Raw genomic sequence first — 115343 nt, forward strand, 5'->3', positions numbered from 1 at the left:
TGTAAACCAACCCCATGAGCTTGTAATTTTCCTTCCAAAAATTGATTGTAAAAGTCCAAAATTACACTTTTTAATTTCTCTTTTTCAGAATAATCAAAAAATACTCCTGTATTTGTTTCTTTTATAATATCAGCAAAATCAGAGCCTTGGGGACCAATCGCAATTATTGGACGATTAGAGACCATATATTCAAACAATTTACCCGGAATAATGCTTTTGGTGTCTTCAGAATTTATTTCGATTAAAAGCAAAACCTGTGATTTTTTTTGATGCGCTATTGCCTCATGATGCGAAACATATCCCAGAAGATTTAAATAATTATTTAGCTTAAATTCTGAAATAGAGTCAAGTACTTCCTGACTTACTGCACCAATTAATTTAATTTCTAAATGCGATTTAAAATCAGGAATTTCGTTCAGTAATTCAACCAGGCATTCCCATAAAAACTTCGGATTTCGATCTGATAAAAAAGAACCGATATGAGCAAGAGTAAATTTAGCATCTAAAACCTGTTTTTCGACATTTTCAATATCATAACCATTTGTAATAACCGAAATGGGCCTATCAGTTATCGTCTGAAATTCTGTTTTAGTTGTTTTACTGGTTACAATGATTTCGTCTGCTGAATTAAGTACTTTATGTTCTAATTGTTTATGCTTGTTAGCAGCATAATTTGATAAACGCAGTGCTTTATGATAACCAATCGTTGTCCATGGATCACGAAAATCTGCAAACCATTTTACGTTGAGTTTCTGCTTTAATTCTAAACCAATTAAATGCAGACTGTGTGGAGGTCCCGAAGTAACGATTGTATCAATATTGTTTTCTTTAATATACTTCTCAAGATAAGCTACAGAAGGCTTCACCCAAAAAACACGGGCATCAGGAATAAAAAGGTTACCGCGTACCCATAAAAAAGTCTTATCTAAAAAAGTCTGTTTCTTCTTTTGCGGAAAAATACCTGAACTGATTTTTTTAGTTTTATTTTTTGAAAAAACCGATGCCAACTGATAAGGTTCCCAAATTTTATTTTTAAGAATAATTACTTTATCAGATATTTCACTTACCAAACCTTCATCAACAATTGGATACGTTGGATTTTCAGGTACATAAACTATTGGCTGTACATCGAATTCCGGCAGGTATTTTACAAATTTTAACCAACGCTGTACTCCAGGGCCTCCTGCAGGTGGGAAGTAATAGGTTATTATTAAAAGTTTCTTTTGCTCCAATTTTTATTCAGTCTTTAAAACAGCTTAATTTTAAAATTAAACATTCTCGTTATTCACTTTCGCCAATTCTTCAATATCCAGAATATCTTTCGGTCGATTAGAAGCTTTTTTAGCAATAATTAAATTTTCATAATCAATAAAATAAACAGGAGTTTCATCAATCATTACAATTGTTGCATCTTCTAATAAAGAAGAAAAAGGTTTATCTTCTAAACCTTTTACAACAGTCATAATATCCAGTCTTAGACCATAATTTAATGTAAAATCTGTCCAACTCGGAATAAATTGCATAGTTTCAATTGATTCAAAGTCTCCTAAATTAATTGCTTTTAATGCCTTTCGTAAATTAATCCTGTTTTCAATAGTGTCTTCTAAATAGATATCAATATCACCTGTATTTCTATTATATCCATATATGTTTACGGCAAACCCTCCAATAGTTATATACTTAACCTTGTTTCGAAAAAAACTATTCCAAATGGCAATAATTTGCTCATTCATCGTTTCTTAGATTGAATTATTTTACCTGTCTTTAATCTATAGGAAATTTCAATAATAGCCATCAATCGTTCTAGCCTCTCAACATAAGAAAGCGATTTTATTTCTAAAATTCTTTTAGCTTCCAATTCTTTTGGAGTACCAAATTTTAATACAATATCTTTCATCACTTAACTTTTGTAAGATTCTAAAACAAAGATACAAAACGATATAGTACTCAACAGACTAAGAAATTTAATTCTGGCCTTGATTTTTGGATTTTCTGTTTTGAAAATAAATTCCTCCAATCAAAAGCAATAACATTCCAATTGAGCTTACCAAAGTAATCATTCCACCAGTTTTTATAACCTGAGGTTCAAATTTAAATTCGACTGTATGTTTACCACCCGGAATTTCCATTGCTCTCAAAACATAATCAACCGGGAAATGATCAGTCAATTTACCATCAACATAGGCATTCCACCCATTTTTATAATACATTTCAGAGAAAACAGCCAACCCGTCTTTTGTGTTATCCGATTGGTATTTAATATAATTCGGTTTATATTCTACAACTTTAATTGTTCCTGTTGTATCCCATTGTTTTTTTAATCGGGCACTTCTAAATTTAGCTTCATGCTCACGAACATTAAAAACAGCAACTCTCTTGGTGTCAATGTCATCCAGAGATTTCATCACATCATCAGGTTTATTTACGAGTTTTACTGTACTCACAAACCAGGCGTTACCATTAGTATTTGGATTTATTGTTGGAAATTCTTTCCCTTCTTTATCCGTTTGGATGATGTATTTTACATTTAACATATCCAAAACTTCCGTATTGTTTTTTGCGATCTGATAATCGAATAACTGTTGAATTCTTCTAGGTTTTGCAGCATGATAACCTCCCAATGAATTATGAAAATAAGATGCCCGCGCACTTGACATATTTCCGTTTACCTCAAAAACCCTGTAATGAGTAGTATCTTTTAAAATTTGAGCATCAGACGGAGTTTCCTGAAATGGAGCAGCAATTTCTACCGGACTTACAAAATCTTTTGCAGAAACGTATTTTTTATCCACAAAAAACAAATCAAAAACCATTAAAAGTCCAACAATAATTAAAGTGGTATTCTGGGCTAATTTATTTTTAATAAACAACCATAAAGTTCCAAAAGTAATGACAATAAAAAACCCAGAACGCAATAAATCAGCAGAATATAAAGTCATTCGGTCTTCTTTTAAAGCATCAACAAAACCTGGACCGTAACTTTCTAAATAATAATTATCATTACTTCCTGTGAAGTGAAAAAATCCTTTGGCAATTACCAAAATTAAAATTATTCCGAGACCAAAAACACCTGTTTGTACGAGTACCTTTTGCTGTAATTTTGGTTCCTCTTTTGCTTTAAAAAATGATTGAATTCCCATAACTGCTAACACCGGAAAGCATAATTCAAGAATAACCTGAATTGAAGAAACCGCTCTAAACTTATCATACATCGGAATGTAATCAATAAAAAAGTCAGTCAGTAATGAGAAGTTTTTACCCCAGGAAAGTATTAACGAAAACAATGCTCCTCCCAAGAATACATATTTAATTTTTCTGTCATCAATAAACAATGCCAAAACAGCCAAAAAGAAAACCACAACACCTATGTAAGCCGGAGCTGCAACAATAGGCTGGTCTCCCCAATAAGTAGGCATTCCTGATACAAAATCCTCTGCCTGAGCTGAAGGAACTCCCTGTTCAATCATAAAAGAATACATACTACTGTGAGTACCAACATTTTCATGATTTGAACCACCAAATATTCTAGGCGCAATCAGGTTAAAACTTTCAGCAATTCCGTAGCTGTATTCGGTAATATATTCTCTACTTAAAGCATTTTCATCAGTCTTTTTAGATCCATCCGGATTAAAAGTCAATTCGCTGTTACTTCGTGTACTGAATTTAGCATATTCGCTGGTTGCCATTAAATTGGTAGCATTTGCTCCTATGGCAAAAATTCCCGCAACTGCCAAAACTCCAACTGCGATTCCCAGTTCTTTAAATTGTTTTTCTTTAATGAAATTAAAAACAAAATATCCCGAAAGAATCAACAAGAAAATCAGCAGGTAATACGTCATTTGAAAGTGGTTCGCATTCACTTCTAAAGCAACTGCAAACATGGTAAGCAGACCTCCCCAAATATATTTTTTCTGAAAAACCAATATAATACCGGCAATAACCAGCGGCATATACGCAATGGCATGTGCCTTTGCATTATGCCCAACTCCCAAAATTATAATTAAATAGGTTGAAAAACCAAAAGCTATAGCACCAATAAATGCCTTTAAAGGGTCTGTTTTTAAAACCAAAAGCAAACCGTAAAAACCTAAGAAGTATAAAAATAAATAATCGGCAGGACGTGGTAAAAAACGTAAAACATCATCTAATTTACCCACAAAATCATTCGGATAATTTGCTCCCAGCTGATACGTTGGCATTCCTCCAAAAGCAGAATTAGTCCAATACGGTTCAGAGTTTTCGGCAGCTCTAAAGTCATTTTGCTCTTTTGCCATTCCGGTGTATTGAGCAATATCAGATTGAAAAATTTGTTTTCCCTGCAGAACAGGGTAAAAATAAATTAATGAAACGAGAATAAAGCCCAGAATTACAAGGGCGTGCGGATAGAACTTATTTACTATTTTCAATTTTGGGTGGTTTGGTTAAATGATGAATCCTGATTGCTTCAGGGTACAAACTTAATCTATTTCTTCGTAATCAACATAATCGCCTACTTTTTTGGTCTCTCGAGGCTTTTTTGCATTAGCAGTATCGATGATTATCTCATCGTTATTATTGTTTTGGGTTCTTTGCCATGAATTGCCCTGATTATATTGCTGTTGTCTCTGAAAATTTTCACCTGCTTTTTCTACAGCCTTTTTTACCAATACCGGCAAAAAGATTCTGGCCAAAAATTTAAAAATATAATAAAACGCAATAATCCACATTATCGTTTTAAACAAATTTGTAAAAGATGCTTCTTGCATGATCATATAATTTTTTTTTCAAAATTAGTAAATCCGCTGTTTAAAATTAAAATATCAATCTTAAATAAATAATAAAATATAGTACATTTGAAAACGTTATTACTTTTTTAATTAAAAAACACATAATATGTTAAAAATTAAAAACTTTTTGATTGCTAGCCTATTTATATTTCCTCAATACTTTTTTGCTCAATATACAGATGTAATAAACTCTAATCGTCCAGGTGAAACTATGTCGGCTTATTCTGTTGGAAAGTCGGTAATCCAGACCGAAGCCGGTTTTTACGGTATAAATGAAAAACATGATACTCAAAATTATGAAGCCTCAGGTTTTGGTACTGATTTTACACTACGCTGGGGGCTTTTTCTCGAACAGCTGGAATTTATAGCCGATATTCAGTATCAAAATGAAAAGTTTACAACTCCCGCAGCCAGTTTTAAAAAAAGCAATTTTAAACAGACTAATTTAGGAGCTAAATATTTAATTTATGACCCGTTTAAAAACTATAAAGAAGACGTTAATATTTACAGCTATAATGCCAATAAAAAATTTAGATGGCGTCAATTAATTCCGGCAGTTTCAATCTTTGCAGGTGCTAATTTTGTTTTTAAAGACAATCCATTTGCTTACAATTCAAACACCCTGAATTATTATTCGACCGAATCAGGCGTTTCTCCAAAATTAATGCTGATTACTCAAAACCATTTTGGTGCCAAATGGGTATTGGTATCAAACCTTATCGCAGATTATATAGGCACGGATAATTCCGGATATGGATATATCATAACCTTAACAAGAGGTTTCAACAGCAAATGGTCCGGTTTTATTGAAAATCAAGGTTATAAAAGCGATTTATACAGTGATGCAATTTTTAGGGGTGGCGCTGCGTACTTATTATCAAGAAACGTTCAAATTGATGCTTCTATAAGTAAAAATATAAAAAATACGCCTTCAATTCTTTATGGCGGAATTGGTTTTTCTATACGTTATGATGATAAACATAAAGAAAAACTAACAAGAGTTGGCAAAGTAAAAAAACCTAAAAATAAAAAAGACAAAATCACAAAAGAAGAACAAGAAGCACAAGAAAAAGAAAATAAAAAAGAAGACTATCAGGAAAAAGAGCGTAAAAGAAAAGCCAAATATGAGAAGAAAAAAACTTAGCATTTTTACAAATCCTTTTAATTTCTGAAAATAATAAAAAACAAGTTTAATGATTACAATTAAAGAAGCCAAAACAAAAAAGGAATTAACAGAATATATTAAATTCCCTTTTTCCTTATACAAAGACAACCCGTATTGGGTTCCGCCAATTATTGCAGATGAATTAGAATCATTTGACAAAACAAAAAATCCGGCTTTTGAGAATGCTGAGGCTTATTTTTATATCGCTTACAAAAACAATGAAATTGTTGGGCGAATTACCGCTATCATTAACTGGGCCGAAGTAAACAACCAACACAAAAGAAAAGTACGTTTTGGATGGTTTGACGTTATTGATGATATCGAAGTCACCAAAGCTTTACTTGAAAAAGTCTATGAATTAGGAAAACAAAACAATCTCGAACACATTGAAGGTCCGATGGGATTTTCAAATCTGGATAAAGTTGGTGTTTTATCAGAAGGTTTTGACCAAAAAGGGACGATGATTACCTGGTACAACAATCCTTATTATGTTACTCATTTTGAACAATTAGGCTTTCAGGTAGAAAAACAATATATCGAAAGTATTTTTCCATTTTCAAATGTAAAACCAGAGTTCTTCACAAAAGCTCAGGAACTTATCAAAAAAAGATATGGTTTAAGATCTTTAACTTTTACCAAAACAAAAGACATTATGCCCCATGTAGACAAAATGTTTGATTTGTTTAATGAATCCTACGAAAAGTTAGCTTCATTTGTAGCTATTTCTGATGTTCAGAAAGAATATTTTAAAAAGAAATACATTAGCTTTATCAATCCGGAATACATCAAATTTGTGGTTGACAAAGATGATAATTTAATTGCTTTTAGTATCGTAATGCCAAGTTTTACTGAAGCGTTACAAAAGGCAAAAGGAAAGCTTTTTCCCTTTGGATTCCTTCATCTTTTAAAAGCACGTAAACACAGTAAAGATGTGGTATTCTATCTTATCGGAGTTCATCCTGATTATCAAAACAAAGGAGTTACTGCAATAATTTTTGATGAATATTACAAAACTTTTTCTGAAAAGGGAATTCAAAATTGCATCAGAACTCCTGAACTATTAGAAAACAATGCTATTCATTTGTTATGGAAAAATTTTGATCCAAAAATTCATTGCCAAAGAAAAACATATCGAAAAGATTTATCACAATGGACTTAAAAGTCTTAAAGTTGTAAGTCGAAAGTTGTAAAGTAAACGGTAGAAATACCACAACAGGTATTTCAAAAACAACATCTAGGTATTTTTTTTTAAAACAATTATACTTAAAATCCAACAATAAAAAAAGGTCGAAATAAAATTCGACCTTTTTTATATCTTAAGAAATAATTATTTCTTTTTATTTTGAGCTTTTTTAGCCTCTTCCTGCTGCTCCATCACTTCCTGAAGACGCTGTTGAAACTTACCCGGTTTTTTAGGCTCTTTTTGCTTGTTTTCCTGAATCTGAGCATGAATTTTATCCGTATCAACAATATAGTTTTTAATTACAAACATAATTCCGATTGTAATTAAGTTCGAAATAAAGTTATACAAACTCAAACCTGCACCATAACTATTGAAGAAAATCAACATCATTAATGGCGAAACATAAATCATGATTTTCATCATTTTTGCCATATCCGGCATACCTTCCTGCTGAGGAGCTGCCATTTGCTGATCTCCTGAAGTCATTTTCATATAGAAGAAAATCGCAATTGCTGCCAAAATTGGGAACAAACTAATATGATCTCCGTATAAAGGAATATTGAATGGTAATTTGGCTACAGAGTCAAAAGAAGATAAATCGTCTGCCCAAAGAAAACCTTTCTGTCTTAATTCAAACGCTGAAGGAAAAAACTGGAACGATGCATACATAAACGGAAGCTGAATCAACGCCGGAATACATCCCGCCATTGGGTTTACCCCTGCTTTATTGTACAACTTCATTGTTTCCTGCTGTTTCTTCATTGGGTCTTTTTTAAATTTTTCTCCCAACTCAGTAATTTCAGGACGCAAAACCTTCATTTTTGCCTGTGATAAAAACGACTTATAAGTGATTGGCGACATGGCCAATTTAATAATAATCGTAAAAATAATAATGGCAATCCCTAATGACAAACCGATTGTTGAACTTAAGAATCCAAACAACGGAATAAAAATCAATCTGTTAATCCAGCCAAAAATTCCCCATCCTAACGGAATAATTTTTTGAAAATTTTTATCATACGATTTTAAAACTTTATAATCTGCTGGTCCAAAATACCATTGCATTTTATAATCAATTTCTCCGTTTGAGAACGCCAAAGGAACATTCGCTTTAAACTGTTTAGTAAAAACAGTATCTATTTTTTCATCTTTAACTAAATTAGTCGATTCTAATTTTGATGTTGCAAATGCTTTATCTGTTACTAAAATAGAAGTAAAGAAATGTTGCTTATAAGCAATAAAACTTACTTGTTCAACTGTCTCTTCTTCATGACTTCCTAAACCTGCGTAATTTATTTTTCCTTCTTCATGCTCGTAATAAATTTCGGCATAACGGTTTTCATAAGAAATACTTTTTTCGTTTCTATATGTCTTTAAATCCCACTGTAAATCTAATGGTTTTGAAGAATTTAAAACTTTATTCAATCCCTGAGAACGAACATCAAAACCAACTAAATAATCATTTGGTTTTAAGACATACTTGTATTCTAAAAACTCATTAGCTCCAGCTTTTAAACGCATTGATAAAACCTGATCCGCTCCCACTTTTTCTAATGTAGGTTCAAAAAACAAATCTTTAGAATTTAAAGTTCTGTTATCAGTTGTTTGCAACTGAATGTTTAAGTTCGAATTATTGTCTTTGATCAATTCAACTAATTGTTTTGAACCTTTTTCAAATCTTTCAAATTCTTTTAGGGTTGCCTCAACAATATATCCGCCTTTGTTAGCAATTTTAAGTTTTATCTTTTCGTTTTCAATCGTAGTAAAAGATTCTTTTGCAGAAGGAAGTGTCGCAGAATAAGCAAAACCACCTAATGTTTTTTGTAATTGTGCTAATTGAACAGTATCTCCCGGAGTTGCAGCAACAACTGGTAAAACAGCTGTTTTTGTTTTATCCGATTTTGCCTGAGCTTCTTGTTTAGCTACCAATTCTTTCTTGGCTTTTTCAGCAGCAATTTCTTTTTCAGAAGGCTGATTTTGGTACATAATCCAAATCAAAATTCCGAATATCAATACAAAACCAATGATTGAATTAAGGTCTAATTTTTTTTCTTCCATATATTATTTAAAAAAGTAATTCATTGAAGGATATTAGTTGTGAGTTTGACTCAAAAGTTACATCCTCTTAGAATATTAATATTATTTTTTATGAAAATTTACAGCAGCAGCCACAAAGTTTACGAAAATTGGGTGTGGATTCGCAACCGTACTTTTGTATTCAGGATGGTATTGCACCCCAATAAAAAATGGATGATTCTCTAATTCCACAATTTCTACCAATCCAGTATCAGGATTAACTCCTGATGCAATTAAGCCTGCTTTTACTAATTCATCTTTATAGGTATTATTGAACTCATAACGGTGACGGTGACGCTCAGAAATTGTTTTTTCGCCATAAATTCTATGTGCCAGCGTATTTGGTGTAATATCACATTTCCAGGCTCCAAGTCGCATTGTTCCTCCTTTATCTGTAACTGTTTTTTGATCTTCCATCAAATTTACCACCGGATGTTTTGTTTTATCGTTCATCTCAGTAGAATTCGCTTCAGCATAACCTAAAACATTTCTGGAATATTCGATAACAGACATTTGCATTCCTAAACAAATTCCAAAAAACGGAATATTATTTTCACGTGCATAACGAACAGCTTCGATTTTTCCTTCAATACCTCTTTCACCAAAACCGGGAGCAACTAAAACCCCATCAAGAACTCCTAATTTCTCAGCCACATTATCAATATTGATGTGTTCTGAGTGAATCGAAATTACATTTACTTTAGTTTCATTTGCAGCACCTGCATGAATAAACGCCTCTAAAATAGATTTGTAACAATCCTGCATTTCTACATATTTCCCAATCAGACCAATGTTTACGGTTTGTTTTGGATTTTTTAATCGACGTAAAAAAGTATTCCATGTTTTTAAATCCGGAGCCGCTTTTTTAGGTAAATCTAATTTCTTTAAAGCCACAACATCTAACCCTTCTTCAAGCATTAAATTTGGAACTTCATATATTGTCGAAGCATCAATTGACTGAATAACCGCTTCTTTTTTTACATTGCAAAACAAAGCCAGTTTATTTCGCAATTCCTGAGATAATTCATGCTCAGTTCTGCAAACCAAAATATCGGCTTTGATACCGCTTTCCATCAACGTTTTTACTGAGTGCTGTGTTGGTTTTGTTTTCAATTCTCCTGCAGCAGCCAAAAATGGAACTAAAGTCAAATGAATCACAATTCCGTTGTTTTCACCCAATTCCCAAACCAATTGACGAACAGACTCAATATATGGTAAAGACTCAATATCACCAACAGTACCACCAATTTCAGTAATCACAATATCATAATCACCGGATTTACCCAGCAATTGCATTCTGTCTTTAATTTCGTTTGTGATATGCGGAACAACCTGAACTGTTTTTCCTAAAAACTCTCCTCTTCTTTCTTTTTCAATAACCGAAAGATAGACTCTTCCTGTAGTTACGTTATTTGCCTGAGAAGTAGGAACATTTAAAAAACGCTCATAGTGACCTAAATCCAAGTCCGTTTCTGCCCCATCATCCGTTACATAACATTCTCCGTGTTCGTAAGGGTTTAATGTCCCCGGATCTACGTTAATGTATGGATCGAATTTCTGAATAGTAGTACGATATCCTCTTCCTTGCAGCAATTTAGCCAAAGATGCAGCAATAATTCCTTTTCCTAATGAAGAGGTCACACCTCCTGTAACAAAAATATATTTTGTTTGATTCATTCTGTTGTAGTTTGTATTGTAGTTGTGTAAAAAACTTGGCAAAAGTACAAATTTAATTAGACAATTTGCTAATTAGAAAATTAGAAAATGTGTCAATTGAAAAAATTAAGAAATAGACAAGTGATAATTAGAAATAATAAATTATATTCATTTTAAACCAAATATTTAAATTCATCTCTCTAAACATTATCTAATTTTCTAATTTTTCCCATTATCTGATTCTTTTAAGGTTTCGGATACTGCTTTTTAATATTCCGTATCAAATCTTCCAGTCCATTCAGTTTTAATTCATAGATAAGCTGTAATTGTTGTCCCAATTCTCCTTTAGGCAAACCTTTGTTATGATACCAAACCACATAATATTCGGGTAAATCAATTAAAAAACGTCCTTCGTATTTTCCGAAAGGCATTTTGGTATGAGCTAATTTTATAAGAAGTTTTTTGTCTTGTTCCATTTTTTAAAAGAAAAAAGAAGCAAGAAAAAGAATATTGATAACATCTTTTTCTTACTTCTTTAAATTCTATAATTGTGTTTTTATTTCCAGTTGAAAGTAATTCGTTTTTCAATATCTGAGTTCAGACTCAAAAATACCGGACATGTCATGGCAGCACGTTCTAAAATTATTTTGTTTTTTTCATCAGCATTACTTATCAGTTCAAAAACAATTTCGATAGCACCAATTCTTCGTGGCTCAGCGTTCATAACTTTAGTTACTTCAGCTGTCGAATCTACTAAATCTACATTTAAATCACGGGCTTTAATTCCCATAATGGTAAACATACAGCTTGCTAAAGCATTTGCTACTGTGTCTGTTGGAGAAAATGCTTCTCCTTTTCCGTTATTGTCTAATGGTGCATCCGAAATGATTTCACTTCCTGACTGCACATGTATTGATTTTGTTCTTAAATCGCCTAAATAGGTTACTTTGGATGTCATTAATTTGCTACTTTTAAAGTTAAGTCTGAATCGTAATATAAGATGTAAACACCTTTGTTAGCGTGCCCTCCATCTTCTTTTTTATAATATTGAAATTTATTATCCACTTGTTCGGTTGTCATTAAATCTGCTGTTTCCTGATAGGTTTTTCCCTGAACCAAACGCATCATCGTATCAAAAGTTACATCAAAACCACGAGTTGCATACGTATTTGGATTCACTTTGTTTTTCAGTTTGTATTCTTTTTCAAAAATTAACACTCCAGACTGATCGCTTTCACGTGAAACTGACGGATACATCAATTTTAATTTTACCAGATTTTCAAAATAAATTTCATCAGTATCCAAAGTACTGTTTGGTTCTAAAATCACCAATTGAATCTGACATGTTTTTTGCGCATCAATCAAAGCTTTAATCGTATATTTTACCATTGCAGTATTAGCGGTTTCCATTACCACGTAATTCATTCTGTTTGGCAGCAATAAACTTTTCAGACTGGCAACATCCAAACCTCCCGTTTCAGTTAAGGAAGCAAAAGCAACACCTTTTTGGTTTTGTTTGATATAATTGATAACGGATTCTTTTTTCTTATCAACCACTGCCACTATATTACCGTTTTTAGAACGCATATAATCAAAAATCGTATTTCTGACTACATCATTTGTTGGTATGGACTGATATAAATTATCAATTGGGTTAGCTGAATCTTTAGACAATGGCGAAATTACCGGTACATTATGCAAACGCAGTGTATTAGCCGTTGTTTCGGCATTAGTCTGATAAAACGGACCAATAATTGCATTAGCATCCTGCAATTTATTTTGTGTAATCAGACTCGGAATATTTGAAGTACTTTTTGTCTCCTGTGAATCATAAATCGAAACATCGATTGGCAGTTTTAAAGTCTTTGCCGAATCAATTGCCATCATTGCTCCCGAATAAAAATCAAGGGTCATATTTAAAAACTTATCTGTTTTTATACGATTAGCAAAACCTACTGTATCATTCTGCATTTTAGCGATATTAAAAGGCAATAACAAAACCAGCTTTTTACGTTCGTTCTGTCCTCGTTTTTTACTTAATTCAACCACTTCCGGATCAGCAGAAACAGTTTCTGATTTTACTTTTTCAAGAATTTGAATTCCTCCTTTATTTTCTGCCGGTTTTTCAGTTTGTTTTTCAGTTTGTTTTTGCTCTTCTTTTACAATGATTGGCACCGAAGCAACATATCCCGATGGAACTTTTAAAACCATTCCTTCTTTTACCCCTTCAGAAAGTGACGGATTTAATTCTGTTAATTCTTCCTGAGTAAGATGAAATATTCTTCCTAAACTGTAAAAAGTTTCTTTAGGCTTCACCTGATACTCCATATAAGTTGTCACTTTCTTTGAAGTATCTGTTTTTTTAGTCTCAGCTGGCTTTACAACATTTGGAACAGCTGCTATAACTTCTTCCTTTGGAGCAATTCCTGAAATGATCAGCCTGTAACCAATTGGCAAATTTTCGACTATACCAGGATTACGTCTTTCTAAATCTTCAATGGTAGTATTGTATTTTTTAGCTATTGAAAATTTAGTTTCTTTTGCTGCAACATCATGATATACATATTTTTCTTTTGCTCTTTCCTTAATAGTTTTATTAACCAAAGACGATTTTGATGCTACCCCCTTAGCAGGAATAACCAACTTTTGTCCAATCTGAACACCATCTTTTTCTAAAAAAGGATTTGCTGCTTTTAGAGCTTCATCCGAAATTCCATATTTTTTTTCGATACTGTAAAAGGTTTCTTTTGGTTGTACTTCATGGATAATTTCTTTAGTATTTCCATTTTTTTTAGCTAAAGTTTCATCTTTTTTAGCAGTTGTCTTTCCACTGTTATTAGGAATTAACAAAACTGTATTCGGTTTCAAAGAAGTTCTTGCATCCGGATTCAACTGGTAAATATCATAAGGTGTAACCTTAAATTTTTGAGCAATCTGATTAATCGTTTCACCGTTTGAAACAGTGTATTTAACCACTTTTTCCTGAGAGAAAGCAGCACATGTAATAAAAAAAGCAATAGAAAACAGGGTGAAAAAATATTTCATAATAGATATTAAAAACAATTATTCTTTTAATGCGAACAAGATACTAATTTATGTTCAAAACAAAAATCAGTCCGAAAGTTAATTCTTTACTAATTATTACCTGAGATCAATTTCTGCCTTAGCAATAATGATGTTTTTATATAACTCATCTTCTTCCTTTTTCTTGCATTGATACAAAACTTCTTCCATATTATTGTACTTATCTGAATAAACATAATAAGACAAACTGTTGATATTAAAAAAGAAACTGGCATTAAAATCGCCTGAATCAATGAGTTTCATAATCAATTGGTCTCTTGGAGCAGCATCTGTAAATGTACCTAAAACCAAATAATATCCGTTTGAAACTTCTTTAAGATTGTCAAAAACTTCGATTTTTATATTTTTTTCGTTTTTAAAAGGATTCTCCTTAAGTTCCTGTTTCATTTCTTCTAACGAAACTGTTTTTAAATTTTCTGCAGAAACTGATTTTTTGACAGCCTCGTCCTGATATTTTTTCAACTTTATCAAAGCCAGTTTGTCATCAAATTTTCTGGCTTCCATGCTATAATAAGAAGCTTTACTGATATGACGTTTTACTTCAATTTTTTTCTGAACATCCAGCGAGTCAATTTTCGCAATTAAAAGCTGATTTTGCGCATCGCTCTGCTCCTGATTAATTTTGTAACGCTTGATTTCTTCTAAAGAAAGTCTTTGCTGTATTGATGTTGCAGTATTCGCTTTTTCACTTTCGCGGATTTTTTTCTTATACTCCTGATTTTCCTCAACAGCAATCTTTTCAACTTTATTCATTAAACCAGCGTATGCTTTACGGTTTTCAGCCAGTTCTTTTTTTAACTGAAATGATAATTCATTTGTTTTTCCGATGCTTTCATAAGATTGTTTTTCTAATCGTCTTGATTCGTCAACATTCAAGACATCCATTCTTTTTAATTCGACCAAATCATTATTCATCGTATTGACCAATGAATCTAATTTTGCCATTAAAATATCCTGCACATTTTTATTGGCTTCTAAAACCAGTCGCAGTTTTTCAACCGAATTTTCTTTAGAACCGTTCAAATCATTCAGGTTCATTTTTAAATCATTTATTTTTATGATTTTCTGATTCATTTCTTTCTGAACAACCAATCTGTCTTTTAAATCATCAATTTCAACAGTCTTGGCTTTTCCTTTTTCAACCACAACTTGCTTTTCTGCCAAAGCCAGCATCAATTCTTCGCTTTCGTTAGCCGGTTTAATTTCAGTTGTATTGATGGCTAATTTGTTCCCAACAACTAATCCGTTTATGATTTCAGGGTTTTGAGATTCCAACTGATCGATTGAAATACCGTATTTTTTGGCAATCGCAAATTTAGTTTCTTTGGCTTCAACCACATGAAAAATTGTTTCCTGATTAATTACACGAACTCTTCCATCCAACGTTTTTCTTTTGTTTGGAATTGTGATTGTCTGACCAATCTGCAATCCGTTTTGAAGTAAATCTTTATTCAGATTTTCCAAATCCTGAACCGAAACATTATATTGTCTGGCAATACTAAACAACGATTCTTTAGCTACAACCTGATGCGCAACTTTAGAAGAAGTATTAATTTCAGTTTTTGAAAAATTTGAAATATTTTTCGGAATTACTATTTCCTGACCAATCTGAAGTCCGTTAACAAGAATTGGATTTGCATTTTGAAGTACTTCAACAGAAACACCATATTGTTTTGACAAGCCAAAAAGGGTTTCTTTTGCACCAACAACGTGAGTAGTTTGCTGGTTTGAATTTTGTTTTTCTGTGGAATGAACCGGAATCTTAATGATTTGATTGTCTTTGATTCCAATTTGAGACTCGGGGTTGAGTTTGTAAATTTCGTCAACAGAAACCTTATACTTTTGGGCAATGAAATAAGCGGTTTCTCCTTTTTGAATTTTGTGTTCAATAATTGAATCTTGCGCTGTTATTTTGTTAAAAGACAAAACAAACACAAGAGAAATCGTTAAAAGTTCTCTCATAAATAGTAGGTTTAAAAAATTAAGGCGTTACAAATGTAACGCCTTAATTTGAAATATATTACTATTCCCACTCAATTGTTGCAGGTGGTTTTGAACTAATATCATAAACTACACGATTCACACCTTTTACCTTATTAATGATATCATTTGAAACTTTCATCAAGAATTCATAAGGCAAATGAACCCAGTCAGCAGTCATACCATCTGTTGATTCTACCGCTCTAAGCGCCACTACTTTTTCGTAAGTACGCTCATCACCCATAACCCCAACAGAATTTACAGGAAGTAAAATTGCTCCTGCCTGCCAAACTTTATCATATAATCCCCAGGATTTTAATCCGTCAATAAAAACAGCATCTACATCTTGTAAAATCTGAACTTTCTCCGGAGTAATATCTCCTAAAATTCTGATTGACAATCCAGGCCCCGGAAAAGGATGTCTTCCTAATAATTCAGGATCAATTCCTAAAGTAGCACCTACTCTGCGAACTTCGTCTTTAAACAACATTCGAAGTGGTTCTACAATTTTTAATTTCATATAATCCGGTAATCCGCCAACGTTGTGGTGTGATTTAATCGTAGCCGATGGTCCTTTTACAGAAACCGACTCGATTACGTCTGGGTAAATTGTTCCCTGAGCCAGCCATTTTACATCTTCTAATAAGTGTGATTCATCATCAAAAACTTCGATAAATACACGTCCAATTGTTTTACGTTTGGTCTCAGGATCACTGATTCCGGCTAATTCTCCAAGAAAACGGTCTCCGGCATCAACACCTTTTACGTTTAATCCCATACCTTTGTATTGATCTAATACGCTCTGAAATTCGTTTTTACGAAGTAAACCGTTGTTTACAAAAATACAGTATAAGTTTTTCCCGATTGCTTTGTTTAATAAAACGGCTGCTACCGTAGAATCAACTCCTCCGGAAAGTCCTAAAACAACTTTATCGTTTCCTAATTTTTCTTTTAACTCTGCCACCATTTCTTCTACAAAAGCATTTGGTGTAAAGTTTTGAGGAACTTCGGCAATTTTTACCAAAAAGTTTTCCAGCATTTTTGATCCGTCTGTAGAATGAAAAACTTCAGGGTGATACTGAATAGCATAAGTAGTTTCGCCTTCAATTTTATAAGCTGCAAATTCTACATCGTGTGTACTTGCTAATTTTAAAGCATTTGTTGGAAGCGCTTTGATACTATCGCTATGACTCATCCAAACCTGGCTGTTTTCTGAAACTCCATCAAAGAAAACTTCGTTCTCCTTAATATAGGATAAATTTGCTCTACCGTATTCTCTGGTGTTTGAAGCTGCTACTTCGCCACCGCTAAAGTGAGCTAAGTATTGTGCTCCGTAACAAACTGCCAGCATGGGAAGTTTGCCTCTAATTTGAGATAAATCAGGATGTGGAGCATCTTCTGCACGAACAGAAAAAGGGCTTCCTCCTAAAATTACGGCTTTATACGATGATAAATCACTAGGAAAGTGATTGTAAGGAAAAATTTCGCAGAATATATTTAATTCGCGAACTCTACGCGCAATAAGCTGAGTATATTGCGATCCGAAATCTAAAATAAGTACGTTGTGTTGCATGCGCAAAAATACTTTTTATATTCGAAAATGAAAAATGGAATTTTGATTTTTTTTGCAATGTATATTTCTTAACTTTTAAGACACTACTATTTAAACATAAGCATAACTGAATAGCTTAATTTTGTATTTATTTAAACTTGTTTATATACTAAAATTATAAAAAAGCAAAAACAAGCTTATTTGGAAGCTTTTTTAGGAGCTTTTTTAAGAAGTTTACTATCTTTTACAATGATAAATTTTGCTTTAAACCCTGTATCTAAATTATCCCAAGTATCAGATAAAATATGATTACCCTCAGCATCAAAAATTTCAAACCCTCCTGTATTCCCTCCTAAGGAACCAATATTAAGTGCTTCAATTGCTAAAGTATTAAATCCTTCATTAAATATTATTTTAAATTTTTGATATCCGGAATCCAATAACATCCTTTCTACAAGAACATCATCATTAAAAATTGCTTTTATTAAATCACCATCAATTGCTCCAGCATCTCGACATTTTATAATAAAATAAGCTGAACTTGTATAAATATTACCAAATTCAAGGTTTTTTCTAACTAACTGTCCTCTACCCTCTTTTAACCCTGCATCTTTTACAGCTTTATCCAAATCTTTCTCCATTTTACCAACGTAGCGATCCCCCGGATTAGCAAAATCGTTCTCAGTAGACATCGAAAACTTACTTTTTTCCTCGCCAATCTGAAACTTAGATTTTGGAGCTATCATAGGATTATCGAAAACGTTAGGTGTTTTAATACTGGGAATATCTGTATTTTCTGTCTGCGGATTTTTAATTTCAGGAGCCGGTATTTTTTTAGTTTTAGCATCGAGCTTTGGAGCTGGGATAGGTTTAAAACCCGAGTTGAATTCTACCTGCGCAGATGCAGTCAGAACAATAAAAAACAATATGAAAAATAAAATATGCTTCATTGAAAAAGTATTATCGAATCGGCTTTTAAAATTTTATAAAATCAAACAATATAGCTTCGCAAAAATAGCATAATTTAATTAGTAGCTGCGACTTTATGAGTTTTATAACAATATATTAGGCTAATTTTTAGAATCAAAAAACCTGCCAAAAAAGTTTTTCATCACACACAACTGCTTATTATGAAGCGCATGAGGGATTGAAGCGGTATCCTTTTATGAAGTGAAACGGAATAAAAGATTTAGCGAAAAGCCCGACCCGCTTTTTCTGCGGGACATGCCCAAATCATTCAAAATTATAACAAAAAGAAGTTATTTCTTGATAAAGGATTGGTGTTGAATTAATGCTATTGTAATTCTATTTTTTTAAATTGCAAGCCATTAATCTAACTGCAAAATGCTTTTGAATTAATTTAAAGTATTTTGAAAAATTATAAAAAAATGAAAAGAGAAAACATCTTAACAGGATCACCGTGGGAAGACAAAATGGGATATTGTCGTGCCGTAAGAATTGGCAATATTATTGAAGTTTCGGGCACTGTAGCTATTGTTGACGGCGAAAAAGTGAAAGCTGACGATGCTTACGCACAAACTTATAATATTCTGGAACGCATTGAAAAAGTATTAGAAGATTTGAATGTTGGAATGAAAGATGTGATCAGAACCCGAATTTTTACTACCAATATTGCTACGTTTGAAGAAGTTGCAAGAGCACACGCCGCTTTTTTTAAAGATGTAAAGCCTACAACCGGTTTTTATGAAATCAGCAAACTGGTTGCACCTGAGTATCTGGTTGAAATTGAATTTACAGCTGTGGTACAGGAATAATTTTTTTGCCACGAATTTTACTGAAATTATCCGAATCGAAAATTTCACAATCAGGAATTTTTAAAATTGGTTTTAATTCGTGAAATTCGTGGCAAACTTCTTTAAATGAACTTTCAAAAACTAAAAGAACTATTTCTGACATCTTTCAAATGGATTTTCATTTGTACTTTAATTGGTGTTTTTTCAGGATCTGCATCTGCTTTCTTTTTAGTTTCACTTGAGTTTGTAACACAAATTAGAATTCAACACGACTGGATTATCTGGTTTTTGCCTGTTGGCGGACTCTTGGTTGGATTGAGTTATTATTATTGGGGTGAATCTGTTGTAAAAGGCAACAACTTATTATTGGAGGAGTATGAAAATCCTCAAAAAGTAATCCCGCTTAAAATGGCTCCTTTAGTTCTTTTAGGAACCTTACTTACACATTTATTTGGAGGATCTGCCGGACGAGAAGGAACTGCTGTACAAATGGGCGGCGCGATCGCAGATCAGTTTACAAAAATTTTCAAATTAGATAATTCCGAAAGAAGAATCCTGATTATTCTGGGTATCAGTGCAGGATTTGCTTCTGTTTTTGGAACACCTTTGGCAGGCGCTGTTTTTGCTTTGGAAGTTTTATATTTCAGTAAAATCAATTTTAAAAGCGGTCTTTTATCTTTTCTGGTAGCGTTTGCTGCTTATTTTACCGTTGAACTTTGGCAGGTAAAACATACTCCTTATAACATTCCGCTTGTTCCTGAATTTAATTTTACCTCTTTATTTTATACCATTATTATTGGAGTTTTATCAGGTTTTGCCGCTTTGCTTTTTTCCAGAAGCACTCATTTTTGGGGTTCTTTTTTCTCAAAAAACATTAAATATCCACCATTAAGGCCTTTTATTGGCGGAATTATTTTAGCCATTGCTATTGCGGGTTTTGGTTTTACAAAATTCTCCGGATTAGGCGTTCCTGTAATTGTAGATTCATTTTCTACTCCAAATGAATGGTATGATTTTTTACTTAAAATATTGTTTACCGGATTTACTTTAGGAGCTGGCTTTAAAGGCGGAGAAGTAACTCCCTTATTTTTTGTTGGAGCAACATTAGGAAGCGCATTGTCTCTTATTATTCCAATGCCGATTGCACTTTTAGCCGGCCTTGGATTTGTAGCTGTATTTTCGGGAGCGACCCACACTCCTATCACCTGTACCATTATGGGAATGGAACTATTTGGAATCCAGCCAGGGATTTTTATTGCTATTGCCTCTACAATTGCTTATTTTTCTTCGGGTTCTGTTGGTATTTATAAATCTCAAATTGTGAAAGGAGCCAAATATAAGTTGTATCAAAAATTACAAAGAAAAGAGTTAGAGAATTTGTAATAAAAATTATTCTTTTCTAAATAATTAAGATGTTTTTTTTGTAGTATTGTTTTTCCTAAATCAAATCTTACTTTACAATGTCATTTGGATTTCCTGCAAGTTTTTCAGAATTAATTCCTTTAAACAATTTGTCCCAATCAGCTTTTATTCTGAGCACGATTACTGTCTGCAAAAAATTAAACTGGATTTTAATTACAGTTGATGAAGATAAAATAATTGCTGTTTCAAAAAACAAAAAGAATACCTGGAACGAAACAATTTCAATTGCATTTGAAGAAGAAGGTACTGCAATTATAACAAGTTCGTCAAACGGCAACCAATTTTATGATCACGGTAGAAATAAAAAAAACACGGATGCTTTTTTAGAACATTATTTTGAAAACTTAGAAAGCATTACATCTCTAAATTCACATCAAAATACTTTTCATGAACAACTAAAAATAGAACAGAATAACACTTCAGAAGATAAAGAACTGCTTATTAATTCTTTCTATTCTTTTTTTTCAATATTTATTCCGACTAAAGGTTATTTTATCACTCCAATTTTAATCTATTTAAATATTTTTTATTTTTTCATTATGGCGTTTTCCAGAGTTCGCTTTTTTTCTCCGGAAATTCAGGAAATAATTGACTGGGGAGGAAATTATGGCCCAATAACCTCTGAAGATGAATGGTGGAGATTAATTTCAAGCTGCTTTGTTCATATTGGATTACTCCATTTAATAACTAATTGTGTTGCTTTAGCTTATGTAGGATTACTTTTAGAAAGATATTTAAAAAAATGGGGCTTTTTAATTACATATGTTCTTTGTGGCATAGCTGCAAGTTTGTTTAGTTTATATTGGGACAAAGATAACATAAGCTTAGGGGCATCAGGGGCTGTTTTTGGTATGTATGGAATCTTGTTAACAGCTATTATCTTTAATCTTTTAGAGAAGAAAATAAATCCCAAATTAATAATCATTTTAATTTTTTTAACTGCTCTGAATCTTTATTATAGTTTTACAGATAATATTAATCTATTTACACATATTTGCGGATTTGTTACAGGTTTAATATTTGGCTTAATACTTTATATTTTTAATAAGAAAAAGAAAATGGGGCTTCTTTTTGTGTCTTCTTCTGCAACAATCTTCATTATCTTTTTTTATATCCAATTTAAAGCTTCTCAAGTTTACATATACCAAATAATCGAATATGAAACTAGAATGCAAGAATTTGCGGATATGGAAAAATTAGCTTTAGAAGCGTATAATTTTGAATATGGACATAGTATTTGGGCAACTAAAGAAGATGCACTCTATATGATAAAAGACCGGGGTATATATTATTGGAATGAAAACATTTCATTACTTACCGAACTTGACAAATTATATCTGCCAAAAAAAATACATAACAGAAATGAAGATTTAATTAAATATTGCAATTTGAATATCAACTTATATGAACTTTTTTACAAAAGAGTTGATGAAAACAGTAATGATTACGACGAGAAAATCAAACAAATTAACGCTGAAATTCTTGATATTATTAAAAAAATTGAAAATGAAAACAAGAAGAGCTAAAATCAAATTTCAATGAATACACCAGTTTCATCAACGTTTTTTTTATGATTAATTGAACTTGATATCTCACAACCCCTAAAAGTGTGTTAATCTCTAAAATGATTTCAGCATTACACTAAAAAAATGTAAATTCGCACACTATGAAAATACAAGATATTCAGGCAATACAGTTGTTGCTTGCTGCCCCAAAGAAAATTGCAATAATTCCGCACAGAGGCCCAGATGGTGATGCTATGGGGTCTACATTGGCTCTATACCATTTTTTATTAAAAAACAATCATCAGCCAACCGTGGTTGCTCCAAATGATTTCCCCGACTTTTTAGCCTGGCTTCCTGGTTCTGAAACCGTAAAAATATTTGAAAAAGATACTGAAAACTGCACCAAAATATTAGAAGAGGCAGAACTGATTTTTACACTTGACTTTAATGCTTTGCATCGCACCGGTGAAATGGAACATACTTTAGCCAGGATGAAAGCTCCGTTTATCATGATCGATCATCATGAAAAACCGCATGATTATGCAGCTTATACTTATTCTGACACTTCTTTTGGTTCTACTTGTGAAATGATTTATAATTTCATTCTTTTTTTAGATAAAAAAGAAGATCTGGACAAAACCATTGCCACTTGTATTTACACCGGAATATTAACCGATTCAGGTTCTTTTCGTTTTCCTAAAACTACAGGAAACACCCATCGTATAGTGGCTGAATTAATTGATTTAGGTGTAGAAAATACTGAAATACCGGTTTTATTGTTTGATAACAGTTCGTACAGCCGTTTACAATTATTAGGATGCGCTTTGCAGAATATGAAAATTTTATCAGCGCATAAAACATCTTACACATCACTAACACAGGAAGAACTCGATTCATTTAATTATGTAAAAGGCGATACTGAAGGAATCGTTAATTACGGATTGAGCATAAAAGATATTATTTTTACTGCGATTTTTATAGAAAATAAAGAAGAGAATATTATTAAAATATCTTTTCGTTCTCAGGGCGGATTTGATGTAAATCAATTTGCCAGAGATCATTTTAATGGTGGCGGTCATATTAACGCTGCAGGAGGACGATCAGAAGTTTCAATGGAAGAGACTTTGAAAAAATTTGAAGATTTAGTAACCAAACTAAAAATATAACCCAATATGAACTACTTAAAACTAAGCATTTACACGTTGCTTTTTACTGTTTTATTTGTTAGTTGTAAACATCATGAGGAGGCCAGAAGACCTGTTTCACAAGCTTCGGGAACGTTTATGAAAAAATCTGTTGACAGAAACAAAAAACTGGTTGCCAACGAAGAAGATGTTATAAAAAGAATCATCAAAAACAATCCGAAAGTAAAATATTATGCCACCAGAAAAGGATATTGGCTTTCTTATGATGAACGTAATCTAACGGATACCAAAACTCCCCGAAAAGGAGATATTGCGTATTTTAATTTAGAGATAAAAGACATAGAAGGCAAAATCATCTATTCTGAAGCTGAACTTGGACCACAAACGTATTATGTTGACAAACAAGACATCATGATGGGATTAAGAGACGGAATCAAATTAATGCATAAAAATGAAACCGTAACTTTCCTGTTCCCATCTCATATTGCTTATGGATATCATGGAGACAACAAAAAAATCGGTACCAATCAATCGCTGATGTGCACCGTTACCCTACGTAATTTTGTTCCTGATCCGAATGCTGCAGAAACTGCAGCTTCAACAACACAAGCTGCAGCCGGTCAAACTCCAAAAACTGCTGCGGCAAAAACAACAGCTGAAACGAAAAAAGATACAATAAACCCATAAAAACAACATTAATGAAAAAGAGTATTTTACTATTACTATTAGCCGTTTCCTCATTTTATTCCTGTAAAAACGAGCATAGCAATTTACCGGATGGTTTGTATGCCGATATTGAAACTAACAAAGGACATATTGTAGTTGCGCTAGACTACAAAAAAGCACCTGTAACCGTTGCTAATTTTGTAACCTTAGCCGAAGGTAAAAATGAATTTGTAACCAAAGATTATTTAAAAAAGAAACCTTTTTTTGACGGATTAAAATTTCACAGGGTTATTGAAAATTTCATGATTCAGACCGGAGATCCTGAAGGAACAGGTTCCGGAGATACCGGATATAAATTTAAAGATGAATTTTCAGATTTAAAATTTGACAAACCAGGTGTTTTGGCAATGGCCAATAATGGCCCTGGAACAAACAGCAGCCAATTCTTTATTACCCATGTAGAAACTCCATGGTTAGATAACAAACATACTGTTTTTGGGCATGTTGTAGAGGCAAAAGATCAGGAAGTAGTCAATAAGGTAGTTCAGGGTGATACAATTGTTTCTGTAACTATTATCAGAAATGGTGAAGAGGCTAAAAAGTTCGATGCTGTAAAAATTTTTACGGATCATTTTGCCGGAATAGCTAAAGAGAAAAGCAAATATGCAGGAGTACAAAAAGAAAAAGCAGCTTCCTTAACCGCATTAAAAGCAAAAGCAACAAAAACTGCAAGCGGTTTAGAATATGTAATCACTGAGAAAGGAACAGGTAAAAAGCCCGCAACAGGCAAACAAGTATACATTAGCTACTCAGGCTTCTTAGAAGACGGAACTTTATTCGACTCAAGCTCAGCAGAAATCTCAAAAACATTTGGAAATTTTATTCAGGAAAAAGCTGATGCAAATCAATATCAGGCAATCCCTTTTACAGCCGGAAGTAAACAAGGTTTGATTCCCGGATTTATTGAAGGTATTGAGCAGCTTTCATTTGGAGATAAGGCTACTCTTTTTATTCCGTCTCATTTAGCATATGGAGCTACAGGAGCTGGAGGAGTAATTCCGCCAAATGCTGACATTATTTTCGAAATTCAATTATTAGAAAAGCCATAAAAATACCTTTTAAAAGTACATATAGACTAAAATTAAAATACAATGAAATTTAAATTTCTATTTTTATTTTGCCTGGCAATACTTAATCTGCAAGCGCAAACTACCAAAAAACCAGTTGCAAAACCAAAATCGAAAACTGCAACAACAAAACCAGCATCAAAAACAACTCCAAAGGCAAATCCTGCTGAAGGTATTTTTGCGACAATTTCAACAACAAAAGGTAACATTGTTTTGACTTTAGAATATGTAAAAGCCCCGGTAACGGTTGCAAATTTTATTTCTTTGGCAGAAGGTAAAAACCCGAATGTTAAAGTGGAAAAACTTAAAGGAAAACCATTTTATGACGGATTAAAATTTCACAGAGTCATCAATGACTTTATGATTCAGGGGGGTGATCCTGACGGAAACGGATCAGGAGGTCCGGGATATTCTTTTAAAGATGAATTCGTAAAAGAATTAATATTTGATAAAGGCGGTATTTTGGCAATGGCCAATTCAGGTCCTGCTACTAACGGAAGTCAATTTTTTATCACACATAAAGAAACTTCGTGGTTAAACGGAAAACATACTATTTTTGGTCATGTGGTTTCAGGAATGGACAATGTAAATAAAATTGTTCAGGATGATATCATGACAAAAATTACCATTACCCGTAAAGGTGCTGCTGCCAAAAAATTTGATGCCCTAAAAGTTATAGCTGATGATGCTAAAAAAGAGGAAGCCAAAAAAGAAGAAGCTAAAAAAGTAGTAAAAGACAAAACGGCTTATTTTACAGCTACCAAAGCAAAAGCTACAACAACAGCCTCTGGTTTAAAATATGTGATCACACAAAAAGGAACTGGTGTAAAAGGTGCCGAAGGATCTACAATTTATTTTCACTATGCAGGATATTTTGAAGATGGGAATCTTTTTGACAGCAGCATGCCAAATGTAGAAAAAGCATACGGAAAATATAATGCCAACAGAGATGCTCAGGGAGGTTATAAAGCTTTTCCTTTTACTGTAGGAAAAAAAGACGGCATGATCCCCGGATTTATTGAAGCGCTGGATATAATGACAGCCGGAGATAAAGCAATCTTTTTTCTTCCTTCCAATTTAGCTTATGGTGAAGCAGGTGCCGGAGGAGTGATTCCGCCAAATGCAACCTTGATTTTTGAAATTGAAACATACAGCAAACAGCCTTAGTTTTTCAGAAAACATTATACACAAAACTCCATTAGAAATAATGGAGTTTTGCTTTATATTATGATAAGATCTTAAAAATCTAAGGTTTATTTTTTGACCTTATCCCCTTTTATAAATTTACCTTCCTTGGTAAATTCAAGATCAATTTTGTTTGTTAAATCTACATCAAGATCTTTATGACCATAATCGATGTGGGTAATCTTCTCATTCGGATAATGTTTTGCCACATACTCTTTTATGTTTTTAGGGATAAATTCGGTCGGAATTGGTTTTTCGTCACCATCCACCTCACGATAGGAACCGTCTTTCCAAAATTCTACTTCGGTACCATCTTTCAATTTTACTTCGAATCCTTTTTCACCATGTTCAGCATCTTTTTTAGCTTTTTCTACTGATGTATGACTGAAATGTTTTTTTAGAAATTCCTGTGCCGGTTTTGGCAGTTCAGTAACTTCAATTTTCTTTTGCGCATTCGTCGATATTACAAAACCAAGTAATAATGCTACTGTAAATATTTTCGTTTTCATAATCAACACATTAAAATATTTATATTCAACAATTTACAACAATAAAAAACACATTCAAACTAATTTAAGAATCCTTTAGTTTTTATAACCTGATTTATTCAAAAACAGATCCTTAATCCTTTGAATATTATATAGTTTAATTAATTTCTTAAAATAAAACAGGAATATTATATTTACATACTAAATCTATAGGATAAATAAACATGATACAAAAAAGAGCCATTAAAATATTCTTTGTATTATTCATTTTTGGATTATTTAGTGGTCAGGCACAAGAAAGAGACAGTTTATCCCAACAGTTTTTAATGAATGCCGAAATAAGACCAAGAGCTGAATATACTTCAAACTACACCCTTCCTCCCAATACCTCAGCCGATCCTTATTTTTACATTACACAGCGAAACAGAATTTCGATGCAGTATGAAAGGGCGAAATGGCTCATTAAATCAGATGTTCAGGAAATTCATCTTTGGGATAAAGAAAACAGCAGATCCAAAATTGGAAGTCTCAATTTTTACCAATTATTTTTAGAAACAAAATTTAAATCTGTAAATATCCGTTTAGGAAGACAAAGTATTTTATTAGACAATGGACGATTGTTCTCTGATGCGCCCTGGGCACAGCAAGGAAGAGCGCATGAAGGCATTAGACTAATGAAACAATCAGAGCGATTCTCTAATGATTTTTTCTTTTTATTTACCCGAAACTACAACACTGAGTTTGAACCGGCTTATTCTCCGGTTGCTGCAAACCGATACAAATACATGCTGGTAAATAGTTTTAGTTATAATTCTAAAAAAGCATTTTCTTTTAATTCCATAAGTGCTGTGGATTTTTTAGAAAGTACAGACTCAGAACAGCTGTACACCCGTGCTACGACAGGCGGAAGAGTTGATTTTAAAACCAAAAACTGGAATTATACACTGAATAGTTATCTGCAATTCGGACACAATCAGAAAGGACAGAAATTATTTGCTTATTATTTTCAGCCGGAAATTAAATTGTCCCTGGAAAAATCAAACTGGCGTCTGGGTGCCGAAATCATTAGCGGTAGCAGTGCTCAATTATCGGCTGACCATTCCGGAGATTTTGATGTTCTATACGGCGTAACCTGGAAATTTAATGGAAATATGAATGTTTTTACCCGTTTTCCAACAGATGTTGGCAGTAAAGGTCTGATAAATCCTTATCTGTTTACCACTATTCCTTTACATCCAAAATTATCCATCCGTACAGATTTTCATCTTTTTTATACGCAATACCATCTAAAAAATGAGCTGAATCAGAATGTGAAAAAATTCCTTGGATTCGAGAACGACATTTCATTAAAATATAATCCTATTAAAGCGCTGGAAGTCAATTGTGCGTTTTCTTTTTATCAGTCAGTAGATTCCATGAAATACCTTCCAAAAATACAAGATGAAAATAAGACGGCTTTTTGGAGCTATTTAATGGTTTCTTATTCCTTTAATGCTTTGAATATAAAGCGTTACAAAAACCAGTCTAATTAAATTAAGCTCTTAATTGACGTGAAAATTCTCAAAAAATAAGCTGCCCAAAAGACAGCTTATTTATTTATCGAATTAATTTCACAAATGCACTATAAGCATCGTCTTTAATAGAGGTACGCAAGTACATTTCGTTTTCGTCTTTTGTTTTAAACTCAAATTGAATTAAAGCAGCATCCGAAAAATAAAATAAAGATTCATCATCAGTCGCAAATTCAAGATTTGAAATAGGTCTGGTTGTTAGTTTAACTTCGAATGCTATTTCACCATTCGTTAAGTCTATCTGAAAAAGTTTTCCTTTACGGGTATAGCCCCAAACATTATCACTTTCCTCAATGATGTAAGCGATATTGTCTTCTTTAAAATCCGTTTTCCATAACTGAGTTCCTGCTTTTGAATCTACAGCGTATATAGAAGAAACTTCCGGACCTTGTGCCGCAAAATATACTTTTTTGTCTTTAGCAAATATATGTTCCCTTACATTATTTTGATTTTCATCAAATTTAAATTCCCACAAAACATCTAATTTATCCGGACTTAAGGCATAAACTACATTTTTTTCATTGGCAATAAATATAGTTTCTCCATCGGTTACAGGTTTTCCCGAAATGACTCCTTCAAAGCTTTTTTGATTAAGAAGTTTCCCTGTATTTGCGTCAAAACTATAAACATTAGATGCGCTTTGGGTAAAAACTTTGTTATCAAAAAAGAGAACCGGCATATCGTTATTTGTAGCATCTAATTTGTTGCTCCATGCTAAACTGCCATCTTTTACATTCAGGGCATAAATATTATTATTAGGACTTTGAGTCGTTATAAACAGTTTGCCATTATTTATGACCGGAGTTTGATTTTTTAGTATAATTTGGTCTTTACTATCACCTAATCTTGATTTCCAAAAAATTTCACCGGTTTGATTATCAATCGCAAAAATTTCACCATTGATAAACGGAACATAGAGAACTCCATCAAGAAGTGTTACTCCATTTGCGCACATTTCCGTAAAGGAATCAGTTGCTTTTACAGTCCAGGCGATTGTTTCAGATTCTAAATCGAATGTAAAAAGGGTCCCGTCGTAATCATAAATAAGAATTAAAGCTTCATCTAATGGGACTTTTGTAACTGGCTTACTGACTTTGTTAGTAAAGATATCAGCAGAAGCCGAAACTTTATTATTCGTTTCTTCGGGATTTGATACGGTTGTTATTTGTCCAAACACGTTTACAACAGTAAATACAAATAAAAGAGTTATGAGTTTCTTTTTCATTTTAAATTTGGGTTTTATAATTTGATTTGGGCAATCATTTGAAGCAAAAAAAATTTGATTCCCGAAACAACAATCTTTATGCCAAATATAGTAAAAATTTATTCGGGTGTTTTTAAGCAACAAGTCTTTAGGTTCTAAACTGTTTTTTAAAAGAAAATAAGTTTCCGAAATTGTTTTAATACCATTCAAAAAAATAAATAATTGTAGTAAAAATATTCTTTATATTCGCTCAACGCGCTAGATATAATTGCTCTAATTTGGAACTAAAAATCTAGAATATCATTATAGTAACCAACTATTAATTCAATAAATGAGAAAAAAATATATTGTATTTTTATTACTTGCCCTTTCTAAATTAAACGCACAAGTCAAAATAGTTTGTGATGACGTTAAATTAGCCCGTAAGCCGTTACCCGAAGTCTCTTATGTAAAAGCAATTGAAACCAGAATAGGAGGGAAATTTGAAGCTTGTGAATTTAAACTCAGAAATGATTTATTTGTCGAGACCAAAATACATCCATTTGTTGAGTCTCTATATATTGCTTACGCAGATCACCGACGAATAAGTATAAGCCCGGATATGATTTGGTTACTCATATGTCAGGGGTTTTCTACGCATGTCAACATCAATTCCGAAAAATTAAGGGCAAAATTTGTCGCATTCGACGATAAAAAAAAATTAACAGTTGATACTCAGCCCATCAGTACAGAGTTAAAAAAAGGAAGTATCAATTCGCCGTGGCCATTAGCTTTCCCCGTTATGGCAGATTCAATTTCTAAATATATCAAATCTGATATACATAATCTATATGTACAATCATTTAGCACTACTACAGCTGTGGAGAAAGCTGCTTACGAAGTAGCCTTATTAAATGTAATGAGTGGTTATTTCGAATACGAATACGCTTCAGCATGCGGTATCCCGGAAATAAACATTGAAGGAACAAAAGAAGATTGGTTAAAAATTAAAAAAAACATAAAAAAATTTAAAGGATATGAGATCGATAATTGGATAAACTCAATTGAACCCATTATTCAGCAATTTATCGATGCAAGTGATAACAAAATAGATCACAAATTTTGGTCAAACATATTTAAAAGAAAAGATGAAAGCGGTGGCCCATATATAACAGGCTGGATTATTAAGTTTTTTCCTTATGTCAGTGATGAAAATCAAAAAATAATTAAAAATCCTTTCATAGAAAGAGAGCCGGAAAAATTTATGGAAGGACTGACAACTAATCAATTTAACAACGGGCTTTCTAAAGCTGATTTTATTTGGAATTATTTTGGAAAGAAATACGAGATGGAATTTTTAGCCGGGTTTATCGGAATAAAACAAGATAAAAAATCAGTAACTCTAAGGCCTGAAATTGGCTGGTTAGTTAAAGATAAAAAGCAGCTCATTGAAACAAAGAAACCCGGCGAAATAAAAGAAAAAAGCCGTGAATCAAATAAAAATTATCCAACCAATTGGAAAATATATTTATTAGTCCTAACTGGCATATTATCGTTGGGGCTTATACTATTTTATAAATTCGGAAAAAAATAAACAATCTGTTTTAACACCTATCGCTAAATATCAAAAAGGCTTTAAGTCTAGTGAAACTTAAAGCCTTTTTAAAATCCATATTAGAGAAGATTTAATTTTTTATAAACTTTCCAGACTTATTATCCAGTTTGTAAATGTAGACACCATTTTGAAAGGCACTAACATCTACTTTAATTTCTTCTTCTGTATGATTTTCTTCTAATATTTTTTTACCATTTGCAGAAAATATTTGTAAAACTGAAGCTTTACCAGTACTGTTCGCATTCGAAATATTAATTATATTGTTGCTTGGATTCGGAAATACAAAAGCTTTTTTCGTCAAAATATCCTGTTGTTCAACGGATAATGTTCCTGTTAAACCGTATACATCATAGTCGTATGAATTTGTAACAGGATTTTCAAGCGAACCTGAAACAATCATTTTATAATTGTTCGAATTATCTCTAACTATTCCAGCATAATATTTGTCCGGAAAACTTTGAAGAAGAACTCCGGTATCATTACATAAGTATATTTTCTGAACATTGTTATTGTATGATTTATACAAAAATTCAATTTGACCGTCATTATTGAAAAGTTTGTCTGTTACGAAAATAAATTCAGAAAGGAAATACCCCGAATCTAACGGAATTGTAAAAGAAGTTTCAAGTACATGAGATTGGTTGTAAATTTCGACCGTGTTTGTCTGTCTGTCAAAAGTATAATATTTTAACCCGTTAGACGTATTAAATCCAACAACGTCTTCCATGCTTGATTTTTGTATATCAGTACTGTAAGTATGTTCAAAAGTTGCTTGTGAGTAAGAATAGGAATAAATAAAAAGATTAGTTAATAATAAAAAAGTAATTTTTTTCATGAATTGAAATGATATAATTGCCTACTTTCAGTTTTTTAAAGTCGCTGTTTCAGTTTTCCGACTTAGCATAAACCTTTAACCTATACATTAATAATCAACATCTTGCTGAAATTTTCGCTTTTATTTGACAAAAACCTCCTGCAGGTATCTTTTTTCTAATGGTCAGTCTCAGTTTTACTTTGGCGAATGTAAGAAAAGTATTTTGAATTTTAAATCACAATTTGGTGCTTTTCAATGTCATTAAGTTAAGGGGCATTATCGTCGGTTTGAGTGTTTTGTTAAAAAATGCGATAGCTTTTTTTAAAAACAAAATGTATCGAGAACCTTAGTATTAAAAAGCTTCTCTATACAATTTTTAATCATAAAGCTATTGCATTATTATTAAAAATCATCCGAAGTAACGACTGAAAATTTCTTAACTTAATGGCATTGAATGAGCACCAGAGAGTTGACTTAGTTTGTAGACACCAATTGCAAATCCACTAAATTACACTCTATATCAGAACGGCTGTTAATAGCAGCCTTATTCTATAGTTAATATTCTTTCTGCTTTATTATTCCAAAGTATTATTTTTTGCTCCATACTTGACGTAATAATTCTTTCTCCTCGTTTATCCCAAGAAACACCCCATAAATAGTCTTTAGAGCTACCTCCAGAAATAAGATTACCTTTAATATCCCAAATCCTCAATGAGTCACTTGCTGTTGCTAATCTGTTCCCTTTTGAATTCCAGGTCATATTTCTGTATTCGCCTTTACTTATATCGACAGAATTCAACAAGATGCCATTTTCATCCCAATATTGAAGTAAAGATTTATCTTTTTCATTACCGTAATCCCCAGTGACAAAAAAAGCCCCCGAATTATGCCAGGCGATACTCAATATCATTACTTCTTCTTGTCTGTGTTTTATTGATTTCAACAAATTTCCTTCAATATCATAAAAGCGTATTTTATCTGTAACTGTTGTAAGAATATTTTTCTGAGGATGCCAATCAATAGCTGTTATACTCTTGGTACTTTCATTATTAAATTTTCTAATTAATTCCCCTTTTATATTGTAAATCAATATTTGTCCGTTATTGTCTGCAACAGCTAAATATTGCCCCGTATTGTTCCAATCAATTCCTCTTGCTCCATCTGGTGAAATTCCGTTTAATTCAATTTTTTGATTCGTATCTAAATTAATAATACTCGATTTGTCACTTGACATTTGTGTTGTTACAGCGATTATATTTTTTGAAGGATGCCATTTTATACGCGTAATCGTATTCTTAATATGAAATGATTTATGTGGTTTTAGATTGTTTTCACTATAAATTTTTAAAGTGTTTATATTTCCACCAATCGCAATGAATTTTCCATTAGGGCTCCAATCTGTTGTCCAAAGAATTTCCTTCGTTGTCGCTTTTTGTGCAAAAAGCTGATTGCAGAAAAAAATAATCAGAAAATTCAGAATTGTGAATATTTTATTTCGGTTTATCATGTATGTTTTACTTTAGGGGCGACACATTTATTTTTTTGCTACAATCTTTATATGAAATTCAATGGAATCAGATATAGTCTGATCTGCTAAAAGGTCATAGAATTTTCCTGATTTGTAACGAACATTCCATTTTGTCCGATCAATGACCAGTCTGCCATTTATTTTGACAATTCCGTCCTTAACTTCTATTTTGGCAGGAAAAGTAACTGGTTGAGTAATACCTTTAATAGTCAGGTTGCCAGAAACTTCCTTACTCTCACCATTTATTGATACAGCCTTATTAAGCACGATTGTAGAAAAGGGGATTTTTTTGACATCAAAAAAATCAGGATCTTTTAAGTGTTCAACGAGTCCGTTATCTTTCTCATGTTTCTCATCTTCAATTGTATTCATGTCGACTTGAGCTGTCCCTCCCATAAGCTGATCGTTTTCAATAATCAGTTCCCCTTTTGATACATAAACATACCCCGTGTGACTGTTTGAACCAATTAAATTAGAACCTTTCCATACCACAAAACTTCCCTTGGTATCTATTGTATATTTTTCATTCCCAATAGCCGGAGATAAGGATTTTGCCGATGCATTGCTTTTATTTTCTTCTTTTACAGGACCACGGCAACCGAAGATAAAAGGAGCAATAATTAAAATTAAGTACTTGATTGATTGTTTTTTCATACTGTGAAAATTATAATAGATTAATAAATTAAATGATTTTTAAATCAGTAATACGCCTTATTGCCCACTGGCTGTACTTTTAAAGTCGGTGATGGTTTTTCCGTCATAACGATACACTCCGTTTAAAGCTCCAAACCAAATGTGTCCTATATCATCTTCTAAAATCCCGAAGATTATTGGTTTATTAGCTATTGTGGTTACCGCTGGTTTTTTATCAGACAAGGACTTCCCTTCATATTTAGAAAGTGTCCAGGATTGTCTATTACTTTTTTCTGAACTCGTCCAAATATTTCCTTTTTTATCTTCGTAGATATATCCAACAAAATTTTGGGCAAAACGGGTAAATATACTGCCGTTATAGCACCAAAGACCGTCAGCACCACCCAGCCAGATATTGCCTTTTTTATCTTTGATTATCGAACGAACGTTTGTAAAAGGTTTTCCTTCTTTATTGGTGATAGTGGTAAATGTCTTTCCATCATAAACAAAGGCATGACCTCGAGTGCCAAACCAAAATTTCCCTGTTCTATCTTCCATAATAGCATTAACATCATTATGTATCCAACTAGCTTCCGGAAGCGGATGTTGGTAAGCTGAAATATGGACAGAATCAGTTTCCTTATGTACCGGATTAGTCCCAACATAAACCGAATCAGCAGCAGTAGCAGAAGGGATTTCTTTCATTTTAAAATTTTGAAAGGATTTTCCATTGTAGCGGCTTACTCCTCCTTCGGTGCCAAACCAAATTTTACCGATTTTATCTTCATAAATGTTTCCAACCCGATCATTGGCAAGTCCATCCCTGACTGTAAAATTTTGAAAAGATTTTCCATCGTAATAATAAACGCCAGAGCCAATCGTTGTGAACCAGAAATTTCCTTTTCTATCTTCTAAAACAGAAAAGAAGCGAGCCGAACTCACTTTACTGGTGATATTCGTAAAAGATTTTCCATCATATTTAAAAACCCCCTCCCATGAAGCAATCCAAATATTGCCTTTTCTATCTTTTCTGATTGTACGCACAATGCTGTTGGGCCCATGAGAAGCAGATAACACTTGGGTTTTAACAGAATCCTGAGCGCTTTTTTTCAGTTGTCCCTGTCCCGTAAAATTTATTACTCCTGCCAGCATGATAATCAGACTGTACAAAACATTTCTTTTATTTTTCATAGCATATCAAAGTTTGATAGAGCGAAATTACTTTGATATTTTTCGGCTTGATAGATTTGAATTGTAAATAAAAATGTAAACTTTGTAAATAAAATATTGACACTATGCCTGATAACCAAAAACTTCTGTCCGGAAAAAAAAAGTACCTTGTTGGATTGATGCTGCTTTTGTTTGTATCTGCAATCTGCGCTGCTTTCACTATAACTGATAGTGACGACTTTGCAATTGCAAGAAGGGAAATTTTGCTCCGCAGAATCGGACATGAACTGCTTTTACAATCGGGAGACAGTACATCAAGGGTACTTCCCGTAAAAAAGATCGCTGAAAATGAGTATCAGATCTGGTTTGAGAATGAGCTTACTTTTCAAACCGACTCTTTGGTGAATACTACTCAGCGTTTATTAGCCCAGGATCCGCTCACAACTGATTATGTTGTGAATGTCCTAAACTGTGGCAATACCAGTGTAGCTTATGGATATGCTATGTCAAAGAATACAAAAGATGATATTGTATCATGCATAGGAAGAAAACAGCCCAAAGCATGTTACATAATCAACATTAAATTTAATCCAAAGGGTATAACTACAGCAAAAAACGGATATCTTCTGGGAAGTTTGTCTTTTTTAGCATTTGTTGGATTTATTTTTTTGAGAACAGCTAAGCCCAAAGCAACTTTACCGGATAATAATAATAATAATAATAATAATTTGTTCAATTTAGGTTCGGTGTTGTTCGATGCAAAGAATCGGAAGTTGATTATGAATGAAAAGACAATAGACCTTACCGGAACAGAAACCCGTGTATTACTCATTTTTGCATTGTCTCCCAACGAAACCATAGAGAGAAGCCGACTGCAAAAAGAGATATGGGAAGATGAAGGTGTTATTGTAGGCCGTAGTCTGGATATGTTCATATCAAAACTTAGAAAAAAACTGGAACATGATCCAAATATTCAAATTGTCGTTATACGCGGCAAAGGATACAAGCTTAATATTACTTTTTAAACTAAAACTTTTATAATAACTAATGCGAGACATATCATTAAGTTAGTAGATATCACCGTCAGCTCAAGTGAATTTCCTCAAAATGCAATAGCTTTTTCAAAAAATTTGTATCGGGAACTATTTTTTAATAAAAACGTCATAGGTAGTATAATATGGAAATACGTTTATTGGTTTTAAGAACAGGCGACACAAAAAAACTATCCGATTTTTACACCCTGTTCGGATTGACTTTTGAGTACCACCAACACGGCAATTCGCCATTTCATTATAGTGCAACTATCGGAAAAACAGTTTTAGAAATTTATCCTTTAACAAAAAGCCAGACCGAAGCAGACAAAAACCTAAGAGTAGGATTCGGAATTGACAACTTCCAGGCTACAATTCAAAAATTAATAACTTTAAAAGTCGTGTTTGCATTACCTCCAACACAAACGGAGTTTGGGTTTAGGACTGTAGTTGAAGATTTTGATGGAAGAAAAATTGAGTTGTATAAAAATAGCTAGTTGACATGTGTAATTTAAAAGATCAACAACTGAATTATCTGTTTTTGACAATCTCGAAATATGCGTTTGATTATTACAAAAAACATCCTTTCTTTATTATCATGAAACTTTAATTCTTAACAATTAATTTTGTTATTAAATCCAAGGTAACTTTACTCCTAATTTATACACTTTGTAATAGGCTTCTATTTTTTTTCTGTTGTCTTTAATAGTTTGCAATGACAAATCTTCTATACCATTTTCCATATCGGGATAAATAATCAAGCAATCAATGTTTACGTTATCTTCCTCTTCTAAGTTCAATTTTTCTCGAACTTTATTTAAACGTGCATATCCAGCAACCTGCCGGATATCTTCATGTAAATGTCCGCTTTGATACTGCAGTTTGTATTTGGCATCAATTACCATTTGAAAGCCTGGTTTTGAAACTAAGATATCTAATGCGTTACCGTAGGTAGAAAACTGAAAGTGAATATCTTTTTTGTTAACAGGATTAGCTTCAATCATTTTGCTGTAGACATAGAGTTCAAATAAACGCGGCATATCTATCCAAAATGGTGGTACAGCCAATTTCTGTGTAGCCGTCTGGGTGATATTATAACCAAATCGTTTTAAAATATAACTTCCTGCCTGCAAGACTTCTTTATAGTCTTTATAAAACGGATTGTATTTACTGTGTTTTAATTCATAATCATTTACCTGATTAGTAATATGTGTAAAGGCCGGTAAACAAAAATTAATGGTATGCTGAATATCCTGATGATTACTTCCAAAAAGGTTTTTATTATTTTCAACATAGCTGTTGGAGAATTGTAAAACCTTTTTAAGAAAACGATTTTCGGCATGATCTTCACCAAATACCTGATATTCACAATATGTATTAGTAAAACGATTTTTGAAGACGTTTTGTTTGAAATGCTGGCTGACAAGAATTTTACCTTTAACTCGATTGGAAAGGTTTTCCTGAACTTTATAATAGTCTTTCTTTAAACCTTTGCGAACAATGGCCTTTAGGGTTTGTAAAAAACGTACCACCAAAAAAGGAGTTAACCTATCATCTTTTTGTTCAATTTTTATTGGTTGAGCATTCCAATCGATTTTTATTAAATCATTTATTTCTGAATTGCTTTCGGCTATGGCTGTTACATGCAACAGCATTTTTAGATAATCCAATTCGAATATATATGGATTGGTTTTATCTGTAGTACGTTCTTCTTGTTTTTCGTGTGGTTCACTTTCTGTTTTAATATTAAAAAGCCTGGCTGAATAGCTGTTAATTTTAGGTTCAACATACAAAAACCTACCGGTTTTACCTAACCAATCGAGACCAATACAATAATCAGCTTTGAGTTCAAAACCTTTTTCGTTTTTTGAATAAACATAACAATGACTACTTTGATTGAACCTTTTGGATTGAATACTGTCAAATAAGGCATAGGTACATTGATTCAAAACGTCGTTATCAATCACATCGAATCCTAATATAACACTTGTATGTTCAGACAAACGAATTCCCATTAGATTGAAGGAGCTAGAGCATCAATTTTATCTTTTATATCTTCTCCAACTAGCACGCCGTCTTTTAGATATTCTCTTAAAATAGGTTTGATTTCGAATTCTAAACGAATGAACATGGGAGCCCCATCTTTTTCATTTGATTTATCTATAAAATAGGAATGTCCTAACTGTACATCTTTTTTTTCAAATTCAGATGAAAGATTCGTGTCAAATAATGTAGTTACGTTATTAAATAATATATCATCAAAAGTTTCCAAACCTTGTGTTTCTTTTAGATTTTCGGGCAGTACATCTACAAAAGCAAAACGCCTACGGATTGCATAATCTATATGCCCTACAGAACGATCAGCAGTGTTCATAGTACCAATAATATAAAGGTTAGGAGGAAGAATCAACTCTTTACCATTTACATTATACATAGACTCAACCGCTTCTCCACGATATTCTAACGCATATATCATTTCTCCTAATACTGAAGAAAGATTAGCACGATTGATTTCGTCAATAATAAGGATGAAATTTTTAGAAGGTTCTGAATAAGATTCCCCTTTATAATTATATTTTTCAATGAATCTTTTCAACAGTGCATTATAATAAGTATAACGATAATGAGCATGTACTGAAAATTCCTTTGGTATTTGCTGATTAGAAAATTTAAACTTACCTTCAATAATGGCTTTAACCAAATTCTTAAAATCGATAAAATTGATGCGTGAAGGATTATCCCAATTCTTTCCATATCTAAAGTTATCACTCTCGACTTTAAACAAAGTAATATCACCTGAAAGTATTATTTCGTTTTCTTCTACTTGCTTTTCTATTTCAAGTTTAAAATCTTCAAAATTTGAGTCTATCCAAAATTCGATATTTGATTCCGTCGAAGTATTAGTACTAGCTTTATAGTTTCTTAAAGCTTCTTCTGCAAACAATCCTAGCGTTTTATTTACATTTTTATATTCAATTCGATCTCCTTTAGATTCTGCTACAATTCCTCTTACAAAGTCTTCATAGGTGTAACTTGGATGAAATTGGATGAGTTTGAATTGATCATTATATTTTAAATCATCAACGTTATTTAGTCCTAATATTTCAGTAGCAATGAATTTAGCTTCACGTGTCTTGCCCGTACCTGGAGGTCCTTGTAAGATGATTTGTTTTTTAAATTCAAGAATTTTGGTGATATTATTTGTATTCATTATAGCTTTAATATTTTTAATATTGTTATACAAGTCCGTAACTATTTTGTAAGGACGTCCAACATCTAAAGATGTTCTTTTTCCCTTATCCCAATTAAATATAAGATGTTGAAAGAAAACTCTATCTATTGCAGAACCTTGACATTTAATGACCTCCTTGATAAGCAATATTAAATCGTGCCAATGATTGTTATTCTCTAAATTATGATAGTATTGAGCTGTACGACCATCTTTAGTAATTCTTTGAATAAAACCATTTTGTTTATTGTTAGCTAATTTTAAAAGAAAAGTTTTAAAATCAGGATCATCAGTTATATCGTTAATGACTAATTGATCCAAATCACTTTCTCCGCTTCCTTTTGGCCATTTATGCTTTTCAATATCTAACCAAAAAACTTCATTACCGAAGTAATAATGTAGATGATTTGGATTTCTAACATTCTCTAAGTTTGAAACTTCCTTATAATACAAAGGCTTGGTTTTATACGTAATCCCTTTATATAAATATTTAGCTATAACAACTTTGTTTTTATTTTGCTTGTCAATATGCGAAGTGATATCACTAACATTTATGTTTAGATCACTAAAAAAATGTATGCATTCAATTAAATTATTCTTGTCCATAAGGTATTATTCATCCACTTTTCCTAATTTCTCCTGCAAATCACCAACTGTAACCTGACCATTCATTAACATAGGTAATAACCAATTTCGGAGTGAAGCGAGTTGTTGGTTTTCTTCTTTTATTAATTCTATTTTGTCAATATAAGAAGAAGTTATTTTGTGAAACTTTATTAAAAGATCAATAGGTGGATATAAAATATCTATATCTGAAACTTGTGGAGAAGTAAGTTGTTGTTGAACTGATCCAGATTTCTCAAATGCAATATTTTTTATAGTTTCATATAAATATTTTATACAATATATTTCATTTGGAATTACAACAATTAACCTAATAATTGGAACAAAAGGTTTGTTTCTCAAAACACAAAATCCAATTGTCCCTCTTGCAGAAATGGTTATACTTTGAGTGTGTATTTTTGCTTCATTTGTATATCCATATAATCCATCATTCGTTATTCCATTAGAATAAATTGGAATTGCATAAGTTTCAGATTTTTCATTTGAATAGATTTTTGGTTTATCACCTCCAGCTTTAATTGTTGAAATCTCATTGATTTTTTTTACCTCCCAATCCTCAGGAATCTCTCTCTTCAATTCCTCATTCCAAACCATTTTACCTCCAAAAGTTTTGTAAGGTTTACCTTTACCATCTGGAAAATCAAACTGTACAAACCAATAATCATAAAGCGTTTTTGCCATCGCTTCTAACTCACTATTGATTTTGTTGTTGAGTTCTATTTTAGCATCTAAATCTGAAAGGACTTTGGCTATTTTTTTTTGAGTTGATATATTTTTTAAACTTAATTCAAGTTTACCCAATAGATCTAAATTTAAGTTAGGTTGTGAAGATTGGGAAGATAATTTGTTGATGTATCTATTTACATGTTTTTGTAAAAAATAATAATATACATAATCTATATCTACACTTTTTTTATTTAATCTAACAATTCCAACAGCTTGATTTGTATTTGCTGGAACATCTCCTTCTCTAACAATTCCTACTTTTCCAAGATATGCCCCAGCGATTGAAAATAGTAAATCTCCTTCTTTAAGCTTAGATCTTTTTAATTTATTATCTGTTAATTCACTAATGTGTTCATATAGCTTATTATTTAAATATTTTGAATCTGTAATACTCTCAGATTTGATGAAATTAATCCCATTTTCAGTAAATTCGCACCCTACTGAAGAAGGTGTTGTACCCTTAGTAATTAACTCTGAAACTTCTTTTAATGAAACTTTACTCATATTTTATCTCCTTCAAATTATTCTGAATTTCCAATTCTAAACTTTTACTTTCCTTAAAAAGTTCACTCAGATTAGTTTCAAAAGTTTTCATTTTAGTAGCAAATGCTTCGGGAGTAATATCAGTATATTCAATTTTTACTTCAAAATATTGTCCTGCACTCAAAGAATAGTTTTTAGCTTTTATATCTTCATACGAAACCACTACAGAGAAATCTTCTTTCGCTTCGTGTTTATTAAAAGTCTCAATAATATAATCTTCTTCATCGTGAGATAAAAGTGTTTTTTGGTTTTTACCTTCTTTTACTGTTGTTCCCAGTTTAGAAGCGTCCATTAAAACAATATCCCCTTTGGTATTTTCTTTGTCCAGAAATAAAATAGAAACATTGGTACCTGTAGTAGCAAAAATATTTGAAGGCATACTTACTACACCACGCAACATTTTACGTTCTACCATTTGCTCCCGTATTTTGCGTTCAATACCGCTTTGTGCCGTAATAAAACCTGTTGGTACCACGATTGCTGCTTTTCCTTTTGCAGTAAGAGAATACATAATATGCTGAACAAACAAAGGGTAAATTGCCATGCTTTCTTTTTTGGCTTTCGGAATATTGGGTGTTCCGGCAAAAAAGCGTTCGTGGTTTTCTTTGGTATTTAAATCATTTACATAATCTGAGAAATCCAACTTAAACGGAGGATTCGATACGATATAATCAAATTGCTTCAAACGTCCGTTTTTGTCTTTATGAAAAGGTTCTAAAATGGTGTTTCCCTTAACTACATTGGGTATAGAGTGTACTAAATCATTCAAAATTAAATTCAGACGCAATAAGTTGGATGATTTTTGCGAAATGTCCTGAGAGTAAACCGTACATTTATCTTCGCCAATTTGGTGTGCTAAATTCATCAAAAGCGTTCCGGAACCCGCACTTGGGTCATAACAGGTTACATCACTCACACTTTCGTTTACTAAACAACGTGCCATGATTTTGGCAACAGCATGCGGGGTAAAATATTCGGCGTAGGTTCCACCGCTATTTGTATTATAATCTTTAATTAAATATTCGAAAATAGTAGCATAGAAATCAAATTTTTCGTGAAAAATATTCTCAAAACTAATATTGACTAGTTTATTTATAAGAGCTTTACAAAAGTCATCGCGTTTATCAGTTACATATTTGCTAATGTTTTCGAATAAGACAATTTTTTCACCACTTTCTGTAATCACCGAGAAAACATCACTATTTTGTTTGGCAATATCCAATAAAGTATTGTCGAATATATCGGCAAACTTAGGCTCATTCTGACGTTCAAACAAACTTGAAATCAATTGGTCAGGATGAATGTTGGCAGTACTTTCGCTCATTTGCATGGTCAACATTTCGTACTCACTGGAAGGATAACTTCTTAATGTTTCCTCCCAATTATCTGATGCTGCTATCTTTTCATCCAGTTGCTTTATTTCATGGATAAATTTATCATTAAGAAATTTATATAAAAATACCTGAGTAATAATCTTGAATTCATTTCCATCATTTCCCAAACCATAATTGGCGCATACACTTTTTAAGTCATCAATTAGTGTTTTGGTTTGCTTTTCAAATTGTATTGTGGTAGTCATTGGTTTTTTTATATTATTTTTTCAATTTTTTAATATCGGCTTCAATCTCCTTAAGGCTTTGCTCAATCTCTGCCGCTTTTCTGCTTTCCTTAAATTTTTCAAATTCCTGTGTCGATTTATCCAAAGCCATTTGATGACTAATTTTTCCTGCATGTGTCAACAGCTCCCTTCCGTTGAGCTGTAAAATACTATCCAGTCGTTCTGCCCAATCTTTCATATACATGGGGGTTTGCTGTTGTGCCATCGTTTCTGCAAACGCTAAATATTGCTCTACCAATAATCCTAACAGTTTTATTTCGTCTTCGTTAAGATAATTTTTAGCAATACTAACATCTATTTTCTGAACTGCTTTGGCTTCTTTTTTATCAAAAGACTGCATTCCTAATAATGGTAAAGTAGCATCGACTCTTCGATAGACTAATTCAGCTGCGGTGTTTTGAGAAATAGCCCAAAGAAGTTTATTTTGTACGATTTTGAAAAATGAAATTGTTTTTTCGTCTTTTGGATCGTAATCTATACTTGTGGTGTAAATGTCTTTTATTTTTTGGTAGAAAAACTTTTCAGATATTCGTATTTCGCGAATGCGTTGTTGCAATTCGTTGAAATAGTTCATTGTATTACCGGACTTAAAACGGTCATCATTCAAAGCAAAACCTTTTACAATGTATTCTTTTAATCGCTGGGTGGCCCAAATCCTGAATTGCGTTCCTTGCTGCGATTTTACACGGTAACCAACAGAAATTATGACATCAAGATTGTAGTGTTTAACATTGTTTTCTTGTGTTTTTCCGTCAATAGCACCATGTGAAGAGGTTAGTCGGAAATCCCGACATACCACTTTTTCGTCTAGTTCACCTTCTTTAAAAACATTAGCGATATGCTCCGTAATGGTAGATCTTCCTTTGCCAAAAAGCAATGCAATCTGAGCTTGTGTTAGCCAAACTGTTTCATCGTTAAGCTGAACATCAATCTTAATATTACCTTCCTGATTTTGATAAATAAGTATTTCGCCTGTATACATATTATGCTGTTCTTCCATAAAACTCATTCATATATTCTTTAACCACCAAACTATTAATACGTTTTGAGGTTTCAGGATCTAAAGGAATTTCGTTTTTATTTTTAAATTGATTAATAACAAATCGCATAATCATTTTTTCAACATAACTCTCATTTTCTAACACTTTTGAGTTTTGTAAAAGCTGATCGTCGATTTCTTTTTTCAATCCGTTTAAGGCCTCAAAAAGTTTGGTTTCACTATCGGTTAAAGGATCTTTTTCCATTAAACGTTTATGCAAACGGGCATATTTCTCATCATTTGCATATTTAGCCCTTAACAACTGGTTTTTTCTTTCCAGCTCTTTTGCCTTGCCATAAATAAGTTCAAGGTTTTTAATATTGCCCTGCATCCCTTCTTTGGTGACTTCGCTTAAGTTTTTCTTTTTAAATAAACGTTCCAATTCTTCGCGCAAAGATACAAAAACAGGGTCTTTGGGATCAAAATTGCCACCGAGTATTTCACGAGTTTTTTGCAAGGTTGATTTCAGTACATCAGCAAGCAACATTTCTTCTTCTTTTACTTTTACAAAAGCAAAAATGACATCTTCAAGCGCAATGTTTAATAAATTGGTGGTGTCTACATTTTGTTCCAGAGCTTCTTTGGTATTGATCAAAGCCAAATGATTATTAGCTTCACGGGACAGTATCGTTAGTTTATGAAAGTCAAGACGTTCTAATAATTCATAATTCCCGGATAATCGAATAAGGTTATATAGACTTTTAGCATTGTTTAATACTCTGTTGATTTTCAGCATTTCAGTTCGATCCTGAATCTGTGAAATTTGCTGTGAAAAGATCTCAGCATTTAAAGTATCAAACGGAAATAAAACTTCTTTAATTTCATTAATTTCCTGTCTGATTTCTTCCGGTGATTTGAAGATGTTAGAATAATGTTCCATTTCATCACCTAACTCGGATTGTAACTCGTTAAAATAGTCCTGATTTGTTTTGTCAAATTCTTTTTGAATGTCTGCAAAGTCAACAACATATCCGTACTTAAAATCTTGGTAAGTTCTATTTACACGAGTAAGTGTTTGCAATAGATTGTGTGCTTTGATAACACGACCAATATATAATTTCTTCAAACGGGGAGCATCAAAACCAGTTAACAGCATGTTATAAACGAAAAGAAAATCTATTTTTCCCTCTTTAAATTCTTCAACTTTTTCTTCTCGTTCTTTTTTGGTTCCAACATCATGCAAAATTACCGCAGCAGTTGTGACTTTGCTTTTATTCTTTTTTTGACTACCATAACTTTCACGAGGATCGGCAACCATTTGAAGAAAGTTAGAATCTGCATTGTTTACTGCATATTTCGATTCAAAAATTTCAAATAACATTTTTGCCTGTTCGGAAGAATCACAAACCACCATTCCACCAATTGAATTGTTGTTTAAGGCAATACGGGCTTTTTCAAAATCCTGAACGATATAATCCAGCATTGGTTCTACAAATTTAGGATGTGCGTAGACAATTTTTTTATCGGCATTCCCTTTTAAAATTTCAATTTCTTCAAGTGCTTGTTTTAAAGTCAGTTTATAATTGGTTTCAATTTCTTCCCGAATTAGTCGTAAAGTATAACCATCTGCAATTGAAGAATTGTAATAATATTTGTGAATATAATTTCCAAATAAAGCTTTAGAATTATAGTCGTTCCCTAATAGCGGTGTTCCTGTCAGACCAATTTTTATAGCGTTGTTATCAGATTCATTAAGATTGGCTAAAAAGCTACCTTTTGGATTATAACTACGATGTACTTCGTCTAAGAAATACACACGCTGTATGTTTAAATTGTAATCTATATTTCTAATTACATCAGGATTATCCTGAAACTTTTGGATATTCACAACGGTTATTTCAGGTTTTCCTGAATTGTTATGAATTACGGATGTAGATTTGATATCTCTGGAAAATTCTTCTCTCGAATTGATATTATGAACAACCAATCCTCGACTTTTAAATTCTTTCCCAGCCTGAATCAACAAATCCAGGCGATCCACAATAAAATAGAATTTTGGTACAATACTTTTCTTTTGAAAATAATGGGTTAAATACTTAACATTATAAAAAGTTAAAGCAGTTTTTCCGCTTCCTTGTGTATGCCAAATGATACCTTTTTTTCCGCCTTCTTTTAGTTTATCTTCGATTGCTTTAGTTGCAAATAACTGAGGATATCGCATGATGTGCTTTTGTAATCCCGTACTTTCTTTGACATATGCTATTCCAAATTGCAAAACAAAAGCAAGACGATCTCTTTGAAACAGGGAAGTACAAATTCTATTAGTTGGTGTGTTATAATTTTTGTTAGTAAGGAATTCAGGCGAATTTTTAATACTTAATAAATTAGTGTCTTTTAATACAAAGTTTTCGTTTTCGTCTTCTATATTTTTTAATAAAACATCAAAATCAAACTCTTGTTCTTCTCTAAAATAGTTGAATATTGGTTTATAATAAGATGGTGTGGCATAGAAAGCTCCTTCAATTGGCAAAGGAGAACTATCATCATATTCCATATTATTAGAAAAAAACATCAATTGAGTAAGGTTCACAAATTGCCTAAACTTTTTATTTTGAAAACGAGTTTGTATGCGCTTGTGTTCGGCAGTAATACCATCCTGATTATTTGGCTTTTTGACTTCGATAAAAGCTAAAGGCATTCCATTTATTAATAAAGTAATGTCTGGCCTAAATTCTTCTTCGTCTTTTTTATAGGTTAATTCAGTAACAACATTAAATGAATTATTATTGAAATTTTCAAAGTCAATTAGTCTCACATTAGACTGATCAGTGAGCTTTTCATAAAATATCTTTCCTAAATCTTCATTTTCCAGATAAAGAACAATTTCGTTATAAGTTCGATCAATATCACCAAATGATAACTCAGGATTCAATCTTTTGAGATTCTCTTTGAAGATATTGGTGAATATGTTGGTTGTCTCGTCCCATATTTGATTGGATAATGATAAATAATCATAACCCAATCGCATTAGATGTAATATAGTGGGTATTTTAACACGAGAATCTTCGTTGAAAGCCATAAAAAGATTTGTATAATTACTGCAAAAAACAATTTGATTGCTAAAGTATTGAAATATTTATTAAAGATGTTTATTAAGAACCATAAAAACGAAAGAAAACATCTATACTTTTCATAAAACTAAGTGCCCATAGCCCAGATAAAGGCGGTGCCTTTTTGCGGGATTTTCGTGGATAAAAAAATATAGCCGAAAGCGGGAAATAGCTCCATAAAAAAAGAGAAACTATGACAGTCTCTCTTTTTAAAATTAATATATCTTATAAGTTTATTTCCCTTTCAATAATTTCTCCAAATATTCAACCTTATCCTTCTCAGCCTGAACCAATCTTTCATAAAGTTCCACAACTTTGTCTAGTGGATTAAAATTAGGCTGAACATTAATTCCATTAATTGTGGAATTATCATTACTCGTAAAAGTATTATTGATAACATTTAATACAGTCTCATCACTATAATTCTTAATTGCCTCGGTAGATACACCTAAAACTTCCGCAATTGCAGTTAATTTTTCTTCATCAACAATCTCACTTCCTTCAATATTAGAAACAGACTGCTGGCTCACTCCTATGGCGTTAGCCAGTGCTTCTTGTTTCATACCTCTAAGCTCTCTTATTCGGCTTATATTTCTTCCAATATGTTTTGGTTTTGTTACTGTGCTCATAAGTCAAAGGTATTTAAAAATCTTTTAAAAAACAGGGTTTGGTAAAACACAAGTCGCATTGGTAAGATACAATTCACATTAGTTCAGTACGGTACAATGTATTGCTTACTTGCTGTGTCTTAAACAAAAATACACTTTTTCAGACAAGTATCAATTTAAAAATCAAAATTATGAAAACCGCAGCAAAACTTTCATTTCCAAAACTCCAAAACGAATATATAAAAAACATCCTGCGCCAGTTGGTCAGTCAGCACAGCATCGTTCAGGTATTTTTTACCGGAGAGCCTTCGCCCCTGTTTTCACAACTCATCATCCATACCGAAAAAAACACCTCTGCCCAGGAGCTTCGGCAGAGCAAATGGGTAGCCAAAGTGAAGACCCAGTATCAAATCAATGTCTGTTTTATCTATTCTTCAAAACTACATCGTCAGTATGCTTTAGGAGCACCTTTCACTGCGTTTTACTGTCGTCCTGCTGCTGTGATCTATCAAAATGAAGCGTTAGAAGAAGCTGTTTTCAGTACAGGAGAATGGAAAAAATACAAGAAGAAATTGAATGCCTATCAAAACAATTTCTACCACGATCACGAACTTCAGAAATGGCAGATTAAAAACCTCATGGCAGAAGGAGCTTCAAACAGTGTCTTTACCTCCTATGCCAGACTGCTGGAATACAACATCGAATGTTTAGAAAAACTCTATACCGGAAACACTTGCAACACCCTAAGCCTCGACGAAAGAATCCGGAACCTAACCGCATGCATTCCCGAAATTCAAAAATACTTCGTCCAAACCAACCGAAACCAATATTTCCTGACAGCTCTTTTTGAAAAAGCAAAACAAGCAGCCTCAGAGGGTGATGAGATCTACAAAGACGAAATGTATCAGGCAGTTGAAATCACCGAACAAAATCTCCTTCGCCTGATCACAGAACGCTTTGCCGAATTAAAAAAAAGAATCAAAAAAGAATCGTCCAAAAAACAAAACCTTCCCGGTCAAATCGATAACAAACCAAAAGACAGCATCCTTGACACCGCCATCGAAAGCATCCTAAATTCGGTAGAAGTGGAGCAAATTTATGCCTTTCATCAAATCATCTGGGGCGAAAAAACAACCTATTACCTACTGCTTATTGCTGATACCGTTGGCAACGAAAAAGTAAGAGCCCTAACCCACTCCCTCAAAAGCAAATTGGGAGACCAATACGATTTTGTATTGTTAAGCCACAGCCGTTACTGGATCCAGAAAAATCTGTATCTCTATCAGCATTTCTTTTCCCGTACTATTCAAAACCAGAACCTCATCTGGTCGTCTGCCCCCTACCACCCAGATTTGCATTGGGAAGTACCCTTCGAACCCTCTCACGCCGATTTATATTTTTACTATAAGGCAGCCAAAAATGTGGCTTTCCAATTTTTTGCAATAGCCAACAATCCCAAACAAAACTACCAGGGTTTAGACTACCTGTTTGCATTGTTTTTTCTGTCGTTTTGCAGGACCTATATTTTCGTCAAAACATATTACCTGCCCAATTACCTGTCCGCTCAGTCCTTATGGCAGCTGTGCAGCTACGCAGACTCCAACATAAGAAAACACCATTACCTGCTCGAACAATTCCCTACAGACGTTTTCTCTTATATAGACAAACACATGATCCTCCACCACAGGCTGTCAAAACTCGACAAAGAACAGGTCGTTCAAATGAACCTCATCGTCGAAAAACTAATCTTCGAATTACACCATCTGGTCATTGAAGGCAAATTAATATACTCTGACAAAGACGAAGAAGAGGAATAAACTCTGAGGCAAAGCAGAACAATTGTCATCCTGAGCGAAGTCGAAGGCTCATGAAACCAAAAAGCCTTCGATAAGTATATTCAATCTTTTGCCCTTAAAAAGCTTACGTTCTTGCCTGGAAATAGAGAACTTGAAGAAGCGATGGAAGAATTATAATAAAAAATTTAACCATGAAAAAACAGTTGTATAGTAAGTTTAGGATTAAGAATTACAGGTGTATAGCTAAAACAGGATTTATTTAATAATCTGTATAGTTATTTTAGGACGAGTCACACCATATAGCAAAGTCATAGATAAAGCATGGATAAAGCATAGATAGTGCATGAATAATGCATGAAAAAAAATGTGCTTTTCTGATTGTATTTTAACGTTTGCCGGTAATGCTTTTTCAGCAGCAATAAAGGAATATTTATAACTAAATTTGTAATTAGGAAACATGTTGTTTCTTCTAAAATTTGTTCGGATTACTCAATCATTTCTTATGGTTTAATTTGTCATTTTCCCACACAGTCGGATTTTGTATAATATAATACGCTATTCTTTGATATTCAAAATCATTTCTGACAATATGATCGTGGTAATTGGGCTGAAAAAAATGATTTTGTTTATTGTATTTTGGTATTGGTAAATGATGTTCATCAATATAATCATCAATTTTGGTGTTTACCGCCGATTTAAATCCGGCAATAAACGATGAAATGGATTTGGGTAATCGTACAGGACGATTCGGTTTTATCGATTGCCATTGTAAAACCGCACGGCCGTGCGGTTCTACGCCGTACCCGTACGGTTGTACGTTATCCCCATGCGATTCCACATTGTGTCCGTGCGATTTTACGTTATCAATCAGGTCGTTTGATTCATTTTCAGGATGACAGATTTCCACAATCATATGCAAATGATTGGGCATAATGATACATTCGTGCAAAAACAATTCATTGCGAATTTCAAATGATTTCAAAAATTCATTTTGCACAATTTTGCCCATTTCGGATAATTTAATTTCTCCAGCGACAATATCTCCCAAAATGCATTCCCTGTTTTGGGTCACAATGGTAAGAAAATACAAGGCATTTGAAGAATAATCCCAATTCCGTAATCGGTGTGAACCTATTTTATATTTATTCTTGTATTTATCCATTTCAAAATGATAGTCTACAAAAATAAATAAATTATACTATATTATGATAATTTATCTTACAAATAAAAATTAAAGCACTATATCTTAAGGAATAATTGAAATTTAACGATTAAGTAAAAGATTAGACAATCTGAGAAAATCTTAATCCATAAACAATAAATCCATGAGTTCAGGGAATAAAAAAACTCCAAAATCGCAAGACTTTGGAGTTTTTGGTAATTTGTGGGGAGAGCAGGATTCGAACCTGCGAAGTTCACACAGCAGATTTACAGTCTGCCCTCGTTGGCCGCTTGAGTATCTCCCCAAATTTGAGTGTGAATCTAAAATCGTCGACACTCGGAAAATCGTAAAAAAAACTCCTTAATTTCTTAAGGAGTTTCTTGGTGGGCGATGAGGGGTTCGAACCCCCGACCCCCTCGGTGTAAACGAGGTGCTCTGAACCAGCTGAGCTAATCGCCCTATTTTATTAGGCTACTATCATTTCGTGATTGCGAGTGCAAATATACACCTAGATTTTGTATTTGCAAGCCTTTTTGATGAAAAATATAAAATAAAATTTGCTAATCCTTTTAGAAAGCTATTTTTCAGCCTCTTAAAAACAAAATAAAATTGGGTCTTATCTTAGTGTTTAGTTAAAAAACGAAATCCGGAAAGCTAATTTCAATTATTCCTTTTGTATTCACTTGCTATAGTCATACATTTGCATACCTTAATTGTAAACTCAAATGGCAAGATTTCAGGAAAATGATTTACCGAAAGCTAAATTAAACTCTAACTCCCTTCAAAAAGCAATCCGAATTTTTAAATATGCTAAAAACCATAAATGGAAATTTTTCCTGGGTTTAGTTTTTTTACTCTTAACCAGTGCCACTGCCCTCGCCTTTCCGAAATTAATGGGAATGCTGGTAGACTGTGTTACCAATAAAGACCTTGACAAAGCAAACGAAATTGCCATTGCCTTAATGGGAATTCTGGTTTTACAGGCGATATTCTCTTTTTTCAGAATTTCGCTTTTTGTCAATTTCACTGAAAATTCACTATCAAACATTCGTTTTGCCTTGTATGAAAATCTGGTAAAACTCCCAATGTCCTTTTATGCTCAAAAACGTGTTGGAGAACTGAACAGCCGTATCAGTGCTGATATTTCACAATTACAGGACACATTAACCACAACAATCGCTGAGTTTTTACGTCAGTTTATTTTAATTATTGGCGGTTTTATCATCTTAGGAAGCATTAGCCCAAAATTGACTTTGATGATGCTCGCCATCGTTCCGGTTGTAGCCGTTGCTGCCGTAATTTTTGGAAGATTCATTCGTAAATACGGAAAAAAAACGCAGGACAAAGTAGCCGAAAGCCAGGTCATTGTTGAAGAGACTTTACAGGGAATAAGCAATGTAAAAGCGTTTGCCAACGAATGGTACGAAATTCAGCGTTATAAAAACAAAATTAAAGAAATTGTAAAAATCGCTATCAAAGGCGGTCAGTACAGAGGATATTTTGCTTCTTTCATTATTTTATGCCTTTTCGGATGTGTGGTTGCCGTTGTCTGGTACGGCATTACCTTAACAATAAAAGGAGAAGTTGAAGGTGTAGGTGATTTGATTTCGTTTGTTTTGTACACAACCTTTATTGGTGCCTCTTTTGGCGGAATAGCCGAAATGTACGCCCAGATCCAAAAAGCAGTAGGAGCCACAGAACGTGTTTTTGAATTACTGGAAGAAACTCCGGAAGCCATCAAGGCAAATCCGAAGACTTTAGCTGTAGAAAAAATAAAAGGAAATGTCGCTTTCAAAAATGTAGCGTTTAGTTATCCATCCCGTAAGGAAGTTGAAGTCCTTAAAAATGTAAACTTTACAGCAGAATTTGGGCAAAAAATTGCACTTGTTGGCCCGAGTGGTGCCGGAAAATCGACTATTTCTTCCTTATTATTGCGTTTTTACGATATTACATCGGGAGAGATTTTAGTAGACGGAAAAAGTATTTATGATTACGATTTAGAAAACCTTCGCGGAAACATGAGTATAGTTCCTCAGGATGTGATTTTATTTGGCGGAACCATCAGAGAAAATATCGCCTACGGAAAACCGGACGCTTCTGATGAAGAAATAATGCTGGCTGCAAAACAAGCCAATGCATTGAATTTTGTGGAAGGTTTCCCTGAAAAATTCGAAACACTGGTGGGAGAGCGCGGTGTGAAATTATCAGGAGGCCAGCGCCAGCGAATTGCTATTGCAAGAGCTTTATTAAAAAATCCGAGTATTTTAATTTTGGATGAAGCAACTTCTTCGTTAGACAGTGAAAGCGAAAAACTGGTCCAGGAAGCTTTAGAAGTTTTAATGGAAGGAAGAACCAGTATTATTATTGCACATCGTTTGTCAACCATTAGAAATGCTGATAAAATCTTAGTTCTGGATAACGGAAAAATTACCGAAGAAGGAACACATCAGGAATTGATAAATCTCGAAAACGGAATTTATAAAAACCTGAGCAATCTTCAATTTAGCAATTCTTAAAAAAGTTTGAAAATCGATAATTTAAATGCAATAAGACTATAACGTTTTATTGCATTTTTTTTTAAGCTTGTCTGATATTTGTTTAATAAAATATTGTCCGGCTGAGCGGAGTCGAAGCCCTTTCCTAATTCACAAGCCTTCGACTAAGTTTATCCTGAGCGAAGCCGAATGGACTCAGGATGACATCAATTCCTTAAGTTATAAATGATGTTTCAATCCTAATTTTTATACTTTTATAATCAAATCAATCTTTTTAATCAATTTCACCCAACGGGTTAAAACATTGTATTTTAACTAAATAAAACCTGTTGGATCTAATTCGTTTTTGATGATGATTTTTGTCAGTTCGAGGTTTAATTTTTTTAGAAAAAAAAGCAATATAAGATGACGTTGCAAGCTCTCGCCAGTTCGAGTGAATTTTCTGAAAATGCAATAGCTTTTTCAGAAAATTTGTATCGAGAACTATTTTTTAATAAAAACGTCATAGGTAGTGATCCCGATTTTTCATCGGGATTGTATCGAGAACAGAAAAAATATTATTAAAAACGGTTCTCGATACATTTTTTGCTCCGTTACTCTACACAAAAAACACTCGAACTGACGTTTTTAACACTTACACCTAACAGATTTTAAAACCTTTTTAGGATAACAAAACTATCTTTTTACCCCTAAAGTTCTAGCCCTGATCGTAACGGCATCCTGTTGTTGCGGGGTTCGCAACAACAGATATAGTGAAGAGCAGGATTAGCTCCTGAAAATTATTTAAAAAAATAACATTAGAATTAAACCTTTCTTCAAAACAAATGTCTAACCTTGTCAGGCTAAAAAACAGTTGTACATACAATTGTTAAATAACCATTAAGTCGTTTTGTATTCGCACCAAAAAGCTAATTTTGTGCAATTACTAATTCAATACCTAAAACATTTTACCTTAATTTTATGAAAGTAAAACACCTAATTTACGCCCTTATTATTATAGTACTCGGAGGATTTATCACTTATAGAGTAATATCCAACAAAAATAAAAAAGAAGAGTCTAAAAAATTTGGCGATAAAGACAAACCTACAGCTGTAACCGGGATTGTGGTTAAAACCTCTACTTTTGATAATAATTTATCATTGTCAGGATCTATTGAAGCCAATGAACAAATAGAAATTCACAGTGAAGTTTCAGGAATTGTCGAGGGTATTTACTTTACCGAAGGAAGTAATGTAAACAAAGGCCAGATCCTTTTTAAGGTAAATGACATTGAGTTAAGAGCACAACTAAGACAAGCTCAGACAAAAGAAGGTTTAGCTGGAGAAAATGAAAGAAGAGCTAAATTATTATTACAAAAAGAAGCTATCAGTCAGGAAGAATTTGATGTTGCCAATGCAGATTATGCTTCGATGAAAGCCCAGACTCAGTTAATTAAAGCCCAAATTGCCAAAACTTCTGTGAGAGCTCCGTTTTCAGGAAAAATTGGTTTGCGTTCTATTTCTCCGGGTTCATATATTACGCCTGCAGTTTTAGTGGCAAAACTGGTAAATACAACTAAACTAAAAATCACATTTTCGATTCCTGAAAAATATGCTTCTCAGGTAACATCAGGTTCTGTTATTGACTTTACAGTTTCTGGATCGGATAAAATTTATAAGGCAAAAATATATGCTATTGAACCGGAAGTAGAAGTAGCAACACGTACTTTAAAAATTCGTGCTATTGCAGATAATATTGACGGAAAACTTTTTCCCGGAACATTTGCCGATGTAAAGTTACCTTTAAATATTATTAACGATGCAATTGTAATTCCTTCTGAAGCAATTGTACCAATTCAGGATGGAAAGAAAGTTTTTATTTCGAACAATGGTAAAGCCAAAGAAGTTATCGTTGATGCCACTACCAGAACCGATGCTTCGATTTTGATTTTATCAGGATTAAAAGCGGGTGATACCTTAATTACAAGTGGTGTAATGTCGTTAAAAAACGATTCTCCGATAAAAATTAAAGTAAAATAAGTCTTAAAGTCAAAAGTCAAAAAGTCAAAAATTTAGAAATCTAATTTTAAAGGCTAAAATCTAAAATCTCATTATGAGTTTATCAACCACAAGTATAAAAAGGCCTGTTTTAACCATTGTACTGAATCTTTTGATTATTTTATTCGGTTTCCTTGGTTACACTTTTCTGGGTGTTCGGGAATTTCCTTCGATTGATCCGGCGCAGGTTTCAATCAGAACCAATTATACCGGAGCCAATTCGGATATTATTGAATCGCAAATTACTGAACCGCTCGAAAAAGCCGTAAATGCTATTGATGGTATTCGAAACATCACTTCCTCAAGCAATCAGGGAAGCAGCAATATTACGATCGAATTTAATTTAGACAAAAATTTAGAAGAAGCTGCAAACGATGTTCGGGACAAGGTTTCGAGAGCTGTCAGGGATTTACCTCAGGATATTGATGCACCGCCTGTAGTCTCTAAAGCAGATGCTGACAGCGAATCTATCATTTCGATGACCGTTCAAAGTGATACCCGAAGTTCGTTGGAATTGAGTGATTATGCCGAAAATGTAATTTCTCAGCGATTAGAAACGATTCCGGGTGTGAGTGGCGTGCAAATTTGGGGACAAAAACGCTACGCCATGCGTTTGTGGATTGACCCGGCAAAATTGGCTGCCTATGGCTGTACAGTTGCTGAAGTTCGTGCTGCATTAAATGCACAAAATGTAGAACTGCCATCAGGAAAACTAACAGGAAACAATACCGAATTGACTGTAAAAACTATTGGTAATTTATCAAAGGCAGAAGAATTCAATAATATTATTATTCGTACAGACGGAGACAAAATTGTACATTTGAGTGATATTGGAAAAGCTGAATTAGGCCCTGAAAACCCTGAAACACAACTAACACAATCGGGTCTGCCAATGATTGGTTTAGCCATTGTACCAATGCCGGGAGCCAATTATTTGGATATTTCTAAGGAGTTTTACAAAAAATACGAAGCTTTACAAAAAGATTTACCTAAAGACATTAAACTAAATATTGCTTTAGACAATACTGCATTTGTAAAAAAATCAGTACTTGAAGTGGTTGAAACTTTAGGAATCTCGATTCTGCTGGTAATCATTATCATATATTTATTTTTTAGGGATTGGGCTATCGCTTTCAGACCCTTAATCGATATTCCGGTTTCGTTGATTGCTACGTTTTTTATCATGTGGCTTTTTGGCTTTTCGATTAATGTATTAACGCTTTTAGCTATTGTTTTAGCTACAGGTTTAGTGGTTGATGACGGAATTGTAGTTACTGAAAATATCTTTAAAAAAGTCGAAGAAGGCATGTCGCCTATTGAAGCGGCGATTAAAGGTTCTAACGAAATTTTCTATGCTGTAATTTCGATTTCTGTAACCCTGGCATCAGTATTTTTACCTGTGATTTTCTTAGAAGGTTTCGTAGGAAGACTATTTAGGGAATTTGGTGTTGTCATTGGTGCTGCGGTATTAATTTCTGCCTTTGTTTCCCTGACTTTAACCCCAATGTTAAATGCTTATCTGATGAAAGGCGGCGAACAGAAAAAATCTAAATTCTATGTAAAAACGGAGCCGTTTTTCGAAAAATTAAATAGTGGATATGCCGATTCTTTGAAACGTTTCATGGATAAAAAATGGATTAGTTTTCCTATTCTGATTGCTTGTTTCGGAATCATTTATTTGTTCTTTACCATACTCCCAAAAGAAACCGCTCCTTATGACGACCGTAGTTCAATCGTAATGCGTATGTCTACTCCTGAAGGCTCATCTTACGAATACACCGATCGCTTTATGCAGGAGATTTCAAAATTGGTAGACGACTCTATTCCGGAGAAAAAAGTAAGCTTGGTTATATCCTCACCCGGATTTAGCTCTGCTTCAGTTAATAGCGGATTTGTCAGGCTTACTTTAAAAGATATTAACGAAAGAGAAGCTTCTCAAAAAGACATTGCCGATAAATTAACCAAATGGACCAAACAATATCCAAATGCCAAAACATCCGTAACGCAGCAGCCTACAATTGCTGTAAACAGGCGTGGTGGTTTACCAATTCAGTATATTATTCAGGCTCCAAACTTTGAAAAACTAAGAGAAAAAATTCCATTATTTATGGAGGAAGTAGGCAAAAGCGATGTTTTTTCTATTACCGATGTGAATTTAAAATTCAACAAACCTGAAATCAATGTAACCATTGACCGTGAAAAAGCAGAAAGTTTAGGAATTTCAATTATTGATATCGCCCAGACGCTGCAGCTTTCATTAAGCGGACAGCGTTTTGGATATTTCATTAAAAATGGAAAACAGTATCAGGTTATTGGACAATTTGACCAAAAAGACCGTTCGAAACCATTAGATTTGACTTCTATATTTGTCAAAAACAACAAAGGTCAACTGATTCAGATGGACAACGTTGTAAAGGTTGAAGAACAAAGCAATCCGCCACAATTGTATCACAATAACAGATATATGTCGGCTACGGTTTCTGCAGGTCTTGCGCCGGGCAAAAGTATGGGTGACGGAATTAAGGCTATGGATGAAATTAAGGCAAAAGTTTTGGATGACAGTTTTACGACTGATTTAAGCGGAGAATCCCGGGATTTTGTCGAAAGCAGTTCCAATACTTCCTTTGCATTCGGATTGGCATTGTTGCTGATATTTCTAATTTTAGCTGCGCAATTTGAAAGTTTTATTGATCCTTTAATTATCATTTTAACTGTACCAATGGCGGTTGCCGGAGCCTTGTTCTCCTTATGGCTATTTAACCAGACATGGAATATCTTTAGCCAGATTGGTACCGTTATGCTTATTGGACTGGTAACCAAAAATGGTATTTTGATTGTAGAATTTGCGAATCAGTTGCATGAACAGGGAAAACCAAAATTAGAAGCTATTTTAGAAGCTTCAGAAGCACGTTTGCGTCCTATTTTAATGACAAGTTTAGCCATTGCATTAGGAGCTTTGCCAATTGCAATGTCGCTTGGAGCAGCTTCTACCAGTAGAATTGGAATGGGAGTTGTAATTGTTGGAGGAACCATTTTCTCTCTGGCTCTGACGCTTTTTGTAATTCCTGCTATTTATTTGATGTGGTCAAAAGCCAGAAAACATTATCCTGAATTTGATCATATTGACGAATACGAAAAAGCAAGTAAATAATTTTTTCACCCACAAATTACACGAATTTACACAGATTAAAGTGGAATTTACATCTCAAATAATAACGGACGAAGCAAATTTCAAAAAATAAATTTGTGATAATTTGTGGTAAAATTATCAATTAAAATTGGTCGTAAAAAACAACAAAATATGAATACTAAAATACTAATCCGTAGTTTCATTTTATTCTTCATTTGCATGGTGAAAACCAGCGCACAAGAAATCCTGACTATTGAAGAAGCAATGAAAATAGCTTTAGAAAATAATTTCGAAATTAAAATTGCCAAAAACAATTCAAAAATAAACGAAACCAATGTAACAATTGGAAACGCCGGTATGCTGCCAACAGCTACAGCTTCTGTAACAGACAACAACAGCATTACCAACTCCTCTCAAACACGTCAGGATGGAACTTCAACCTCCCTGGATAATGCCAAAAACAACAGCTTAAACTACGGTGTAAGTCTTGGCTGGACCGTTTTTGACGGAATGAAAATGTTTGCCAAATTAGACCAATTAAAAGAGCTTCAAAAATTAGGAGATACAGAACTTAAAAGAACCATTTTAATAAAAATTGCCCAGGTCAATTCTGCTTATTATGATCTAGTACAGCAACAACAACAATTGGCTGCCCTGGATACCACAATTGTTATTTCAAACCAAAGATTAGATTTGGCAAAAAACCGTTTTACAATTGGTAAGGCTTCCAAACTGGAGGTATTAAATGCCCAGGTTGATTTGAATTCAGATCAGGTCGCTTTATTACGCCAAAAAGAATCGTATGCCAACTCTAAAATTTTACTGAATCAATATTTAGCGCGTGATCCAAAAAATGACTTTAGAGTAACTGATTTAGTGACTGTTGATGATAAATTAATTTTTGCCGATTTATTGGATTTAGCACAAAAACAAAACCCCGCATTAGAAGCTCAGATCATCAATAAACGAATTGCCGAATTGCAGTTGAAACAAGTAAAAGCAGATCGATATCCTGTCATCAACTTAACATCAGGATATAATTTTGCAGAAAGTCAGTCCAGCTTAGGTTTTACAAGCGAGGCTTCGTCCAGAGGTTTAAATTATGGTTTTAATGCTATCCTTAACATATTCGATGGTTTTAATCAGCATCGAAATGAAAAAGTAGCAAAATTGCAAATCGAAAATTCTCAAATTGCAATTGAACAGCAAAATATGGTTTTAAATACCCAGTTAAGTACTGCTTTTCAAACCTATTTGACTAATATTGAACTTATAGGACTGGAAGATGATAATGAAGAAATAGCGAAACAAAATCTTTCAATTACTTTGGATAAATTCAGAATTGGAACTATAACAACATTAGAATTCAGAACTGCTCAACTCAATTATGTCAATGCAAAAGTGCGTTACAGCAACGCTCAATATCAGGCAAAATTATCTGAAATTGCCTTAAAAGAATTAGCAGGAAATATCAGTTTTTAACTTAATTTTGCTGAAAACATTTTTAAATGACCTCATACAACCCAAAAGACTGGTTTAGTTTTATTTTTCATTTCAGCAAAGCCGATACATTTCGAAAATTAATTCCTGTAATGTTTTTTATTGGAATTTACAGTGCCGGAATTGCCTATCTTGAAATTGAATATTGGGAATTACCGGAAAGCAGTCATGTTAAAAATATTTCTGTAATGCATAGTATGCTAGGTTTTGTGATATCATTATTACTTGCATACAGAACCAATACAGCCTATGACCGATGGTGGGAAGGACGCAAAATGTGGGGTGGTTTAGTCAACAGCAGCCGCAATTTAGCCCTAAAACTTTCTGTCATTTTAACTGAAGAAAAAGATAAAGCCTTTTTTAGAAAAATAATTCCCGGGTATGCTTCCATTTTAAATAAACACTTAAAAGATGAAGAAACAGGAAAACAACTTTTTGATGACGTTGATTTAGAAATTGATCATCACAAACACAGACCAAATCAGATTGCTAAAATTATTTTTCAAAAAATTCAGGATCTTTATTCAACAAACAAAATTTCCGGCGAACAGCTTATTACACTAAACACAGAACTAACCTCATTTACAGACATCTGTGGTGCCTGCGAAAGAATAAAAAACACCCCTATTCCTTATTCGTACAGTGCTTTTATCAAAAAATTTATTTTTGTATATGTGCTTACACTCCCATTTGGATATGTTTTTACATTAGGATATTTCGTAATCCCTGTTGTAGTTATTATATTTTATGTTTTAGCAAGTTTAGAGTTAATTGCAGAAGAAATTGAGGATCCGTTTGGCACTGATGCAAATGACCTGCCGACACAAAAAATAGCCGAAAACATCAAAAAACATGTTGAAGAACTAATTTAAGAAACCAAAACATACTCAATTACAATTTCATTTTAAGTTAATTATGAGAAATAAAACTATTTTTCATTAATTATCATTCCCTTTAACGGTCTATTTTTAAGACAAAAAACAAAAAAATAGTTTCCAACTCCCGCAATCAATCCTTATATTTGTACCCTTATTCAAGAACACTGAAATTAACATGAAAATATCTTACAACTGGTTAAAACAATTCATTAAAACAGACTGGACATCCGAACAAACATCTGAATTACTAACAGATTTAGGTTTGGAAGTCGAAATTGTCGAAAAATACCAATCAGTAAAAGGTGGTTTAGAAGGAGTTGTTGTAGGACACGTACTTACCTGCGAAAAACATCCCGATGCAGACAGATTAAAAGTTACAACCTTAAACATTGGTTTAGAAGCTCCTATACAGGTTGTTTGTGGTGCTGCAAATGTTGCTGCAGGTCAAAAAGTACCCGTTGCCACTATTGGAACCATTTTGTATGATAAAGAAGGAGCCGAATTTACTATTAAAAAAGGTAAAATTCGTGGTCAGGAAAGTCACGGAATGATTTGCGCCGAAGATGAATTAGGTCTTGGTACAGGTCATGACGGAATCATGGTTTTAGATGATGCCCTGGTTCCCGGAACTCCGGCTTCAGAAGTTTTCAAAATAGCAAATGATGAAGTTTTCGAAATTGGATTAACTCCAAATCGTGCTGACGCCATGAGTCATTACGGAACTGCGCGTGATTTAAGAGCAGGAATGCTGCAGCGCGGAGTTAATGTTGAATTGATTACACCTTCAGTAAGCAACTTCAGAGTTGATATGCGTACTTTAAAAATTGATGTAAGTGTCGAAGAGCCTCTTTTGGCGCCAAGATATTGCGGTGTAACAATTTCAGGTATTACGGTAGAAGAATCTCCTCTTTGGCTGAAAGACCGTTTAAAAGCGATTGGATTAACACCAAAAAATAATATTGTAGACGTTACCAATTATGTTTTACATGAATTAGGACAGCCTTTACATGCATTTGATGCGGCAAAAATAAACGGAAAAGTAATTGTAAAAACACTTCCTGAAGGCACTAAATTTACTACTCTGGATGATGTTGAAAGAACATTACACAAAGAAGATTTAATGATTTGCGACGAAAAAGGACCGCTTTGTATTGCAGGTGTTTTTGGCGGAAAAAAATCAGGTGTATCTGAAGGAACTACTTCTATATTTTTAGAAAGTGCCTATTTTGATGCTGTTAGCGTACGTAAAACAGCCAAAAGACATCAACTCAATACAGACGCTTCATTTAGATTTGAAAGAGGAATTGACCCTACTATTACTGAATACGCACTAAAACGCGCAGCGCTCTTAATTCAGGAAGTAGCAGGAGGAAAAATAACATCAGATGTAATCGAAGTTTACCCTAAAAAAGTAGAAGATTTTTCTGTTTTATTGAATTTCAGCCATGTCTATAAAATCATCGGACAGCAGATACCTAAAGATACGATTAAAAAAATATTAGTTTCTTTAGATATTAAAGTCAATAGTGTTTCTGACTCCGGCTTAGGATTAACCATTCCGGCATATAGAGTTGATGTTCAGCGTGAAATAGATGTCATAGAAGAGATTTTGAGAGTTTACGGATACAACAACATTGACTTCTCTAAAAAATTTAATGCAACAGTTTCAAATTCGCCAAGAACTGAAGACTATAAAGTACAAAATGTAATTGCATCACAATTAAACTCGCAAGGTTTTCATGAAATGATGGCCAATTCTTTAACAACGGCTGCTTACGCAAAATTGTCGACTGCATTAAAAGAAGAGCACAATGTTACGATGCTGAATCCGTTGAGCAGTGATTTATCAACGATGCGTCAGTCTTTATTATTCTCAGGTTTAGAGGCAATTTCATACAACATCAACCGAAGAAGTTCAGATTTAAAACTGTTTGAATTCGGGAAAACATACCATAAATATCTAAATGGTTATGAAGAACACAAACATTTAAGCTTGTTAATTTCCGGAAACAGAAATAAAGAAAGCTGGACAAATCCACAAAAAACAACTGATTTCTTTTTATTAAAAGGATATGTAACAGGAATTTTAAACCGTTTAGGAATTGATAAAATTTCGAATGCTCCCGTACAATCTGATATTTTTTCAGAAGGAACTTCAATTTGCTATAACAACGACACTTTGGTTGAAATGGGAGTTGTCAAAAAATCCATTTTGAAACATTTCGGAATAAAACAAGATGTTTATTATGCAGATTTTAATTGGGATTTGGTGCTAAAAATAATCACAGGAAAAATTAAATATTCTGAAATCCCTAAATACCCTGAAGTTCGCAGAGATTTAGCTTTACTAATTGATCAGAATACCACATACGAAAGCATTTATAACTTAGCCAAACAGACCGAAAAATCTCTTCTGAAAGATGTTAATCTGTTTGATGTTTATGAAGGCGACAAACTTCCGGAAGGCAAAAAATCGTATGCATTGAGTTTTACAATTCAGGATAATACAAAGACACTGACAGATACACAAATTGATAAAATCATGTCAAAACTCCAACAGACTTTTGAAAATCAGCTTGGAGCAAGTTTGAGATAAGATAATAACACAAAAAAACACCAGCAATACTGGTGTTTTTTTTATCTATATTTTGTCTCGGGTTAGCCTTTTTTGAAAAGTTTTTTAAACAAATTCACCAATACTAAAACAACAAATCCTAAAACAAGTCCTGTTACAAATTCTTTTAGTATGGAAGGAAGTTGAATACCTTCAGATAAATGATGAAAGAATGGAATATAATGTACAAAAATACCTCCGGCAACTAATAATAATGCAATAGTGCCAATTACAGTTAAGCTTTTTATAACCAACGGCAGCGCTTTTACTAAAACAGTACCAATAAGTTTAGATATACTTTTTTCTCTTTTGCTAAATTTAATAAGTTTATAACCAGCCTCATCCATTCTCACAATAAGGGCAACAATACCATAAACACCGATAGTTGCAATTAATGCAATTATTGAAGTTACAACAATTTGCTGCATCAAAGGCTCTTCAATCACCGTACCCAAAGCAATAATTACAATTTCTACTGATAATATAAAATCGGTTATGATGGCAGATTTTATTTTCCCTTTTTCCATTGCCAAAATTTCTTCTTCAGTAAAAGTTTCTTCTGTTATTCCTTCTGACTCTTCATGTGAATGAGGAAATACAAATTCGTAGATTTTTTCAGCTCCTTCGTAGGCCAAAAATAATCCACCAAGAACCAAAATTACAATAATTGCAACGGGTAAAAAGGCACTTAATAAAAAGGCAATCGGCAGAATAATGATTTTATTAAGAAGTGAGCCTTTACTAATTGCCCAAAGTACAGGAAGCTCTCTTGAAGAAGCAAATCCAGAAGCTTTCTCTGCATTTACGGCTAAATCATCGCCTAAAATTCCGGCTGTTTTTTTTGCTGCCACTTTACTCATTACTGCAACATCATCCATAATTGCTGCGATATCATCTAATAGTACGAAAAAACCTGATGCCATTATATTTTGCTTTTTTTTAATGTTAGTGGTGCGAATCTACTACTTTTTATCCTATTTTTTTAAACGAAATCGGATTTTAATTTTAACTGCACTGCCCTAACAAAAACCAAAGAATTATAAAAACGATTATAGTACCAAAACATCCTCCTCCTAATTTTTTTGCACCGTATCCGGCCAGCAATCCTCTAAATATATTGTTCATAATGTTTGTTTTAAGTTACTGTAAAGATCAACATACCAAGAGTCTTTTTATTTATATGAATTTTAGAAAAAGTTTCATTATTTACGGATTTAATCTAAAAAAAATCACCAACTTTTGATTGGTGATTTTCTTAGTTTATTAAAATAATTATGAATTAATCTGTTGTAACAATATTACCTTTGCTTATTAAAGTAGCTTTATCTGTAATCCCTTGTCCTGTTGGAGGAGCAGCTGGATTTTGATTGTGCAGCTCAATATAATTTTGTTGAGAAGTTAGATTTAGCAGTCTGCTTAAAATTAAATTAACCTGAGAACTTGGGAGCGCATTATGCCTAAAACTAATCCCTTCAGAATTACGAACAAAAGATAATGATGGCAAATCAATAGACGTTAAAAGAGGGTTAAGCCTAAAAGAAAGTTCCTTTGATTTAGTTAGTAAAGGGAAAGAAATAGAGGTCAAAGAGGCATTATTTGAAATATTAGCATTATCACCATGTACTACTTTTATGGCTGGAAATAAAATTGAATTGACCTTTTCGTTATTTTCTATATGTAAGTCATTATAAACTTCTGTAAGACTATTTAAATTTATAGTAACTAATTTTAAATTATCGCTTATATTCAAATCTATTAAACTTTTTACCTGACTTAGATCTAAAGTTGTCAAATTAGTTGTGCCATTGACATATATATTTTCTGTATTAGGCCCAAACTCCGCTGCTATTTTCGCCGTAGCTTGTGCATCTGTAATATCTCCCGTTAATACGATACTCGTTTTACCCGGGTTTTGACTGCTTCCAGCATATAAGGCGTATGGAACACTTAAAAGCTGACTTGTACCACTGATAGTGTAATTACTTCCTCCTGTTGGGTCAATTTCGGTTTTAATAAAATGAGAACCGGCTCCCCAATTTATACCTGCAAAAGTTCCGTTGACTGGTGTTCCTCCACCTATTTCTATTGTTGCTAATCCGTTATTATTCGTGGTGGTGGTTTGTGTTTCAACATAAGAAGCCGTGCCACTTGCTGAACCTAATAAAATACTACTTTTTATACTTACCAAGGTATTTGCAACTAATGTCCCGTCTGTTTTACGAATAACAGATTGATAACTCATTTTCTGTGGGGCCTGCGCAAATAAAACAGTAAAAGAACTTAATAATAATGCAAGAGTAATTTTTTTCATATATATTCTACGATTTAATTGTTATTTTTTTATGATTTTAAAAGTTTTTATTGTTTTGTTACCATTATTTATTACCAGAAAATAAATTCCCTCATTCAATCCATGCATGGGTACTGTTGTTTCAGAAGATGTTATTTTCAAATTTCCAGATACCTTTTTTCCGCTGATATCGAATAAATTATACGATAATTCATTCCATTTATCAGCTGATACAACTAAATTAAGCAGATCAATAGTAGGATTTGGATATGCAGTCATTGCCAGATTAATATCAGGAAATTCATTTTCTCCTAACGTAGTTATCTCATAAGGTTGTTGAATACCTTGCAAAACATATCCATCAGACCCGGATAAACCTGTATAAACTGTTTGTCCAATTGAATAACTCGCTGTACCTCCTGTTCCGGTGGTATTTCCTCCTGCAACCACTACGCTCTCTTGCGAATAACTGCTTACAAATGAAATACTGGTAATAAATAAAATAAAAAAAGTTTGTTGGTTTCCTTTCATATAATTGATTTAATAGTGAATTATTTACTTATCAAGATTTCATTTTATTCATTAAATTAAAGGTGAATTCAATCTAAAATCTTAATTCAAATATATATTAATTCTTACATTAAAATCTTGCTATAGAACAAAAAAACACCAGCTTTAGAACTGGTGCTCCCAAACTATTAAAAACTAAGCTTTTACTTCACTGCTTCTGCAGTTTGATTTCTAAAAACCAATTTACCATCAAACGCATCGATTAAAATAATACTATCAGTAGTAATATTTCCAGCCAGTATTTCTTTCGATAACTGGTTTAAAACCTCACGTTGAATTACTCGTTTTACCGGTCTTGCACCAAACTCAGGATCATAACCTTTATCTGAAAGATATTTAATTCCTTCCGGAGTTGCATCCATTGTAATACCTTGCAATGCCAGCATTTTACTAACACTCTTAAGCTGTAAACTCACAATTCTCGAAATGTTGTCGACTGTTAACGGCGTAAACATTACAATTTCATCGATACGGTTTATAAATTCCGGACGAACAGTTTGTTTCAACAAGCCAAGAACTTCTACTTTTGCAGCTTCTGTTGCGGCTTCGACACCGCCTTTTAGATTCTCAAATTTCTCTTGTATAATCTGACTTCCCATATTAGATGTCATGATGATAATCGTGTTTTTAAAATCGGCCAGACGACCTTTGTTATCAGTCAATCGACCTTCATCCAAAACCTGTAATAAAATATTGAAAGTATCCGGATGCGCTTTTTCGATCTCATCAAGCAAAATTACCGAATATGGTTTTCTACGTACCGCTTCTGTCAATTGACCACCTTCATCATATCCTACATATCCCGGAGGAGCACCAACCAAACGGCTCACACTGTGGCGCTCCTGATACTCACTCATATCGATACGGGTCATGGCATTTTCATCATCAAAAAGATATTCAGCCAAAGCTTTTGCCAACTCTGTTTTACCAACTCCTGTTGTTCCGAGGAATAAAAACGTTCCAACCGGTTTTTTCATATCCTGTAATCCTGCACGGCTTCTGCGAACAGCATCACTTACTGCTTCAATCGCTTCTTCCTGCCCCACTACTCTTCTATGCAGTTCTTCTTCAAGATGCAGCAGTTTTTCTCTTTCGGTCTGAAGCATTTTCATCACCGGAATCCCTGTCCATTTTGCCACTACTTCTGCAATATCTTCGCGGGTAACTTCTTCTTTAATTAAAGAATTTCCGGATTGATATTCTTGTAATTGCTTTTGTAAAGTATCCAGACGCTCCTGAGCTTCTTTTATTTTTCCATAACGAATTTCAGCTACTTTTCCGTAATCACCTTCACGCTCTGCACGCTCAGCTTCGTGTTTAAAATCTTCTATTTCTAATTTTACTGCCTGAACTCCATCTACAACATCTTTTTCAGTTTTCCATTTGGTGTAAATTACGTTGCGTTCTTCTTTCAGATTTGCCAAATCCATACGCAGGATTTTAAGTTTGCTTTCTTCTTTTTCGCGTTTGATCGCTTCAATTTCGATTTCCAACTGCATAATCTTACGATCCAAAACATCTAATTCTTCCGGTTTAGAGTTGATTTCCATACGCAATTTTGAAGCAGCTTCGTCCATTAAATCGATAGCTTTATCCGGTAAAAAACGATTCGTAATATAACGTTGCGAAAGTTCAACCGCAGCAATAATTGCCTCATCTTTTATCTGAACCTTATGGTGTGTTTCATATTTTTCCTTGATTCCACGCAAAATCGAAATCGCACTTTCCGTATCCGGTTCATCTACTAATACCTTTTGAAAACGACGCTCCAGGGCTTTATCTTTTTCAAAATATTTTTGATATTCATCTAAAGTCGTCGCTCCAATTGCTCTTAATTCCCCACGAGCCAAAGCTGGTTTAAGGATATTTGCTGCATCCATAGCACCTTCACCTCCGCCTGCGCCTACAAGCGTGTGAATCTCATCTATAAACAAAACGATATCTCCTTCGGCAGCTGTAACTTCTTTTACTACTGACTTTAATCTTTCTTCGAATTCCCCTTTATATTTTGCACCGGCAATCAATGCTCCCATATCTAAAGAAAAAACGATTTTATCTTTTAAATTTTCCGGTACATCGCCATCAACAATTCTGTGTGCTAAACCTTCTGCAATAGCTGTTTTACCAACCCCTGGCTCACCCACCAGCATCGGATTGTTTTTGGTTCTTCGGGTAAGGATTTGCAATACACGGCGAATTTCTTCATCACGGCCAATAACCGGATCCAGTTTTCCTGTACTTGCTAATTGGTTTAAATTTTTAGCATATTTATTTAAAGCATTATAAGTTTCCTCTGCAGAAGCCGAAGTCACTCTTTCGCCTTTTCGAAGCTCTTCAATAGTAGCTTTTAAAGCTTTTCCGGTTACACCCTGATCTTTTAAAATTTGTGCAACTTTGTTTTTTGAATCAAAAATGGCTAAAATTAAATGTTCGATCGAAACGTATTCATCGTTCATTTTCTGAGCAATAATTTCGGCTTCATTCAAAGCTTTATTGGCATCTCTCGAAAGTACAATATCGCCTCCTGAAACTTTTGGAAAGCTTTGAATTGTCGAGTCTAAAATTTGTAAAAACAACGGCACATTTACGTTAAGTTTTTTCAAAATAAAGGGTGCAACATTTTCATCAACCTCAAAAATGGCTTTAAAAATGTGTTCATTTTCTATTTGTTGTTGTCCATATCGCTGCGCCAATTGCTGGGATAGCTGAATGGCTTCCTGAGATTTTGTTGTAAATTTATTTATGTTCATTTTTTGTATGATTTAAGTTTTCTTTATTTTTTAATTTGACAATTGATACCATTAAAATTAGATTTACCGGATCCTGTTTTTAATTTTAAATGATATAACTTTGCTGAAACATTCAAAATATATTCCATATTAAAATCACAGACAAAATGACATTATTTATAGTTTTTTAGTCAAAAATTAACGTCAAAAAGTCACAAAACAAGTCAAATATGAGTTTTTTCAATTCAATCTTCGGAAATTCAGAGAGTACAGACTCTCCTAAAAGCAATATAAACTGGACAGAATTAACTGACCTGTTACAGTTACAGGAAATTGAAGCAATATCGAATGAAAAGCCTGTCGTAATTTTCAAACACAGTACACGATGCAGTATCAGTCGAATGGCTCTGAAACAGTTTGAGCGCAAATTTGATCTGAATGATACTGTCGAACCTTATTTTCTCGATTTGATTGCGCACCGTGATGTTTCTAATGAAATTGCAAGAAGATTTAATGTATATCACGAATCCCCGCAATTAATTTTAATCAAAAATGGAAAAGCTGTTTATGATGTTTCACACAGCGATATTGATGCAGAAGCGCTCAAAAACAAACTTTAAATTCATTAAATACTCTCTTAGAGATCGTTTACTAAAAAAATTGAATTTCAATTAAATTAAATATAAATTCCTAAGCCGTTGGGTTTAATTAGTTTTTGATGATAATTTTTCGTCAGTTAGAGTGTTTTTCGATAGAAAATTCTATCGAGAACAGAAAAATTAGCATTAAAAAAGGTTCTCGATACTTTTTTTGTTCCGTTTCTCTACACAAAAAACACTCGAACTGACGTTTTTAATAATTACATCCATTTAATAATTCTAACTAACGGGTTAAATTTCTATTCGCAGATGCATTATAAATAAATCTTAATATCGACTCAGGTTGCTCCCTTTTTCATAAATTTGACAAAAATTAAATCAATTGAAGAAATTACTCTTTTTCATATCTTTTTGTTTGCTTTTAGGAAGTCTTCAAGCTGTATTTGCACAAGCTCCTAAAAAAATAATAGTCGAAAACTCAGACTTTTCTGATGTTAACGAAGTAGAAATTCCCGGTGGACTTTTGCTTACCGGAAATGTAAAAATAAACCATGACGGAGTTGTTCTTACTTGCAATAAAGCCTATTTTTTTCAAAAAGAAAACTACATTAAAGCTTTCGGAAACGTACAGCTCGTACAAGGCGATACTTTATTCTTAAACAGCAAATATGCTGAATACAGCGGTAACGTAAAAAAAGCTTTCGCAACCGGAAATGCAGTGATGACTTCTCCCGATGCAACATTACAAACAGACACCATCAATTTTGACCGAAATGTACAAGAGGTTTTTTACAATACTAAAGGTACAATTGTCAACAAAGACAATACCTTAGTAAGCAAATCCGGAAGATATTACGTAGCTCAGAAAAAATTTCAGTTTTTAACGGAAGTAACGCTTACAAACCCTAAATATGTTATGAAATCTAATCATTTAGATTATTACAGCAATTCCGGGCATTCTTACTTATTTGGTCCATCAACCATTACAAGTAAAACAAATTATATCTATACCGAAAATGGTTTTTACGACACCAAAAAAAACCTGGCACACTTTCTCCGAAAATCGTACATAAAATACGATGACCGACGAATAGAAGGTGATAGTTTATTTTATAATCGAAATACCGAATTTGCTTCAGCAACACGAAACGTAAAAATTACGGATTCTATAAATAAGGGAATTGTAAAAGGTCATTATGCCGAATTATACAAACTAAAGGATTCTATGTTTGTAACCAAAAGAGCGGTTGCCATAAATCTGGTTGAAAAAGATTCGGTTTACATACACGGCAAAAAACTAATGGTTACCGGTAAAGAAGGCGAAAGAATCATCAGAGCTTTTAATAATGTTCGTTTTTACAAAATCGATATGAGTGGAAAATGTGATTCCCTTCATTCAAACAGTAAAACAGCTCTGACTAAATTAATAGGACATCCAATTTTATGGAATGGAGAAAGCCAGATTACGGGGGATCTAATGCATTTAATTGGAGATAACAAAACCCGCAAATTAGATTCACTTAAAGTGTTCAATAATACCTTTCTTATATCGAAGGATACGCTCGGAACAGGATATAATCAGGTCAAAGGCCTCAACCTGTTCGGAAAATTCAGGGACGGAAAACTTCATGATGTAGATATTATAAAAAACACTGAAGCTATATATTATGCACGAAATTCAGCAAACGAACTTGTAGGAATCGACAAAAGTGTAAGCAGCAGAATTAATCTTATTATAGAGAATAACCAAGTTGACAACATCACCCTTTTTAAGAACGTGCAAAGCGATAGTTATCCTGAAGACGAATTAGCCGAAAATGACCGTAAATTAAAAGGTTTTGTCTGGCGCGGAGAGGAACGAATAAAATCTAAAGATGATATTTTTCCTCCCGAAGAAAACGAACTCAATGATAAATTAGTTAAAGAAGGGAAATCAGATGCTGCCAAACCAAATGTTCCGATGAAAGTCAGGAAGGAAACTTTAAATTACGACAAAAAGAAACCAGCTGCAAAAACCGGTACAATGCCACAATCAAAAACTAAAAAATAATTAAGGTTTTCGATTTACAAAACTTTCAGTTAGCAAAACTAACATAAGCTTAAAATTTAAAACTTAGAACCTTAGTATCTTTGCTGCTTAGAAGCTCAAAAAATGAATCCAGACTTTATAAAATATCAGGCACAAACTTCTCCATATCCCCTCGGAATGGAAGTTTCACACGCCATAGGCTCTTATATTTATGATACCAGCGATAAAAAATATTTAGATTTTGTTGCCGGAGTTTCTGCCTGCACACTTGGTCATCAACACCCAAGAGTCAATCAGGCCATAAAAGATCAGTTAGACAAATATTCGCACGTAATGGTTTACGGAGAATATTCACAAAGCCCGGCCGTTCAATATTGCAAATTAATAGCTTCACTCCTGCCGGAATCTTTAAACAAAACCTATTTGGTTAACTCAGGTACAGAAGCAATCGAAGGCGCCCTTAAATTAGCCAAACGCTCAACAGGCCGCAGTCAGTTGATTTCCTGCCACAATGCGTACCACGGAAACACAATGGGATCTATGAGTGTTATGGGATTCGAAGAACGAAAACAAGCCTTTCGTCCCTTGCTTCCGGATGTTGATTTTATCACTTTCAATAACGAAGAAGATTTACAAAAAATAACCCCCCGAACTGCTGCAATTTTACTGGAAACGATTCAGGGAGGAGCCGGTTTTATTGAACCAAAAGACAACTTCCTTCAAAAAGTACGAGAACGCTGTGACGAAGTAGGTGCCATGATGATTGTAGACGAAATTCAGCCCGGTTTTGGCCGTACCGGAACATTATTCGGCTTTCAAAACTACAACGTCGTTCCGGATATTGTGGTTATGGGAAAAGGAATGGGTGGCGGAATGCCGGTGGGTGCTTTTACGGCATCGGCTGAAAAAATGGATCTTTTAACCGAGAACCCAAAATTAGGACATATCACCACTTTTGGAGGCCATCCTGTCATTGCGTCAGCCTGTTTGGCGACTTTGCAGGAATTAACTGAAACTAATCTGATGCAGGAAACTTTAGAAAAGGAAAAACTCTTCAGATCACTTTTGGTACACCCTTTGATAAAAGAAATTAGAGGAAAAGGATTAATGCTGGCCGCCATGACTGAAACTGCCGAAATAACCAATCAGGTAATTTTAAATTGTCAGGATAAAGGGCTCATTCTATTCTGGTTATTATTTGAAGGATGCGCCATCAGAATAACACCGCCATTAACCATTTCTGAAGAAGAAATAAAAGAAGGCTGTGCTATAATTTTAAATGTTATGGATGAAATTCTGAAACAAAAAGCATAATAAGAATTAGGAGCAAATTCCAGCTATTCACTTTATCTTTTGTTTTTTAAAGAAAAAAACAAAAGGATACCGTTACTATCTGGGCTAGGCATCCCGATTAAAAATAAAAATTAGAATAATAATTAAATAATCTTTTACATATCAATAGATTATAACTAAAAACAGAACATAAATTCTGTCCATATTGTTAATTAAATTGTTCAAAACAATTAATTTCCTTTCCTCACAAAATGATATGGTTGCCTAAATTTATAACAGGCTAATTTCAAAAACACAAAGTATGCAATTAAGCAACGAAGAAGAAGATTATAACCTATCCCTATCCAAATTTGAGTCGATGTTAAAAACTAACAAAGTACTCTTTTTTGATTCTGAAGAATTCGAAGAGATTATTCTTCATTATTTAGATATAGGCAAGGCTAATTTAGCAAAAAAAGCCTTAAAACTTGCATTAGACCAGCACCCAAAATCTACAGGCTTAAAATTAGTACAAGTAGAAATGTTGGTTTACGACGATAAACTAGATATCGCCGAAAAACTTTTAAACGAGTTGTATGCAATTGAACCTAACAACGAGGAAATCTATATCCAGAAAGCCAATATTTGTTCTAAAAGAGACCAGCATGAAAAAGCAGTAGAATTACTTAAAATTGCCCTGCAATATACAGACGATTTTGCTGATGTGTACAACTTAATCGGAATGGAATATCTTTTTATGGATAACCTTGAGATGGCAAAAGACAGTTTCATCAAATGCCTTGAAGAAGATTTAGAAGATCAGTCTGCCTTATACAACGTAGTTTACTGCTTTGAATTCTTAGATCAAAATCAGGAAGCCATTGTTTACCTTAATGATTATATCAACAAGAACCCATACAGCGAAATTGCCTGGCATCAGCTTGGACGATTGCATTATGGCATAAAAGAATACGAAAATGCGATCCGTGCTTTTGATTACGCAACCCTGATTGACGAAGAATTTCTGGGTGCATTCATGGAAAAAGCAAAAGCTTACGAACGTCTTAAAAAATATACGCAAGCAATAGAAAGCTATAACCGTACCATCGAATTAGATGATGCAACTTCATACGCTTTATTGCGAATTGGTAAATGTTACGAGAAATTAGGAAATAATGTTTTAGCACTAAAATATTACAACCAAACGGTTCATGAAGACCCTCTTCTGGACAAAGGATGGATTGCTATCACTGATTTTTACGTTCGCCAGAAAAACTTCCAAAAAGCACTATTTTTTGTCAACAAAGCATTAGCTATAGACAATCAGAATCGTTTGTACTGGAAACGCTATGCGACCATTAACAAACAAATGAACTTTTTTGAAGAAGCAGAGTTTGGTTATAGAAAAGCAGTTGAATTTGGTGATTACGCCTTAGATACCTGGTTATTCTGGGTAGATATTCTTCAATTTTTAGGAGAATTTGACAGCGCCATACAAACATTACTGCAAGCTTCTGAATATTTTCCGGAAGAAAACGAATTAGAATACCGTTTAGCAGGATTGTATTTTATGATTCAGGACAACACAAAAGCTAAATTCCACTTAAGTAATGGTTTACGCTTAAATTTTGATAATTATATCTTAATCGAAGATTTATTTCCGGTAGTCTGGACAAAAAAAATGGTACAAAATTATATTGAAAAACACAGAAAAGAATAATGATTGATATTTTAAGAAGACGTTTTGGCTTATTAGGTCGCAATATTAGCTACTCCTTTTCAAAAGGATATTTTACAGAAAAATTTAATAACGAAGTTTTTGCCGGTAACAGCTACGAAAATTTTGATATTTCTGAAATCAATCACCTTACAGGATTACTTAAAAACAATCCAGACTTAAAAGGTCTCAACGTTACAATACCATACAAAGAACAGGTTATCCCCTTTTTGGATAAACTCTCAAAAAAAGCTGCTTTAATTGGTGCTGTAAACACAATAAAATTTACCAAAAACGGAAAACTAAAAGGATACAACACAGATTATTACGGTTTTAAAAAATCCTTAAAGCCATTATTAGAACCGCATCATAAAAAAGCCCTTATTTTAGGTACCGGCGGCGCATCAAAAGGGGTTGCTTTTGCACTTGATGAACTTGACATTCCTTATACTTTTGTTTCAAGAGAAGCTAAAGAAAACATCATTGATTACAATCTGATTAACGCTACAACTTTTGACAATTTTCAAATCATAATCAATTGTACACCGGTTGGAACTAGTCCAAATATCGAAGCCTGTCCTGATCTTCCCTATGATTTTTTTACAGACAAACACATAGCTTATGATTTAATTTATAATCCTGCCGAAACTCAATTTTTAAAAAATGCTAAAGAAAGAGGAGCAGTAATAAAAAATGGTCATGATATGCTTATTTTCCAGGCAGAAAAAGCATGGAAAATCTGGAACAAATAATTATAGCACCACAAAATAAACCGTTAAAGTATTTTTCGTGATTTTGTTACTCCATTAGTAGCTGATTATGAAAAAATACTTTAACTTTTTTATAATCAAGTTTTATATAAACAACAAACATAGTACAATGTCGTGTTTTAAAATCAAAAAAAAAAACGACACAAAAAACTGATATTCTGTCATTATTTACAACATTACTTCTTTTGACTTTACGACTTTTAAACTTTCGACTTGCTTATTGCACTTCACTTCATTAAAAGAAACAAACCTCTTGATCAAAATTTTTCTTTTAAAAATTAATTATTAATTTCGAACTTAAATTAACTTTGAGAAATCGACAAAAAAAGTCGCTTCACAATCCCAAAACACAACAAAACACAAGAATTTAATTACAGAATCACACATAAACAAAGGTTTTATTTTGTATTTAGAAACGCCTTTACTATCTTTCGCAATGTTTAAAATAAAAACCTTATACATTTAAGATGTTAGAAGAAAAGAATGATAACCTGCAGGAAGCAGATGGAAAATTAGGAATCGACCTGAATGATTCTTCAAATAATGATGCACTTGAAACATCAATTTCTGAAACAACAACAGAAAATAAAATTTCACTTACTGAAAGCGAAATAGAAAATACTGAAGTCGAAGAAACAAATCATCAGGAAGCATTAGATGCCATAACAAATTCTAATGCTGAAGAAAGCGAAGACGAAACGCTAAAAGAACGTCATGACATTCCTATGCAGGATTATGATACCTTTTCGTTAGATGCACTTGTTGATGAATTAAAAAAATTGGTAAACACAGACAAAGTGATGTCTGTTAAAGACCATATTGAAGAAATTAAAAAATCATTTTCACTCCAATTTAATCATCTTATTGAAGAGAAAAAAGAAGAATTCAACGCTACAAATCAGGATCCTAACGAAGAATTCCAATATCATTCTCCTTTAAAATCAAAATTTGATGAATATTATAATATATTCCGAGAGAAAAGAAATGCTCATTTTAAACATTTACAAACCAATTTAAAATCAAATTTAGAAAGTCGTCTTGCTATAGTTGAGGAACTAAAAGAACTTATAAATCCGCAGGAAAACATCAAAGATACTCTTAAACATTTTAATGAATTAAGAGAAAGATGGAAAAATGCCGGAGCAATTCCAAAAGACAAATACAATCACGTTTGGAATAATTACCATTTTCATGTAGAAAATTTCTATGATTACCTGCATTTAGACCGTGAAGCAAGAGATTTGGATTTTAAATACAATCTGGAACAAAAACAAAAAATCATTACTCGTGTTGAAGCGTTAGTAAACGAAACAGACATAAGCAAAGCATTTCGTGAATTACAGGATTTACATAGAATCTGGAAAGAAGATATTGGCCCCGTATCCAAAGAACACCGTGATACAATCTGGAATAAATTTAGTGAACTGACTAAAAAAATTCATGATAAAAGAGAACTTTTATTCGAAAGCCAAAGAGCAAACGAACAGCAAAATCTCGAAATTAAAAAAGAAATAATTGCTGCAATCGAAGTTTTAGCAACTGAAAAAGTAGGTTCTCATTCACAATGGCTGGTACAAATACAAAAAGTTGAGGCACTTAGAAATGAGTTTTTTGCTGCGGGTAAAGTACCAGGCGAAGTAAACGAACAAACTTGGGCTGCATTTAAAACTGCTGTTAGAAATTTTAACTCTTTTAAAAATTCTTTCTATAAAGACATTAAAAAAGATCAAAACGATAATTTAAATAAAAAAATGGCTCTTGTAGCAAAAGCCAAAGAATTACAGGAAAGTACAGATTTTGGTGCGACTACTCCAATCATGAAGCAAATTCAGGAAGAATGGAAACAAATTGGCCATGTTCCTAAAAAATATTCTGATAAAATCTGGAAAGAATTTAAAGATGCCTGTAATCATTATTTTGACAAATTAAAGGAACACAAATCCGAGGAAAACACAGAAGAAGTAGCAGCATTTGACAACAAAAAAGCATATTTAGAAGCTATAAGATCATTCGAACTTACAGGAGATCACAAAACAGATCTGGATGCTATTAAATTACATATTGAAACCTGGAAAAGTTTTGGAAAAGTTCCTTTTTCAAGACGTCATATCGAAGGTAAATTCAATAAAATATTAGATGCACTTTTTGAAAAATTAAGTCTAAGCAAGAAAGATTCAGAAATGATGCGTTTTGCCAACAGAATTGATTCCTTATCTGAAAGCAATGATATCCGTAAACTAGACAACGAAAAGATTTTCATAATGCGTAAAATTGAAGAGGTTCAAAATGAAATTTTCCAATTAGAAAACAATATTCAGTTTTTTACCAATACAAAAAATGCAAAGAAAGAAAATTCAATAGTTCTTGAAGTTCGTAAAAATATCGCTATTCACAAAGAAAGTCTGGAGGTATGGAAAGACAAACTAAAACAATTACGTAACCTAAATCAGGAATAAGATTTTGGCTTAACAAATTTAAAAAGGGTGTAATGAAATTTTCATTACACCCTTTTTAATGCTTTTACTTTTCAATAACAAATCAGCAAAACAAAACTCTAAAATATTGATTATATTTGAGTTACAGTTTACCATTTAGTAATCAACAATATCTATCAAATTTATTAATTCTAACAACAAACAAACGATGAAATTTACAAGAAAAGCAAATGCCAACTGGAAAGGAACCGGTATGGAAGGAACCGGGACTATAAGTTCACAAAGTACAACGCTAAATAATGCACAATTATCCTTTAAAACAAGATTTGCGGAAGGAGTTGGAACTAATCCCGAAGAACTTATTGCTGCCGCTCATTCAGGCTGTTTCACAATGCAATTAAGCTTCTTATTAAATGAAGAAGGATTTGTTGCCGACGACTTATCGACTGAAGCTACAGTTACATTCGAAGACGGATCTATCACTTTAATTCATTTAGAACTAAAAGGAAAAGTACCTTCTATAACAGCAGAAAAATTCACCGAAATCGCAACCAAAGCAAAAGAAATTTGTCCAATTTCAAAATTATTAAAAACAGAAATTACGTTAGGCGTTAATTTAATTTAGAAATCCTAAATTAACATCTTATCATTTTCCATAAAAAAAAGCTCCGATTACTCGGAGCTTTTTTAACTTATTCAGATACTGCTTTGCTTTTAACTACTAACCTAAAACCTTCACCGTGAATGTTTAAAATTTCAACATCCTCATCAGCTTTTAGATATTTTCTAAGTTTAGCAATGTAAACATCCATACTTCTTGAAGTAAAGTAATTATCGTCTCTCCAAATTTTTGTCAAGGCTAATTCTCTTGGCATTAAATCATTCTCATGCAAAATCAGCATTTTTAGCAATTCATTCTCTTTTGGAGATAATTTAATTGGTTCCTCATCTTGAAAAGTTAAAAACCTTAGTTTAGAATTTAAATGAAATTTACCTATATTAAATTCAAATTGAACTTGCTCCGCTTTTGTATCAGATGATTTTCTTTGAATAATAGCTTTAATTTTCATCAATAAAACTTCAGAATCAAAAGGTTTATTTAGATAATCATCAGCACCTGCTTTGTATCCTTTTAAAACATCCTCTTTCATTGATTTTGCTGTTAAAAAAATAATCGGCACTTCACTATTTTTTTCTCTGATTTCTTTTGCTAAAGTATAACCATCTTTATAAGGCATCATTACATCAAGAATGCATAAATCATAGACATCCTTCTTAAATTTTTCGAAACCTTCCATACCATTTTTTGCCAAAGTAACTTCGAAGTCGTTTAGCATTAAATAATCTTTAAGAACTGCACCAAAATTAAGGTCATCTTCTACTAAAAGTATTCTTTTATTAATATTTTCCATATTTTAATTTATTAGTGGTATTTTTATTATGAAGGTACTACCTTTTCCCTTTTCACTTTCTACATAAACCTGACCATTATGATCTTCAACAATTCTTTTTACATAAGCAAGCCCCAAACCATGTCCTTTTACATTATGTAAATCTCCAGTATGTTCTCTGTAAAATTTCTCAAAAACTCTTTTTTGAGCCACCTTACTCATTCCTAACCCGTTGTCTTTTATTTTTATCAGAATCATATCTTTGATATTCTCTGTAAAAACCTCTATCTCAGGAACATTAGGCGAATATTTTATAGCATTCTCTAATATATTGACCAATACATTTGTAAAATGTACTTCGTTAACCAGACAAGTTGTTCTTGCCGCATCATAATGCTTTACAATTGTACCTTGTTTGTCTTCTAAAATCAAATTAACATGTTCAATTGCATCTTCAATAATATCATGAATTACAGTAGGCTCTTTACTGATATCAAGTTCTTTTTTCTCCAATTTAGAAATTCGAAGCACATTTTCAACCTGGGCATGCATCCTTTTATTTTCATCTCTAATCATTTGAAGATAACGATATACTTTTTCCTTGTCTTCTATAATTTTGGGATTTCGAATTGCGTCAAGAGCCAAGTTTATTGTAGCTATTGGAGTTTTAAACTCATGCGTCATATTATTTATGAAATCTGTCTTAATTTCAGATATTTGCTTTTGACGAATTAATTGATTTAAAGCACTGGTATAAGCAATTATGATAATCAGGGTAAAAATTATAGAAAGTATCGTAATACTTACCAACTGCGACAATAAAAATTTCTTTTTGTTCGGAAAAGTAACAGATAACTCATATTTACTATTTCCCTCATTATCTGCAAAAACAGGAATATTATAAGTTGCATCTTTATCGAAATGAAAACCTTCTGATTTTATCTTCGTTGGGCTGCCATTACTATAAATTCCGAATTCGAATTTGGTTTTTACACCATGTTCTTCAAGCTCCTTTTTTAAAATACTACGTAATTTTTCTTTTGTAATCCTTTCATCTATAGGCAATGCAGAAGCATAATCTTTATATGAAATTTGCAATTGAGCTTTATTTAAAATATCTAAATTTCCGTCTATTTCTATTTTTTTATCCGGAATTGTACTTTGATTTAAAACCGAATTATCTATAATACTATTATTATTGTAAACCTCTGTTAGTCTTTTGGAACTAAAACTTTTAAATCCATCTGAGCTGAATTTTTTATTAAATACAGATCCATTAATATCGTACTTTTCAGAAGTAATACTGTTTTTATAAACGATTGTTTTATTTGTTTTCGTATTTCTTTGAACAAACAAAATTTCTAACAAATCTTCTTTTTGAGGAATTTTACCTGTACTGTCTTTTATATGATTGATTTTATCATAAAAGCTGTACTCTTCTTGTTGTTCTAGTTTGTCAGAAACATTGCCGATTACCTGCGTTACATGATATTTAAACTGTTCGTCATTATTCTCAAATGACGAATTAAACCAATATACCTGAACCAGAATTATCCCAATTAAGGACAAACTCATTAGCAAAACAAGTATTCTAAAAAATAATTTATTCATCGAGACAAAATTAATATTTTAACAATATACTAAATAATACATTAACCAAATATTAACATTTAAGACTGATTTTGTTTAATATTTAAAATTTTAAGAATTTTAACAACTTCTTCTTTTGCTATTTTAAGATTATGATTAAAAATAATAAAATCACTCTTAGAGACACGTTCTTCGTCTTTCCACTGCATTTTCATCCTGCTTAACACCTGTTCTCTGCTTGTTTTGTCACGTTTTATAACTCTTTCAATTCTTACTTCTTCAGGCGCAGTGACCGTTATAACAATATCACAATCTTTATACCTGCCACTTTCAAACAAAATTGCCGCCTCATAAATCACAAAGCCATAATCTTGTTTTTTTTGCAGCCATATTTCAAAGTCTTTTTTGACTGCAGGATGTACAATTGCATTTAACTGATTGAGTTTTTCACTATCATTAAAAACAATTTCTGCTAATTTTGCCCTGTTAAGAATTTTATCATCAAATACAAATTCGCCAAAAACCGATTTAATTTCTTCAATTACAGATTTTGATTGCATTATTTTTTTTGCCTCATCATCAGCAATATAGACAGGCACCCCCATCTCTTTAAAATAATTTGCAATCGTCGTTTTTCCGCTTCCTATTCCACCGGTCAAACCAATAATTTTTGTCATATTATATTTTAAAAAACATACGAGGAAAAGCTTCCTGAGGTTTTCTTTTCAAAAGAATGATTTTTACAAAAGATTCTAAAAAGCCTGTTCCGTATCCATAAAATTGTTTCCAAACAGCAATTACTGAAAGATATCCAATTTTAACACTCTTATTACTAATGCTAGATGTAAGAAAAATTATAACGAAATATACAAAATATATTTGTAATAAAAGATCAAAATTAAAAATTAACAATAAAAAAGCTAATAATAATCCCAACATAAAGAATGTAGGAAAGAAAAAAGTTAATTTATTATGCTCCGGATACCAACTATTTAGTATTGGTCTTGCCTTACCAAATTTATTTACCTGAATCGAAAATTTCTCCCAGTCAATTCTGCGTTTATGATAAACAAACGCTGCAGGAAACAATCTTGTTTCAAAACCTAAATTCCATAATCTAATCGATAAATCAGGATCTTCTCCGGGATGAATATTACCAAAACCGTTTGATGCTTCAAAAGCTTTTTTTGAAATTCCCATATTAAAACTTCTTGGCTGAAACTTACCAATTTTCTCAGAACCACCACGAATTCCACCTGTCGTCAAAAAAGAAGTCATTGCAAAATTAATTGCTTTCTGTATATCCGAAAAACTATCCAAAGCTTTGTCCGGACCTCCAAAACAATCGACATATTCTCTATCTAATTCTTTTCGTACCTCTGTTAAATAATTAGACGGAATTATACAATCAGAATCAAAAATAATAAAATAGTTTCCTACCGCTTTTTGCATTCCGAAATTTCTTGAATCACCAGGACCTGAATTCTGTTTAAAATAGTAAGATATATTGAGTTTTCCCTGATAATTCATAACAATGTTTTTACAGGGGTTTGACGATCCGTCTTCAACAAGTACAATTTCAAAAGCTTCATTATAATCGGATTTTGATAAACTTTCTAAAAGTTCATCCACTTCATCCGGTCGATTATACACAGGTATAATTAAAGAAAAAATCATAGTAAAATATGCGTTATTAAGAAGGTGATTTTTATGAATTTAAAATTTCGTGCAAAGATAAGTTATATTCATAAAAAAACCATCAACTTAGGGTTGATGGTTTTCATTTATAATGATTTAAATAAATTATTTTATACTTTCTACCTGAACAAGTTCATTTGCTTCAGCATTATAATCTACTCCGTCAAATGCAAATCCGAAAAGATTTAAGAAGTCATTTTTATATCCTGCTAAATCTCCAATTTCTGGTAAGTTTTCGGTAGTTGCTTCAATCCATAATGCAGCTACTTTTGCCTGAACATCATCACGCATTTCCCAGTCATCAATTCTGATTCTTCCTTTTTCATCCACAGGAACTTCAGAGCCATTATATAATCTATCCTGAAATAAGCGCTGAATTTGCTCTATACACCCTTCATGAATCCCTTCTTCTTTCATAATTTTATATAAAAGAGAAATATATAAAGGAATAACCGGAATTGCTGAACTTGCCTGTGTAACCAATGCTTTGTTTACAGAAACATAAGCCTTACCTCCTATTGAATTCAAACTATCAGTAATAGTAAAGGCTGTTTCCTCCAAATGATCTTTTGCACGTCCAATTGTACCTTTACGATACACTGCTTCTGTCAAGGATGGCCCAATATAGGAATAAGCAACCGTTACAGCACCATCAGCCAATAAATTTTCAGCCTTAAGAGCATCGATCCACATAGCCCAGTCTTCTCCTCCCATTACTGCAACTGTATTGTCAACATCTTCCTCATTAGCGGGAGCTATTGAAACTTCTGATACTTTTCCGGTATGAAAGTCAACTGTTTTGTTTGTAAAAGTCTGTCCAATTGGTTTTAAAGTAGAACGGTGCAAAATACCTGTATTCGGATTTGTACGTACCGGCGAAGCCAAACTGTAAATTACAAGATCTACCTGACCTAAATCAGCTTTTATCAAATCTAAAGTTTCTCTTTTTATTTCATTTGAAAAGGCATCTCCATTGATACTTTTTGCATATAATCCTGCTTTATGAGCCTCAGTTTCAAAAGCTGCAGAGTTATACCATCCTGGTGAAGCCGTTTTACCTTCAACCGGAGGTTTTTCAAAGAATACTCCAATTGTAGCTGCATCAGATCCAAAAGCACTTGTAATTCTTGAAGCCAAACCAAAACCTGTTGAAGCACCAATTACCAGTACTTTTTTAGCTCCGGCGATAGCACCTTTTGATTTTATATATTCAATTTGATTTTTAACATTCTGCTCTGCTCCCTTTGGGTGGGCTGTCAAGCAAATAAAGCCTCTCATTCTAGGTTCTATGATCATACTGTCTTTGTTTTTCGTTAATTAAGAATCGCCAATTCAGACAATCAATTAACTTATTTACGTTTGTTTAATTAGTTTTTAAGATGACAAATATAAAGTATTTCTTTAGTTCAACAAGGCTTTGGCATGATTTAAAGCCGAATCAGAGACCACAGCTCCTGACAACATTTGAGCAATTTCTATAACTCTTTCGTCCTGAGCCAAAAGCTTTAATTCTGATTGAGTATCGTCATTTGTTGTCGATTTGAACACTTTAAAATGAGAGTCACCTTTAGCCGCAATCTGAGGTAAATGTGTGATAGCGAATATTTGCATTTTAGCACTCATCTCTTTCATAATTTCTCCCATTCTAACAGCAATTTCACCGGAAACACCTGTATCTATTTCGTCAAAAATTAAAGTTGGCAATTTAGAATATTGCGCTAAGATTGCTTTTACCGCCAGCATTATACGTGACATTTCTCCACCTGAAGCCACTTTTTTTAATAAGCCAAAATCAGTTCCTTTATTGGCAGAAAATAAAAATTGTAATTCGTCTTTTCCATTTTGAAAATAAGTTTCAGATGCCGTAAGCTCCATTTTAAATCGAACATTTGGCATTCCTAACGTTTCCAATATCGAAATCAACTGTTTCGATAAAACCGGAATTGCTTCTTGCCTGTTATGATGAATTTTTACAGAAAGAACATTCAATTCTTCTGTTTTTTGTTCAATCGATTTTGATAAAACTGTTATTTCTTCTTCAATATTTCCTAATTCCAAAACTGAATTTTCCAGATTTGACTGAATCTGCAATAATTCATCTACAGTTATAACCTGATGTTTTTTCTGTAAATTATGAATCAACTGCAATTTCTGATTAGTCAGCTCTAATTTCTCAGGATCATTTAATAATTTTTCCGAAGCATTTTGCAACTCTTTCGATACATCATCAAATTCTATTGTTACGCTTGTGATTCTGTCAAATAAACCCTGGTACTCTGGTGAAAAAGCAGCAATTTTCTGTAAGGAAGCCTTAATTTCATTCAAATTATGAAAAACACCAAATTGTTCTTCATTTGCAATTACCAATGATTTATCAATGGATTCTTTGATAATCTCAACATTATTCAGCATTTCAAAATCAGCTTCCAGCTCTTCCTGCTCCCCTGATTTTAATTTTGCAGTAACCAGTTCACTCAATAAAAAAGTATTGTATTCCTGCTCCTTACCTGCATCACTTTGTTTTTTAAGCAATGCATTTAATTTTGATTTATCTGATTTATACAATTTCAGTAATTTTTGATAAGAATCTATAATTTCTGAATTTTGAGCAATTGCATCAATTATTTTAAACTGAACCCCTTCGTCTGAAAGTTCCTGCGTTTGCTGCTGTGAATGAATATCAATCAAAAACAGACTCAAATCTTGCAATTCCTGAAGATTTACCGGACTATCATTAATAAAAGCACGTGATTTCCCCGAAGGAAGAATTTCACGCCTGATAATGGTTTCTTCTTCATAATCAAGGTCATTTGCTTCAAAAAATGCTTTCAGATTGTATTTTGAAATTTCAAACTGTGCTTCAATTACACATTTTTCTTCTTTATTTTTAAGAGAACTCAAGTCTGCTCTTTTTCCTAAAACCAATCCTAAAGCTCCTAAAATAATTGATTTACCCGCTCCTGTTTCTCCAGTGATTATAGAAAATCCTTTTGAAAAATCTATAGAAAGTTTTTCAATTAATGCATAATTTTTAATTGACAACGAAGTAATCATATAGCTTTAAATAGTAAAATTATTGAAGTGTGAATTGGTAAAAGCTCAATTAATATTTAATTTGAGACCATTTTGTAGAATTCAATGGCGAAACCCTATTTAGGTTTTCCACTAAATCAGTAATTGTAATGCTTGGACCTCCTGAAAAAACAGAAACTATCTCATCCGATTTCGCATCAAAAAACACTCTTGTCAAAAAGGCATTTGGCTTAACCGAATTCAATTTACCAATCAATATTAAGGAAGATTTTATTTTCTCTTTTCCTCCTTTTAAATCCTGATTCATAATATCTAAACCTGAATAATAAAGAAAAGTTGTTTGTCTTAAATCTGAATAAATAGGAGCGACCATATCATTTATCAAAAAATAACGATTTTGAAGTCCGTCTGCCTGAGTCCATCCTTTAAAACCTCCTTGCTGTGCAACATTTGCAATATTTTGAGCAGTTTCAAAATAAGTATTTCCACCAGCAAACTGAAATGTATCGCCGTCCATTCCTAAAATCATATAACTGTAAAAAGATATTACCGATACTAAATTAGACTCAAACGTGGTTGGATTATACAATAAAGGTTCATATTCTGTATACCTGAAGTTAAAATCTTTGTCGTTAAAATTAAAAACAGGAGAAGAATACGTTGAATTATAAATTAATCTTGAAGATTGCACTTGTATAGTTCCTGAAAACTGATCAGAATTATGAGAAGAAATCGTAATATACATAGAACAATTAATACGTTCATTTTGTTTAAGAACAGATCCTGTCCAATCTGTTTTATTAACAAATTCAGACAATGATGTCTGTAGCGTTTTATAAACCTGGAGATTTGGATTTGGCAGTCTTTCTGTATTTATTGTAACTGTACAGTTTAACTGTTGTGCCTGTGCAAAACCAAAAAATAAAAATGCTAAAAAAGTAACTAATTTATACATAAAAATGCTCTCTAACTTTATTTAAAATATCAACAGCAACAGATTCTTTAGATTTTAAATCCATTGGTTCAATTTTAAATTCCTTATCTATAAAAGTAACTTTATTAGTTGGTTGTTGAAAACCTGCTCCTTTATCCTGCAACGAATTTAAAACAATCAAATCTAAGTTTTTTTTCTGGATTTTCAACTTGGCATTTTCAATTTCATTTTCAGTTTCCAAAGCAAAACCAATTAAAAACTGACTTTTTTTAATTTTTCCTAATGAGGCTAAAATATCTTTTGTCTTTTCGAGTTCAATCGAAAACTCATCATCGGCTTTCTTAATTTTCTGAACAGCAATTACTTTTGGTCTATAATCTGCCACCGCTGCAGCTGCAATTGCCACATCAACATTATCAAAATACAAATGACAGGCATCATACATTTCTTGTGCAGAAACCACATTAACGACCTCAATCAACGAGTTTTTTACCTTTAAATTTGTAGGTCCGGAAATCAATACAACAGACGCGCCCAAATTAGCGGCTTCTTTTGCAATATCAAACCCCATTTTTCCTGAAGAATGATTTCCAATAAAACGCACAGGATCTATTGCTTCGTATGTAGGACCTGCTGTAATTAGAATTTTTTTCCCTTTAAGAGGTAATTTACTTTCTAAATCTGCTTCTAAAAAAGCAATTATATTTTCAGGTTCTGCCATTCGACCTTCGCCTGACAAACCACTTGCAAGTTCTCCATTTTCAGCCGGAATCATGACGTTTCCAAACTGTTTTAATGTAGCAAAACTAGATAAAGTAGAAGGATGTTTATACATATCCAAATCCATTGCCGGAGCAAAATAAACAGGACATTTAGCCGATAAATAAGTTGCTACTAAAAGATTATCACTGTTCCCTGTTACCATTTTAGATAACGTATTGGCAGTTGCCGGAGCAATTAACATCAAATCTGCCCAAAGTGCCAGATCAACGTGATTGTTCCAGACAGCATCCTGATCGTCTTCATTAAAGAAACTGGAGTGTACAGGATTTTTTGATAAGGTAGATAACGTAAGTGGAGTTACAAAATCCTTAGAAGCAGGTGTCATGATCACCTGGACATGTGCACCTGCTTTTATAAAAAGTCGTACTAATGAAGCTGTTTTATACGCTGCAATTCCACCGGAAATACCCAGTAAAATTTTTTTTCCGTTTAAAACTGACATTGATTGTACTATTATTTGTTTGAACCTCTGTGGTAAGTTTTACCGTCTAACCATTCCTGAACAGCTAAAGCGTGTGGTTTAGGTAATTTTTCGTAAAATTTAGAAACCTCAATTTGTTCTTTATTTTCAAAAACTTCTTCAAGACTGTCATTGTAAGTAGCAAACTCTTCTAATTTTTCAGTTAATTCTTTTTTAATTTCAGAATTAATTTGGTTTGCTCTTTTAGCCATAATGGTAATTGCCTCATACACATTTCCTGTTGGCTCTTCAATAACTGTTTTATTATAAGTTATTGTATTTACAGGAGCATTCGTCTTTTTTAAATCCATGACTTTATTTATTTAGTAAATTTTTGTAAATCTGTTTCAACTCTGGCATTCATTTCGTCTGCCTGTTTTTTGTATTTTGTGTCGCTTTTAAACTTAACTAAGTTATTATAAGCCACTTTTGCAACATTTAAACGCTCCTCCATTTTTTGAGGAATACTGTTTATCGCCAATTGATATGCCGAATCGTATTTATAAAATAATGCGTCTTCTTTAAAAGGAGTTCCCGGATAATCTGCAATAAAATTATCAAAAGCAATTAATGCTGATTTATAATCTGAAATTGTATTGTAACCCTTAGCATTTTCATACGCTTTTTTCTCAAGTTTTCCGCTTAATATCTTTACAGCTTCATTTGCCTGAACAATGTATTCTGAATTTGGATAATTATCAATAAAAGCCTGTAATTTATCCAATGCTTTAACCGTATCTGTCTGATCTAAACTATAAACAGGAGCCAATTTTGAATAACTGAAAGCACCTAAAAAAGCAGCTTCCTGAACTTTTTCACTTCTTGGGTATCCCGAGACAAAACTTTCAAACTGATAACCCGCTAAATAATATTGTTTTGTTTTATAATAAGACTGAGAAAACATGTAAAACAGCTTTTCTGCCTGAGGTTTCCCTCTGTATGTTGGTGCTAACTGTTCAAAAAGTCTGATTGCTTTATTATACTTCCCTGCTTCATACATCTTTGTTGCAATTTCAAACTTTGCCGCAACATCTTCATTTTTTAATGCTTTTTGGTAATCACTACAAGAACAAAAAAGGACAACAACAATTAACAGCGATACTATTTTTTTCATTTTCTTACTTTTATTATGATTTCTTAGACAATTATGCCAAAGCAAAATCACACCGAAGTTTCGGTGGCAAATTTAGTTATTAATTTAGCTACTACAAAATATTTTTTAGTATAATAAAACACAGGTATTTTTATTCTATTTTAATGCTGTTTTCACAAATTTATCCAAACGTTCTGCAAGTGACTCATCAACTGAAACTAATGGCAAGCGGACTGTGTTATCTGCAATTCCAAGTGACTGAAACACATGTTTGATTCCGGCAGGATTACCCTGTTCAAAAATCATATCAATACAATCTGATAAAAAATATTGTGTTTTGAAAGCTTCATTTACTTTTCTGTTCAACCCTAATCTTATCATTTCTGAAAATTCCTTTGGAAAACCTTGCCCAATAACAGAGATTACTCCTGCTCCACCAGCCAAAACTATCGGCAAAGCAATCATATCATCTCCTGAAATTACCAGAAAATCTTTTGGTGCATTCTTAATCAATTGCAAAGCCTGAGCCATATCCCCTGCTGCTTCTTTTATTGCTACTACATTTTCAAATTCATTTGCCAAACGAATAACCGTTGAAGGCAGCATATTACTTGAAGTTCTGCCCGGAACATTGTACAAAATTACCGGAACTGGAGAAGCTTCTGCAATGGCTTTAAAATGTTGATAAATTCCTTCTTGTGTTGGTTTATTATAATAAGGCGAGACAGAAAGAATAGCTTCAAATGCCGAAAAATCTCTGGTTTTTAATTCTTCTACAACCTGCATAGTATTATTACCTCCAACTCCAAGAACCAAAGGCAATCTTCCGTTATTAACTTCAGCAACTGTAGTAATAACTAATTCTTTTTCGGCTTGTGTTAAAGTCGCATTTTCTGCGGTTGTTCCCATAACAACAAGATACTCAACTCCTCCATCAATCGAAAAATTAACAATTCGGTGTAAAGCTTCGATATCAATTGAAAAATCTTTTTTAAACGGAGTAACAAGGGCAACACCTGTTCCTATTAATGATTGCATATTCTAAATTATATTTTTATTTTATACTTCTTAAATACTTAAACAATTCGAAAACGAAAAGTTTATAATCTACTAAAGCTGTATTTATCATCCAACGATTCATATTTTTATCGATTGATGCAAATCCAACCTTAAACTTAGCTTTTGATTGATTCGTAATCAGTTTCAAAATTGGTTTTTGAACATCATAATAACTAATCAAAAGATCAAATTCTGTTTCAATAAATTCAGTCAAAAAAGGCGTTTTTAACACCCCCGTTCCAATCTACATGTTTTTTTCCAAAAGTTTGAAACAAGTATTCTTTTTTATCCTTAAATTTATTCCTGTACACAACAATTTTAATTTTTTCAGAAGCAATTCCGTTTGAAACCAGTTCTTTTATAAGCTCTTTTGAATGCCTGAAATCACTCTCATCTATCAATAAGCCAATTGTTTGTATATTACTGGTAAAGAATTCGTTTTTTACATTAAGTAAATTATTTTTTAATGTTTTTTTTATAAAAAAATCCTTCAAATAATTTAAAAACATACTACTTTTACCAGATTACAAAATTAATTATTTAAGTCGCATTTAAGATGGTAAAACTAAAAAAGTATAACGGATTTTTAAAACTTTTTGTTATATTCTTAACACTTTTTTTTGTATTTTCATGCAGCAAGAAAAACTACAATTTAACAAAGATTGAAGGCAAACAGCTCCCTGTTACTGAAAAAGACAGTCAAACTCCTGAAATTGAAAATTTTATCAAACCCTTTCGCGATCATATTAATAAAGACTTAGACAGCATATTGGCTTATTGCCCGGAAACTCTCGACAAAAGTACCGGAAAATGGCAAACTAATATTGGGAATTTAATGGCTGATGTTTGTCTGCAAAAAGGAAATCAGGTTTTTAAAATGCGTGAAAAAAAAGACATCAATTTATGCTTCTTAAATCATGGTGGAATCAGAGCTATTTTACCTAAAGGAAATGTAACGACAAGAACCGCTTTTGAAATTATGCCTTTTGAAAATAATTTGGTAGTACTGGCTTTAAAAGGAGATCAGATTCTTGAAATGACTGCGTATATAATAAAAGAAAAGAAACCTCATCCTTTGTCAGGAATGAGTTTTACAATTGCAAAAGACAATACCGCTAAAAATATTCTTATTGAAGGAAAAACCCTTGATATCAATAAAACATACTATGTTGCTACAAATGATTATCTGGCAAATGGTGGTGACAACATGAACTTTTTCTTAAAAGCTATTCAGAAATATGATTTGAATTATAAACTTCGAAATGTACTGATCGATTATTTTAAAGAAGTGGATACGATTCCGATTCCAAAAGATATCCGAATCACAGAAGAATAAATCAGACTTGAATCCAAAATAAAATACAGGCGTTTTCGCAAATAACATACACCATGAAAAGAAGAGAATTTATCGAAAAAACAGCTGCAAGTACTGCCCTATTAAGTTTAGGTCTATCATTGAGCAGTTTTGAAACAAACGATATAAAACATCTAACCGTTCTGCATACTAATGATGTGCACAGCCATATAGATCCTTTTCCGGAAGATGATCCCCGCAATCCTAACAAAGGCGGAGTATCACGTCGTGCTGCACTAATTGAAACTATTCGAAAAGAGAATCCAAATGTACTTTTATTAGATGCAGGTGATATTTTTCAGGGAACTCCTTATTTTAATTATTATGGAGGCGAACTCGAATTTAAGTTAATGAGCATGATGAAATATGATGCTTCTACAATTGGAAACCATGATTTTGATAATGGTGTTGACGGATTGTATGCACAAATGCCACACGCCAGTTTTGAATTTATCTGTTCGAATTATGATTTTAAAAATACAGTCATGAACGGACTTGTGAAACCCTATAAAATTTTCAATAAAAACGGAATAAAAGTTGGCGTTTTTGGTTTAGGAATAGAGCTTGAAGGACTGGTTGACAAAAAAATGTACAAGGAAACCCTTTATAATAATCCGGTAGAAATTGCTCAGGACATGACTCAATTACTAAAAAAAGAAGAAAAATGCGATCTTGTAATCTGTCTTTCGCATTTGGGTTATAAATACAAAGATGATACTACAAAAATATGTGATTTGAAATTAGCAGAATTAACTCAGGATATTGATTTAATCATTGGCGGACATACCCACACTTTTTTAGATAAGCCTACTATTGTAAAAAACAAAGCAGGCGAAAACGTTCTGGTAAATCAGGTAGGATGTTACGGAATAAATTTAGGTCGAATCGATTTTTATTTCGACAAAAATAAATCACATACTAATCAGGCTAAATCAATTATTGTTTAACCCTCTTTTTATTTGAAACTATAAAGAATTTTGCCATAAAAAAGTACGCCAGGATTTGTGTAATATCCCGAATTAGAATTAAAACTAAAGAGTAGGAAAAGTATTCATTAAAAATAAAAAAGATATCAGAAATTATATAACAGGTTACCATTAATGTCATCAGTAAAGTAACATAACTTCCTCTGGTTATATAATTTGCGTAGCATATTAACCCTAAAACACTTAATGTAATACCGTAAAGTCCATATAAAAAATGAAACTCTTCCATTTTATCAAACTGCAAACTTAAAACAGAAAACAATAAATATATAATTATCAAGATTACTATAATAACCGGTAATATGTCGTTTCTTTTAAGTTTGATTTTTTCATAGTCCGTGATAATTTTTTTGATAAAAAGTAAGTAAACAAACAAAAAGCATATCATAGAACCCAAAGTAGAAATCTCTACATCCATAAGATGAAAAACTTCACCAATAAAACACAATGAAAAAATTAAAATTTGAGTTTTATCAATTTTAAAATTATTTGACGAATAAAAATAAAAGAAAACAGAAGGGATCACAATTGATTTCATGCAAACTGTAAGATAATCGTATTGAAGAATATCAAACAGAATTGTAAAAAAAAATGCAGTTGAATATAAAATTAATGAAGGTCTACTTGCTTTCATTCAGTTTAGTTATAAATTCTTCCTCTGATAGGATCGGAATATTTAATTTGTTTGCTTTTTCTAATTTTGCCGGTCCCATATTATCTCCCGCAACAACAAAATCTGTTTTTGCAGAAATAGAGCTTCCTACTTTTCCGCCGTTATCTTCGATCGTTTTCTTTAGTTCATCTCTTGAAAACTGAGTAAAAACGCCTGAAACAACAAATGTTTTTCCAACGAATTTTTCAGTAGCATTCGGATTTATTTTTTCAACTATCTCAAATTGAACCCCGTAACTTTTTAAGCGCTTAATTATTTTTTTATTTTCTTCATTCTCGAAAAATTCAATTACACTTTTGGCAATTCGTTCTCCAATTTCATCCACTAAAATTAATTCCATCAGCGAAGCCTGACTCAATGCTTCAATGTTTTTATAATGTTTGGCTAATTTTTTAGCTACAGTTTCTCCCACAAAACGAATTCCTAGTGCAAACAGAACGCTTTCGAATGGAATTTCTTTAGATTTTTCAACACCTTTTACCAAGTTTTCAGCCGATTTTTGCGCCATTCTTTCCAGATGCAAGATATCTTCTACTTTTAATTCATACAAATCGGCATAATTGTGAACCAAATCATTTTTAAAAAGCAAGGCGACTGTTTCTCCGCCAAGCCCTTCAATATCCATCGCTTTTCTCGAAATATAATGCTGGATTCTGCCGATAATCTGTGGAGGGCAGCCGTAAAAATTTGGACAATAATGATTTGCTTCACCTTCGTTTCGAACTAATTCTGTCTCACATTCCGGACAATGTGTAATGTATTTTGTTACTTCTGAATTTTCAGGGCGTTGTTCTAAATCTACTGCGATAATTTTTGGAATAATTTCACCTCCTTTTTCTACAAAAACCGTATCATTTATTCGAATATCTAATTTTTCGATTTGGTCGGCATTATGCAAAGAAGCTCTTTTTACAATTGTTCCTGCCAGCTGTACCGGTTCTAAATTTGCCACCGGAGTAATAGCTCCAGTACGTCCAACCTGATACGAAATAGATTTCAGCTTAGTCGAAACCTGCTCTGCTTTAAATTTATATGCGATTGCCCAACGAGGTGATTTTGCTGTATAACCTAATTCTTCCTGATGACGGAAACTGTTTACTTTTACAACCACACCATCCGTTTCATAAGGCAACTGGTGACGATGTACATCCCAATAATCAATAAAGTCGAAAACTTCCTGCATATTACCGGCTAATTTTGCTTCAATTGGCACTTTAAATCCCCAATCTCTCGCTGATTGTAATCCTTCTATTTGTGAAGAAAAAGGCAAATTATTACTTGTTACCGAATATAATAAACACTCTAAAGGGCGTTTGGCAACCTCAGCACTATCCTGTAATTTTAAACTTCCGGAAGCTGTATTTCTAGGATTTGAATAGGGAGCTTCTCCAATTTCAATTAACTCCTGATTCATTTTTTCAAAACCTTTTAAAGGCAGGATGATTTCTCCTCTAATATCAAATTTATCCGGATAATTCCCTTTTAATTGTAACGGAATTGATCGAATTGTTTTGATGTTATTTGTAACCTCATCTCCCTGAAAACCATCGCCACGGGTTAAAGCCTGAACCAATTTTCCGTTTTCGTAAGTAATACTGATGGATGCTCCATCATATTTTAACTCACATGTATATTGTAAATCAACGTTCCCGAGAACTCTCTGAATACGGTTTTCCCAGTCTACTAAATCTTCTTTCGAATAAGAGTTATCCAAAGAATACATTCTGAACTGATGAGGAATTGTTTTAAAGTTTTTGGTAACCGTTCCCCCAACTCGCTGCGTTGGCGAATGCTCATCAAAAAACTCAGGATGCTTGTTTTCTAAATCCTGAAGTTCTTTTAGTTTTACATCAAAATCATAATCAGAAATTGTAGCGTTATCAAGTACATAATAATTGTAATTGTGTTGATTAAGATCGTTTCGTAAAGTCTGAATTGTCTCTTGAATACTCATAAAATATTAAAAATAATGCTGATTATAATGTATAAAAACCGAGTCTCAAAATTAGGATTATTTTTTATTGTAAAATATTAAAACCTAAAAGTTTTGAAAAATCAAAAATCAAGCTGCAAAAAAATGCAACTTGATTTTCTTCTTGTCCATTATTCTTAAAAAAAGAATTAAACAAAACCAGCTTCCAAACGGTTTTAAGTTTTACACTTTAAATTTGATAATCAACAATCTACTAAACTAACCAACCTATTATTTCTGAATAATGATAAAATCTGAACGTCTGTTTAAAAGATGTTCTTCTTCTGTACATTTTACACCATTTTTACATTTATTTATTAATCGGCTTTCGCCATAACCAATCGCACTTTCGATTCTTGAAGCATCAATATTTTGCGAAATAATATAATCACGAGTTGATTTTGCCCTGTTATCAGAAAGTTTAAGGTTATAAGAATCTTTTCCTCGGGAGTCTGTATGTGATTCAATTTTAATACGGATGTTAGGGAATTTTTGCATGATAAAAACCACTTTTGACAATTCTTCAATAGCCAAAGGCGTGATATCATATTTATCGTAATCAAAATAAATTGGTTTTACGTCTACTTTTTCAACACCTTTTTTCTTTACCACCAAATCATCATAATTACTGAGTTCAAAATTAACATCTGGAATCTCGCCACCGTTTTCCTTTGTAGTCTCTGCAGTTTTTTCGTCACTGGCATAATTTGGCTTTGCCGCAATCATTTTGACTGTTTTACTACATGGGACAGTTAATGCGTATTTGCCTTCAAAATTTGTTTTTGTTTCACCCAAAATATCATTAAAAGAATTATATCCCATAATGGTAACATCTGCGAGAGGTAGTTTTGTTTTACGATCTACAGCAATTCCTGAAATAGTCTGATTACAAACCGGAATGCCTTTTGTAAAAGAATAAATATCGTCATCTCCTTTTCCTCCTTCTCTATTAGAAGACAAATAACCAAAACGGGCTGTTTTATCAATTATAAAAGCAAAATCATCCTTGTTACTGTTTATTGGAGCTCCAAGATTCTTTGGATCTGAAAAACTTCCATCAGATAAAAATTTGCTTTCGTAAACATCCAGATCTCCCCATCCGTAATGCCCATCAGAAGAAAAATAAAGTACTCCGTTGCTAAAAAACGGAAAAAGATCGTTACCAATAGTATTAATTTTTGGGCCTAAATTTACAGGAGAACTCATGGTACCGTCAGCGGCGATTTTTACATAATACAAATCGGTTTCACCATATCCTCCCGGCATATCTGAGGCAAAGAAAAGCCATTGCCCGTCTTCACTTAAGGAAGGATGCCCAACAGAATATTCGTCGCTGTTGAAAAATACTTTTTGCGGATTTTCTAACTTATTGTCGACAATAGCCCCTTTTATAATTTGAAAATTATTGGTTTTTGTTTCGTCTATAACCAATTTATTTTTTTTAACGATGTTAGTCGAATAATAAATTGTTCTTCCGCTGGTATCAAAAGTGGCAGTTGCTTCGTGGTATTTAGTCATTACGTTTGGCAAAAATACTGTTTCGTTAAATAAACTTCCATCTGCCTGATTTCTTTCGGAAACATATAAATTAAGGAAAGGCTGATTGTTCCATGTATATAGTTTTTCACTAAATTTTGTTGTGTCTCTTGCCGAAGTAAAAACAATTTTATCCTGAAAAAATGTTGCTCCAAAGTCAGATTTACTGGTATTGATATCCAGATTTTTTATTTCGTAAAGCGATTTTACTTTAGCAAGACTATCCATTTGATTTTTTTGAGTCACATATCTGTTGATCTCATTTTTATCACCTTTTTTGTCCAGATATTCTTTTGTAACCCTGTTTGCTTCATCATAATCCATGACAGCTTTCATCGATTGAATGTAACGCAGATAATAGATATCAGTCAGATTATTTCCTTGTACTTCATATAACTTTCTGTACCATTTAAGTGCGTTTCTTGAATCGGAAATAAAATAATACGAGTCGGCGGCATTTTTGATTGTTTGTGTCGAAGGTTTTTTGATGTTTTGTAAAATTTCTTCGTATGCTTTTGAAGCATCAGTATATGAATAATTTTTAAACAACGCATCGGCCTTCTTTAAATTAGTCTGAGCAAAACAAACCGTAAAGCTCAAAACCAGACTTAGGATATATAGTTTTTTCATAAGGTTTATTTTTTAGAAGAATCTTGGTGATTTGATTTTGCTTTGATTTTTGTTAAACTGATATTTCAGGATGATTTCATGCGTACCATCATTGTATTTATTCAATTCGCTTACTGTATAATCAAAAGCATATCCGAGATAAAAGCTTTTCGATATTTGAAAACCTGCCAGAATGCTTACAGAATCATCTGTACGATAAGCGCCTCCTATAACAAATTTTTCATAAAGCATAAAGTTTGCGGAAACATCTGCAGTAAGCGGTGCTCCACTAACTGCTTTTACTAAAAATGCAGGTTTAAATTTTAAATTCGGATTCAAATCAAACACATATCCTCCCATTAAATAATAGTGTAAACGATCGTAGTTTATAGATTCCTGAACATCATCATAATAATCATTTTCGATAAAGCTCGGAATTGAAAAACCTAAATACCATTTATCAGTATAATAATAAACCCCTGCTCCAACGGCTAATTTCATCTGATTGTCAATATTTTGATTTAACAAAACATCATTAGGATCGTAGTATCTACCCTTAGTCCAGTCTATATTAAGCATTCGCATACCGGCTTTTAAACCAAAAGCCAATCTTTTTTCATAGCCTAATGCCAAAGAATATGAAAAATTTCCGTCAAGGTATAATTCGCTTGATGGACCAATTTTATCATTAACAACACTTAATCCTAAACCAACCTTTTCATTTCGAAGCGGCGTATGAATCGAAAATGATTGTGTTTCCGGTGCACCTGAAATTCCTATCCATTGTGAACGATGTAAAAGTGTCGCTTCTAAAACACCGGTAGACCCGGCATAAGCCGGATTTACCGCCATAGTATTATACATATATTGTGTGTATTCCGGATCCTGTTGTGCATTTGCACTAAATGTGATGATAGAACATATTAATATTAAATACGTTTCTAATGATTTTATATATAGTTTCATAACGATACTTATTTAGTTTTAATTAATTAGATGATTAATAACGGTGCTTATCTCATTATAGATAACCATCCTTTTTTAACTTTTCCGTCTCCAATTTCTATTACATAAAAATAAGTACCGGTTGGCAGCATATCCCCTCTATTTATAACTCCCGATACGTTGGCCGTTCCATTCCAATCGTTTTGATAACCTCTTTTACTGTAAACCAAAGCTCCATATCTGTTAAAGACTTTTAATTCATTGTTTGGATATGATTCGATACAATCGATTCTGAAGAGATCATTTGCCCCGTCATTATTTGGCGTGAACTCATTATAAACCGTTAAACAAATTGGTTCTACCGAAGCTGAAGCCGAATTATTTGCAGGATTAACATCTAAAGGAGTTGAAATTTCGATAGTGGCTACATTTAGATAATCACCGTTTGGCAAGACAATCACTCTAACTTCAAGTGTTTCACTTTCTCCGGCATTTAAGGTAGGAATTGTCCAAATCTGAGTCAACGTATCATATACTCCACTTGATGTTGAAGATGAAACTAATTCATATCCGCTTGGAATTAATTCACTAACAAGCGTGTTAAGAATAGTTCCCTGCCCTACATTATTTACAGTTATTGTAAAGGTTACCTCATCACCAAAATTAGGAGTTGGATTATTAACTGTTTTTGTGATTGTAAGATCTGAACAAGTCGCAACAGTCACGTTTAATGTTTTTGTAGTGGTTTCATCACATGTATTGATATACGTTACCGTAACTGTCCCCGAACCAACATCAGACCATGAAATTGTTGCAGATCCGTCAGCAGTTCCCCCGCCGGAAGTTATTGTTCCGTTTGTAACTGACCATACATAATTTGATTTTCCGTTTGCTATTGAATACGTTACTCCCTGAAAAACACATGGTGTATCATCACTTGAAGTAATTTGTGCCAATGCATCATTTTCAAAACTAACTGCTATTGCTAAACGTGTTGCATTTGCACAGCCATTTGTTGTATTACTGATTAATGTTGCGTAATAAGTTGTCGCTGTAAGCGGTGTGTTTAGTGCTAAAGGTGTTCCGCCTGCAGGAGTACTGAACCAAACTACATTAGGTTCGTTTACCTGAATATTAGCTATGGTTGGTGCTTTTGATAAACAAAACTTTTGCGTTGTACTAGTTGTAGTAACTACTCCCGGAGTATTTACATTTACCGTAACCATTAATCGTACAGCATTTTCACACCCAATTATACTTGAAATAGCTCCATAATAAAGACCCGTAGCCAAAGTTGTTGTTGCTGGTAAAGCAGTTCCTCCTATTGGATTACTGTACCAAACTACGTTAGCTTCATTTACCTGAATATTAGCTACTGTTGGTGTATTTATTGAACAGAAGTCTTGAGTTGCTGAGTTTGTAGTTGGTGTTGCAGTAGGATTATTAATAGTTACAGTCACCTGCAATCTTGTACTGCTTTCGCAACCTGTCATTGGGTTCAAAATAGCTCCGTAGTAAATTCCGTTTACCAAAGGTGTTGCTGGGGCAATGGCGGTTGTACTGGTTAATGTACCATACCAAACTACATTTGTTTCATTTACCTGAATATTGGCAACTGTTGGCGCTTTAGAAATACAAAAATCTTGTGTATCATCATTAGTTGTCGGTGTTCCCGGATCATTTATAGTAACAGTAACCTGTAATCTTACAGCACTTTCACAACCTGTTACAGGGTCTAAAATAGCTCCGTAATAAATACCATTTGTTAAAGCGGTTGTTGGTGCAATAGCAGTTGTACTGGTTAATGAATTATACCATACAACATTAGTCTCATTTACCTGAATATCTGAAACCTTTGGCGCATTTATTAAACAGAAATCCTGGGTATCGTCTATAGTAGTAGGTGTTCCCGGATCGTTTATAGTAACAGTAACCTGTAATCTTACTGCGCTTTCACAACCTGTCACAGGGTCTAAAATAGCTCCGTAATAAATACCATTTGCTAAAGCAGTTGTTGGTGCAATGGCAGTTGTACTGGTTAATGAATTATACCAAACAACATTCGACTGAGTTACCTGAATATTTGAAACCTTTGGCGCATTTACCAAACAGAAATCCTGTGTATCATCTGTAGTGGTTGGCGTTAACGGATTAGTAACTGTTACCGTAACTTGTAATCTAACAGCGCTTTCACAACCTGTTACAGGGTCTAAAATAGCTCCGTAATAAATACCATTTGTTAAAGCGGTTGTTGGTGCGATTGCTGTTGTACTGGTTAATGAATTATACCAAACTACATTGGACTGATTCACTTGAATATTTGAAACCTTTGGCGCATTTACCAAACAGAAATCCTGAGTATCGTCTGTGGTAGTCGGTGTTCCAGAATCATTTATAGTAACTGTAACCTGTAAACGAACTGAGCTTTCACAACCTGTTATTGGATCTAAAATAGCTCCGTAGTAAATACCATTTGCTAAAGCGGTTGTTGGCGCAATAGCAGTTGTACTGGTTAATGAATTATACCAAACAACATTAGTCTCATTTACCTGAATATTTGAAACCTTTGGCGCATTTACCAAACAGAAATCCTGAGTATCATCTGTAGTAGTCGGTGTTCCCGGATCATTTATAGTAACAGTAACCTGCAAACGAACTGAGCTTTCACAACCTGTTACAGGATCTAAAATAGCTCCGTAATAAATACCATTTGCTAAAGCAGTTGTTGGTGCAATGGCAGTTGTACTGGTTAATGAATTATACCAAACAACATTGGACTGAGTTACCTGAATATTTGAAACCTTTGGCGCATTTACCAAACAGAAATCCTGTGTATCATCTGTAGTGGTTGGCGTTAACGGATTAGTAACTGTTACCGTAACTTGTAATCTAACAGCACTCTCACAACCTGTTAAAGGGTCTAAAATAGCTCCGTAATAAATACCATTTGTTAAAGCGGTTGTTGGTGCGATTGCTGTTGTACTGGTTAATGAATTATACCAAACTACATTGGACTGATTCACTTGAATATTTGAAACCTTTGGCGCATTTACCAAACAGAAATCCTGAGTATCGTCTGTGGTAGTCGGTGTTCCAGAATCATTTATAGTAACTGTAACCTGCAAACGAACTGAGCTTTCACAACCTGTTAAAGGGTCTAAAATAGCTCCGTAATAAATACCATTTGCTAAAGCTGTCGTTGGTGCAATGGCAGTTGTACTGGTTAATGAATTATACCAAACAACATTAGTCTCATTTACCTGAATATTTGAAACCTTTGGCGCATTTACCAAACAGAAATCCTGTGTATCATCTGTAGTGGTTGGCGTTAACGGATTAGTAACTGTTACCGTAACTTGTAATCTAACAGCGCTTTCACAACCTGTTACAGGGTCTAAAATAGCTCCGTAATAAATACCATTTGTTAAAGCAGTTGTTGGCGCAATAGCAGTTGTACTAGTTAATGAATTATACCAAACAACATTGGACTGAGTTACCTGAATATTTGAAACCTTTGGCGCATTTACCAAACAGAAATCCTGGGTATCATCTGTAGTGGTTGGCGTTAACGGATTAGTAACTGTTACCGTAACTTGTAATCTAACAGCGCTTTCACAACCTGTTACAGGATCTAAAATAGCTCCGTAATAAATACCATTTGTTAAAGCGGTTGTTGGTGCGATTGCTGTTGTACTGGTTAATGAATTATACCAAACAACATTGGACTGATTTACCTGAATATTAGAAACCTTTGGAGCATTCACTAAACAAAAATCCTGAGTATCGTCTGTGGTAGTCGGTGTTCCAGAATCATTTATAGTAACTGTAACCTGTAAACGAACTGAGCTTTCACAACCTGTTATTGGATCTAAAATAGCTCCGTAATAAATACCATTTGCTAAAGCTGTCGCTGGAGCAATGGCGGTTGTACTGGTTAATGAATTATACCAAACAACATTAGTCTCATTTACCTGAATATTTGAAACCTTTGGCGCATTTACCAAACAGAAATCCTGGGTATCATCTGTAGTGGTTGGCGTTAACGGATCATTTATTATTACAGTAGCTGTTTGAAGCGTCCCTCCAATATTTTCACAAGTTGTATCACTTGAAACTCCAACATAATAGGTAACCGGACTCACAGCACGTGTTAAACCTGTCACACTTAAAATTCCTGTAGAACTTATGGCATAAGTTACGCCACTTACAGTTCCGTTTGTTATAGGCTGAGTTTTATTCGCATCAAAATACCAATAAAATACAGGAGTTGATAATATACTTGTAGGTGTTAAAGTTGCCTGAACGTTATGACAAACCGTTGTATCATCAACTAAAATATCATTTTGAACTGATGGAGGTAATATTGTAAAAGTAATTTGTTTTCTGTCTGCCGCTGCAGTTTCACAAAACTCATCTGAACTAACTCCTACATAATAAGTGTAAGTCCCGGGAGTCAATCCGTTTCTAATTAACTGACTTGTTGTTTGACTTGCAATTAACTGACTTGTTGTTCCGTCAAAATTATACCAATAATAAACAGGATTTGTCAGGGATGGAGTTCCACTTAAACTTGTATTTAAAGTCACCGTTCCTGTTGGAGAGCAGATTGAAGTAACCGCTGCTCCATTAAGAGTAATATTTGTTAAAGCATTTTCAGGACTTGAAGCTCTCACTTCAATAGTAACTTCTCCTCTTGATAAAGCTTCACAACCATATCTTACCGGCTGCACGTAATATTTGTAAATTCCGGCTGCTAATGTAGCAGGAACTGCAAAAGTAATTCCATTCGCTACAACAGAACCTCCTGTTGGCGAATCGTACCATATATAATTTGAACAAGCATCTGTTGGGGTCTCAAGCGTAACATCTGTTCCCGGACAAACCGTAATTTTGTTATCAGAATCACTCCCAATTACTTTGGTATTGGCTACTCGTTCAACTGTATGAACTCTAAGAAATTCTAAAACTCCTGCAACACCCCCAAAACGAATTCTTACACGGTCATATGCCTCAGGTAAAGAGGATACAAGTACCGTTGCCATTGTATTTCCAGGCAATATTGTAACATTTAACAACGTACTATTGCTTTGAATTGGAGCTCCAACAGCAACATTTCCTAAATAACGCTGAATACTAAATCCGGTAAGTAAATTAACATTCAAAAGAGCTCCCGGTTTAGAAACCACAAGTCTTAAAGTATCACTTACAATTGATGGTGTTTTAAATGTAACTGTTAAATCAGCTGCAGCCAGAACTCCTACTCCACTATACATTGTTGCATAGGTAGAAATATCATTATCAGCCACATTCCATGCATCACTAACTCCAACAGTAGAAGTCAACGCTCCTATCCCTAAATCTGTTGCTCCATAAAATACATCCTGAATATCACCTGGTGTACAAGCTACTGTTGAAACTTTTCTCGTATAATATGCATCGAATACTTTAGTGTTTTGCGCAACGCTTAAAAGTGGTCCGGATATTACTCTAATTCCGTCATAATCTTGCGGCCCCGATGAATTTGCAGGAACAAAAGTAAACTCATACGATTTTTCGCCTGGCAATAAATTTAATAGTGCTCCTGAGACAGGCTGTATAACTCCAATAGGAACTCCGCTTTTGGTTCCAACTACTGATAAACCTTGAGCTACCGCCAATAAACTGTATTCAGCTCCCAACTTAACCGTAACCGGCGTTCCTTTTACTATGTTGGTTGGCCAGGTCAGATCCTGCCAGGTTGTACCAACTCCCAAAAGACCTACTCCTGTTACTATTGTGGAATATGTTTGTGTATTCCCGTCAATAGCATTAGTTCCATTCACTACTCCACCTGTCACAATTGAATCTGAACTTTCTCCAGTCGCATAAACTCTTTCTGTCAATAATTGACAGCTATTTGGATCTATAACATTGATCGTAATTGTTGCTGAAGTCGAACAATTAAGGGCACTTGTTGCCACTACTGTATAAGTATAAATTCCCGGAGTATTTAAAACTCCCGTTGTAAATACCGGTCCGGTCAAAGGATTTCCCTGAGGATTAAACCATGCTAATGTTCCATTTGATGTTGCATTCAACAGAATATTAGTCCCCACATTTACTGATAAAAAAGGGTTTGCAACAACCAAACTTGGTAACGGGTTAACAGAAACGGTTACCGGTAACTTACCGGATGGACATGTAACACCGTTACCTTGAGCCTGAATTGAGTAAACACCACTTGTATTTATATTTGCTGCAGCAGCAGCAGGTAAAATATTGTCTGAAGGATCATAGAAAGTATAAGTTGTATTTCCGGTCGTATCAAAACCTGTTATAGCATTAGCTAAATTTACAGTTCCACAACCTTGTAAAGTCGTACCAATTACTACCAATGGTGTAGCTGAAGGAGAATTAACCGTTACTTGTTTCAGCGTATTTATAGCATTTTCGCAAGTAATTGCATTAACGACAGACACATAATAATTATAAGATGGCACAGCTGAACTCAGACCATTAATTGTTAATACTCCTGTTGTTGGATTTTTAGAAAAAGTTACTCCCGGTTGCCCAACAACTGTAGAACCGGTTATAATTTCCTGTGCTTTATTTTGATCTGTATAATATTTGAATTGAGCTCCAACTAAAGCAGATGTTGGAGATAATACCACACTTCCGGCACAAGATGCCTCTAATGGAGTATTAATTGTCACATCTGCAGCGGTTGCAAATGGTGATACTGTTACGGTAACAGGCTGGCGAACACTGTTTACGCAAGTTCCATCACGTGTTGCCTCTAAATAATAAGTTGTTGTTGCGGTTAAAGCAGGTGTCGTATAGGTTGCTATAGGAGAAAGTTCTGCTCCTGCACTTGCAGCATCATACCATTTAAATGTTTCTCCCCCTACACCTGAACTGGCAGCTAAATTAGCTGTTTGTCCACTACAAATTGGAGACGTTGCACCAGTAACTACAGCATCTTTAAATCTATATGAAGCTCCATAAATATCTAAATTTGTTAATAATGTCACTAATCCTCCTAATCGAATCTCAACTTTATTAAATGACGCTGTCGCTATAAAACTAGCTTTAAATCTATCGCCTGATAATAATTGTAAACTTAATAGACTATTAGTAAGAAAACGTCTATCATTATTATAAGTTCCTCCATTATAAGTTGCTAAACTAACTCCGCCTAATAATGACACATCAGCCAATCCTCCGGGTAATTCTAACTCAACCTCTATAATATCTCCGGTTTGACCAGTTGTTGGAAAAGTCACGACTTGTTCGACATAAGCGCCAGCTATTCCAGCAACTGTAGAAAGTCTGGTAAATGTATTTACATTGGTATCAACAGATCCTCCAGGATTGCTGAAACTACACAAAACACATAGCAAGCCCGGATCTAAAGTTGTAACTTGTGAGTTAGCCTGTAAGCAATTACTAGCCGAATTATTTATCAAAACATTAATAGCTGTTCTTGCACTGCTTGTACAACCTGATGTTATACCTCTGGCTGTAACATAATATGTTTTATTTAATGTTAAAACCGGGGTAGTGTATGTATTGGTTCCTGTTGCCAAAGCAGTTCCATTAGTAGGTACATCATACCAATCGAATGTAACATTAGAATCCGGACTTGATACCAGCAGAGCTACACTCTGTCCTGACTGAATAACGACATTTGATGATGCCGCAATTGGTGCTGCAGGCAATGGGTTTACAGTTACTGTAACAGGAGTGCGTGTTGCACTTGAACAGCTTCCAATTGTGGCTTCAACGAAATAATTAGTATTAGCAATTAAATTTGGAGTAGTAAAAGAAGTACCGGTAAACACTAAATTTCCCGATGAAGCTGCATCATACCATTTATAAACAGTACCCCCGACAGGCGCCTGAATATTTAACGTAGTAGTCTGACCACTACAAATTGTTGTACCCGCTGTACTGATAACAGGAGCTATAGGATTATCAATTGATATCAACACAGGAAAACGCACACTATTGACACAGCCATTTCTGGTTATTTCTACATAATAAGTAGTTGGAACCGTTAAAGCAGAAGTGGTGTAAGAAGTAGTACTTCCCAAGGAAGTTCCTCCAGAAGCGACATCAAACCAATTAATAGTTTCACCTACTCCAATATTAGCTGTTATAGTTGTCGTTTGTCCGCTGCAAATAGTTCGATTAGCTAAACCTGTTGGGGATTTATATCTGTAAGTTGCCTGATAAATATCCAAACTCGTCAATACTGTTGCCAAACCTCCTAATCGAATCTCAACACGATCAAAAGCTGCTCCAGCTTCTACACTGGCTTTAAAACGATTTCCTGACAATAATTGCAGTATTATCAAAGAATTATTAATTAAAACTCTATCATTATTATAAGTTACTCCATTGTAAGTTGCCAAACTAACGGCACCCAAAAGAGCAACATCTGCTAATCCACCAGGCAATTCTAATTCAACATCAACAATATCTCCTGCTCTTCCAGGGTTATTGAATTGTAATGTTTGCTGAATCCATCCGGTTAATAAACCAACAGGAACAGTAAGTCTTGTTGCTGTTGCAGAATTTCCATCAACAGAATTATTAGGGTCTGTTACGCCACACAATAAGCATAACCCATTTCGATTTGTTTGCTGGCTACTGGCTGCTAAACACCCCCCCAAAGCTGCTGGCTGAAGATTAACCACTACCGGAACTCTTGCACTAACGCAATTTCCATTTGCACTTTGACTTTCAATATAATATGTTTTTGAAGCAGTCAAAACTGGTGTCGTAAATGTAGGTGAATTAATTGCAATTGCAGATCCGCCACTGGCAACATCATACCAATTTAGTGTCACTCCTACTTCAGAAGTAGTAGCATTTAAAGTAGCGTTTTGACCAGACTGAATGGTAACACTTTGAGTTAAAACTGTTGGAACAGAAGGTATAGCAGTCGAAATTATATCAACTTGAGTTCTTGCCGGACTCAAACAGCTTCCTATTACAGCTTCAACGTAAAAACTTGTGGTTCCTAAAGGAACAGTTGGCGAATAAGTAGTTCCCGATGCTAAAGAAACTCCGTTTGAAGAAACATTATACCAATTATAAGTGGTTCCCGGTATTGGATTTATTACAAATAATGTAGTTTGCTGAGTTATTCCAGAGGAACAGATAGAAGTCCCTGAAGCGCTTATCACTGGTGCTACAGGATTAGAAACATTAACATGTACTGGAACACGTTCACTCCCTTCACAACCAGCAGCTCGCGTAACACCCAAATAATATGTAGTATCAGCAGTTAAAATTGGAGTCGTATAATTATTTCCTGTGGCTAATGGCGTGGTTGATGTAGCTGAACTATACCAGGCAAGCGTTGTTCCCGCTACAGGAGTTGCAGATAAATTCAAAGAATTTCCAGAACAAACTGTCTGTATTAAACCATTTGTAACAGTTGGTTTTGCAAAATCCAATCTTACATCATACACTCTTAAATTTACCAATGCACTAAGAAGTCCTCCTACCTGAATTCGCACTTGATTTGTATCGCCTGGCAATGTATATCGTATTACAGCTATTTGATTACCTGGCAATAATTGAAGATTTAATAGTCCGTTGTTTAATGCCACCGGATCATCTACATTAGCTCCCGAAAGTTTTGCCTGAATGGTCACATTTGATAATAAACTAAGATTCAGTAAACCACCTCCTGTTCCAAAATAAATTACAATTTGATCTCCAGCCTTCGCAGTTTGATTAAAAGTCAATGTCTCTTGTGCAAAACAAGCTAAACCAAGTACATTGCTTATAGTAGCAAAGGTACTCATACTTGTATCAAATGCATCATCTGGGTCGCTCACACTCATTCCTGCACATAAAAAACCACCTGTACTATTTGTCTGTGAAGTTGGTCTACATACATTTTGAGCAAAAGAATTTGAAAATAAGAGCAAAAAAAACAATGCCCCAAATAATCCCCTCTGGAAGTTGAGATTAGTAATTTGTAATTTTTTTTTCATAATTTGGAAGATTAGAAAATGGACAATAGAAACCCTGTTGTAATAAGACATTCGTCTTATACAATTTAAAAAAAATTAAAAATCAATCAGTTAACATCTAAGCTCCAATTCAAAAAATTGAGCTTAATCTAAAATTTAAAAAAAATAAAAATGCAACCAAAGAGCGCTTTTATTGACAAATAAAAAACGTCTTAAATATTTGCAGAAGCATGAACTGAACCAAGCTTCAAAAAGGAGTGATTTGTTTTAAAATAATTTTAATTCAGAATTCATTTATATATTGTACAATTTGACACTTACAAAAAGTTGATTACTCTTTTTATAAAAAACATTTTTTTTAAAATTGAATACAATATATTCTCTTGTATAAAAGTTAATCATAACATTGATTAACAACTCATCAATTGGGGTGGGGGTGGGGGAAAAATAAAATACAACCGTAAGTTTTAAATTTATGGGTAAGTTTTGATTTATAAATAAACTTATTTATAAAAACCAAAATAACACTAATACCGAATGCAAATTTGATAAAGAAAGTAAATATTAAGTCCATAAGCAACATTTATACGTTATTATAAAAACTTCACATTATGCAATAAAAAAGTAATTTCTTTTATTTTGAAATAATAAATTATGATTTTAAGATTTCAACTAATAAAACTTTTTGTTTAAGCTTTATAATCTAAAATTAAAAAAAAATAAATTACCAAACAAATGTAAAATTCTTATTTTTTTCAAATCACAAAAAGAATAAACACACAAAAAGAAGCTTAAACGTTATAAATACTATGTTTTTTCAAACCAAATAATACTTAAAATTCTCAAAAAATAATACATTAATTTTATATTATCATTTTATTTTGTAATAAAAAACACATAAAAACAGATGTTTTATTCATTTTAGCAATTAAAAAAGCTTTTAGTAAGACCAAAAAAAAACAAATTATCAAATTTGCAAAAAAACAGGTATAAATACGGGTATAAAAAACCCAAAGACTAAACAAAAGTTAAAAAAAATAAGAAAAAATAAGGAAAACAAAAAAATAAGATTTTTTTTTAATCCAGAAAACATCTAAATTCTGTATTACATTTTAATAATAGAATTGATTTGTTTAAACAATTGACCATCACTTAAAAAAGCTCCTTGTTGAATTAATTCAAAAATTGAAGAATTCCGATCCTCAGTAAAGACTTTCTTTCCCGTTTTCATTTCAATTGCATCAGTAAACATATTATCACTTAACCATTGCAAACCCTCTTTAGTCAGGAAATCAGTTTCCGCAACCAAAGATTTCAACACAATAGACTGAACATAAGTTTCAAAACATTGAAATAAAAATATATGATTTTTAGAAAAATGTTCTAAAAATTCTGCCCTCGACAAAACCCCTTCCCAAATTAAATCCGAAAAAACGTCTAATTCCTGCTCCGCAACTTCCGGCTTATTTATTTTAAGAGAATCCCACTCTGCTTTATCAATAGCTTGCGTAGCTAAAAAGCTGGCAAATTCTGCATGTAATTCATCAAACTGCTCTTTTGTTAACCTTGTGTATTTCATTTTTAATTAAGCTTTATGCCTTACGCTATAAGCTATAAGCAAATTGCTTAAGGCAAATAACATTAAGTTTGTTATCTATCTTTTTTAAACAAAAAAATCCCGACTCGCATCGGGATTTTTACTATAGTATTTTAAACTATTACTTTTCAGCAACAATTTCGTATGGTAACTCAACAATAACATCTCTGTGTAAACGGATGCTTGCAGAATATTTCCCAGTACGTTTAACGATACCGCTAGTGATGAATTTTCTATCAATAGCATTACCTGATTTCTCTAAAGCTTCAGCAATGTCGATGTTTGTGATAGAACCAAAAAGTTTCTCTCCACCAGCTTTTGCAGTAAGTTTAATTTCAAGAGCTTTTAAAGTTTCAGCCAATGCTTTTGCATCAGCAACAACTTTAGCTTCTTTATGTGCTCTTTGTTTTAGATTTTCAGCTAAAACTTTTTTAGCAGAAGGAGTTGCTAATGTAGCAAATCCCTGAGGAATTAAAAAGTTACGACCGTAACCAGGTTTTACAGATACTACATCATCTTTAAATCCTAAGTTTTGTACGTCTTGTTTTAAAATAAGTTCCATGTTGTTGTCCTTATATTATTAGAAGTTAGGTTCTGATTAAACAGAAACCAGCGACTAGAGTTTTTAATTATTTTAATAAATCGGCCACGTATGGCATTAAAGCTAAGTGACGAGCTCTTTTTACAGCTACAGACACTTTTCTTTGGTATTTCAAAGAAGTTCCTGTTAAACGACGAGGAAGAATTTTTCCTTGCTCATTAACGAATTTCAATAAGAAATCAGCATCTTTATAATCAATATATTTGATACCTGATTTTTTGAAACGACAATATTTTTTAGTCTTGTTAGTTTCTATGTTTAAAGGCGTAAGATATCTGATATCCCCGTCTTTTTTTCCTGAAGCAGATTGTTGTAATGTTGCCATGATAATTAAGCTTTTGTAGATTTAAGTTTAGCTCTTCTTCTTTCAGCCCAAGAAATAGCATGTTTGTCAAGACTTACAGTCAGGAAACGCATAACTCTTTCGTCACGTCTGAATTCAGTTTCAAAAGCAATCAGAACTTCTCCAGCTACTTTGAATTCGAATAAATGGTAAAAACCACTTTTTTTGTTTTGGATTTCGTAAGCCATTTTTTTAAGACCCCAATCCTCTTTCGATACCATTTCAGCTCCTCTACTAGTAAGAAATTCTTCAAATTTCGTTACTGTTTCCTTTACCTGAACCTCAGATAAAACGGGATTTAAAATGAAAACAGTTTCATAATGATTCATAAATACAATATTTATTTGTTAAAATTGGGTGCAAAAGTAACTATTATTTTTGAATAACCAACATTTTTTTTCTTTTATTCGTTGAAATGCAAAAAACAGACATTCATCTTAGTTTATTTTCGAAAAAAATAATACATTTACTATTGTAATCCTGAATTCATTAAATTCAAACTCTTATGAAACTAAACTGTGTTGTTGTAGATGATAGTTCTATACAGAGGGCAATTATTGCAAAATTAGTAAACAATCATCCTGGTCTGCACCTAATTGGAGACTTTTCTAACGCAATAGAAGCAAAAAGTTGCATGTCTTTAAATAATATTGATTTAATATTTTTAGATATCGAAATGCCTGTTATTAACGGTTTTGATTTTCTTGATGGCTTAAAATCAAAACCTCAAATTATTTTTATTACTTCTAAAGCTGAATATGCTTTAAAAGCATTTGATTATGATGCCACTGACTATCTTCAAAAACCTATAGCTGTAGATCGTTTTAATGCTTCTGTAAAAAGGGCTCTTGACATGCATATCCTCAAAAAAGAAATAAAGGAAGAAGAAGGAGAACATATTTTCATCAAAAGCAACTTAAAAAAACTTAAGATTTTCACAGCAAAAATCAAATGGATTGAAGCTTTCGGTGATTATGTAAGAGTAGTTACTGAGGACGACAGTAATTTAGTTCTTTCTACAATGAAATCTTTTGAAAATGACTTATCAAAAGAAAAATTTATCCGTGTTCACAAATCCTACATTATTAATATTGATAAAGTAGAACGTTTTAATAGTAAATTTGCCGAAATTGGTATTACTAAAATTCCATTGAGCCGAAACAAAAAAGAAGACCTTGTAAGAGCGCTGTCAACTTAATCTTTTTAATAAAAATCGACATTAATAATTAATTTTATAGCTCTGTACTGGGCCACCGCTTCAAAACTATTCAACATTTTCTGAATAGTTTTTTTTGTGTTCCCCAATTGTACATTTTGCGGAATCTTAATTAAAATTGTCCTGATATATTCATTTCTGATTCTGTTAATTGCAGGTTCCTCCGGACCTAAGACCGGCATGTTCAAATTTTGACTTAAAACCTGATACATCCACATAGATCCTTCTTTCAATTTATCAAAATCACGGTGTTTTAAAGTCAGTTTTATAATTCGGAAATAAGGAGGATATTTATAAATTTGCCTGTCATATAATTGCTCCTTATACATACCTGTATAATTATGCATGGTAACCTGCTGAATTGTATTATGATTCGGATTATAAGTCTGAATTACAACTTTCCCTTGCTTTTCAGATCTTCCGGCTCTTCCTGCTACTTGAGTCATCATCTGAAAACTCCGCTCAAAAGCTCTAAAATCCGGATGATGCAGCATGTTATCGGCATTCATAATTCCGACCAGACTTACATTATCAAAATCTAATCCTTTAGCAAGCATTTGAGTTCCAACTAAAATATCTATTTCTCTATTTTTAAAAGTATCGATAATCTTCTCAAAACCAAATTTACCACGCGTTGTATCCTGATCCATTCGTCCGGTTTTAGCTTTCGGAAAAAGAGACACTAATTCTTGTTCGATTTGTTCTGTCCCGAAACCTTTTGTGGTCAAATCAATACTCGAACAGCTATGGCAGTGCGTAGGTTTTGCAATGGAATACCCGCAATAATGACATCGCAGTTGATTTTTATGTTTATGAAAAGTCAAACTCACATCGCATTGCTGACAATGTGGTACATGACCACAGGTTAAACACTCAATAACAGGAGAATATCCTCTTCTGTTTTGAAACAAAATCACCTGTTCGCCCAAAGACAACGCTTCTGCAATTTCTTCGATTAAAAGATCACTAAAATGCCCCGTCATCTTTTTTCTGAAATGCTTGTCTTTCAAATCAACTAAAACAATTTCCGGCATTCGGACATTATTGTAACGCTCTGTAATTGTAACTAAACCGAATTTTTCAATCTGAGTATTAAAATAGGTTTCAATACTTGGGGTTGCAGATCCTAAAAGCACTTTAGCATTATGAAAATTAGCCAAAACAATTGCCGAATCTCTCGCATGATACCTTGGAGCCGGATCTGTCTGCTTAAAAGTTTGTTCGTGTTCTTCATCAACAATCAACAATCCCAGATTATTAAAAGGCAAAAACAAAGCCGACCTCGCTCCTATTACAATTTGTGCTTTGTCTGAATTTTGAAGTGTTTGTTTCCAGACTTCAACTCTTTCGTTATTACTGTATTTCGAATGAAAAACAGCAACTTTATCTCCAAAATGAAGTCGCAAACGAGAAACTAATTGTGTCGTCAATGCAATTTCAGGCAATAAATACAATACTTGCTTTCCTGTTTGTAAATACTCCTCGATTAACTTTATATATATTTCAGTTTTTCCGCTTGATGTAACACCGTGAAGCAGACAAACTTCTTTTTCCAAGAAACTATTTTTAATTTCGCCGAAAGCCTTTTCCTGCGCATCACTTAACAACAATTGTTTTTCTGAAGCTTTTCCATCAAAAGAAACTCTATCCTGTTGCAGGTAATATTCTTCGAAAATTTCTTTTTCTATTAAGGCTTTTACAACTGCCGAAGTCGAATTTGAAATTTCAACTAATTTCTTAACCGTAATAGGCTTTTTCTCTGAAGCGCTAATTTGAAAATACGCCAAAACAATTTCTTTTTGTTTATTCGCATTTTTTAAAACTTCCAGCAATTCAGTTAAACCACTGTCTGATTCATACTTTGAATGTAATTTTACATATCGAACCAGTTTCGGCTTATAACTTTCTTTTATTTCTTCTTCTAAAACAACAATATCCTTAGCCATCAGCTTTTGAAGAATCGGAAAAACATTCTTTTTGTTCAAGATCGAAATAATCTCCTGAACCTTTAGTGAACTCTGCTGTTGTAAGGCTTCATAAATCAAAAATTCATCATCTGATAATTCATTTTGATTTACAGCAACATCAGCTTTATGCGAAATAATCGTTTCACTCTCCAGTAATAATCCACTCGGAAAAGCGCCTCGATACACATCACCAATACCGCACATATAATAATTTGCGACCCAAAGCCAATGTTTAATTTGAGTTTCGGTAGCAATTGGTTTTTCGTCTAATATCTGATGAATTTCTTTGGCTTCATACAAACCTGGCTCATTTTGATGTAAATCAATAACCAATGCCGTATAAATTTTGCTTTTCCCAAAAGGCACTGCCACTCTCATTCCTTTTTTAATAAAATGGAATTCGGTCTCAGAAACACAATAGGTAAAGGTTTTAGCTAAAGAAAGCGGTAAAACAACTTCGACAAAAAACATGTAATTATTTTAAAATTGGTGAATTATTTTTTACCCGAAGCCTGTGCAGCATTATATGCCTGAACCATTTTCAAAGTATGTTGTAAAGATTCTGTATTTATCCAATCATCATGACCCGGAATAATATAAATTGGATTCTTAAATTTCGTTTGTACTTTTTTGATTGATTTCTCCCATTCTTTAACATCTGCATCACCCAAATATCCTAAATCTTTTGCTTCTGCACTCTTGATAAAACAACCTCCATAAAGCACTTTTTCTTTATCAAACCAAATTACAATATTGTCAGGTGTATGACCTTTTCCCGGATAAAAAACTTCAAATTTATACTTTCCTACTGCAAAAACTGTATCATTTGGAATTATATATTCGGCTCTTTTTTTATTATCCTTTTTAAGAATATCATCTGTTAACTTAATAGAATAAGTCCTGATTCCTTTCTGGCGGTAAAACCTAAATCCACCTGCACGGTCATCATGTGAGTGTGTAGCAAAAATCATCACCACCTTTTTATTGTGTTTTGCTATTATACTATCCAATAGAGGCTGATGCTGTGTTTGATCCCAAGGCGTATCAAACAAAACAACACCTTTATCTGTAACAAGGTACATAGCATTTGCAGCAGTCAGCGTTCCTTTATAATCATGAAATGTCTTATAAATATAAAAGTCACCTGTAAGATGACTTATTTGTAATGGCGAATTCTTAGATTGTCCAAAACTATCAAATAGCAATGCAAAAAATAAGATTATCGATGCTAATGTTCGCATTTTATTTCCAAAATTAATTTTTCACCCGCGTCCAGTATTGTGTTCTTCCCACAATTGAAATCCCTACATAACCGCGAAGTTTTAATTTATCTGCAGAATCTAACGTAATATAACACTTGTATTTTTTTCCGTTTGTAGGATCCAAGATTGTTCCTCCATTATATTCAGAACCGTCTTTTTTAAGTCCGTTAATGATTATCATACCTAAAATCGGCTTGTTTTTTTCAGCTCCTTCACATTTAGAACATACATCTTTTTTATGATCGGCACGGAGTATCTCTATAACTTTCCCGTATATTTTTCCGGATTTTTCATAAACTTCTACTATTGATTTTGCCTCTCCGGTTTCATCATCAATTGTTTTCCACTTTCCAATAACACTTTGCGCCTGAGCAGCGCTTAGAGTTAGAAAAAAAACAGCAATAGTCAACATCCAATTTTTCATAATTCTATTTATTTTTTTGCCTTAATTTTCGAATAGTTGCATTGAGCTCAAAGCCCAAAAGCAGTATCATACAGTTTATCCAAATGTAAA

At 33.2% G+C, this 115343-nt stretch carries 86 protein-coding genes and 2 tRNA genes (2 of these 88 only partly in view); 30 read left to right on the forward strand and 58 right to left on the reverse strand.

Annotated features, from left to right (window positions below; genetic code table 11):
- The 5 genes from FLV_RS09530 to FLV_RS09550 all read right to left on the reverse strand — a co-directional run.
- Window positions 1-1232 carry the 5' portion of a glycosyltransferase family 4 protein gene (locus tag FLV_RS09530; RefSeq protein WP_243233251.1) on the reverse strand. Its footprint begins 52 nt before the window's first position, so 1232 of the gene's 1284 nt are visible here — the first part of the coding sequence; its start codon is at window positions 1230-1232; its stop codon lies off the left edge, out of view.
- Between the two features lie 36 nt (window positions 1233-1268).
- The gene (locus tag FLV_RS09535; protein WP_243233252.1) at window positions 1269-1733 is read right to left on the reverse strand and encodes a nucleotidyltransferase; all 465 of its coding nucleotides are present in this window, start codon (window positions 1731-1733) and stop codon (window positions 1269-1271) included.
- Complete coding sequence (locus FLV_RS09540; RefSeq protein WP_243233253.1) at window positions 1730-1897, reverse strand: hypothetical protein; 168 nt, start codon at window positions 1895-1897, stop codon at window positions 1730-1732. The genes FLV_RS09535 and FLV_RS09540 overlap by 4 nt, the downstream gene beginning before the upstream one ends.
- 67 nt (window positions 1898-1964) lie before the next feature.
- Window positions 1965-4406, reverse strand: a complete 2442-nt coding sequence (locus FLV_RS09545; RefSeq protein ID WP_243233254.1) for a YfhO family protein — start codon at window positions 4404-4406, stop codon at window positions 1965-1967.
- A 51-nt stretch (window positions 4407-4457) separates the two neighbouring features.
- Window positions 4458-4745 carry a DUF4834 family protein gene (locus tag FLV_RS09550; protein ID WP_243233255.1) on the reverse strand — a complete coding sequence of 96 codons (288 nt, stop codon included), beginning with the start codon at window positions 4743-4745 and terminating at the stop codon, window positions 4458-4460.
- Between the two features lie 127 nt (window positions 4746-4872).
- Here FLV_RS09550 and FLV_RS09555 point away from each other — a divergent pair, with 127 nt between their 5' ends.
- Together FLV_RS09555 and FLV_RS09560 are read left to right on the forward strand one after the other, a co-directional pair.
- On the forward strand, window positions 4873-5910 hold the full coding sequence (locus FLV_RS09555; protein WP_243233256.1) for a transporter: 1038 nt from the start codon (window positions 4873-4875) through the stop codon (window positions 5908-5910).
- Window positions 5911-5959: 49 nt separating this feature from the next.
- Window positions 5960-7090, forward strand: a complete 1131-nt coding sequence (locus tag FLV_RS09560; RefSeq protein ID WP_243233257.1) for a GTP cyclohydrolase — start codon at window positions 5960-5962, stop codon at window positions 7088-7090.
- Window positions 7091-7258: 168 nt separating this feature from the next.
- Here FLV_RS09560 and yidC read toward each other — a convergent pair whose 3' ends face one another.
- From yidC to FLV_RS09600, 8 genes are all read right to left on the reverse strand, one after another.
- Window positions 7259-9172: a membrane protein insertase YidC gene (gene yidC / locus FLV_RS09565; RefSeq protein WP_243233258.1), complete on the reverse strand. Its 1914-nt coding sequence runs from the start codon at window positions 9170-9172 to the stop codon at window positions 7259-7261.
- A gap of 81 nt (window positions 9173-9253) precedes the next feature.
- The gene (locus FLV_RS09570; protein ID WP_243233259.1) at window positions 9254-10867 is read right to left on the reverse strand and encodes a CTP synthase; all 1614 of its coding nucleotides are present in this window, start codon (window positions 10865-10867) and stop codon (window positions 9254-9256) included.
- Window positions 10868-11091: 224 nt separating this feature from the next.
- Window positions 11092-11322: a DUF3820 family protein gene (locus tag FLV_RS09575; protein ID WP_243233261.1), complete on the reverse strand. Its 231-nt coding sequence runs from the start codon at window positions 11320-11322 to the stop codon at window positions 11092-11094.
- Window positions 11323-11402: 80 nt separating this feature from the next.
- On the reverse strand, window positions 11403-11804 hold the full coding sequence (locus FLV_RS09580) for an OsmC family protein (RefSeq protein WP_243233263.1): 402 nt from the start codon (window positions 11802-11804) through the stop codon (window positions 11403-11405).
- Entirely contained in the window at window positions 11804-13891 is a 2088-nt protein-coding gene (locus tag FLV_RS09585; protein WP_243233265.1) for a LysM peptidoglycan-binding domain-containing protein, read from the reverse strand. Before FLV_RS09585 ends, FLV_RS09580 begins: the two co-directional genes overlap by 1 nt.
- A gap of 96 nt (window positions 13892-13987) precedes the next feature.
- Window positions 13988-15892 carry a LysM peptidoglycan-binding domain-containing protein gene (locus tag FLV_RS09590; RefSeq protein WP_243233267.1) on the reverse strand — a complete coding sequence of 635 codons (1905 nt, stop codon included), beginning with the start codon at window positions 15890-15892 and terminating at the stop codon, window positions 13988-13990.
- Between the two features lie 61 nt (window positions 15893-15953).
- Window positions 15954-17483: a glutamine-hydrolyzing GMP synthase gene (guaA, locus tag FLV_RS09595; protein ID WP_243233269.1), complete on the reverse strand. Its 1530-nt coding sequence runs from the start codon at window positions 17481-17483 to the stop codon at window positions 15954-15956.
- A 176-nt stretch (window positions 17484-17659) separates the two neighbouring features.
- Window positions 17660-18412, reverse strand: a complete 753-nt coding sequence (locus FLV_RS09600) for a hypothetical protein (protein ID WP_243233271.1) — start codon at window positions 18410-18412, stop codon at window positions 17660-17662.
- Window positions 18413-18850: 438 nt separating this feature from the next.
- Between FLV_RS09600 and FLV_RS09605 the strand changes: the two genes are divergently transcribed.
- The 7 genes from FLV_RS09605 to FLV_RS09635 all read left to right on the forward strand — a co-directional run bounded on the left by FLV_RS09605 (window position 18851) and on the right by FLV_RS09635 (window position 26248).
- The gene (locus tag FLV_RS09605) at window positions 18851-19237 is read left to right on the forward strand and encodes a RidA family protein (protein ID WP_243233273.1); all 387 of its coding nucleotides are present in this window, start codon (window positions 18851-18853) and stop codon (window positions 19235-19237) included.
- Window positions 19238-19342: 105 nt separating this feature from the next.
- Window positions 19343-20599 (forward strand): chloride channel protein, encoded by a 1257-nt coding sequence (locus FLV_RS09610; RefSeq protein ID WP_243233274.1) that lies wholly within the window; start codon window positions 19343-19345, stop codon window positions 20597-20599.
- A 77-nt stretch (window positions 20600-20676) separates the two neighbouring features.
- Entirely contained in the window at window positions 20677-22164 is a 1488-nt protein-coding gene (locus FLV_RS09615) for a rhomboid family intramembrane serine protease (RefSeq protein ID WP_243233275.1), read from the forward strand.
- A 140-nt stretch (window positions 22165-22304) separates the two neighbouring features.
- Window positions 22305-23309, forward strand: coding sequence for a DHH family phosphoesterase (locus FLV_RS09620; protein WP_243233276.1), 1005 nt, complete (start codon window positions 22305-22307; stop codon window positions 23307-23309).
- A gap of 6 nt (window positions 23310-23315) precedes the next feature.
- On the forward strand, window positions 23316-23975 hold the full coding sequence (gldI, locus tag FLV_RS09625) for a gliding motility-associated peptidyl-prolyl isomerase GldI (RefSeq protein ID WP_243233277.1): 660 nt from the start codon (window positions 23316-23318) through the stop codon (window positions 23973-23975).
- 11 nt (window positions 23976-23986) lie between these two features.
- The gene (locus tag FLV_RS09630; RefSeq protein WP_243233278.1) at window positions 23987-25063 is read left to right on the forward strand and encodes a peptidylprolyl isomerase; all 1077 of its coding nucleotides are present in this window, start codon (window positions 23987-23989) and stop codon (window positions 25061-25063) included.
- 42 nt (window positions 25064-25105) lie between these two features.
- The gene (locus tag FLV_RS09635) at window positions 25106-26248 is read left to right on the forward strand and encodes a peptidylprolyl isomerase (RefSeq protein ID WP_243233279.1); all 1143 of its coding nucleotides are present in this window, start codon (window positions 25106-25108) and stop codon (window positions 26246-26248) included.
- 86 nt (window positions 26249-26334) lie between these two features.
- Here FLV_RS09635 and FLV_RS09640 read toward each other — a convergent pair whose 3' ends face one another.
- The gene (locus FLV_RS09640; RefSeq protein WP_243233280.1) at window positions 26335-26775 is read right to left on the reverse strand and encodes a PepSY-like domain-containing protein; all 441 of its coding nucleotides are present in this window, start codon (window positions 26773-26775) and stop codon (window positions 26335-26337) included.
- Between the two features lie 203 nt (window positions 26776-26978).
- Here FLV_RS09640 and FLV_RS09645 point away from each other — a divergent pair, with 203 nt between their 5' ends.
- Window positions 26979-28286: an alginate export family protein gene (locus FLV_RS09645; protein ID WP_243233282.1), complete on the forward strand. Its 1308-nt coding sequence runs from the start codon at window positions 26979-26981 to the stop codon at window positions 28284-28286.
- A gap of 64 nt (window positions 28287-28350) precedes the next feature.
- Here the strand turns inward: FLV_RS09645 and FLV_RS09650 are convergent, their stop codons facing one another.
- The gene (locus FLV_RS09650; protein ID WP_243233284.1) at window positions 28351-29550 is read right to left on the reverse strand and encodes a PQQ-binding-like beta-propeller repeat protein; all 1200 of its coding nucleotides are present in this window, start codon (window positions 29548-29550) and stop codon (window positions 28351-28353) included.
- A gap of 310 nt (window positions 29551-29860) precedes the next feature.
- Between FLV_RS09650 and FLV_RS09655 the strand changes: the two genes are divergently transcribed.
- Window positions 29861-31102, forward strand: a complete 1242-nt coding sequence (locus tag FLV_RS09655; protein WP_243233286.1) for a DUF4419 domain-containing protein — start codon at window positions 29861-29863, stop codon at window positions 31100-31102.
- A 91-nt stretch (window positions 31103-31193) separates the two neighbouring features.
- On the opposite strand, the gene FLV_RS09660 is transcribed toward FLV_RS09655, so the two are convergent.
- The 4 genes from FLV_RS09660 to FLV_RS09675 all read right to left on the reverse strand — a co-directional run bounded on the left by FLV_RS09660 (window position 31194) and on the right by FLV_RS09675 (window position 35289).
- Window positions 31194-31958, reverse strand: coding sequence for a T9SS type A sorting domain-containing protein (locus FLV_RS09660; RefSeq protein WP_243233287.1), 765 nt, complete (start codon window positions 31956-31958; stop codon window positions 31194-31196).
- A 523-nt stretch (window positions 31959-32481) separates the two neighbouring features.
- A complete protein-coding gene (locus FLV_RS09665) occupies window positions 32482-33444 on the reverse strand; it encodes a WD40 repeat domain-containing protein (protein ID WP_243233289.1) in 963 nt (320 codons plus the stop codon).
- A gap of 27 nt (window positions 33445-33471) precedes the next feature.
- A complete protein-coding gene (locus FLV_RS09670; RefSeq protein WP_243233291.1) occupies window positions 33472-34119 on the reverse strand; it encodes a YceI family protein in 648 nt (215 codons plus the stop codon).
- Window positions 34120-34176: 57 nt separating this feature from the next.
- Entirely contained in the window at window positions 34177-35289 is a 1113-nt protein-coding gene (locus FLV_RS09675; RefSeq protein WP_243233292.1) for a two-component regulator propeller domain-containing protein, read from the reverse strand.
- A 104-nt stretch (window positions 35290-35393) separates the two neighbouring features.
- Between FLV_RS09675 and FLV_RS09680 the strand changes: the two genes are divergently transcribed.
- Entirely contained in the window at window positions 35394-36293 is a 900-nt protein-coding gene (locus tag FLV_RS09680) for a winged helix-turn-helix domain-containing protein (RefSeq protein WP_243233293.1), read from the forward strand.
- Between the two features lie 152 nt (window positions 36294-36445).
- Window positions 36446-36796 carry a VOC family protein gene (locus FLV_RS09685; protein WP_243233294.1) on the forward strand — a complete coding sequence of 117 codons (351 nt, stop codon included), beginning with the start codon at window positions 36446-36448 and terminating at the stop codon, window positions 36794-36796.
- A 135-nt stretch (window positions 36797-36931) separates the two neighbouring features.
- Here the strand turns inward: FLV_RS09685 and FLV_RS09690 are convergent, their stop codons facing one another.
- From FLV_RS09690 to FLV_RS09720, 7 genes are all read right to left on the reverse strand, one after another.
- Window positions 36932-38302, reverse strand: coding sequence for an McrC family protein (locus FLV_RS09690; protein ID WP_243233295.1), 1371 nt, complete (start codon window positions 38300-38302; stop codon window positions 36932-36934).
- Window positions 38303-38313: 11 nt separating this feature from the next.
- The gene (locus FLV_RS09695; protein WP_243233297.1) at window positions 38314-40134 is read right to left on the reverse strand and encodes an McrB family protein; all 1821 of its coding nucleotides are present in this window, start codon (window positions 40132-40134) and stop codon (window positions 38314-38316) included.
- 6 nt (window positions 40135-40140) lie between these two features.
- The gene (locus FLV_RS09700; protein WP_243233305.1) at window positions 40141-41382 is read right to left on the reverse strand and encodes a restriction endonuclease subunit S; all 1242 of its coding nucleotides are present in this window, start codon (window positions 41380-41382) and stop codon (window positions 40141-40143) included.
- Window positions 41375-43000: a class I SAM-dependent DNA methyltransferase gene (locus tag FLV_RS09705; RefSeq protein WP_243233309.1), complete on the reverse strand. Its 1626-nt coding sequence runs from the start codon at window positions 42998-43000 to the stop codon at window positions 41375-41377. Before FLV_RS09705 ends, FLV_RS09700 begins: the two co-directional genes overlap by 8 nt.
- A gap of 13 nt (window positions 43001-43013) precedes the next feature.
- On the reverse strand, window positions 43014-44048 hold the full coding sequence (locus FLV_RS09710; RefSeq protein ID WP_243233311.1) for a virulence RhuM family protein: 1035 nt from the start codon (window positions 44046-44048) through the stop codon (window positions 43014-43016).
- Window positions 44023-47097: a type I restriction endonuclease subunit R gene (locus FLV_RS09715; RefSeq protein ID WP_243233313.1), complete on the reverse strand. Its 3075-nt coding sequence runs from the start codon at window positions 47095-47097 to the stop codon at window positions 44023-44025. The genes FLV_RS09710 and FLV_RS09715 overlap by 26 nt, the downstream gene beginning before the upstream one ends.
- A gap of 264 nt (window positions 47098-47361) precedes the next feature.
- Entirely contained in the window at window positions 47362-47757 is a 396-nt protein-coding gene (locus FLV_RS09720; RefSeq protein WP_243233315.1) for a helix-turn-helix domain-containing protein, read from the reverse strand.
- 170 nt (window positions 47758-47927) lie between these two features.
- On the opposite strand from FLV_RS09720, the gene FLV_RS09725 reads away from it, so the two are divergent.
- Entirely contained in the window at window positions 47928-49553 is a 1626-nt protein-coding gene (locus FLV_RS09725; protein WP_243233318.1) for a hypothetical protein, read from the forward strand.
- A 472-nt stretch (window positions 49554-50025) separates the two neighbouring features.
- Here FLV_RS09725 and FLV_RS09730 read toward each other — a convergent pair whose 3' ends face one another.
- The 3 genes from FLV_RS09730 to FLV_RS09740 all read right to left on the reverse strand — a co-directional run bounded on the left by FLV_RS09730 (window position 50026) and on the right by FLV_RS09740 (window position 51153).
- Window positions 50026-50694: a transposase gene (locus FLV_RS09730; RefSeq protein WP_243233319.1), complete on the reverse strand. Its 669-nt coding sequence runs from the start codon at window positions 50692-50694 to the stop codon at window positions 50026-50028.
- 223 nt (window positions 50695-50917) lie between these two features.
- Window positions 50918-50998 (reverse strand) — tRNA-Tyr (locus tag FLV_RS09735).
- Between the two features lie 77 nt (window positions 50999-51075).
- Window positions 51076-51153, reverse strand: a tRNA-Val gene (locus tag FLV_RS09740).
- Between the two features lie 266 nt (window positions 51154-51419).
- Between FLV_RS09740 and FLV_RS09745 the strand changes: the two genes are divergently transcribed.
- The 6 genes from FLV_RS09745 to pheT all read left to right on the forward strand — a co-directional run bounded on the left by FLV_RS09745 (window position 51420) and on the right by pheT (window position 63330).
- Window positions 51420-53210: an ABC transporter ATP-binding protein gene (locus FLV_RS09745; RefSeq protein WP_243233321.1), complete on the forward strand. Its 1791-nt coding sequence runs from the start codon at window positions 51420-51422 to the stop codon at window positions 53208-53210.
- A 939-nt stretch (window positions 53211-54149) separates the two neighbouring features.
- Window positions 54150-55208, forward strand: a complete 1059-nt coding sequence (locus FLV_RS09750) for an efflux RND transporter periplasmic adaptor subunit (protein ID WP_243233323.1) — start codon at window positions 54150-54152, stop codon at window positions 55206-55208.
- A gap of 73 nt (window positions 55209-55281) precedes the next feature.
- Window positions 55282-58377 (forward strand): efflux RND transporter permease subunit, encoded by a 3096-nt coding sequence (locus FLV_RS09755; protein WP_243233325.1) that lies wholly within the window; start codon window positions 55282-55284, stop codon window positions 58375-58377.
- A gap of 150 nt (window positions 58378-58527) precedes the next feature.
- Window positions 58528-59838, forward strand: coding sequence for a TolC family protein (locus tag FLV_RS09760; RefSeq protein WP_243233327.1), 1311 nt, complete (start codon window positions 58528-58530; stop codon window positions 59836-59838).
- Window positions 59839-59864: 26 nt separating this feature from the next.
- The gene (locus tag FLV_RS09765; protein ID WP_243233329.1) at window positions 59865-60728 is read left to right on the forward strand and encodes a bestrophin family protein; all 864 of its coding nucleotides are present in this window, start codon (window positions 59865-59867) and stop codon (window positions 60726-60728) included.
- Window positions 60729-60909: 181 nt separating this feature from the next.
- A complete protein-coding gene (gene pheT / locus FLV_RS09770) occupies window positions 60910-63330 on the forward strand; it encodes a phenylalanine--tRNA ligase subunit beta (RefSeq protein ID WP_243233331.1) in 2421 nt (806 codons plus the stop codon).
- A 62-nt stretch (window positions 63331-63392) separates the two neighbouring features.
- Here pheT and FLV_RS09775 read toward each other — a convergent pair whose 3' ends face one another.
- From FLV_RS09775 to clpB, 4 genes are all read right to left on the reverse strand, one after another.
- Window positions 63393-64271: a DUF808 domain-containing protein gene (locus FLV_RS09775; protein WP_243233333.1), complete on the reverse strand. Its 879-nt coding sequence runs from the start codon at window positions 64269-64271 to the stop codon at window positions 63393-63395.
- 356 nt (window positions 64272-64627) lie between these two features.
- The gene (locus tag FLV_RS09780) at window positions 64628-65659 is read right to left on the reverse strand and encodes a hypothetical protein (protein ID WP_243233335.1); all 1032 of its coding nucleotides are present in this window, start codon (window positions 65657-65659) and stop codon (window positions 64628-64630) included.
- 21 nt (window positions 65660-65680) lie between these two features.
- Window positions 65681-66169: a T9SS type A sorting domain-containing protein gene (locus FLV_RS09785; protein ID WP_243233341.1), complete on the reverse strand. Its 489-nt coding sequence runs from the start codon at window positions 66167-66169 to the stop codon at window positions 65681-65683.
- 182 nt (window positions 66170-66351) lie between these two features.
- Window positions 66352-68958: an ATP-dependent chaperone ClpB gene (clpB, locus tag FLV_RS09790; protein ID WP_243233343.1), complete on the reverse strand. Its 2607-nt coding sequence runs from the start codon at window positions 68956-68958 to the stop codon at window positions 66352-66354.
- 209 nt (window positions 68959-69167) lie between these two features.
- Between clpB and ytxJ the strand changes: the two genes are divergently transcribed.
- The 7 genes from ytxJ to FLV_RS09825 all read left to right on the forward strand — a co-directional run bounded on the left by ytxJ (window position 69168) and on the right by FLV_RS09825 (window position 78384).
- Window positions 69168-69557 (forward strand): bacillithiol system redox-active protein YtxJ, encoded by a 390-nt coding sequence (gene ytxJ / locus FLV_RS09795; protein ID WP_243233345.1) that lies wholly within the window; start codon window positions 69168-69170, stop codon window positions 69555-69557.
- Window positions 69558-69918: 361 nt separating this feature from the next.
- Window positions 69919-71586, forward strand: coding sequence for an OstA-like protein (locus tag FLV_RS09800; protein WP_243233347.1), 1668 nt, complete (start codon window positions 69919-69921; stop codon window positions 71584-71586).
- A 102-nt stretch (window positions 71587-71688) separates the two neighbouring features.
- Window positions 71689-72879 carry an aspartate aminotransferase family protein gene (locus tag FLV_RS09805; protein WP_243233350.1) on the forward strand — a complete coding sequence of 397 codons (1191 nt, stop codon included), beginning with the start codon at window positions 71689-71691 and terminating at the stop codon, window positions 72877-72879.
- Window positions 72880-73159: 280 nt separating this feature from the next.
- The gene (locus tag FLV_RS09810; protein ID WP_243233351.1) at window positions 73160-74557 is read left to right on the forward strand and encodes a tetratricopeptide repeat protein; all 1398 of its coding nucleotides are present in this window, start codon (window positions 73160-73162) and stop codon (window positions 74555-74557) included.
- Window positions 74557-75306 (forward strand): shikimate dehydrogenase family protein, encoded by a 750-nt coding sequence (locus FLV_RS09815; RefSeq protein ID WP_243233353.1) that lies wholly within the window; start codon window positions 74557-74559, stop codon window positions 75304-75306. The genes FLV_RS09810 and FLV_RS09815 overlap by 1 nt, the downstream gene beginning before the upstream one ends.
- A 485-nt stretch (window positions 75307-75791) precedes the next feature.
- Window positions 75792-77780 carry a DUF349 domain-containing protein gene (locus tag FLV_RS09820; RefSeq protein WP_243233354.1) on the forward strand — a complete coding sequence of 663 codons (1989 nt, stop codon included), beginning with the start codon at window positions 75792-75794 and terminating at the stop codon, window positions 77778-77780.
- 187 nt (window positions 77781-77967) lie between these two features.
- The gene (locus FLV_RS09825; protein WP_243233355.1) at window positions 77968-78384 is read left to right on the forward strand and encodes an OsmC family protein; all 417 of its coding nucleotides are present in this window, start codon (window positions 77968-77970) and stop codon (window positions 78382-78384) included.
- 67 nt (window positions 78385-78451) lie between these two features.
- Here FLV_RS09825 and FLV_RS09830 read toward each other — a convergent pair whose 3' ends face one another.
- The 13 genes from FLV_RS09830 to FLV_RS09890 all read right to left on the reverse strand — a co-directional run bounded on the left by FLV_RS09830 (window position 78452) and on the right by FLV_RS09890 (window position 90309).
- The gene (locus FLV_RS09830; protein ID WP_223683044.1) at window positions 78452-79171 is read right to left on the reverse strand and encodes a response regulator transcription factor; all 720 of its coding nucleotides are present in this window, start codon (window positions 79169-79171) and stop codon (window positions 78452-78454) included.
- A gap of 3 nt (window positions 79172-79174) precedes the next feature.
- The gene (locus tag FLV_RS09835) at window positions 79175-80761 is read right to left on the reverse strand and encodes a sensor histidine kinase (RefSeq protein WP_243233356.1); all 1587 of its coding nucleotides are present in this window, start codon (window positions 80759-80761) and stop codon (window positions 79175-79177) included.
- A gap of 59 nt (window positions 80762-80820) precedes the next feature.
- Window positions 80821-81417, reverse strand: a complete 597-nt coding sequence (gene coaE, locus FLV_RS09840; protein WP_243233358.1) for a dephospho-CoA kinase — start codon at window positions 81415-81417, stop codon at window positions 80821-80823.
- A gap of 1 nt (window position 81418) precedes the next feature.
- Entirely contained in the window at window positions 81419-82417 is a 999-nt protein-coding gene (locus FLV_RS09845) for a glycosyltransferase (protein WP_243233359.1), read from the reverse strand.
- A 126-nt stretch (window positions 82418-82543) separates the two neighbouring features.
- Window positions 82544-83734, reverse strand: a complete 1191-nt coding sequence (gene fabV / locus FLV_RS09850) for an enoyl-ACP reductase FabV (RefSeq protein ID WP_243233360.1) — start codon at window positions 83732-83734, stop codon at window positions 82544-82546.
- Between the two features lie 105 nt (window positions 83735-83839).
- Complete coding sequence (gene recN, locus FLV_RS09855) at window positions 83840-85492, reverse strand: DNA repair protein RecN (RefSeq protein WP_243233361.1); 1653 nt, start codon at window positions 85490-85492, stop codon at window positions 83840-83842.
- 49 nt (window positions 85493-85541) lie between these two features.
- Window positions 85542-86426 (reverse strand): DUF4835 family protein, encoded by an 885-nt coding sequence (locus FLV_RS09860; RefSeq protein ID WP_243233364.1) that lies wholly within the window; start codon window positions 86424-86426, stop codon window positions 85542-85544.
- A complete protein-coding gene (gene coaBC, locus FLV_RS09865) occupies window positions 86419-87630 on the reverse strand; it encodes a bifunctional phosphopantothenoylcysteine decarboxylase/phosphopantothenate--cysteine ligase CoaBC (RefSeq protein WP_243233367.1) in 1212 nt (403 codons plus the stop codon). The genes FLV_RS09860 and coaBC overlap by 8 nt, the downstream gene beginning before the upstream one ends.
- Window positions 87631-87641: 11 nt before the next feature.
- Window positions 87642-87959, reverse strand: coding sequence for a DNA-directed RNA polymerase subunit omega (locus FLV_RS09870; protein WP_007807938.1), 318 nt, complete (start codon window positions 87957-87959; stop codon window positions 87642-87644).
- Window positions 87960-87967: 8 nt separating this feature from the next.
- Entirely contained in the window at window positions 87968-88762 is a 795-nt protein-coding gene (locus tag FLV_RS09875; protein ID WP_243233369.1) for an outer membrane protein assembly factor BamD, read from the reverse strand.
- 135 nt (window positions 88763-88897) lie between these two features.
- Window positions 88898-89779 (reverse strand): 4-hydroxy-tetrahydrodipicolinate synthase, encoded by an 882-nt coding sequence (dapA, locus tag FLV_RS09880; RefSeq protein WP_243233372.1) that lies wholly within the window; start codon window positions 89777-89779, stop codon window positions 88898-88900.
- A gap of 16 nt (window positions 89780-89795) precedes the next feature.
- Window positions 89796-90014 carry a DUF6913 domain-containing protein gene (locus FLV_RS09885; protein WP_243233374.1) on the reverse strand — a complete coding sequence of 73 codons (219 nt, stop codon included), beginning with the start codon at window positions 90012-90014 and terminating at the stop codon, window positions 89796-89798.
- Window positions 90007-90309, reverse strand: coding sequence for a DUF6913 domain-containing protein (locus FLV_RS09890; RefSeq protein WP_243233376.1), 303 nt, complete (start codon window positions 90307-90309; stop codon window positions 90007-90009). The genes FLV_RS09885 and FLV_RS09890 overlap by 8 nt, the downstream gene beginning before the upstream one ends.
- 47 nt (window positions 90310-90356) lie before the next feature.
- On the opposite strand from FLV_RS09890, the gene FLV_RS09895 reads away from it, so the two are divergent.
- Entirely contained in the window at window positions 90357-91136 is a 780-nt protein-coding gene (locus FLV_RS09895) for a 5'-nucleotidase C-terminal domain-containing protein (protein WP_243233389.1), read from the forward strand.
- Between the two features lie 53 nt (window positions 91137-91189).
- A complete protein-coding gene (locus tag FLV_RS09900) occupies window positions 91190-92101 on the forward strand; it encodes a bifunctional metallophosphatase/5'-nucleotidase (RefSeq protein ID WP_243233391.1) in 912 nt (303 codons plus the stop codon).
- A gap of 659 nt (window positions 92102-92760) precedes the next feature.
- Here FLV_RS09900 and ligA read toward each other — a convergent pair.
- The 8 genes from ligA to rpsF form a co-directional block, all read right to left on the reverse strand.
- The gene (gene ligA, locus FLV_RS09905; RefSeq protein ID WP_243233393.1) at window positions 92761-94767 is read right to left on the reverse strand and encodes an NAD-dependent DNA ligase LigA; all 2007 of its coding nucleotides are present in this window, start codon (window positions 94765-94767) and stop codon (window positions 92761-92763) included.
- 249 nt (window positions 94768-95016) lie between these two features.
- On the reverse strand, window positions 95017-96951 hold the full coding sequence (locus FLV_RS09910; RefSeq protein ID WP_243233396.1) for an OmpA family protein: 1935 nt from the start codon (window positions 96949-96951) through the stop codon (window positions 95017-95019).
- Between the two features lie 12 nt (window positions 96952-96963).
- Window positions 96964-97896, reverse strand: coding sequence for a type IX secretion system membrane protein PorP/SprF (locus FLV_RS09915; protein WP_243233399.1), 933 nt, complete (start codon window positions 97894-97896; stop codon window positions 96964-96966).
- Between the two features lie 47 nt (window positions 97897-97943).
- On the reverse strand, window positions 97944-107864 hold the full coding sequence (locus FLV_RS09920; RefSeq protein ID WP_243233403.1) for a gliding motility-associated C-terminal domain-containing protein: 9921 nt from the start codon (window positions 107862-107864) through the stop codon (window positions 97944-97946).
- Between the two features lie 1084 nt (window positions 107865-108948).
- A complete protein-coding gene (locus FLV_RS09925) occupies window positions 108949-109422 on the reverse strand; it encodes a DUF6495 family protein (protein ID WP_243233404.1) in 474 nt (157 codons plus the stop codon).
- 139 nt (window positions 109423-109561) lie between these two features.
- Window positions 109562-110002 carry a 50S ribosomal protein L9 gene (gene rplI / locus FLV_RS09930; protein WP_243233406.1) on the reverse strand — a complete coding sequence of 147 codons (441 nt, stop codon included), beginning with the start codon at window positions 110000-110002 and terminating at the stop codon, window positions 109562-109564.
- 67 nt (window positions 110003-110069) lie between these two features.
- Window positions 110070-110366 carry a 30S ribosomal protein S18 gene (rpsR, locus tag FLV_RS09935; protein ID WP_007138295.1) on the reverse strand — a complete coding sequence of 99 codons (297 nt, stop codon included), beginning with the start codon at window positions 110364-110366 and terminating at the stop codon, window positions 110070-110072.
- A gap of 5 nt (window positions 110367-110371) precedes the next feature.
- Window positions 110372-110713: a 30S ribosomal protein S6 gene (rpsF, locus tag FLV_RS09940; protein WP_007810575.1), complete on the reverse strand. Its 342-nt coding sequence runs from the start codon at window positions 110711-110713 to the stop codon at window positions 110372-110374.
- Window positions 110714-110889: 176 nt separating this feature from the next.
- Between rpsF and FLV_RS09945 the strand changes: the two genes are divergently transcribed.
- Window positions 110890-111582 (forward strand): LytR/AlgR family response regulator transcription factor, encoded by a 693-nt coding sequence (locus FLV_RS09945; RefSeq protein ID WP_243233409.1) that lies wholly within the window; start codon window positions 110890-110892, stop codon window positions 111580-111582.
- Window positions 111583-111587: 5 nt separating this feature from the next.
- Here FLV_RS09945 and priA read toward each other — a convergent pair whose 3' ends face one another.
- The 4 genes in view from priA to FLV_RS09965 are tightly spaced (at most 23 nt apart) and all read right to left on the reverse strand, a layout consistent with a single transcriptional unit that may run on beyond the window.
- Window positions 111588-114038 (reverse strand): primosomal protein N', encoded by a 2451-nt coding sequence (gene priA, locus FLV_RS09950; RefSeq protein ID WP_243233412.1) that lies wholly within the window; start codon window positions 114036-114038, stop codon window positions 111588-111590.
- A 23-nt stretch (window positions 114039-114061) separates the two neighbouring features.
- Window positions 114062-114808 carry a subclass B1 metallo-beta-lactamase gene (gene bla-B1-FLAV / locus FLV_RS09955; RefSeq protein ID WP_243233415.1) on the reverse strand — a complete coding sequence of 249 codons (747 nt, stop codon included), beginning with the start codon at window positions 114806-114808 and terminating at the stop codon, window positions 114062-114064.
- A 13-nt stretch (window positions 114809-114821) separates the two neighbouring features.
- On the reverse strand, window positions 114822-115253 hold the full coding sequence (locus tag FLV_RS09960; RefSeq protein ID WP_243233418.1) for a DUF2147 domain-containing protein: 432 nt from the start codon (window positions 115251-115253) through the stop codon (window positions 114822-114824).
- 4 nt (window positions 115254-115257) lie between these two features.
- A protein-coding gene (locus tag FLV_RS09965) for a YihY/virulence factor BrkB family protein (protein ID WP_243233425.1) crosses the window boundary here: on the reverse strand, window positions 115258-115343 show its end. Its footprint extends 835 nt past the window's final position; 86 of the gene's 921 nt are visible here — the last part of the coding sequence; the start codon falls outside the window, past its right edge — the gene reads right to left on this strand; its stop codon occupies window positions 115258-115260.

Source organism: Flavobacterium pectinovorum, assembly GCF_022802975.1.
In the GTDB taxonomy this organism is placed as follows: domain Bacteria; phylum Bacteroidota; class Bacteroidia; order Flavobacteriales; family Flavobacteriaceae; genus Flavobacterium; species Flavobacterium pectinovorum_B.

Excerpts from the sequence above, each read along its gene's own strand:
- FLV_RS09915 (WP_243233399.1), bottom strand. The coding sequence starts at position 97,896 with ATGAAACTATATATAAAATCATTAGAAACGTATTTAATATTAATATGT.
- FLV_RS09810 (WP_243233351.1), top strand. The coding sequence starts at position 73,160 with ATGCAATTAAGCAACGAAGAAGAAGATTATAACCTATCCCTATCCAAA.
- gldI (WP_243233277.1), top strand. The coding sequence starts at position 23,316 with ATGAACTACTTAAAACTAAGCATTTACACGTTGCTTTTTACTGTTTTA.
- FLV_RS09610 (WP_243233274.1), top strand. The coding sequence starts at position 19,343 with ATGAACTTTCAAAAACTAAAAGAACTATTTCTGACATCTTTCAAATGG.
- FLV_RS09830 (WP_223683044.1), bottom strand. The coding sequence starts at position 79,171 with ATGGAAAATATTAATAAAAGAATACTTTTAGTAGAAGATGACCTTAAT.
- priA (WP_243233412.1), bottom strand. The coding sequence starts at position 114,038 with ATGTTTTTTGTCGAAGTTGTTTTACCGCTTTCTTTAGCTAAAACCTTT.
- FLV_RS09920 (WP_243233403.1), bottom strand. The coding sequence starts at position 107,864 with ATGAAAAAAAAATTACAAATTACTAATCTCAACTTCCAGAGGGGATTA.
- coaBC (WP_243233367.1), bottom strand. The coding sequence starts at position 87,630 with ATGTCAGTTTTAAACGGAAAAAAAATTTTACTGGGTATTTCCGGTGGA.
- FLV_RS09925 (WP_243233404.1), bottom strand. The coding sequence starts at position 109,422 with ATGAAATACACAAGGTTAACAAAAGAGCAGTTTGATGAATTACATGCA.
- FLV_RS09870 (WP_007807938.1), bottom strand. The coding sequence starts at position 87,959 with ATGGATTTAAAAAAGACGAATGCTCCTGTAAATACAATAACTTATAAT.
- FLV_RS09630 (WP_243233278.1), top strand. The coding sequence starts at position 23,987 with ATGAAAAAGAGTATTTTACTATTACTATTAGCCGTTTCCTCATTTTAT.
- FLV_RS09575 (WP_243233261.1), bottom strand. The coding sequence starts at position 11,322 with ATGGAACAAGACAAAAAACTTCTTATAAAATTAGCTCATACCAAAATG.
- FLV_RS09640 (WP_243233280.1), bottom strand. The coding sequence starts at position 26,775 with ATGAAAACGAAAATATTTACAGTAGCATTATTACTTGGTTTTGTAATA.
- dapA (WP_243233372.1), bottom strand. The coding sequence starts at position 89,779 with ATGCAATCATTAATAGGAACAGGTGTTGCCCTTGTTACTCCGTTTAAA.
- FLV_RS09765 (WP_243233329.1), top strand. The coding sequence starts at position 59,865 with ATGACCTCATACAACCCAAAAGACTGGTTTAGTTTTATTTTTCATTTC.
- recN (WP_243233361.1), bottom strand. The coding sequence starts at position 85,492 with ATGATTACTTCGTTGTCAATTAAAAATTATGCATTAATTGAAAAACTT.
- ytxJ (WP_243233345.1), top strand. The coding sequence starts at position 69,168 with ATGAGTTTTTTCAATTCAATCTTCGGAAATTCAGAGAGTACAGACTCT.
- FLV_RS09650 (WP_243233284.1), bottom strand. The coding sequence starts at position 29,550 with ATGAAAAAGAAACTCATAACTCTTTTATTTGTATTTACTGTTGTAAAC.
- rpsF (WP_007810575.1), bottom strand. The coding sequence starts at position 110,713 with ATGAATCATTATGAAACTGTTTTCATTTTAAATCCCGTTTTATCTGAG.
- FLV_RS09555 (WP_243233256.1), top strand. The coding sequence starts at position 4,873 with ATGTTAAAAATTAAAAACTTTTTGATTGCTAGCCTATTTATATTTCCT.
- FLV_RS09750 (WP_243233323.1), top strand. The coding sequence starts at position 54,150 with ATGAAAGTAAAACACCTAATTTACGCCCTTATTATTATAGTACTCGGA.
- rpsR (WP_007138295.1), bottom strand. The coding sequence starts at position 110,366 with ATGGCAACATTACAACAATCTGCTTCAGGAAAAAAAGACGGGGATATC.
- FLV_RS09680 (WP_243233293.1), top strand. The coding sequence starts at position 35,394 with ATGCCTGATAACCAAAAACTTCTGTCCGGAAAAAAAAAGTACCTTGTT.
- guaA (WP_243233269.1), bottom strand. The coding sequence starts at position 17,483 with ATGCAACACAACGTACTTATTTTAGATTTCGGATCGCAATATACTCAG.
- coaE (WP_243233358.1), bottom strand. The coding sequence starts at position 81,417 with ATGACAAAAATTATTGGTTTGACCGGTGGAATAGGAAGCGGAAAAACG.
- FLV_RS09835 (WP_243233356.1), bottom strand. The coding sequence starts at position 80,761 with ATGAATAAATTATTTTTTAGAATACTTGTTTTGCTAATGAGTTTGTCC.
- FLV_RS09645 (WP_243233282.1), top strand. The coding sequence starts at position 26,979 with ATGATACAAAAAAGAGCCATTAAAATATTCTTTGTATTATTCATTTTT.
- FLV_RS09895 (WP_243233389.1), top strand. The coding sequence starts at position 90,357 with ATGGTAAAACTAAAAAAGTATAACGGATTTTTAAAACTTTTTGTTATA.
- FLV_RS09670 (WP_243233291.1), bottom strand. The coding sequence starts at position 34,119 with ATGAAAAAACAATCAATCAAGTACTTAATTTTAATTATTGCTCCTTTT.
- FLV_RS09605 (WP_243233273.1), top strand. The coding sequence starts at position 18,851 with ATGAAAAGAGAAAACATCTTAACAGGATCACCGTGGGAAGACAAAATG.
- FLV_RS09815 (WP_243233353.1), top strand. The coding sequence starts at position 74,557 with ATGATTGATATTTTAAGAAGACGTTTTGGCTTATTAGGTCGCAATATT.
- FLV_RS09805 (WP_243233350.1), top strand. The coding sequence starts at position 71,689 with ATGAATCCAGACTTTATAAAATATCAGGCACAAACTTCTCCATATCCC.
- FLV_RS09700 (WP_243233305.1), bottom strand. The coding sequence starts at position 41,382 with ATGAGTAAAGTTTCATTAAAAGAAGTTTCAGAGTTAATTACTAAGGGT.
- FLV_RS09705 (WP_243233309.1), bottom strand. The coding sequence starts at position 43,000 with ATGACTACCACAATACAATTTGAAAAGCAAACCAAAACACTAATTGAT.
- fabV (WP_243233360.1), bottom strand. The coding sequence starts at position 83,734 with ATGATCATAGAACCTAGAATGAGAGGCTTTATTTGCTTGACAGCCCAC.
- FLV_RS09665 (WP_243233289.1), bottom strand. The coding sequence starts at position 33,444 with ATGATAAACCGAAATAAAATATTCACAATTCTGAATTTTCTGATTATT.
- FLV_RS09910 (WP_243233396.1), bottom strand. The coding sequence starts at position 96,951 with ATGAAAAAACTATATATCCTAAGTCTGGTTTTGAGCTTTACGGTTTGT.
- FLV_RS09720 (WP_243233315.1), bottom strand. The coding sequence starts at position 47,757 with ATGAGCACAGTAACAAAACCAAAACATATTGGAAGAAATATAAGCCGA.
- FLV_RS09845 (WP_243233359.1), bottom strand. The coding sequence starts at position 82,417 with ATGATTTTTTCTTTAATTATACCTGTGTATAATCGACCGGATGAAGTG.
- FLV_RS09945 (WP_243233409.1), top strand. The coding sequence starts at position 110,890 with ATGAAACTAAACTGTGTTGTTGTAGATGATAGTTCTATACAGAGGGCA.
- bla-B1-FLAV (WP_243233415.1), bottom strand. The coding sequence starts at position 114,808 with ATGCGAACATTAGCATCGATAATCTTATTTTTTGCATTGCTATTTGAT.
- FLV_RS09755 (WP_243233325.1), top strand. The coding sequence starts at position 55,282 with ATGAGTTTATCAACCACAAGTATAAAAAGGCCTGTTTTAACCATTGTA.
- FLV_RS09635 (WP_243233279.1), top strand. The coding sequence starts at position 25,106 with ATGAAATTTAAATTTCTATTTTTATTTTGCCTGGCAATACTTAATCTG.
- FLV_RS09655 (WP_243233286.1), top strand. The coding sequence starts at position 29,861 with ATGAGAAAAAAATATATTGTATTTTTATTACTTGCCCTTTCTAAATTA.
- FLV_RS09715 (WP_243233313.1), bottom strand. The coding sequence starts at position 47,097 with ATGGCTTTCAACGAAGATTCTCGTGTTAAAATACCCACTATATTACAT.
- yidC (WP_243233258.1), bottom strand. The coding sequence starts at position 9,172 with ATGGAAGAAAAAAAATTAGACCTTAATTCAATCATTGGTTTTGTATTG.
- FLV_RS09825 (WP_243233355.1), top strand. The coding sequence starts at position 77,968 with ATGAAATTTACAAGAAAAGCAAATGCCAACTGGAAAGGAACCGGTATG.
- FLV_RS09580 (WP_243233263.1), bottom strand. The coding sequence starts at position 11,804 with ATGACATCCAAAGTAACCTATTTAGGCGATTTAAGAACAAAATCAATA.
- FLV_RS09600 (WP_243233271.1), bottom strand. The coding sequence starts at position 18,412 with ATGAAGCATATTTTATTTTTCATATTGTTTTTTATTGTTCTGACTGCA.
- FLV_RS09900 (WP_243233391.1), top strand. The coding sequence starts at position 91,190 with ATGAAAAGAAGAGAATTTATCGAAAAAACAGCTGCAAGTACTGCCCTA.
- FLV_RS09725 (WP_243233318.1), top strand. The coding sequence starts at position 47,928 with ATGAAAACCGCAGCAAAACTTTCATTTCCAAAACTCCAAAACGAATAT.
- FLV_RS09685 (WP_243233294.1), top strand. The coding sequence starts at position 36,446 with ATGGAAATACGTTTATTGGTTTTAAGAACAGGCGACACAAAAAAACTA.
- FLV_RS09710 (WP_243233311.1), bottom strand. The coding sequence starts at position 44,048 with ATGAGTTTTATGGAAGAACAGCATAATATGTATACAGGCGAAATACTT.
- clpB (WP_243233343.1), bottom strand. The coding sequence starts at position 68,958 with ATGAACATAAATAAATTTACAACAAAATCTCAGGAAGCCATTCAGCTA.
- FLV_RS09560 (WP_243233257.1), top strand. The coding sequence starts at position 5,960 with ATGATTACAATTAAAGAAGCCAAAACAAAAAAGGAATTAACAGAATAT.
- FLV_RS09960 (WP_243233418.1), bottom strand. The coding sequence starts at position 115,253 with ATGAAAAATTGGATGTTGACTATTGCTGTTTTTTTTCTAACTCTAAGC.
- FLV_RS09780 (WP_243233335.1), bottom strand. The coding sequence starts at position 65,659 with ATGAAAAAAATTACTCTTGCATTATTATTAAGTTCTTTTACTGTTTTA.
- FLV_RS09745 (WP_243233321.1), top strand. The coding sequence starts at position 51,420 with ATGGCAAGATTTCAGGAAAATGATTTACCGAAAGCTAAATTAAACTCT.
- FLV_RS09875 (WP_243233369.1), bottom strand. The coding sequence starts at position 88,762 with ATGAAAAAAATAGTATCGCTGTTAATTGTTGTTGTCCTTTTTTGTTCT.
- pheT (WP_243233331.1), top strand. The coding sequence starts at position 60,910 with ATGAAAATATCTTACAACTGGTTAAAACAATTCATTAAAACAGACTGG.
- FLV_RS09615 (WP_243233275.1), top strand. The coding sequence starts at position 20,677 with ATGTCATTTGGATTTCCTGCAAGTTTTTCAGAATTAATTCCTTTAAAC.
- FLV_RS09785 (WP_243233341.1), bottom strand. The coding sequence starts at position 66,169 with ATGAAAGGAAACCAACAAACTTTTTTTATTTTATTTATTACCAGTATT.
- FLV_RS09760 (WP_243233327.1), top strand. The coding sequence starts at position 58,528 with ATGAATACTAAAATACTAATCCGTAGTTTCATTTTATTCTTCATTTGC.
- FLV_RS09550 (WP_243233255.1), bottom strand. The coding sequence starts at position 4,745 with ATGCAAGAAGCATCTTTTACAAATTTGTTTAAAACGATAATGTGGATT.
- FLV_RS09570 (WP_243233259.1), bottom strand. The coding sequence starts at position 10,867 with ATGAATCAAACAAAATATATTTTTGTTACAGGAGGTGTGACCTCTTCA.
- FLV_RS09620 (WP_243233276.1), top strand. The coding sequence starts at position 22,305 with ATGAAAATACAAGATATTCAGGCAATACAGTTGTTGCTTGCTGCCCCA.
- FLV_RS09730 (WP_243233319.1), bottom strand. The coding sequence starts at position 50,694 with ATGGATAAATACAAGAATAAATATAAAATAGGTTCACACCGATTACGG.
- FLV_RS09890 (WP_243233376.1), bottom strand. The coding sequence starts at position 90,309 with ATGTTTTTAAATTATTTGAAGGATTTTTTTATAAAAAAAACATTAAAA.
- ligA (WP_243233393.1), bottom strand. The coding sequence starts at position 94,767 with ATGAGTATTCAAGAGACAATTCAGACTTTACGAAACGATCTTAATCAA.
- FLV_RS09775 (WP_243233333.1), bottom strand. The coding sequence starts at position 64,271 with ATGGCATCAGGTTTTTTCGTACTATTAGATGATATCGCAGCAATTATG.
- FLV_RS09585 (WP_243233265.1), bottom strand. The coding sequence starts at position 13,891 with ATGAAATATTTTTTCACCCTGTTTTCTATTGCTTTTTTTATTACATGT.
- FLV_RS09860 (WP_243233364.1), bottom strand. The coding sequence starts at position 86,426 with ATGTATAAATTAGTTACTTTTTTAGCATTTTTATTTTTTGGTTTTGCA.
- FLV_RS09820 (WP_243233354.1), top strand. The coding sequence starts at position 75,792 with ATGTTAGAAGAAAAGAATGATAACCTGCAGGAAGCAGATGGAAAATTA.
- FLV_RS09590 (WP_243233267.1), bottom strand. The coding sequence starts at position 15,892 with ATGAGAGAACTTTTAACGATTTCTCTTGTGTTTGTTTTGTCTTTTAAC.
- FLV_RS09660 (WP_243233287.1), bottom strand. The coding sequence starts at position 31,958 with ATGAAAAAAATTACTTTTTTATTATTAACTAATCTTTTTATTTATTCC.
- FLV_RS09540 (WP_243233253.1), bottom strand. The coding sequence starts at position 1,897 with ATGAAAGATATTGTATTAAAATTTGGTACTCCAAAAGAATTGGAAGCT.
- FLV_RS09535 (WP_243233252.1), bottom strand. The coding sequence starts at position 1,733 with ATGAATGAGCAAATTATTGCCATTTGGAATAGTTTTTTTCGAAACAAG.
- FLV_RS09695 (WP_243233297.1), bottom strand. The coding sequence starts at position 40,134 with ATGGACAAGAATAATTTAATTGAATGCATACATTTTTTTAGTGATCTA.
- FLV_RS09675 (WP_243233292.1), bottom strand. The coding sequence starts at position 35,289 with ATGAAAAATAAAAGAAATGTTTTGTACAGTCTGATTATCATGCTGGCA.
- rplI (WP_243233406.1), bottom strand. The coding sequence starts at position 110,002 with ATGGAACTTATTTTAAAACAAGACGTACAAAACTTAGGATTTAAAGAT.